Annotated in this window: 112 protein-coding genes, 9 tRNA genes and 1 other RNA gene (2 of these 122 cut by a window edge); 43 read left to right on the forward strand and 79 right to left on the reverse strand. The window is 64.0% G+C overall.

Annotated elements, in window-relative coordinates:
* From rlmD to J2W94_RS12595, 3 genes are all read right to left on the reverse strand, one after another.
* Positions 1-828, reverse strand: partial view of a 23S rRNA (uracil(1939)-C(5))-methyltransferase RlmD gene (rlmD, locus tag J2W94_RS12585; protein WP_310093926.1) — the 5' portion only. The gene continues 516 nt to the left of window position 1, outside the view; only the first 828 of its 1,344 coding nucleotides appear in the window; the start codon lies at positions 826-828; the stop codon falls past the left edge of the window.
* A 196-nt stretch (positions 829-1,024) separates the two neighbouring features.
* Entirely contained in the window at positions 1,025-1,651 is a 627-nt protein-coding gene (locus tag J2W94_RS12590) for a YdbL family protein (RefSeq protein WP_310093928.1), read from the reverse strand.
* Positions 1,652-1,666: 15 nt separating this feature from the next.
* Positions 1,667-3,691 (reverse strand): hypothetical protein, encoded by a 2,025-nt coding sequence (locus tag J2W94_RS12595; RefSeq protein ID WP_310093930.1) that lies wholly within the window; start codon positions 3,689-3,691, stop codon positions 1,667-1,669.
* An 85-nt stretch (positions 3,692-3,776) separates the two neighbouring features.
* Between J2W94_RS12595 and J2W94_RS12600 the strand changes: the two genes are divergently transcribed.
* Complete coding sequence (locus J2W94_RS12600) at positions 3,777-4,451, forward strand: response regulator (RefSeq protein WP_310094866.1); 675 nt, start codon at positions 3,777-3,779, stop codon at positions 4,449-4,451.
* Between the two features lie 69 nt (positions 4,452-4,520).
* Here J2W94_RS12600 and recO read toward each other — a convergent pair whose 3' ends face one another.
* The 9 genes from recO to rpoE form a co-directional block, all read right to left on the reverse strand.
* Complete coding sequence (gene recO / locus J2W94_RS12605; protein ID WP_310093932.1) at positions 4,521-5,252, reverse strand: DNA repair protein RecO; 732 nt, start codon at positions 5,250-5,252, stop codon at positions 4,521-4,523.
* Positions 5,253-5,301: 49 nt separating this feature from the next.
* Positions 5,302-6,225, reverse strand: coding sequence for a GTPase Era (era, locus tag J2W94_RS12610; protein WP_310093934.1), 924 nt, complete (start codon positions 6,223-6,225; stop codon positions 5,302-5,304).
* Positions 6,222-6,899: a ribonuclease III gene (gene rnc, locus J2W94_RS12615; RefSeq protein WP_310094868.1), complete on the reverse strand. Its 678-nt coding sequence runs from the start codon at positions 6,897-6,899 to the stop codon at positions 6,222-6,224. The genes era and rnc overlap by 4 nt, the downstream gene beginning before the upstream one ends.
* Entirely contained in the window at positions 6,895-7,308 is a 414-nt protein-coding gene (locus J2W94_RS12620) for a DUF4845 domain-containing protein (RefSeq protein ID WP_310093935.1), read from the reverse strand. The genes rnc and J2W94_RS12620 overlap by 5 nt, the downstream gene beginning before the upstream one ends.
* Before the next feature lie 29 nt (positions 7,309-7,337).
* Complete coding sequence (gene lepB / locus J2W94_RS12625; RefSeq protein ID WP_310093937.1) at positions 7,338-8,165, reverse strand: signal peptidase I; 828 nt, start codon at positions 8,163-8,165, stop codon at positions 7,338-7,340.
* A 146-nt stretch (positions 8,166-8,311) separates the two neighbouring features.
* A complete protein-coding gene (gene lepA, locus J2W94_RS12630; RefSeq protein WP_310093940.1) occupies positions 8,312-10,105 on the reverse strand; it encodes a translation elongation factor 4 in 1,794 nt (597 codons plus the stop codon).
* Positions 10,106-10,210: 105 nt separating this feature from the next.
* Entirely contained in the window at positions 10,211-11,749 is a 1,539-nt protein-coding gene (locus J2W94_RS12635; protein ID WP_310093945.1) for a Do family serine endopeptidase, read from the reverse strand.
* Positions 11,750-11,849: 100 nt separating this feature from the next.
* The gene (locus tag J2W94_RS12640) at positions 11,850-12,719 is read right to left on the reverse strand and encodes an RseA family anti-sigma factor (protein WP_310093947.1); all 870 of its coding nucleotides are present in this window, start codon (positions 12,717-12,719) and stop codon (positions 11,850-11,852) included.
* A complete protein-coding gene (gene rpoE / locus J2W94_RS12645; protein WP_310093950.1) occupies positions 12,716-13,360 on the reverse strand; it encodes an RNA polymerase sigma factor RpoE in 645 nt (214 codons plus the stop codon). The genes J2W94_RS12640 and rpoE overlap by 4 nt, the downstream gene beginning before the upstream one ends.
* A 231-nt stretch (positions 13,361-13,591) precedes the next feature.
* Here rpoE and J2W94_RS12650 point away from each other — a divergent pair, with 231 nt between their 5' ends.
* Both J2W94_RS12650 and J2W94_RS12655 read left to right on the forward strand, forming a co-directional pair.
* Entirely contained in the window at positions 13,592-15,655 is a 2,064-nt protein-coding gene (locus tag J2W94_RS12650; RefSeq protein ID WP_310093953.1) for a 3-hydroxyacyl-CoA dehydrogenase NAD-binding domain-containing protein, read from the forward strand.
* A 65-nt stretch (positions 15,656-15,720) separates the two neighbouring features.
* A complete protein-coding gene (locus J2W94_RS12655; protein ID WP_310093957.1) occupies positions 15,721-15,894 on the forward strand; it encodes a hypothetical protein in 174 nt (57 codons plus the stop codon).
* 148 nt (positions 15,895-16,042) lie between these two features.
* Here J2W94_RS12655 and J2W94_RS12660 read toward each other — a convergent pair whose 3' ends face one another.
* From J2W94_RS12660 to fabD, 9 genes are all read right to left on the reverse strand, one after another.
* Entirely contained in the window at positions 16,043-16,402 is a 360-nt protein-coding gene (locus J2W94_RS12660) for a PilZ domain-containing protein (protein ID WP_310093959.1), read from the reverse strand.
* The gene (locus J2W94_RS12665; protein WP_310093963.1) at positions 16,399-17,361 is read right to left on the reverse strand and encodes a DNA polymerase III subunit delta'; all 963 of its coding nucleotides are present in this window, start codon (positions 17,359-17,361) and stop codon (positions 16,399-16,401) included. Before J2W94_RS12665 ends, J2W94_RS12660 begins: the two co-directional genes overlap by 4 nt.
* A complete protein-coding gene (gene tmk / locus J2W94_RS12670; protein ID WP_310093965.1) occupies positions 17,358-18,005 on the reverse strand; it encodes a dTMP kinase in 648 nt (215 codons plus the stop codon). Before tmk ends, J2W94_RS12665 begins: the two co-directional genes overlap by 4 nt.
* On the reverse strand, positions 18,002-19,075 hold the full coding sequence (gene mltG / locus J2W94_RS12675) for an endolytic transglycosylase MltG (RefSeq protein WP_310093967.1): 1,074 nt from the start codon (positions 19,073-19,075) through the stop codon (positions 18,002-18,004). The genes tmk and mltG overlap by 4 nt, the downstream gene beginning before the upstream one ends.
* 118 nt (positions 19,076-19,193) lie before the next feature.
* Positions 19,194-20,558 carry an aminodeoxychorismate synthase component I gene (locus J2W94_RS12680; protein WP_310093971.1) on the reverse strand — a complete coding sequence of 455 codons (1,365 nt, stop codon included), beginning with the start codon at positions 20,556-20,558 and terminating at the stop codon, positions 19,194-19,196.
* Between the two features lie 112 nt (positions 20,559-20,670).
* Positions 20,671-21,909, reverse strand: a complete 1,239-nt coding sequence (fabF, locus tag J2W94_RS12685) for a beta-ketoacyl-ACP synthase II (protein WP_310093973.1) — start codon at positions 21,907-21,909, stop codon at positions 20,671-20,673.
* A 106-nt stretch (positions 21,910-22,015) separates the two neighbouring features.
* On the reverse strand, positions 22,016-22,255 hold the full coding sequence (gene acpP / locus J2W94_RS12690; protein WP_093279723.1) for an acyl carrier protein: 240 nt from the start codon (positions 22,253-22,255) through the stop codon (positions 22,016-22,018).
* A 113-nt stretch (positions 22,256-22,368) separates the two neighbouring features.
* The gene (gene fabG / locus J2W94_RS12695) at positions 22,369-23,118 is read right to left on the reverse strand and encodes a 3-oxoacyl-ACP reductase FabG (RefSeq protein WP_310093976.1); all 750 of its coding nucleotides are present in this window, start codon (positions 23,116-23,118) and stop codon (positions 22,369-22,371) included.
* Positions 23,115-24,077, reverse strand: coding sequence for an ACP S-malonyltransferase (fabD, locus tag J2W94_RS12700; RefSeq protein WP_310093978.1), 963 nt, complete (start codon positions 24,075-24,077; stop codon positions 23,115-23,117). The genes fabG and fabD overlap by 4 nt, the downstream gene beginning before the upstream one ends.
* Positions 24,078-24,251: 174 nt before the next feature.
* On the opposite strand from fabD, the gene J2W94_RS12705 reads away from it, so the two are divergent.
* Complete coding sequence (locus tag J2W94_RS12705) at positions 24,252-24,404, forward strand: hypothetical protein (RefSeq protein ID WP_310093981.1); 153 nt, start codon at positions 24,252-24,254, stop codon at positions 24,402-24,404.
* Between the two features lie 26 nt (positions 24,405-24,430).
* Here J2W94_RS12705 and J2W94_RS12710 read toward each other — a convergent pair whose 3' ends face one another.
* The 3 genes from J2W94_RS12710 to J2W94_RS12720 form a co-directional block, all read right to left on the reverse strand.
* On the reverse strand, positions 24,431-25,426 hold the full coding sequence (locus tag J2W94_RS12710; protein ID WP_310093983.1) for a beta-ketoacyl-ACP synthase III: 996 nt from the start codon (positions 25,424-25,426) through the stop codon (positions 24,431-24,433).
* 89 nt (positions 25,427-25,515) lie between these two features.
* Entirely contained in the window at positions 25,516-25,713 is a 198-nt protein-coding gene (gene rpmF / locus J2W94_RS12715) for a 50S ribosomal protein L32 (RefSeq protein WP_162312529.1), read from the reverse strand.
* Positions 25,714-25,779: 66 nt separating this feature from the next.
* Complete coding sequence (locus J2W94_RS12720) at positions 25,780-26,289, reverse strand: YceD family protein (protein ID WP_310093986.1); 510 nt, start codon at positions 26,287-26,289, stop codon at positions 25,780-25,782.
* 120 nt (positions 26,290-26,409) lie between these two features.
* On the opposite strand from J2W94_RS12720, the gene J2W94_RS12725 reads away from it, so the two are divergent.
* Positions 26,410-26,982, forward strand: coding sequence for a Maf family protein (locus tag J2W94_RS12725; protein ID WP_310093989.1), 573 nt, complete (start codon positions 26,410-26,412; stop codon positions 26,980-26,982).
* A gap of 24 nt (positions 26,983-27,006) precedes the next feature.
* Here the strand turns inward: J2W94_RS12725 and J2W94_RS12730 are convergent, their stop codons facing one another.
* Positions 27,007-28,848 carry an ArnT family glycosyltransferase gene (locus J2W94_RS12730; protein WP_310093993.1) on the reverse strand — a complete coding sequence of 614 codons (1,842 nt, stop codon included), beginning with the start codon at positions 28,846-28,848 and terminating at the stop codon, positions 27,007-27,009.
* Positions 28,849-28,915: 67 nt separating this feature from the next.
* Here J2W94_RS12730 and J2W94_RS12735 point away from each other — a divergent pair, with 67 nt between their 5' ends.
* The 4 genes from J2W94_RS12735 to J2W94_RS12750 are packed head-to-tail and all read left to right on the forward strand — an operon-like array spanning position 28,916 to position 33,332.
* Positions 28,916-29,881 (forward strand): AAA family ATPase, encoded by a 966-nt coding sequence (locus J2W94_RS12735; protein ID WP_430540606.1) that lies wholly within the window; start codon positions 28,916-28,918, stop codon positions 29,879-29,881.
* A 5-nt stretch (positions 29,882-29,886) separates the two neighbouring features.
* The gene (locus J2W94_RS12740) at positions 29,887-30,867 is read left to right on the forward strand and encodes a DUF58 domain-containing protein (RefSeq protein ID WP_310093995.1); all 981 of its coding nucleotides are present in this window, start codon (positions 29,887-29,889) and stop codon (positions 30,865-30,867) included.
* Positions 30,857-32,797, forward strand: a complete 1,941-nt coding sequence (locus J2W94_RS12745) for a transglutaminase TgpA family protein (protein WP_310093997.1) — start codon at positions 30,857-30,859, stop codon at positions 32,795-32,797. Before J2W94_RS12740 ends, J2W94_RS12745 begins: the two co-directional genes overlap by 11 nt.
* A 16-nt stretch (positions 32,798-32,813) precedes the next feature.
* Positions 32,814-33,332 carry a Slp family lipoprotein gene (locus tag J2W94_RS12750; RefSeq protein WP_310093999.1) on the forward strand — a complete coding sequence of 173 codons (519 nt, stop codon included), beginning with the start codon at positions 32,814-32,816 and terminating at the stop codon, positions 33,330-33,332.
* 73 nt (positions 33,333-33,405) lie between these two features.
* Here J2W94_RS12750 and J2W94_RS12755 read toward each other — a convergent pair whose 3' ends face one another.
* The 4 genes from J2W94_RS12755 to dnaX all read right to left on the reverse strand — a co-directional run bounded on the left by J2W94_RS12755 (position 33,406) and on the right by dnaX (position 36,554).
* On the reverse strand, positions 33,406-33,759 hold the full coding sequence (locus J2W94_RS12755; RefSeq protein WP_310094002.1) for a histidine triad nucleotide-binding protein: 354 nt from the start codon (positions 33,757-33,759) through the stop codon (positions 33,406-33,408).
* Positions 33,760-33,799: 40 nt separating this feature from the next.
* Positions 33,800-34,399, reverse strand: coding sequence for a recombination mediator RecR (gene recR / locus J2W94_RS12760; protein ID WP_310094004.1), 600 nt, complete (start codon positions 34,397-34,399; stop codon positions 33,800-33,802).
* Positions 34,400-34,497: 98 nt separating this feature from the next.
* Positions 34,498-34,818, reverse strand: coding sequence for a YbaB/EbfC family nucleoid-associated protein (locus tag J2W94_RS12765; protein WP_093279711.1), 321 nt, complete (start codon positions 34,816-34,818; stop codon positions 34,498-34,500).
* An 11-nt stretch (positions 34,819-34,829) separates the two neighbouring features.
* Positions 34,830-36,554, reverse strand: coding sequence for a DNA polymerase III subunit gamma/tau (gene dnaX, locus J2W94_RS12770; RefSeq protein ID WP_310094007.1), 1,725 nt, complete (start codon positions 36,552-36,554; stop codon positions 34,830-34,832).
* 204 nt (positions 36,555-36,758) lie between these two features.
* Between dnaX and J2W94_RS12775 the strand changes: the two genes are divergently transcribed.
* Together J2W94_RS12775 and ffs are read left to right on the forward strand one after the other, a co-directional pair.
* Positions 36,759-36,851 (forward strand) — tRNA-Ser (locus J2W94_RS12775).
* A 42-nt stretch (positions 36,852-36,893) separates the two neighbouring features.
* An RNA gene (gene ffs / locus J2W94_RS12780) (signal recognition particle sRNA small type) lies at positions 36,894-36,990 on the forward strand.
* A 28-nt stretch (positions 36,991-37,018) separates the two neighbouring features.
* Here ffs and J2W94_RS12785 read toward each other — a convergent pair.
* Together J2W94_RS12785 and J2W94_RS12790 are read right to left on the reverse strand one after the other, a co-directional pair.
* Complete coding sequence (locus J2W94_RS12785) at positions 37,019-38,053, reverse strand: beta-propeller fold lactonase family protein (protein WP_310094009.1); 1,035 nt, start codon at positions 38,051-38,053, stop codon at positions 37,019-37,021.
* 16 nt (positions 38,054-38,069) lie between these two features.
* The gene (locus tag J2W94_RS12790) at positions 38,070-38,504 is read right to left on the reverse strand and encodes a molybdenum cofactor biosynthesis protein MoaE (protein WP_310094011.1); all 435 of its coding nucleotides are present in this window, start codon (positions 38,502-38,504) and stop codon (positions 38,070-38,072) included.
* Between J2W94_RS12790 and J2W94_RS12795 the strand changes: the two genes are divergently transcribed.
* Positions 38,505-38,690, forward strand: a complete 186-nt coding sequence (locus tag J2W94_RS12795) for a hypothetical protein (protein WP_310094015.1) — start codon at positions 38,505-38,507, stop codon at positions 38,688-38,690.
* A gap of 10 nt (positions 38,691-38,700) precedes the next feature.
* Here J2W94_RS12795 and moaD read toward each other — a convergent pair whose 3' ends face one another.
* Genes moaD through J2W94_RS12820 form a run of 5 tightly spaced genes read right to left on the reverse strand, consistent with a single transcriptional unit; the run spans position 38,701 to position 41,985 of the window.
* Positions 38,701-38,943: a molybdopterin converting factor subunit 1 gene (gene moaD / locus J2W94_RS12800; RefSeq protein ID WP_310094017.1), complete on the reverse strand. Its 243-nt coding sequence runs from the start codon at positions 38,941-38,943 to the stop codon at positions 38,701-38,703.
* Entirely contained in the window at positions 38,940-39,431 is a 492-nt protein-coding gene (gene moaC, locus J2W94_RS12805) for a cyclic pyranopterin monophosphate synthase MoaC (protein ID WP_310094022.1), read from the reverse strand. The genes moaD and moaC overlap by 4 nt, the downstream gene beginning before the upstream one ends.
* Entirely contained in the window at positions 39,432-40,442 is a 1,011-nt protein-coding gene (moaA, locus tag J2W94_RS12810) for a GTP 3',8-cyclase MoaA (protein WP_430540617.1), read from the reverse strand. It abuts the gene before it with no gap.
* A gap of 41 nt (positions 40,443-40,483) precedes the next feature.
* Positions 40,484-41,236 carry an MBL fold metallo-hydrolase gene (locus J2W94_RS12815; RefSeq protein WP_310094030.1) on the reverse strand — a complete coding sequence of 251 codons (753 nt, stop codon included), beginning with the start codon at positions 41,234-41,236 and terminating at the stop codon, positions 40,484-40,486.
* The gene (locus J2W94_RS12820) at positions 41,236-41,985 is read right to left on the reverse strand and encodes a 3-deoxy-D-manno-octulosonic acid kinase (protein WP_310094033.1); all 750 of its coding nucleotides are present in this window, start codon (positions 41,983-41,985) and stop codon (positions 41,236-41,238) included. Before J2W94_RS12820 ends, J2W94_RS12815 begins: the two co-directional genes overlap by 1 nt.
* A 20-nt stretch (positions 41,986-42,005) precedes the next feature.
* Here J2W94_RS12820 and J2W94_RS12825 point away from each other — a divergent pair, with 20 nt between their 5' ends.
* Complete coding sequence (locus J2W94_RS12825; protein ID WP_310094037.1) at positions 42,006-43,055, forward strand: glycosyltransferase family 9 protein; 1,050 nt, start codon at positions 42,006-42,008, stop codon at positions 43,053-43,055.
* 30 nt (positions 43,056-43,085) lie between these two features.
* On the opposite strand, the gene J2W94_RS12830 is transcribed toward J2W94_RS12825, so the two are convergent.
* Together J2W94_RS12830 and J2W94_RS12835 are read right to left on the reverse strand one after the other, a co-directional pair.
* On the reverse strand, positions 43,086-43,493 hold the full coding sequence (locus J2W94_RS12830; RefSeq protein WP_310094040.1) for a DUF6165 family protein: 408 nt from the start codon (positions 43,491-43,493) through the stop codon (positions 43,086-43,088).
* Between the two features lie 104 nt (positions 43,494-43,597).
* Positions 43,598-43,687, reverse strand: a tRNA-Ser gene (locus tag J2W94_RS12835).
* Positions 43,688-43,911: 224 nt separating this feature from the next.
* Here J2W94_RS12835 and J2W94_RS12840 point away from each other — a divergent pair.
* Positions 43,912-44,616: a PP2C family protein-serine/threonine phosphatase gene (locus J2W94_RS12840; protein ID WP_093279700.1), complete on the forward strand. Its 705-nt coding sequence runs from the start codon at positions 43,912-43,914 to the stop codon at positions 44,614-44,616.
* A gap of 78 nt (positions 44,617-44,694) precedes the next feature.
* Here J2W94_RS12840 and dnaQ read toward each other — a convergent pair whose 3' ends face one another.
* Genes dnaQ through J2W94_RS12860 form a run of 4 tightly spaced genes read right to left on the reverse strand, consistent with a single transcriptional unit; the run spans position 44,695 to position 47,112 of the window.
* Positions 44,695-45,405, reverse strand: a complete 711-nt coding sequence (gene dnaQ, locus J2W94_RS12845) for a DNA polymerase III subunit epsilon (RefSeq protein WP_310094044.1) — start codon at positions 45,403-45,405, stop codon at positions 44,695-44,697.
* A gap of 9 nt (positions 45,406-45,414) precedes the next feature.
* A complete protein-coding gene (locus J2W94_RS12850; protein ID WP_310094047.1) occupies positions 45,415-45,945 on the reverse strand; it encodes a GNAT family N-acetyltransferase in 531 nt (176 codons plus the stop codon).
* A 1-nt stretch (position 45,946) separates the two neighbouring features.
* Positions 45,947-46,399 (reverse strand): ribonuclease HI, encoded by a 453-nt coding sequence (gene rnhA / locus J2W94_RS12855; RefSeq protein WP_310094049.1) that lies wholly within the window; start codon positions 46,397-46,399, stop codon positions 45,947-45,949.
* 50 nt (positions 46,400-46,449) lie between these two features.
* Positions 46,450-47,112 (reverse strand): hypothetical protein, encoded by a 663-nt coding sequence (locus J2W94_RS12860; protein WP_310094051.1) that lies wholly within the window; start codon positions 47,110-47,112, stop codon positions 46,450-46,452.
* Between the two features lie 73 nt (positions 47,113-47,185).
* Between J2W94_RS12860 and gloB the strand changes: the two genes are divergently transcribed.
* The 3 genes from gloB to J2W94_RS12875 all read left to right on the forward strand — a co-directional run bounded on the left by gloB (position 47,186) and on the right by J2W94_RS12875 (position 50,080).
* Positions 47,186-47,953, forward strand: coding sequence for a hydroxyacylglutathione hydrolase (gloB, locus tag J2W94_RS12865; RefSeq protein WP_310094053.1), 768 nt, complete (start codon positions 47,186-47,188; stop codon positions 47,951-47,953).
* Entirely contained in the window at positions 47,950-49,212 is a 1,263-nt protein-coding gene (locus J2W94_RS12870) for a lytic transglycosylase domain-containing protein (protein ID WP_310094057.1), read from the forward strand. The genes gloB and J2W94_RS12870 overlap by 4 nt, the downstream gene beginning before the upstream one ends.
* A gap of 76 nt (positions 49,213-49,288) precedes the next feature.
* Positions 49,289-50,080: an enoyl-ACP reductase FabI gene (locus J2W94_RS12875; RefSeq protein ID WP_310094060.1), complete on the forward strand. Its 792-nt coding sequence runs from the start codon at positions 49,289-49,291 to the stop codon at positions 50,078-50,080.
* A gap of 162 nt (positions 50,081-50,242) precedes the next feature.
* Here the strand turns inward: J2W94_RS12875 and J2W94_RS12880 are convergent, their stop codons facing one another.
* From J2W94_RS12880 to J2W94_RS12920, 9 genes are all read right to left on the reverse strand, one after another.
* Entirely contained in the window at positions 50,243-52,237 is a 1,995-nt protein-coding gene (locus J2W94_RS12880; protein WP_310094063.1) for a peptidyl-prolyl cis-trans isomerase, read from the reverse strand.
* Between the two features lie 165 nt (positions 52,238-52,402).
* Positions 52,403-52,479, reverse strand: a tRNA-Asp gene (locus J2W94_RS12885).
* A gap of 58 nt (positions 52,480-52,537) precedes the next feature.
* Positions 52,538-52,612: transfer RNA gene (locus tag J2W94_RS12890), tRNA-Val, on the reverse strand.
* A gap of 39 nt (positions 52,613-52,651) precedes the next feature.
* A complete protein-coding gene (locus J2W94_RS12895; RefSeq protein WP_093279692.1) occupies positions 52,652-52,924 on the reverse strand; it encodes an HU family DNA-binding protein in 273 nt (90 codons plus the stop codon).
* A 216-nt stretch (positions 52,925-53,140) separates the two neighbouring features.
* Positions 53,141-55,570 (reverse strand): endopeptidase La, encoded by a 2,430-nt coding sequence (lon, locus tag J2W94_RS12900; RefSeq protein ID WP_310094068.1) that lies wholly within the window; start codon positions 55,568-55,570, stop codon positions 53,141-53,143.
* 132 nt (positions 55,571-55,702) lie between these two features.
* The gene (gene clpX / locus J2W94_RS12905; RefSeq protein ID WP_310094071.1) at positions 55,703-56,989 is read right to left on the reverse strand and encodes an ATP-dependent Clp protease ATP-binding subunit ClpX; all 1,287 of its coding nucleotides are present in this window, start codon (positions 56,987-56,989) and stop codon (positions 55,703-55,705) included.
* Positions 56,990-57,129: 140 nt separating this feature from the next.
* On the reverse strand, positions 57,130-57,759 hold the full coding sequence (gene clpP / locus J2W94_RS12910; RefSeq protein WP_093279689.1) for an ATP-dependent Clp endopeptidase proteolytic subunit ClpP: 630 nt from the start codon (positions 57,757-57,759) through the stop codon (positions 57,130-57,132).
* Between the two features lie 80 nt (positions 57,760-57,839).
* Entirely contained in the window at positions 57,840-59,132 is a 1,293-nt protein-coding gene (gene tig / locus J2W94_RS12915; protein WP_310094077.1) for a trigger factor, read from the reverse strand.
* 324 nt (positions 59,133-59,456) lie between these two features.
* Positions 59,457-59,542 (reverse strand) — tRNA-Leu (locus tag J2W94_RS12920).
* Between the two features lie 152 nt (positions 59,543-59,694).
* Between J2W94_RS12920 and J2W94_RS12925 the strand changes: the two genes are divergently transcribed.
* Positions 59,695-59,958, forward strand: a complete 264-nt coding sequence (locus tag J2W94_RS12925) for a DUF2845 domain-containing protein (protein WP_310094080.1) — start codon at positions 59,695-59,697, stop codon at positions 59,956-59,958.
* 198 nt (positions 59,959-60,156) lie between these two features.
* Here the strand turns inward: J2W94_RS12925 and J2W94_RS12930 are convergent.
* The 4 genes from J2W94_RS12930 to J2W94_RS12945 all read right to left on the reverse strand — a co-directional run bounded on the left by J2W94_RS12930 (position 60,157) and on the right by J2W94_RS12945 (position 60,617).
* Positions 60,157-60,232, reverse strand: a tRNA-Lys gene (locus J2W94_RS12930).
* Positions 60,233-60,296: 64 nt separating this feature from the next.
* Positions 60,297-60,373 (reverse strand) — tRNA-His (locus J2W94_RS12935).
* Between the two features lie 30 nt (positions 60,374-60,403).
* Positions 60,404-60,480, reverse strand: a tRNA-Arg gene (locus J2W94_RS12940).
* 60 nt (positions 60,481-60,540) lie between these two features.
* Positions 60,541-60,617: transfer RNA gene (locus tag J2W94_RS12945), tRNA-Pro, on the reverse strand.
* Between the two features lie 177 nt (positions 60,618-60,794).
* Between J2W94_RS12945 and J2W94_RS12950 the strand changes: the two genes are divergently transcribed.
* On the forward strand, positions 60,795-61,568 hold the full coding sequence (locus J2W94_RS12950) for a Bax inhibitor-1/YccA family protein (protein ID WP_310094083.1): 774 nt from the start codon (positions 60,795-60,797) through the stop codon (positions 61,566-61,568).
* Between the two features lie 49 nt (positions 61,569-61,617).
* Here J2W94_RS12950 and J2W94_RS12955 read toward each other — a convergent pair whose 3' ends face one another.
* From J2W94_RS12955 to grxC, 4 genes are all read right to left on the reverse strand, one after another.
* Positions 61,618-62,937, reverse strand: coding sequence for a Na+/H+ antiporter NhaC family protein (locus J2W94_RS12955; protein WP_310094084.1), 1,320 nt, complete (start codon positions 62,935-62,937; stop codon positions 61,618-61,620).
* 141 nt (positions 62,938-63,078) lie between these two features.
* Positions 63,079-64,086, reverse strand: a complete 1,008-nt coding sequence (locus J2W94_RS12960) for an isocitrate dehydrogenase (RefSeq protein ID WP_310094087.1) — start codon at positions 64,084-64,086, stop codon at positions 63,079-63,081.
* Positions 64,087-64,390: 304 nt separating this feature from the next.
* Positions 64,391-64,789, reverse strand: a complete 399-nt coding sequence (locus tag J2W94_RS12965) for a carboxymuconolactone decarboxylase family protein (RefSeq protein ID WP_310094090.1) — start codon at positions 64,787-64,789, stop codon at positions 64,391-64,393.
* The gene (gene grxC / locus J2W94_RS12970; protein ID WP_430540618.1) at positions 64,786-65,088 is read right to left on the reverse strand and encodes a glutaredoxin 3; all 303 of its coding nucleotides are present in this window, start codon (positions 65,086-65,088) and stop codon (positions 64,786-64,788) included. Before grxC ends, J2W94_RS12965 begins: the two co-directional genes overlap by 4 nt.
* A 199-nt stretch (positions 65,089-65,287) precedes the next feature.
* Here grxC and J2W94_RS12975 point away from each other — a divergent pair, with 199 nt between their 5' ends.
* From J2W94_RS12975 to J2W94_RS13010, 8 genes are all read left to right on the forward strand, one after another.
* Entirely contained in the window at positions 65,288-66,928 is a 1,641-nt protein-coding gene (locus J2W94_RS12975; RefSeq protein ID WP_310094094.1) for a M48 family metalloprotease, read from the forward strand.
* Between the two features lie 145 nt (positions 66,929-67,073).
* Positions 67,074-67,763 (forward strand): phosphate regulon transcriptional regulator PhoB, encoded by a 690-nt coding sequence (phoB, locus tag J2W94_RS12980; RefSeq protein WP_310094097.1) that lies wholly within the window; start codon positions 67,074-67,076, stop codon positions 67,761-67,763.
* 78 nt (positions 67,764-67,841) lie between these two features.
* Positions 67,842-69,179: a phosphate regulon sensor histidine kinase PhoR gene (gene phoR, locus J2W94_RS12985; protein WP_310094099.1), complete on the forward strand. Its 1,338-nt coding sequence runs from the start codon at positions 67,842-67,844 to the stop codon at positions 69,177-69,179.
* Entirely contained in the window at positions 69,176-71,272 is a 2,097-nt protein-coding gene (gene ppk1, locus J2W94_RS12990) for a polyphosphate kinase 1 (protein ID WP_310094101.1), read from the forward strand. The genes phoR and ppk1 overlap by 4 nt, the downstream gene beginning before the upstream one ends.
* Before the next feature lie 37 nt (positions 71,273-71,309).
* Positions 71,310-72,839, forward strand: coding sequence for an exopolyphosphatase (gene ppx / locus J2W94_RS12995; protein ID WP_310094103.1), 1,530 nt, complete (start codon positions 71,310-71,312; stop codon positions 72,837-72,839).
* A 4-nt stretch (positions 72,840-72,843) separates the two neighbouring features.
* A complete protein-coding gene (locus J2W94_RS13000) occupies positions 72,844-73,788 on the forward strand; it encodes an aldo/keto reductase (RefSeq protein ID WP_310094105.1) in 945 nt (314 codons plus the stop codon).
* A 206-nt stretch (positions 73,789-73,994) separates the two neighbouring features.
* Complete coding sequence (locus tag J2W94_RS13005) at positions 73,995-75,137, forward strand: glycosyltransferase family 4 protein (RefSeq protein WP_310094107.1); 1,143 nt, start codon at positions 73,995-73,997, stop codon at positions 75,135-75,137.
* Entirely contained in the window at positions 75,115-75,675 is a 561-nt protein-coding gene (locus J2W94_RS13010) for a phosphatase PAP2 family protein (RefSeq protein ID WP_310094109.1), read from the forward strand. The genes J2W94_RS13005 and J2W94_RS13010 overlap by 23 nt, the downstream gene beginning before the upstream one ends.
* A gap of 3 nt (positions 75,676-75,678) precedes the next feature.
* Here J2W94_RS13010 and J2W94_RS13015 read toward each other — a convergent pair whose 3' ends face one another.
* From J2W94_RS13015 to creB, 7 genes are all read right to left on the reverse strand, one after another.
* The gene (locus J2W94_RS13015) at positions 75,679-76,563 is read right to left on the reverse strand and encodes a carbon-nitrogen hydrolase family protein (RefSeq protein ID WP_310094111.1); all 885 of its coding nucleotides are present in this window, start codon (positions 76,561-76,563) and stop codon (positions 75,679-75,681) included.
* On the reverse strand, positions 76,560-77,165 hold the full coding sequence (locus J2W94_RS13020; protein WP_310094113.1) for a GNAT family N-acetyltransferase: 606 nt from the start codon (positions 77,163-77,165) through the stop codon (positions 76,560-76,562). Before J2W94_RS13020 ends, J2W94_RS13015 begins: the two co-directional genes overlap by 4 nt.
* 175 nt (positions 77,166-77,340) lie before the next feature.
* The gene (locus J2W94_RS13025) at positions 77,341-77,760 is read right to left on the reverse strand and encodes a hypothetical protein (RefSeq protein WP_310094115.1); all 420 of its coding nucleotides are present in this window, start codon (positions 77,758-77,760) and stop codon (positions 77,341-77,343) included.
* Between the two features lie 99 nt (positions 77,761-77,859).
* Complete coding sequence (locus tag J2W94_RS13030) at positions 77,860-78,297, reverse strand: hypothetical protein (protein ID WP_310094117.1); 438 nt, start codon at positions 78,295-78,297, stop codon at positions 77,860-77,862.
* Between the two features lie 7 nt (positions 78,298-78,304).
* Entirely contained in the window at positions 78,305-79,678 is a 1,374-nt protein-coding gene (gene creD / locus J2W94_RS13035; protein ID WP_310094118.1) for a cell envelope integrity protein CreD, read from the reverse strand.
* Between the two features lie 252 nt (positions 79,679-79,930).
* Positions 79,931-81,361 (reverse strand): two-component system sensor histidine kinase CreC, encoded by a 1,431-nt coding sequence (gene creC / locus J2W94_RS13040; RefSeq protein WP_310094120.1) that lies wholly within the window; start codon positions 81,359-81,361, stop codon positions 79,931-79,933.
* Positions 81,361-82,080, reverse strand: a complete 720-nt coding sequence (creB, locus tag J2W94_RS13045) for a two-component system response regulator CreB (protein ID WP_310094873.1) — start codon at positions 82,078-82,080, stop codon at positions 81,361-81,363. The genes creC and creB overlap by 1 nt, the downstream gene beginning before the upstream one ends.
* 19 nt (positions 82,081-82,099) lie before the next feature.
* Between creB and J2W94_RS13050 the strand changes: the two genes are divergently transcribed.
* The 13 genes from J2W94_RS13050 to J2W94_RS13110 all read left to right on the forward strand — a co-directional run bounded on the left by J2W94_RS13050 (position 82,100) and on the right by J2W94_RS13110 (position 94,743).
* On the forward strand, positions 82,100-82,957 hold the full coding sequence (locus tag J2W94_RS13050) for a 23S rRNA (adenine(2030)-N(6))-methyltransferase RlmJ (RefSeq protein ID WP_310094122.1): 858 nt from the start codon (positions 82,100-82,102) through the stop codon (positions 82,955-82,957).
* Between the two features lie 55 nt (positions 82,958-83,012).
* Positions 83,013-83,972 carry a DUF808 domain-containing protein gene (locus J2W94_RS13055; protein ID WP_310094124.1) on the forward strand — a complete coding sequence of 320 codons (960 nt, stop codon included), beginning with the start codon at positions 83,013-83,015 and terminating at the stop codon, positions 83,970-83,972.
* Positions 83,973-84,049: 77 nt separating this feature from the next.
* Entirely contained in the window at positions 84,050-84,592 is a 543-nt protein-coding gene (locus tag J2W94_RS13060) for a GNAT family N-acetyltransferase (RefSeq protein WP_310094126.1), read from the forward strand.
* A 180-nt stretch (positions 84,593-84,772) separates the two neighbouring features.
* On the forward strand, positions 84,773-85,825 hold the full coding sequence (locus J2W94_RS13065) for a class I SAM-dependent methyltransferase (RefSeq protein ID WP_310094128.1): 1,053 nt from the start codon (positions 84,773-84,775) through the stop codon (positions 85,823-85,825).
* A 178-nt stretch (positions 85,826-86,003) separates the two neighbouring features.
* On the forward strand, positions 86,004-89,480 hold the full coding sequence (gene mfd / locus J2W94_RS13070) for a transcription-repair coupling factor (RefSeq protein WP_310094131.1): 3,477 nt from the start codon (positions 86,004-86,006) through the stop codon (positions 89,478-89,480).
* Positions 89,481-89,612: 132 nt separating this feature from the next.
* Positions 89,613-89,816: a hypothetical protein gene (locus tag J2W94_RS13075; RefSeq protein WP_310094133.1), complete on the forward strand. Its 204-nt coding sequence runs from the start codon at positions 89,613-89,615 to the stop codon at positions 89,814-89,816.
* Positions 89,817-89,921: 105 nt separating this feature from the next.
* A complete protein-coding gene (locus J2W94_RS13080; RefSeq protein WP_310094135.1) occupies positions 89,922-90,362 on the forward strand; it encodes a hypothetical protein in 441 nt (146 codons plus the stop codon).
* A gap of 92 nt (positions 90,363-90,454) precedes the next feature.
* On the forward strand, positions 90,455-90,787 hold the full coding sequence (locus J2W94_RS13085) for a hypothetical protein (RefSeq protein ID WP_310094137.1): 333 nt from the start codon (positions 90,455-90,457) through the stop codon (positions 90,785-90,787).
* A 44-nt stretch (positions 90,788-90,831) separates the two neighbouring features.
* Positions 90,832-91,302 carry a SixA phosphatase family protein gene (locus J2W94_RS13090; RefSeq protein WP_310094139.1) on the forward strand — a complete coding sequence of 157 codons (471 nt, stop codon included), beginning with the start codon at positions 90,832-90,834 and terminating at the stop codon, positions 91,300-91,302.
* A 60-nt stretch (positions 91,303-91,362) separates the two neighbouring features.
* A complete protein-coding gene (nfi, locus tag J2W94_RS13095; protein ID WP_430540619.1) occupies positions 91,363-92,082 on the forward strand; it encodes a deoxyribonuclease V in 720 nt (239 codons plus the stop codon).
* Between the two features lie 77 nt (positions 92,083-92,159).
* Positions 92,160-93,023, forward strand: coding sequence for a pirin family protein (locus J2W94_RS13100; RefSeq protein WP_310094143.1), 864 nt, complete (start codon positions 92,160-92,162; stop codon positions 93,021-93,023).
* 266 nt (positions 93,024-93,289) lie between these two features.
* Positions 93,290-94,030 carry an aquaporin Z gene (gene aqpZ / locus J2W94_RS13105; RefSeq protein WP_310094145.1) on the forward strand — a complete coding sequence of 247 codons (741 nt, stop codon included), beginning with the start codon at positions 93,290-93,292 and terminating at the stop codon, positions 94,028-94,030.
* 233 nt (positions 94,031-94,263) lie between these two features.
* Complete coding sequence (locus J2W94_RS13110; RefSeq protein ID WP_310094148.1) at positions 94,264-94,743, forward strand: hypothetical protein; 480 nt, start codon at positions 94,264-94,266, stop codon at positions 94,741-94,743.
* Between the two features lie 32 nt (positions 94,744-94,775).
* On the opposite strand, the gene J2W94_RS13115 is transcribed toward J2W94_RS13110, so the two are convergent.
* The 10 genes from J2W94_RS13115 to J2W94_RS13160 all read right to left on the reverse strand — a co-directional run bounded on the left by J2W94_RS13115 (position 94,776) and on the right by J2W94_RS13160 (position 105,864).
* Entirely contained in the window at positions 94,776-95,639 is an 864-nt protein-coding gene (locus J2W94_RS13115; RefSeq protein WP_310094150.1) for a pirin family protein, read from the reverse strand.
* A gap of 265 nt (positions 95,640-95,904) precedes the next feature.
* On the reverse strand, positions 95,905-97,266 hold the full coding sequence (locus J2W94_RS13120; protein WP_310094152.1) for an NAD-dependent succinate-semialdehyde dehydrogenase: 1,362 nt from the start codon (positions 97,264-97,266) through the stop codon (positions 95,905-95,907).
* Positions 97,267-97,373: 107 nt separating this feature from the next.
* Positions 97,374-98,216, reverse strand: coding sequence for an ABC transporter permease subunit (locus tag J2W94_RS13125; RefSeq protein WP_310094154.1), 843 nt, complete (start codon positions 98,214-98,216; stop codon positions 97,374-97,376).
* Entirely contained in the window at positions 98,213-99,121 is a 909-nt protein-coding gene (locus tag J2W94_RS13130) for an ABC transporter permease subunit (protein ID WP_310094156.1), read from the reverse strand. The genes J2W94_RS13125 and J2W94_RS13130 overlap by 4 nt, the downstream gene beginning before the upstream one ends.
* Entirely contained in the window at positions 99,118-100,260 is a 1,143-nt protein-coding gene (locus tag J2W94_RS13135; protein WP_310094159.1) for an ABC transporter ATP-binding protein, read from the reverse strand. The genes J2W94_RS13130 and J2W94_RS13135 overlap by 4 nt, the downstream gene beginning before the upstream one ends.
* Before the next feature lie 34 nt (positions 100,261-100,294).
* On the reverse strand, positions 100,295-100,927 hold the full coding sequence (locus J2W94_RS13140; protein ID WP_310094162.1) for a DJ-1/PfpI family protein: 633 nt from the start codon (positions 100,925-100,927) through the stop codon (positions 100,295-100,297).
* Between the two features lie 80 nt (positions 100,928-101,007).
* Positions 101,008-102,129: a polyamine ABC transporter substrate-binding protein gene (locus J2W94_RS13145; protein ID WP_310094165.1), complete on the reverse strand. Its 1,122-nt coding sequence runs from the start codon at positions 102,127-102,129 to the stop codon at positions 101,008-101,010.
* A 110-nt stretch (positions 102,130-102,239) separates the two neighbouring features.
* A complete protein-coding gene (locus J2W94_RS13150; protein ID WP_310094168.1) occupies positions 102,240-103,604 on the reverse strand; it encodes an aspartate aminotransferase family protein in 1,365 nt (454 codons plus the stop codon).
* Between the two features lie 112 nt (positions 103,605-103,716).
* Positions 103,717-105,099 (reverse strand): glutamine synthetase family protein, encoded by a 1,383-nt coding sequence (locus J2W94_RS13155; protein ID WP_310094171.1) that lies wholly within the window; start codon positions 105,097-105,099, stop codon positions 103,717-103,719.
* A gap of 9 nt (positions 105,100-105,108) precedes the next feature.
* Positions 105,109-105,864 carry a gamma-glutamyl-gamma-aminobutyrate hydrolase family protein gene (locus J2W94_RS13160; RefSeq protein WP_310094174.1) on the reverse strand — a complete coding sequence of 252 codons (756 nt, stop codon included), beginning with the start codon at positions 105,862-105,864 and terminating at the stop codon, positions 105,109-105,111.
* A gap of 210 nt (positions 105,865-106,074) precedes the next feature.
* Between J2W94_RS13160 and J2W94_RS13165 the strand changes: the two genes are divergently transcribed.
* Positions 106,075-107,469 carry a glutamine synthetase family protein gene (locus J2W94_RS13165; RefSeq protein WP_310094177.1) on the forward strand — a complete coding sequence of 465 codons (1,395 nt, stop codon included), beginning with the start codon at positions 106,075-106,077 and terminating at the stop codon, positions 107,467-107,469.
* Positions 107,470-107,630: 161 nt separating this feature from the next.
* Positions 107,631-108,920, forward strand: coding sequence for an NAD(P)/FAD-dependent oxidoreductase (locus J2W94_RS13170; protein WP_310094181.1), 1,290 nt, complete (start codon positions 107,631-107,633; stop codon positions 108,918-108,920).
* 34 nt (positions 108,921-108,954) lie between these two features.
* Here the strand turns inward: J2W94_RS13170 and J2W94_RS13175 are convergent, their stop codons facing one another.
* Positions 108,955-110,223 carry an MFS transporter gene (locus J2W94_RS13175; protein WP_310094184.1) on the reverse strand — a complete coding sequence of 423 codons (1,269 nt, stop codon included), beginning with the start codon at positions 110,221-110,223 and terminating at the stop codon, positions 108,955-108,957.
* Between J2W94_RS13175 and J2W94_RS13180 the strand changes: the two genes are divergently transcribed.
* Positions 110,210-110,584, forward strand: a complete 375-nt coding sequence (locus tag J2W94_RS13180) for a hypothetical protein (protein WP_310094186.1) — start codon at positions 110,210-110,212, stop codon at positions 110,582-110,584. The genes J2W94_RS13175 and J2W94_RS13180 overlap by 14 nt on opposite strands.
* 99 nt (positions 110,585-110,683) lie before the next feature.
* On the opposite strand, the gene J2W94_RS13185 is transcribed toward J2W94_RS13180, so the two are convergent.
* Both J2W94_RS13185 and J2W94_RS13190 read right to left on the reverse strand, forming a co-directional pair.
* Positions 110,684-111,301 carry a trimeric intracellular cation channel family protein gene (locus J2W94_RS13185; RefSeq protein ID WP_310094190.1) on the reverse strand — a complete coding sequence of 206 codons (618 nt, stop codon included), beginning with the start codon at positions 111,299-111,301 and terminating at the stop codon, positions 110,684-110,686.
* 34 nt (positions 111,302-111,335) lie between these two features.
* Positions 111,336-112,391 carry the 3' portion of an aldehyde dehydrogenase gene (locus J2W94_RS13190; RefSeq protein WP_310094193.1) on the reverse strand. 447 nt of this gene lie beyond the right edge of the window, so the window shows 1,056 of its 1,503 coding nt (coding positions 448-1,503); its start codon lies off the right edge, out of view — the gene reads right to left on this strand; its stop codon occupies positions 111,336-111,338.

A 112,391-nucleotide genomic window follows, 5' to 3' on the forward strand; every position in this document is an offset into this window, starting at 1 on the left:
GTCCAGTGGGCGGAACGCGAGTTCGACCTCCCATTGCGGCAGAGCGAAGGTCAGTTTGGGCGCGCCGGGCCACAACGGCACCACCGTGTCGATGCCACCGGATTGCAGGTAGAAGGCGAAATCGTGCTGTTGCGCGAAAGCGATCAGCTTTTCCCGATCCGCCTCGTTGAGGGGATTCAGGTGGCGGAATACCAACGCCACGCCGCTCCCATCGGGCGCGATATCGCCGGCGATGAACTCGATCTGCGGGATATCGTTGCGCGCGTCCAGGCTTTCCACCAGCAGCGCCAGCGCTTCGATGCGCTCGCCGATTTGCGGAATGACGGTGTGGCAGATTCGCAGGTCCGCCACGAAACGCGGGTCGGTCTCGCGGAAACCGACCAGGGTCTTGTCCTTCTTGTTGACCCGTCGCACCGAGAAACGACCCTTGCGGCGATAGCCCCAGCTGTCGCCGGTCAGCGCCGGCAACACAGTCTGCGGAGTGACGTGGCCGATGCGCTCCAGGTTCTCGAGCAATACGCGCTGCTTGAGCAGGATCTGCTTGTCTTCGGCCAGATGCTGCAGCACGCAGCCGCTGCAGGTGCCGAAATGTTCGCAGCGCGGCGCAACGCGGTCCGGCGAAGCCTGCAGCACTTCGACCATGCGGCCTTCATCGAAGTGCCGGTTCTTGGCGGTCTGCTCGACCATTACCCGTTCGCCGGGCAGCGCACCGGACACAAACATGGTCTTGCCGTCCCGACGGGCTACGCCGCGGCCGTCGTGGCTATGGTCGACGATCTGGACTTCGAACGGGGTTTTATCGATGCGGGGGCTGCGGGGTCTTGCCACGTGGCGGGGGCTGCGTGCGATTGCGGGGACGTATTGTCGCAGATACGACCTTGTCCCTTCTCCCTTCGGGAGAAGGTGCCCGAAGGGCGGATGAGGGAATGGACTATCAGATCACCGGGCAACTTTGGCGCGGATGACTCCCTCCCTCATCCGGCGCTTCGCGCCACCTTCTCCCGGTGGGAGAAGGAAAAGCATGTTACTTCTGCTTCCAGCTCCCGCCCGCGTCCTGATACCACCAGCCCTTGTGCGCACTGGCGATCCACTGCTGAGCGAAGGTGCCGCGGATCTGGCTTTCCCATTCCGGATGGCCGTTGGCCACCGCCACTTCGCGATAGACCGCTTTGCGGTCGCGATTGTCGTCCGCCACCGCCTGGGTGATGGCGACTCGGTCCTTCAGGGCCAGCTTGGAAGCGTCGCGCACCTCGACCATGCCATCGCGGGTCAGGCCTAGCGCGCCGGCCTCGAAGCCCGCTTCCAGCTGGGCCTGGAAGCGTGTCGTCATGCGGCTCTGGATGGCCTGAATGGCCGGAGTCCTGATGTTGATGTCCGCGCCGCTTTCCTGTGCGTACGCGGCGCCTATGCCGACCAGTGCCAGCCAGTTGAACGGGCGAGCGGGTTTCTGCAACGACGCGCTTGCACCCTGGCCGCCCGGCGTCTGCGGGGCGGGTTTGGCGTCGGTAGCCGGCACATCGTCGCCGATCACCTTATCGACGAACTCCTTGGCTGCTTCCTTGGCTTCGGCCGCCGGGAAATAGACATTGATGGTGACGCAAGCCGTGAGCAGCAGCGCTGCCGCGAATGAGGTTCCTAACCAACGTTGCATGTCACTCTCCCAGGATTATTCGATGACCGGTTTGCTTTCGCCCTGCGTGACCGCCACCAGTCGTTCGACCAGGGTGAGCCAATCCACGCGATGGTTGAAACCCACCACGGTCAGGCGCGGCAGGCCTGATCCTTCCACGATAATAAAGCCCTTACCGGCTGAACGAAGGCCGTCCATGTCGCAGACCTCCTCCGCCAGCCTGCAACGGATGCCGATCTGGCGATAGCCGAAGTCGTCGAACAGCTTCAAGGCCTGCGCCTGCAGACTGTCGCCCAGCCCACCGGCGCCGCCGACGCTGGAAAGGTCCTGCACCGCGCGCTGGCTGATGCGGCGCCTGCCTTTCCAGTTCGGGTCGGTGTGCAGATCGGCGGCGAAACCTTCCGCTTTCCAGTCCACCAGGCGCAGATTGCGGATACTGCCATCCAACGCGCCGGTGATCTCGCCGAAGCCGAAAACCTCGGTCAGCGACTGCAGGTTCATGTCGTCCATCTCGATGTCGGCCGACAGCGTCGGCGCCGTACCGAATGGGCGCTCCATCGCCAGCCCCGACACCTGCACCGTGCCGTCGAACATGTGGGTGACCAGAGTGCCGTCGAAATCCAGGCGGTCGTTGGCGTAGCGCGCCTTGGGAATACGCCCGTCGAGACGTCCCTGGAAGGCGGGCCAGTCCAGCGCTTTGGCCAGCTGCCCCACATCGATTCCTTCGACGGTCAGGCCGAAATCGAACTCCAGGCCGCGCTCGCCGGCAGGGGGACGCAGGTTAATGTCCTCGAACCGTAGGCCGCCGCCCAGCATCGGCACCGTGACCGCTTCGCGCAGGCCGATGCTGCCGCCCACGCTGTCCAGCGGCAAGTTCGCAGCGCCAAAGGTCAGGCCGTGGACTTCGCCGCCCCGCCATCGCAAGTCGCTGTCGACCGCCGCGCCAGCCGAAAAGACCGGCGTGCCGCTCAATCCATCGAATCGAAAGCGCTGCTGCGCATCGATCACCGACACTTCGCGCAGATCGGCGGCGGCGCGAACCAGTTCCCCGCCCCGCATCTGCACCTGCGCACTCATGGCACCGTGCAACTGCAGCTCGCTCAGGCCGAACAAGCCCAGCCAGCCGGATAGATAGCGCGGACGCAGCGGCGCCATATCTGCGCTTTCCACCTGGATATCCGCATCGCGCAGGCGAGTCTGCGCGTCGAAGCCGAGCGAACCTTGCGCACGCATCGCATTCCCGTCGTTCCACAGCAGCTGGGGAATTTCCCAGCCGGATTCGCCCTGCTGGCGTGCGGCGATACGGATCTCAACCGGCGTGGCCGGCAGAGCGATGTAGCCGTTGCCTACCAGCATTTCGCCGCCGCGCAGGCTGCCGTCCACAGTCACCAGAGACAGACCGGCGGACTTGCGGTAATCCAGATCCACCTGCGCGCCCAGCCCTTCGGCAGCGATGCTGCCATCGGGCGTGTCCAGCCCAAGCCCGGCGAACGCGAGCCGACCCTCGACGCGCAACGGCTGCGAGTCGGGGGTATGGATATTCAGCGATCCGGACATCTGCCCGGCTTTCAGGTTCGCATCGGACCAGGCCTGCGCCAACAGTGCCTGCGCCCACGCCAGCGGCACACGGGTCAGGTCGATGCGTGTGATGTCGGGGGCGGCGGCGTTGCGATGCAAGGCCAGCTTGGATCTGCCGCTCGTCAGCACCGCGTCGGTACTGGCCGTTGCCAGGTCGATTCCGAGTTTCAGCGGCTTGCGGCCAGCGCTACGGATTTCCCCCTCGCAGCGCCACCCCTGCGGCTGGGCGATTCGCTGAAGCGGGCAGCGCCAAGTCAGGTTATCGAAGCGATAGCCGAGGTCCGGCGCCACCATGCGTCTGGCCGTCAGCGTGAGCTGCCCGCTTTCCGCGGCGGCCGGCCATTCCAGCCGCACGGTCACCTCTTGCAGGTTGGCTACCGGGGTGACGACCTTGGCGATGCGCGCGCTCAAAGTCCTGGCCTGCCCACCGACGGGCATCGTCAGCAGCGGCAGCAGGAGCAGCGGTAAGATGCGGCGGGGCATGGAAGGCAGCATAACGATGTCAGATCAGGAAGGAATGAAGCCGCGCTTGCTGTTGGTGGAAGACGATTCCGTCAGCTGCAGTTTCATGGTCGCGGCGCTGCAGGCATTGCCGGCGGAAGTCGATGCGGCCGATTCGATGCGCACCGCGTTGGACCGGAAGGGCGTCTATGACCTGTGGCTGCTGGACGCCAATCTTCCGGATGGAAGCGGAATGGATCTTTTGGCGCGACTGCGCGCGCGGTTTCCCGCCACCCCCGCGCTGGCACACACGGCTGACGACTCGCTGGCCTTGCATGCGCGACTACGGGCCGCTGGATTCGACGAGGTCCTGGTCAAACCGCTGACCGCCATACAACTGCGGCGAACGGCTGGACGCTTGCTTGGGCTGGTTCCTGGCGATCCTCTCCGCACTGGCGAAGCCGGCGGCGGCTCCGCGGCATTTCCACTGTGGGATCAGGCCACAGCGCTGGCTGCACTGAACGGCAATGAGGAGCACGTTGCGACTCTGCGCCGAATGTTTCTCGAGGAGCTTGCCCGACAACACGATGAAATCCAGGAGTCGCTGCAGAGCGGCAACCAGGAAGCTGCGAAGAAGGTGTTGCATCAATTGAAGGCCAGCAGCGGATTCGTCGGTGCGATGCGCTTGCATGCGACAGCCACTTTGCTTGAAAAATCGCTGTCCGATACGGAAACGCTTGCTGATTTCTCGATAGCGGTGCGCGATACCCGGTTTTCAGGCGACAAATCCGGAACTTCGTAGGAGCGACGTAAGTCGCGATGAAGCCTTCCTGATACCTGCATCGCGACTTACGTCGCTCCTACATCGCTCCTACTCGCGTCGTTTCAGCCGTCCGAGTTCGCCCAGCATCTCCCAGGACTTCAGCCCTCGCCCACCCAGGTGGTGGCTCAATACACTGCGCAACGCCAGACGCAGACTGGCGAGATCGTCGGTGCCGGGTTGCTGATCCGCAGCCAGCGCCAGCAGTGCGCTGCCTGTCGCCGCGGTACTCCGTTCATCGCGTCCGCGATCGCTGAGCAAACGGCGTGGCCCCTGCTCGGGGTCTATCCGATAGCGCGCGGCCGCATCGATAGCGGCACCCTCCGCATCTTCGCTCAGATCGAAACCAGAGCCCAACGACTCCAACAGATCGCGCTCGAAGCGCCGCAAGGTCCAGGCGAGCGAATCGTCGCCACCTAGCCGCGATCGGGTTTCTCCGTAAATGCGGTACAGATCGCCATGCGGATCCTGGCGCGGCGCCAGGCGCATCACCAGTTCGTTGACGTAGAAGGCCGCCAGCATCGCCTCGCCGGCGAGCCGGGGAGCGGCATCCAGCGCTTCGGCCGACACCAGTTGTGCGAGCTCGCCGCGCTGTACGGCGTCCAGACGGATATGCTGAAGCGGCTGCAAGGCCGCACGCAGCACCTGCTTCTTCGGCCCCTGCACCCCGCGCGCCACCAGTCCCAAGCGTCCGTGATGTTCGGCCAGCACTTCGACCAGCAAGCTGGTCTCGCGCCAGGGGCGAGCGTGCAGGACGTAGGCGGCTTCGGCGTTGATGCGCATGCGCGCGGATTGTAGAAGCAATAACGCGGGAGCGCCGTTCAGCCGCGCGTTATTCGTTGTAGCCGAACGCCTTCAGCGCGGCGGCATCGCCCGACCAGCCTTCGCGCACGCGCACCCAGGTTTCGAGGAAAACCTTCGCGTCGAACATGCGTTCCATCTGCAGCCGCGCCTTGCTGCCGATTTCCTTCAGTCGTGCGCCGCCCTTGCCGATGACGATGGACTTCTGGCTTTCGCGCTCGACCCAGATCACCGCGCCGATGCGCAGCAATCCCTCTTCTTCCGCGAAACGTTCGATTTCAACGGTAGTGGCGTACGGCAGTTCGTTGCCCAGCTGCCGCATCAGCTGTTCTCGCAACAGTTCGCCGGCCATGAAACGCTGGCTGCGATCGGTGATTTCGTCCTCGCCGAACATCGGCGGCGCTTCCGGAAGCAAGGCCAACATGTCCTTCACCAACTGTTCCAGTCCGTTGCGCTTCAACGCGGAGACCAGATGAACGCTGGCGAAGGTGCGCTCCTCGGTGACCTTGGACAAGAAAGGCAGCAACTCCGCCTTGGCCTTGATCTGGTCGACCTTGTTGACCACCAGCATCACCGGGATGCCGGTGTCGCTGAGCACGTTGTAGGCCAGCGTGTCGGCTTCGTCCCAGCGTCCCGCCTCGATGACCAGCACGGCGGCGTCGACGTCTTCCAGCGCACCGCGTGCGGCGCGGTTCATGACCTTGCTCATTGCCGAGGCCGAGAACTTGCCCTCCTGCTTGTGCAGGCCGGGCGTATCCACCAGCGCGATCTGGCCTTCCGGGAAAGTGGCGATGCCCAACAGGCGATGGCGCGTGGTCTGCGGCCGATTGGAGACGATGCTGACCTTGGACCCGACCAGCGCATTGGTCAGCGTCGACTTGCCCACATTGGGCCGGCCGATGACAGCGATGCTGCCGCTGCGATGGCCGTCTTTGCCGGGCGTTTGAGTATTCACTTGGAGATGTCCAGTTTTTCCAGCAAGGCGGCCGCGGCTGCCTGCTCGGCATTGCGGCGCGAGCTGCCCTCCCCTTCGGCGGTCAGGGTGGGATCGGTGATGGTGCAGCTGACATTGAACATCTTGGCGTGATCGTCGCCGCTTTCGGAAACCAGCTCGTAAACCGGCAGAGGCCGTTGCCGACCCTGCAACCATTCCTGCAGACGCGTTTTCGCATCCTTGCCGGGTTTGCCCACCGGCAATGCCGCCAGCGATTCCTCGAACCAAGGCAACACCGCGGCGCGGCAGGTCTCGAAACCGGAATCGAGATAGATCGCCGCCACCACCGCTTCCAGCGCGTCTGCCAGGATCGAGTCGCGACGATGACCGCCGGATTTCATTTCGCCCGGACCCATGGTCAGGCGAGCGCCCAGCTCCAGGCGCCGCGCGATGGTCGCCAGCGAGGCTTCGCGCACCAACTCGGCGCGGGCACGGGTCAATGCGCCCTCGTCGGCCTTGGGCCAGCGCTGGAACAGCACTTCGGCGACCAGCAGGTTGACGATGCCATCGCCCAGGAATTCCAGGCGCTCGTTGTGCGGAGCGCCGGCGCTGCGATGGGTCAGGGCCTGCTCAAGCAGGCCCGGGTCCGCAAAACGGTGGCTGTCCAGCTCACCGTGACGGAATTTCAGATCAATCGGTGCCACCGCGACGAGTCAGGTCCTGGGAAACGTCGAACACGCCCACCACGTCCAGATTGCCGACCAGCGGACGGCGCACTTCGTAGTTCACTTTCAGGTTCCAGCCGCTGTCGATCCGCTCGATCTTCACGTTCTCGGCCTTCACGTTTTCGGAGTAGCTGATATACAGGCGGCGAAAGAACAGATCCTGGATCTTAGAAGGGTCCATATCGCCCACGCCCGGTTCTGCCGCCAGACTCTTGGCCGCGGTCCGCACCGAGTAGTACTCCTGATACATCGGGAACAGCTTCATGCCGATATACGCGGCGAAACCGACCACCGCCAGCACCACAACGAAACTCATCAGCGTGATGCCGCCCTGTTTGCGTTTCGGTTGCAGATTGCCAATTTTCAAATTGCGATTCATATGCCTATCCCCCGGGTCAGACAACTTGGTTATTGGATCTTGGTTCCGATCCTGGACGCATCGAAACTCCCCTTGCAGAACCAGCCTTCACAATTCAGCCAGATCAGGAACGCCTTGCCACGCAGGTCCTTCTCCGGCAGGAAGTTGTGGTTCGGTATCGGCGAACCGTCCTTCGGGCTGACCTCCGGCCAGAGACGGCCGTCCTCGCTATTATCACGATTGTCGCCCATCACGAAATAGTACCCAGCCGGCACTTCCCACTCTCCGGCGCCGACCAGGTTATCCAGTCCTTCGAGCACCTTGTGGGTGCGACCCGGCAGATCTTCTTCCAGCAACGCCGCGCTATCGGTACCCTGGGCCACACCGCGACCGGTGTAAGTGCCCAGCATCTTGTAAGTCATGGCCTGGCCGTTGACGGTCAGGGTGTTGCCCTGGAACGAAATGCGGTCGCCTGGTAGCCCGATCACGCGCTTGATCCAGTTGTTCTCCGGGTCGTGCGGCGGCTTGAACACCACCACATCGCCGCGCTTGGGTTCGCCGATGGAAATGAACTTCTTGTTGTTGATCGGCAGGCGCAGGCCGTAGGCGAACTTGTTGACCAGGATGAAATCGCCGATCAGCAGGTTGGGCATCATCGAGGCCGACGGGATCTTGTACGGCTCGGCGATGAAGCTGCGCAGGATCAGCACGATGGCCAGCACCGGGAAGAATGCGCGCGAATAGTCGACCAACACCGGCTCGTCGTCCAGCAGACCGCTGCGTGCGGCGCGGCGCTTGGCCAGGAACAGCTTGTCCAGCAGCCAGATGAAACCGGTCAGCAGGGTGAGCACTACCAGGATTGTTTCGAACCAGACCATACACACTCCGTTGATAAGCCCCTCTCCCACCGGGAGAGGGGTTGGGGTGAGGGTACGGCGAAGTCACGATGGTTTAGCCATCCGGACTTCGCCGTACCCTCATCCGCCCTTCGGGCACCTTCTCCCAAAAGGGAGAAGGGTGGAAATCACTTGTTGTCCATCTGCAATACGGCCAGGAACGCTTCCTGCGGGATCTCCACGCTGCCCACCTGCTTCATGCGCTTCTTGCCTTCCTTCTGCTTTTCCAGAAGCTTCTTCTTGCGGCTGATATCGCCACCATAGCATTTGGCCAGCACGTTCTTGCGCATCGCCTTGACCGTGCTGCGGGCAATGACCTGCGCGCCCACAGCGGCCTGGATGGCCACATCGAACATCTGCCTGGGGATCAGTTCGCGCATCTTCTCGGTCAGTTCTCGGCCGCGGCGGTCGGCGTACTGGCGGTGCACGATCAACGACAGCGCATCGACCTTGTCGCCGTTGATCAGCGTGTCCACACGCACGAACGGACCGGCCTCGAAACGCAGGAAGTGGTAATCCAGCGAGGCGTAGCCGCGCGACACCGATTTCAGCCGGTCGAAGAAATCCAGCACCACCTCGGCCATCGGCAGCTCGTAGCTGATCTGCACCTGCGAACCCATGTAACTGATGCTGATCTGGCGGCCGCGCTTTTCCTCGCACAAGGTGATGACGTTGCCTACGTAATCGGGCGGGGTCAGCACGTTGGCACGGATGATCGGCTCGCGGATTTCGTCGATCAGGTTGGTCTGCGGCAGCTTGGACGGATTGTCCAGGCTGAGAATGGTGCCATCGGTCTTCAGCACTTCGTAGACCACGGTAGGCGCGGTGCTGATCAGGTTGAGGTCGTATTCGCGCTCCAGGCGCTCCTGCACGATCTCCATGTGCAGCATGCCCAGGAAGCCGCAGCGGAAGCCGAAGCCCATGGCCTCGGAGCTTTCCGGCTCGAAGCGCAGCGCGGCATCGTTCAGGCGCAGCTTTTCCAGCGCCTCGCGCAGGTCCGGATAGTCGTCGGCATCCACCGGGAACAGGCCGGCGAACACGCGCGGCTGCATTTCCTGGAAGCCGGGCAACGGTTTGGACGCCGGATCGCTGGCCAGGGTCAGGGTGTCGCCGACCGGCGCGCCGTGCACGTCCTTGATCGAAGCGTTGATCCAGCCCACCTCGCCGGCGCCGAGCTTCTTCAGCTCCTTGCGTTTGGGGGTGAACACGCCGACCTTGTCGACCAGATGGGTACGGCCGGTGGACATGACCAGCATCTTGGTGCCGGGCACGATCTCGCCCTGCATCACCCGCACCAGAGAGACCACGCCCAAATAGTTGTCGAACCAGGAATCGATGATCAACGCCTGCAGCTTGTCGGTGTCGCGCGGCTGCGGCGGCGGAATGCGCTTGACGATGGCTTCCAACACGTCGACGACGTTGAGGCCGGTCTTGGCGCTGATGGCCACGGCGTCCTCGGCGTCGATGCCGATCACGGCCTCGATCTCGGCCTTCACCTTCTCGATATCGGCAGTAGGCAGGTCGATCTTGTTGATCACCGGCACCACTTCCAGGCCCTGCTCCACCGCCGTGTAGCAGTTGGCCACGGACTGGGCTTCCACGCCCTGAGCAGCGTCGACGACCAGCAACGCGCCTTCGCAGGCGGCCAACGAGCGCGAGACTTCGTAGCTGAAGTCCACGTGGCCGGGGGTATCGATGAAGTTCAGCTGATAGACGACCCCGTCCTTGGCCGTGTACGGCAGGGAGACGGACTGGGCCTTGATGGTGATGCCGCGCTCACGCTCGATCGGGTTGGAATCGAGCACCTGCGCTTCCATTTCACGGGCTTCGAGGCCGCCGCAAAGCTGGATGATGCGGTCGGCCAGGGTGGACTTGCCGTGGTCGACGTGCGCGATGATTGAAAAGTTACGTATGTGCTGCATGGGGGCGGCCGCAAGGGCCGTCAGGAAGAATAACGGCGCATTATCGCACGGCAGCCGCCCCGCCCGCCGGCTACGGACCGGAGGAGCGGGGCCTGCGGATCAGGTTCAGCCTGCTCCGCCCACGGTGATCGCGAGGAACTGACTGCCGCCGCCCGGCGATGGGTCGCGCGCCAGCAGCATGACCACATCGCCTTTCTTGGCTCCGGCCGTGGCGCGGGCGAACTCGGCCGCGCTTCCCACCGGGGTCCGGCCCACCTGCAGGATGATCAGACCGGGACGAAGACGCGGATCGTCCATCGCCAGCTGACGGCTGACCCCGGCAACGCGCACTCCCTCGCCCGGCTTGAGGCCCAGTCGCTGCCGGGTCGGAGCGTCGAGGTTGGCTACCTGCACTCCGAGCTGGTCCGAGGCCGGCGTAGCTGGCGCGTCCGCATTGTCGGCATCGTCGTCGCTGCGTGCCGCCAGAGCGCCGGTATCGAGCTCCGACAGAGTTACCGTGAAGTCGCGGGGCTTGCCGTTGCGGATGACGGTGATGGTGGCCTTGCTACCGGCCGGCAGCGGACCCACCAGCGGCGGGAGCTCTTCTCGGCTGTTGATCTTCTGCCCGTTGAAGGCGGTGATGACATCGCCCGGTTCGATGCCAGCCTTCGCCGCGCCGCTTCCTTCCTGCACACCGGCCACCAACGCACCTCGCGTATCGGGCAGATTCAGGCCTTTCGCTTCCGCATCGGTGATTTCAGCCTGCATGTTCACGCCCAGCATCGACCGGCTTACCTTGCCGGTTTTCTTCAGCTGTTCGGCGGCGCTGACCGCCAGATCGATCGGTATCGCGAAACTGATGCCCATGTAGCCGCCGGATGCGGAAAAGATTTGCGAGTTGATGCCCACCACCTCACCTCGCGTATTCAGAAGCGGACCGCCGGAATTTCCTTGGTTGATGGCGACGTCGGTCTGGATGAACTGCACGTACTGTTGATTGGCGAAAGGATTCATGCGGCTGGTCGCGCTAACTACGCCGGCGGTCACCGAATGGTCCAGCCCGAACGGGGAACCGATCGCGACTACCCACTGACCGGGCTTGAGCGTGTTGGAATCCCCCAGCCGCAAGGAAGGAAGGCCCGAGGCTTCGATCTTCAGCAAAGCGACGTCATAGGCTTCGTCGCTACCAACGACCTTGGCTTTGAACGAGCGGCGATCGGAAAGCTTCACCGTAACTTCGTCGGCACCATCCACTACATGGTGATTGGTGAGCACATAACCATCCGGCGAAATGATGAAGCCGCTGCCCATCGACGTACCGCGGCGCTGCGGCTGTTGCGGTCCCTGTGGTCCAGGCATGCCCGGACCGAAGAAACGGCGGAAGATTTCCGGAATGTCTTCCTCGTCCGGCGTCTGTTGCTCGTTCGCGACCTGACGCGTGCCGACCTTGGCTTCGATGTTCACCACGCCCGGACCCACCTGCTCCACCAGCTGGGTGAAATCCGGAAGTCCGGTAACGATCTGCGGCGCGCCGCTCTGGGCGATGGAGCTGACCGCGGCGGGCGCGACGCCCTTCGGCGCGGCGGACGGTTGTTGGGCGCAAGCCGCCAGCGGAGTGGTGAGGATCAACAGGCCGAACAGGCTATTACGGACACTGGAATTCATCGAACGCATGCCTCGATAGGTATTGGTGGTGGGTGGCAAATCGTAGGTCGGCAGTCACTTCGCTCGCGCTTGCCGTCGACTCGGTGGCCGACAACCCGCTTCAGCGATCGCGCGGCGCAGTGGGTTCGGGCGCGATGACTGGTGGATTGACTGGCAAGCGAGGCTCGAAGGGATAGAACGTCTGCGCGGCGCGGTCGGTCGAGTAGTCGGCATTGAACGCGCCACTGCCGGACGAATATTGCGGCAGCACCGCACGCGGCCACGGACGGGCAGTCGGAGTGTTGATCTGCACGTTCGAGAAAGAATCGCGGGGATCGTTGGCGCCAGTGCTGGCCGGCGCCTTGGCCAGCGCATTGATCACGGGAACCGAAGCCGCGGCCACCGCGCGCTCCGGCGCATTGCGCACCGCAGCGGCGTTGCGAGCGGCTTGCTGACTGCGGGTGGCGCTGCGTCGCGCCTCGTTCTGGCGGCGGGGAACGCTGGCCACCGCGACACTGGCTGCGGTGACGGTAGCCGCTGTCTGCAGCGCAGGGTCGGGCGAAGCAGCGGACGGCGGTGCAATGGTCGGGGACTGATTGGCTACCGTGGGCGCCGTCTGCGAAGGAGCTTCATCGGGAACCTGCTGGCGCACCATGAACAGCGCGATGGCCGCTACCGACGCCGCCAGCGCACCGCCGCCCCAGCGGGCGAGATTGCTACGGGTTCGTGGCGAGTTGGAGTTCGCTGCGGAACGCATGGGCTCGGCCGCTATGGCCAAGGCGATGCGCTCGGCGAAACCGGCGGGGGCCGGTGCCTGCGCTTGCCCGCGCAGCGCATCGCCGCACAACTGCCAGCGCTCCCAGCAGCCGGTCAATTCGGTGTCGTGTTCCATGCGGCGCAGCAGGAAGCGCGCCTGATCGGGCGGCAGGTCGCCGTCCATCAGCGCGGACAGCTGTTGGAAATAATGGTTGTCGATTTTGTCGGTAGTCATGTGCGGGCACGCTCCCGGGTGGCGCTTTCGGAATCGACCAGAGGCCGAAGTTCGACATCGATGGCTTCGCGGGCGCGGAAGATGCGCGAGCGCACCGTGCCGATGGGGCAATCCATTTTCTGCGCGATTTCCTCGTAACTCAGTCCTTCCACTTCGCGCAAGGTGATGGCGGTACGCAGTTCTTCCGGCAAGGCGTCCACCGCCTTCATTACCGTGCGCTCCAGCTCCTGGCGCATCAGTTCCCGCTCCGGCGTATCGGTGTCGCGCAAACGGCTGCCTGTGTCGTACTGCTCGGCATCGCTGGCGTCGACGTCATCGGTCGGCGGGCGGCGGTTGTGGGCGACGAGATGGTTCTTGGCTGTATTCACTGCGATCCGATGTAACCACGTATAGAACTGCGCATCGCCGCGGAAATTCCCGATTGCGCGGTAGGCGCGCATGAAGGTGTCCTGGGCGACGTCCTGGCACTCGCTCCAATCGTGGATGTAGCGTCCGATCAAGGCGACTATCCGATGTTGGTATTTGCGCACCAGCAGATCGAACGCCGCACTGTCGCCACGCTGGACACGCCTGACTAGCTCGAGGTCCAACTCCTGTGGTGGAGTGCTTTCCTTATCTGTTTGTGTATCCACATCGGCCATGCCGGGCCGCACTCCTGTCGGCTCGGCTGATGACCGAGCACTGTGACCGCTATTGCGGAAAAAAGTTCAGAAGCCGACTTAAACGGCTTCCTTATCAAGGATTTAACCTTAAACGCCAAGTTCATGCCCATGCCGCCGGTCATGTCCCTTTCTATCAGTGGGGATTTGACGTGGGTTAAACAACCTCGGGATGATAGTCGTCTTACCCATACGCGAACGGATGGTTTGATCATGGCAGCAAGCTTCGATGGGCTCCGATTCAGTCACTGGCAGACGGAGTCGCGCGAGGACGGCATCGTGGTGCTCAGCCTTGATCGTCAGGGTGCGCCGGTCAATGCGCTGTCGCAGGACGTGCTGATCGAACTGGGCGACCTGATCGAACGCATCGCCATCGATCCACCGAAGGGTGTGGTGATCCGTTCGGCCAAGCCGGCTGGCTTCATCGCGGGCGCGGACCTGAAGGAATTCCAGGAGTTCGACCGCAAGGGCATCGTCAACGACGCGATCCGTCGCGGCCAGGCCGTGTTCCAGAAGCTGGCGGAATTGCCCTGCCCCACCGTCTCGGCCATCCACGGCCATTGCATGGGCGGCGGCACCGAAATTTCGCTGGCTTGCCGTTACCGGGTGGCTTCCAGCGACCCTTCCACCCGCATCGGCTTGCCGGAAGTGATGCTGGGCATCTTCCCCGGCTGGGGCGGCAGCGCGCGTCTTCCGCGACTCATCGGCGCGCCAGCGGCGATGGATCTGATGCTCACGGGGCGTACGGTGTCGGCACCGGCGGCCCGCGCAATGGGTCTGGTCGACAAAGTGGTGGACCCCGCGCTGCTGCTGGACGCCGCGGTCGCGCTGGCGCAGAAGGGAACGCAGCGCCCGTTCAAGCAGCGTTTCCTCGGTTGGATCACCAATACCTGGCTGGCGCGGCAGGTTCTGGCGCCGCAGATGGCCAAGCAGGTGGCGCGCAAAGCGCGCAAGGAGCACTACCCCGCCCCCTATACGCTGATCGACACCTGGAAACGCAGTGGCGGCAGCGGCATCCAGGCGCGCCTGGATGCGGAACGTCGCGGCGTGGTCAAGCTGGCGAGTACGCCGACCGCCCGCAACCTGGTGCGGATCTTCTTCCTGCAGGAACGCCTCAAGGGCCAAGGCGGCAAGGATCATGGGATCAAGCGCGTGCATGTGGTCGGTGCAGGCGTGATGGGCGGCGACATCGCAGCCTGGTCTGCCTACAAGGGCTTCGAGGTCACCCTGCAGGACCGCGAACAACGCTTCATCGATGGCGCACTGACCCGTGCGACGGAACTGTTCAAGCGCGTGAAGGACGACGCCAAGCGACCGGAAGTGGCGGCGCGGCTGAAAAGCGATCTGACCGGCGCGGGGGTGGCGGATGCGGATCTGGTGATCGAGGCGATCATCGAAAATCCGGAAGCCAAACGCGAGCTGTACCAGACCATCGAACCGCAGCTGCAAGCCGACGCCTTGCTGACCACCAACACCTCGTCCATTCCGCTGACCGAGTTGCGCGAACATATCCAGCGCCCCGCGCAATTCGCAGGCCTGCACTACTTCAATCCAGTCGCGCAGATGCCGCTGGTGGAAATCATCCGCCACGACGGCATGGCTCTCGAAACCGAGAAACGCCTGGCCGCTTTCTGCAAAGCGATCGATAAGCTGGCCGTGCCGGTGGCCGGCACCCCAGGCTTCTTGGTCAACCGCGTGTTGTTCCCTTATATGCTGGAAGCGGTGACCGCTTATTCCGAGGGCATTCCGGGACCGGTGATCGACAAAGCCGCGGTGAAGTTCGGCATGCCGATGGGACCGATCGAACTGATCGATACGGTGGGGCTGGACGTGGCTTCCGGTGTCGGCAAGGAGCTGGCTCCTTTCCTGGGCCTGCCGATTCCCGCCGCACTGTCCGCACCGCCTGAGGCGGGCAAGCGCGGCAAGAAGGACGGTCAGGGTCTCTACAAGTGGGAAAACGGCAAGGCGGTGAAACCGGAAGTGGCGAAGGACTATCAAATGCCTTCCGACCTGGAGGACCGTCTGCTGCTGCCGTTGCTCAATGAAGCCGTCGCCTGCCTGCACGACGGCGTGGTCAGCGATTCCGACCTGCTGGACGCGGGTGTGATCTTCGGCACCGGCTTCGCGCCGTTCCGCGGCGGCCCCATCGAATACATCAAGGCCACCGGGGCGGATTCGCTGATCGAGAAACTCAAGGTGCTGCAGGGCCGCTATGGCGATCGCTTCGCGCCGCGACCGGGCTGGGATTCGCCAACGCTGCGCGGCCCCACCGTCTGATTGGGCGAGCGTCGGTTGCGGCGCTCTGCTTTTATAATTTCCATCCCACTAGACGGATCCATTGCATGTTCAATCTCAGCGCCCCGACCACGGGCATGTTCTTCCTTTCCCTTTTGCTTGGCGGCCTCGGCGTAGCGGCCCGGATGGGCTATATCCCGGCGCTGGCTGGATACGCGTTCTGGATTCTGTGCGCGGGACTGGTGACGCTGTTGCTGGGAAACCTGTTCAAGGGGCTCTAGCGCGCTGTCAAATGCGTCTAGGTAGGTCGGCCCTACGCGGCCGACATGCGATTGGCTTCAATTTCCTCGCGTCGGGGACGTAACCCCGACCTACCGGCTACGAAAAAGCCCGACAATGCCGGGCTTTTTTTATCGAAGCGAACAGACCCTACATCGTGTGGGTGGGTTTGTCCGCGTTGAGCGTGCCGGCCAACAACGTCTCGATCTTGCCCTTTATCGCTTCGCCTTCGTTGGTATCGGCGAACTGCACGCCGATGCCGGCGGTGCGGGCGCCCTGCGCGCCTACCGGGGTCACCCAGATCACCTTGCCCGCGACCGGCAGGCGTTCGCTGGAATCGGGTAGCGTCAGCAACAGGAAGACTTCGTCGCCCAGGAAGTAGCGCTTCGGTGTGGGCACGAAGATGCCGCCGTTCTTCACGTACGGGATATAAGCGTTGTAGAGCTGCGCCTTGTCTTTGACCGCGAGCGAAAGAATGCCCTGCCGTCCACCGCCTGCCACTGCATTCATTCCCGTTCTCCTTTGGCGACCCTGGCGCGGTCCGTACCGCGCCAAGCCAAGAGCAAATCCACCAACGCAAGGTCGCCACGAACGGTCGTACGCAACAGGTCGCGGGTGCGGTTGGCGGCATCGAACCACGTCGCCAGCTTGTGCAATCGGGCCGGATCGGTCAAGCCGGCCTCCCCGGCCTGCGCCAGCACCAGGTCGGCGGCATGGCTCAGACGCAGACTGGCATGCTCATCGGAGGACCAGCGCTGGGCGGTTTCGATCACCGCTATCTCGCCGCGCTCGAGCTTGTCCAGATCGCTCGCCACGGCCTTGCGCAGAGTCAGGCCGCCTTCGCGCAGCCAGCCGTCCGCCAGGCCGGGATGGCCCCGCGCAGCTTCGAGCGCCTCTTTCGCGTCCTTGCTGGAATGTCCTTGGGCGCCCAGCCAGGCCAGCGCCTCTTCATGCGGCGGCAACTTGAATTCCAGCCGTTGGCAACGGCTACGGATAGTCGCCGGCAGGCGCGCGGGCTGGGCGCTGATCAGCCACAGGTAGCGACCTTCGGCAGGTTCTTCCAGCGTCTTCAGCAACGCGTTGCAGGCGGCGCGGTTGATCGCATCAGCCGGATCCACGATCGCCACCTGCGCCACGCCGTACTGCGGCGTCAACGAAAGCTTCTGCGACAGTTCGCGCATCTGGTCGATCACGATTTCCGTGCGCAGCTTGCTGCCGTCCTTGGTCAGGCCGAAGGACACCAGGTGCAGATCGGGGTGGGTGCCCGCGGAGATCAGCTGCGCGCTGCGCGTCTGCGTCGCGGCGTCGCGACCGCCCAGCACATGTTGGGCCAGGCGATCCGCTACCGCGCGCTTGCCCAGGCCCTCAGGCCCGCAGATCAGCAATCCGTGGCCAAGGCGACCGGCTTCCAACGCGGTCACGGCATGGTCGTAGGCCCGCTGTTGCCAAGGAGAAAACGAAGCGCTCATGCCGCGTTTTCCAGCCATCGCACGACCGCAGCGGAAACCGCCGCGCCCACTTGAACCGGCGACTGGCTGGCATCGATCACGCGGAACCTTTCGGGCTCGGCCGAGGCGCGCTTGCGGAACCCTTCGCGCACGCGCTCGAAGAAATCGTCCTGTTCGCTTTCGATGCGATCGGGCCACAGATCGCGGCCGTTGGCGCGGGCGCGGCCTTCCCGCACATCCAGATCCAGCAGCAGGGTCAGGCCGGGCTTGAGCCTGACTACCTTGCGCTCCAGCTCTTCCACCAACGCACGATCCAGGCCGCGGCCGTCCGCCTGGTAGGCATAGCTGGAATCGGTGAAACGATCACTGACCACGAACGCGCCGCGCTGCAGCGCCGGGCGTATCACTTCGCGTACGTGCTGGGCGCGCGAGGCGAACATCAGCAGCAGTTCCGTTTCCGGTGCCAGCGTTTCTTCCTGCGGGCTCAACAGCAACTCGCGGATGCGCTCGGCCAGCGGCGTGCCGCCCGGCTCGCGGGTCAGCACCACTTCATGCCCGCGCGACTGCAACAAGTCGCGGATCGCGATGAGGGCGCTGGTCTTGCCGGCGCCTTCGCCGCCTTCCAGGCTGATCAGACGCGGATGTTTCAGCAGGGCTTCGGTCATTGCAGCGGCTCTTCTTCCGGCAGCGGCGGACGACGCAACTGTTGCAGATATCGGGCGACGGCGGCGTTGTGCTCGCCCAGCGTGGCCGTGAAGATGTGGCTGCCGCTGCCATTGCCCAGGGCGACGAAGAACAGCGCGTCGCCCGGCGCCGGATTGACCGCCGCGCGCAACGCATCCAGGCCCGGCATGGCGATCGGCGTGGGAGTCAGGCCAGTACGGGTATAGGTGTTGTAGGGCGTATCGGTGAGCAGATCGCGGCGGCGGATGTTGCCGTCGTAACCGCTGCCGATGCCGTAGATCACGGTGGGGTCGGTCTGCAACTTCATGCCGAGCTTGAGCCGGCGCGCGAACACGCCGGCGATCTGCGGACGCTCGGAGGCCAGTCCGGTTTCCTTCTCGATGATCGAGGCCAGGATCAGCGCCTCCTCAGGCGACTTGAGCGGCAATTCGCTGGCGCGCGTCTTCCACACTTCCGCCAGTGCCTTCTCCATGGCTTCATAAGCGCGCTTGAGCACGTCCACGTCGCTATCGCCGCGCGAATAAACGTAGGTCTCCGGCAGAAAACGGCCTTCGGGGTGCTGGCCAGGATGGCCCAGGAGTTTCATCAGCGCAGCGTCGTCTAGCTGATTGGTCTCATGCAGCAGCGGGGTGGCCGCGTTGATCGCCGCACGCAACTGGCGGATGTTCCAGCCCTCCACGATGGTGATGCGGTAGTTGATGACTTTGCCGTCGCGCATGTTGAGCAACAGGTCGCGCGGGGTGATGCCGGGGTCCAGCGCGTACTCGCCCACCTTCAGGCTGCTGGCCACCTGCAGGCGCCGCGCCAGGACGCGCCATTCCAGGTCGCTACCCTGTTCCACGCCGGCCGCGCGCAGCTTGCGCAGGACGCTTGGGAATGAATCGCCGGAAGCGACCACCACACTGTCGCCCGCCTGCAATCCGGCGATGGACTGGTCGCTGAAGCCGGTATATCGCTGCCATAGCCAGGCACCGCAGGCGGCGGCGATGGCCAACAGCAGGAAAAGGACGATAAGAACGAAGCGGCAGCCGCGCTTGGATCCTGGGGACACGGTTTCCCTCGATTCTGGTGTACGTGCTGCAGGATACCTTGCCTGCCGCCTGATGTAGGAGCGCCCCATGGCGCGAGCTCTCCGGATGGGCACCGAAAGCCGGCACCGATGGGCGTTGCTACATGCCCAAGGCCTTCAGCACACCGCGGGCCTTGGCGCGGGTCTCGTCCAGCTCGCGCTCGGGAACCGAATCGGCGACGATGCCCGCCCCCGTGCGGAATACGACATCGGCGCCGCCGGATGCGGAGGAGAATATCTCCGCGCTTCGGATCAGGATATTCAGATCCAGGTCGCCGTCGCGATTCAACCAGCCGAACGCACCGGTATAAGCGCCACGCGCCTCGCCTTCCAGTTCAGCGATGATCTGCATGCAGCGCACCTTGGGACAGCCTGTGATGGTGCCGCCCGGGAAGGTGGCGCGGATGACATCGCCCGGCGTCGTTTCGCGGCGCAGCCGTCCACGCACGTTGCTGACGATGTGGTGCACGTGGGCGTAGCTTTCCACCGTCATCAGTTCATCTACCTGCACGCTGCCGGGTTCGCAGACGCGGCCAAGGTCGTTGCGCTCCAGGTCGATCAGCATCACGTGCTCGGCACGCTCCTTCGGGTGCCCGACCAGTTCGCGGATGCGCTCGGCATCGTCATCGCCTTCGAAGCGTGGCCGCGTGCCGGCGATGGGCCTGGTTTCGACCACGTCGCCGCGGATCGAGACCAGACGTTCCGGCGATGAACTGGCCACCGCCCAGTCGCCTGCTGTGAACAATCCGGCGAAGGGGGCGGGATTAGCCGTGCGCAGGCGCGCATAGAGCGCCGCCGGATCGAGCGCTTGTTCGAAGCGTGCGCGCCAGGCCCGCGACAAGTTGACTTGGAAGATGTCGCCAGCGGCAAGATATTGCAGGATGCGCTGCACGCCCTCCAAGAAACGTTGCGGCTCGTCCTCTACGGTCTCCGATGGGCCGTGCCACGCGGGCAACGCAGGCTGGAGTCGGGAGGCGGAGACATCATCGGCAATGAGATCCAGCAGCGCCGTCGCACCGGTTTCTGCCAGGGCCGCGCATTCGCCGCTGGCGCGATCGCGGAGAACCGCGGCGGGGCAACGCAGCGCCAGCGCGACCGGAACTGCGGCGGCGCCTTTCGGAAGCGCCAGTACCGGCTCGACCTGCCCGGCCAGCTCGTAATTCAGCAACAAAGCCCAACCGCCGCGAAACGGCCAGCGCGGCTCTTCGCGCGGAATGCGGCTGGCTTGCCAGTCGTTGTCGAGCGCAGCGAGGAAGTCGCCTTCGACCTGCTGTCCGTCGAGCGTACTGGTCCGTCCCTGCGCGTCGAGCCGCAGACCACTGCCAGCAGTGGCCAGCAGCAGATCCCAGCGTCCCTGCGCGGTGCCCGAAGCGACCGACTCGAGCAGCATCGGATAGCGCGAAGGCGCTTGTCGATGCAGGGCGAGCAGATCGGTGTCGGGAGGCAGTGCGCGGGATTCGATCACATTTCGCTCGTCATTCCCGCGAAGGCGGGAAGCCAGTGACTTTCGCTCTCAAAGCATGACAGCAACAGCCAAGTCGCTGGGTTCCCGCCTTCGCGGGAATGACGAGCAATAATCAAATCCGCTTGAACACCAGCGTGCCGTTGGTACCGCCGAAGCCGAAGCCGTTCGACATCGCCACATCGATCTTCTTCTCGCGCGCCACATTGGGCACGTAATCCAGATCGCAGCCCTCGCCCGGGTTTTCCAGATTGATGGTCGGCGGAATCACGCCGCGGTCGATCGCCAGCACCGAGAAGATCGCTTCCACGCCGCCAGCGGCGCCGAGCAGATGGCCGGTCATCGATTTGGTGGAGCTGACCATGGTCTTGTAGGCGTGGTCGCCGAATGCGCGCTTCATCGCCAGCGTCTCGGCCAGATCGCCCAACGGCGTGGAGGTGCCGTGTGCGTTAAGGTACTCGACCTGGTCGGGATTGATCTTGGCGTCTTTCATCGCCATCGCCATGCAGCGCGCCGGGCCTTCACCGTTCTCGCTGGGAGCGGTCATGTGGAAGGCATCGGAGCTGGCGCCGAAGCCGGCCAGTTCGCAGTAAATGCGCGCGCCGCGCGCCTTGGCGTGTTCGTATTCCTCGATGACCAGGATGCCGGCGCCGTCGCCGAGAACGAAACCATCGCGGTCCCGGTCCCACGGACGCGAAGCCGCCGCGGGATCGTCGTTGCGTGTGGACATGGCCTTCATGGAGCAGAACCCGCCCACGGAAGTAGGCGAGGAACCGCGCTCCGCGCCGCCGGCGATCATGACGTCGGCATCGCCGTACTGGATCATGCGCATGGCCATGCCGATGGAATGGTTGGAAGTGGCGCAAGCGGACACCGCCGAGAAGCTCGGCCCTTTGATGCCCTTCATGATGCTGAGCTGGCCCGGCAGCATGTTGATGATGGTGCTGGGGATGTAGAACGGCGAAATCTTGCGCGGACCGCCTTCGATGTATTTGGCGGTCTGCTCCTCGATGCCGAGGATTCCGCCGATGCCGGCGCCGATGATCGCGCCGATACGCTCGGCGTTTTCCTCGGTGACCTCCAGGCCGGAATCTTCCATCGCCATCAGCGACGCGGCGATGCCGTAATGGATGAACGCATCCATCTTCTTCACGTCCTTGGGCGACATGTAGAGGGTCGGATCGAAATTGCGGATCTCACCGGCGATGCGCGTGGTGAACAGCGATGCATCGAAGGAAGTGATCGGGCCCAGGCCCGACCTGCTGTTGACGATGGCGTCCCAGCTGCTGGCCAGATCGTTGCCCAAGGGCGAAATCATGCCCATACCCGTGACTACTACGCGACGCTGGCTCATACGGTTCCTCTGACCTTTTTCCTGCACCCTACGCTGGCGCACTGTGGCGCCACAAATGCGCGGGGCCGCATGCGCGGCCCCGGCACGACTCATCGATACTTCGAACTCACGCCTTGACGTGGGCCTTGACGTAGTCGATGGCCTGCTGCACCGAGGTGATCTTCTCGGCGTCTTCATCCGGGATTTCGCACTCGAACTCTTCTTCCAGCGCCATCACCAGCTCGACGGTGTCGAGCGAATCGGCGCCGAGGTCATCGACGAACGATGCGCTGGTGGTGACTTCTTCTTCTTTAACGCCAAGCTGTTCTACGACGATCTTCTTGACGCGTTCTTCGATGCTGCTCATTGGTTTTGGCTCCAGACGGAGTTGAGTGAACGGGGAGTAGTTTAGTGGAAACCGGCGATCCGGTGCAGACCCCCGCAATCGCCATTTAATCAAACACTTACGCGGCAAATGTGCTACGGCATATACATGCCGCCGTTCACATGCAGGGTTTCGCCGGTGATGTAGCTGGCCGACGGCCCGGCCAGGAAGGCGACCGCGCGCGCGATATCGGCAGGTTCGCCCAGACGGCCGAGTGCGATCTGGTCGATCAGCCCGGTCTTGGCCTCCTCGGGCATGGCCCGGGTCATATCGGTGTCGATGAAACCCGGCGCGACCACGTTGACGGTAACGCCGCGGCTGCCGATTTCCTTGGCCAGCGATTTGGAGAACGCGATGATGCCGGCCTTGGCCGCCGCGTAGTTGGCCTGCCCGGCGTTGCCGGTCACGCCGATCACCGAGGCGATGTTGATGATGCGGCCCTTGCGCGCCTTCATCATGCCGCGCATGACCGCCTTGGACGTGCGGTAAACGCTGGAAAGATTGGTATCCAGGATCGCCTGCCAGTCCTCTTCCTTCATCCGCATCAGCAGGTTGTCGCGGGTGATGCCGGCGTTGTTGACCAGGATGGAAACAGCGCCGAATTCCTTGCCGATGGCGTCGATCAGCGCTTCCACCGCAGCCGCATCGGTGACATCCAATGCGCGGCCGTGTCCGCCCTGCGCGGCCAGGCGCTCGGCGATCGCCTGGGCTCCCGATTCGGAAGTCGCGGTACCGATCACCGTCGCGCCCTGCGCGGCGAGTTCGTCTGCGATAGCCGCGCCGATGCCGCGGCTGGCGCCGGTGACCAGGACGATTTCGCCCTTCAATGTTTGTGCGTCGCTCATGCCTGCTTCCATTCTTCCAATGCGGACTGAAAATCGCCGGGCGTGGCCAGCGATCTTGATTCGAGTGATTTGTCGATACGTTTGATCAGGCCGGTCAACACCTTGCCCGGCCCGCATTCGGCGAAGCGTGCGGCGCCCTTCGCCGCCAATGCCAGGGTGCAGTCGGTCCAGCGCACCGGCAGATAGAGCTGGCGCACCAGCGCATCGCGGATGTCGTCGATACCGTCATGCACCTGCGCATCCACATTCTGCACGACAGGCAACGCGGGCGCGTGCCAGGCCATGCCGCGCATGGCCTCGGCCAAACGATTGGCGGCCTCGCGCATCAGCGGCGTATGCGACGGCACGCTGACCGCCAGCTTGACCACTTTGCGCACGCCGCGTTCGTTCAACAGCGCGATCGCGCGATCGACCGCATCGGCATCGCCGCCGATCACGATCTGCCCGGGCGAGTTGTAGTTGGCGGGCACCACGACCTGGCTGCCCGAAGCCTGCGCACAGACTTCGGCGACAAGATCGTCGTTGGCGCCGAGCACGGCGGCCATGGCGCCGACGCCGGCGGGCGCGGCATCCTGCATCAGCTGTCCGCGCAGACGCACCAAATGCGCGCCGTCGTGCAGCGAAAGCGCGCCGGCCGCGACCAGCGCCGAATATTCGCCAAGGCTGTGGCCGGCAAGCAATGCCGGAACCGCCCCACCCTGCTGTTGCCAGGCGCGCCATACCGCCACGCCGGCCGCAAGCAGCGCGGGTTGGGTGTATTCGGTGCGGTTGAGCATTTCCTCCGGACCGCTCTGCGACAACGCCCACAGATCCACACCGGCGCCATCGGAGGCTTCGACGAAGGTTTCACGAACGATGGAATGCATTTCCGCGAGTTCGGCCAGCATCGCCAACGATTGCGATCCCTGCCCCGGGAATACGAAGGCCAGCGTGGGGTCTGCCTGAAGTCGTGGAGTCACTGGTCAATCCCGTTGAGTTCGGCGTGAATGATAAAGGCGAACGGTCCACATCGTCTGTACCGGTGCGTATCGTCGGCCTGCGAATATTCCACGGATTGGCGGGAATTCGTCACGGCGCGATTACTTCGCCTCTGCTGCCATCGCTCCACAGCAAGATCTGGGAGAGGACGCGAAATGATCAGAAAACTGGCTACCGGCGAGTTCCGCCTGTATTCGCGCAAGAAGGATCCGGACACCGGCAAGCGCCGCAATCTAGGCACATTCAAAACGCGCGCGGCGGCGGAAAAGCACGAGCGCGAGGTGCAGTTCTTCAAACGCCAAGGTTGAATCTGGGGCGCGAATAGCGCGAATAATCAGTAGCGCAGCAGCGCCGAGCCCCAGGTGAAGCCGCCGCCGAAGGCTTCCAGCAACAGCAGCTGGCCGCGCTGCACGCGACCCGAACGCACCGCTTCGTCCAGCGCCAGAGGCACCGATCCGGAAGAAGTGTTGCCGTGCCGGTCGACAGTGACGACAACGCGATCCATCGGCATTTCCAGACGCTTGGCCGTGGCTTCGATGATGCGCAGGTTGGCCTGGTGCGGGATCAGCCAGTCCAGGTCGTGCTTGTTCAGACCGTTGGCCTCGAGGGTTTCGTCGACCACGCTGTCCAGCGCCTTGACCGCGTACTTGAAGACGTCGTTGCCCTTCATGTTGATGCGGGCGCCGCAGTTCGGCTCGTCGGTCTTGAAGCCGACCGAAACGCCGACCGGATTCCACAGCAGTTCCTTTTTGGCTCCGTCGGCATGCAGATGGGTGCTGAGGATGCCGGTCTCGCTGTCGGCCTTGAGCACCACGGCGCCGGCGCCGTCGCCGAACAGCACGCAGGTGGTGCGCTCGGTCCAGTCGACGATACGGCTGAGGGTTTCGGTACCGATGACCAGCGCGGTCTTGACGTCGCCGGAGCGAATGAACTTGTCGGCCACGCTGAGCGCATAGACGAAACCGGAACAGGCCGCGTTGACGTCCATCGCCGCGCAGCCACTGGCGCCCAGGCGGGCCTGAATCAGGCAGGCGGTGGAGGGGAAGATCAGGTCGGGCGTGGTGGTGCCGACCACGATCATGTCGATCTCGGACGCGTCCACGCCCGCGGCTTCCAGCGCGCGAACCGCGGCGTGATAGCCCAGATCGCCCGAGGTTTCGCCTTCCGCGGCGATATGGCGCTCGCGGATGCCGGTACGGCTGCGTATCCATTCGTCGCTGGTATCGACCGTTTTGGCCAGGTCGTCGTTGGTCAGCAGTTTCTCGGGCAGATAACTGCCTGTACCGGCGATACGGGCATACACGCGCCCGTTCGAATCACGCTCGCTCATGCCCGCTCCTGCTGGTGGCCCATGCCGGGCCGGGACCTCTGATTCGCACCGATTTCAACCATCGCGCGCCGGGAGGGCGCGCGGCAGGATCAATCTTCGTCGGAAACGGCGTCGGCCTTGGTCGCGATGACCTTCTTGCCGCGGTAGTAGCCGTCAGCGGTGACATGGTGACGGATATGGGTCTCGCCGCTGGTCGGATCGGTGGCCAGCTGCTTGGCGGTCAGGCTGTCGTGCGAACGACGCTGGCCACGACGGGACGGGGTGACGCGGGATTTCTGCACTGCCATGGTATTGCTCCGAACTGATTCGCTGTATTGCGTATTTGTTGATGTTGCCGACCGCCCTGCGGGAGGTCAGTTTTTCTTCAGTGAACCCAGCGCCGCGAACGGGCTGGCCTTCGCCAATTCTTCTTCCGGAATGGGCCATTCGCGATCCACCGCGTCGGATTCCGGATTCATCGGCACCGCGGGAACGGCCAGCACCAATTCGTCCTCCACCAGATCCAGCAGCCGCAGCGTGCCGTCTTCCGGCACCAGCAGCGCTTCGTAATCCGGCGGCAATGCCGCTTCGTCGGCTTCGTCCCGGATCAACCCCAGACGCTGCACAATGTGTACCGGAAGCAGGAACCGCTGCAGGCTGCGCTGGCATTCCAGCGGCAACGCCGTATCGATCCGCAACTCCGCGTAAGCCACCTTGAGCAAGGGGTCGCTGTCGAACTGCAAGACGAAATCGACTTCGCCTTCGGTATCGAACAGCAGGTCCCGCACGCGCGCCAATGAAGACAGCGGCACCCGACCTTCGAAACTCCGCCTGGCCGCAACCATGCGCCAAACATCCAACATCTCGGGCACGTTCACGGACATAAGCCGCTGAATATTAAGGATGCCGGGCCGAGCTGTCAAACCCGGAAACGCAACCACGATCAGGTTTGCCGGTCCTGACGGGCGCCGGCAGAATGCCCGCCCCCCACTGTGAATGCACCCATGCCGCTGATCCTGGCCTCGACCTCCCGCTATCGCCGTGAACTGCTGGAACGGCTGCGGCTGCCCTTCCATATCGCCCGGCCCGACGTGGACGAAGCCCCCTTGCCCGGGGAAGCCCCGCCAGCGCTGGCCCGGCGGCTTGCCTGGGCCAAGGCGAAGGCCATTACCGATCAGCATCCCGATGCCTGGATCATCGGCTCCGACCAGGTGGCCGCGCTGGACACGCAACCACTGGGAAAGCCCGGAACCCGTGAAAACGCCCTCGCCCAGCTCGGCGCGATGTCCGGGCGGGAGATCGCCTTCCATACCGCGATTTGCCTGCTGCGGGGAGATGAGCCGGCGCTGGAGGCCGTGGATACCACTCGCGTACGCTTCCGCGACCTACGGGCCGACGAGATCGAGCGCTATGTCGATGCCGAGCAACCGTTCGACTGCGCCGGCAGCTTCAAGAGCGAAGGCCTAGGCATTGCGCTGTTCGAGCATATCGAGTCGAAAGACCCTACGGCTCTGGTCGGCCTGCCCCTGATCGCACTCTCCAGAATGCTGCGCGACGCCGGGTTTGAGTTGCCCTGACGGTTCTTGTCCTGACTCTGACCGTTATTCCGCCAGATCCAGGGGCTGCTCCGACCAGTCCTCCACACTGCCGTCCCGTCCGTGCAATCGCAACCCCAGCCAGTGCCGGCCGGGCTTGGCCGCAGTCAGGTCGACAGCGGCGCTGAAGCCGACCGCCGGATGATACGGATCGGTAGAGATTTTCCAGTACGCGGCGGTTCCGCCACTGGGAAGCCCGTAACGCGCCTTGGCCACCGGCTTGCCGTCCAGCAGGATCTCCACCCCCTTCAGGCCCACGCCATCCTTGAACGCCCAGCCTGCGACTTGGAATTTTCTCCCGGTCGAGGCCTTGCTCTCAGGCGTATCGATCCAGGCGAAGGCAGGAAGCGTGCAAGGCCCTTTGCTTTTTTCTGCGGGCAAGGCGAACAGCAGGAAGCGCTGGTGACCATGGTCCACGTTGACCACGCGCGGCGGCGGCAACGGACCTACTTTTTTGCATAGCTGGTGGTAGTACTCCAGCAACGATTTGTATTGCACATCGCCGCTTCCCACCACCAGCAGGGCGGGTGCGTTGCGGCTGCCGTCGCTTTCCAGCTTCCATAACCTCAGTTGCGGCGCGCGCCCATGCTTCTGGTTGAGCGGGTGATCGAGCACGGCGATGCGTGCGTTGTCGAGTGCGAATCCCAGCTCGGCGCCGGACTTGAAGTTGTCGGCGAGTAGGGTGGTCCCGGGCGCCAGCCTGGCCTGCTCTTCGCGTACGGCGGCCGTCAGCTCTTCCCAGCCTGCGAAGTTCGCCGGATAGAACTTTTCCGCTGCGAACTGCTCGCGCCACTGCGGCGTGGACAGTACCAGGTAATACCCCAGCACCATCAGCAGTCCGGCTCCACTCAAGACCCAGGTCGCGATACGCAAACCACGCGGCCATTCGCGCAGCAACGCGGGCACCGCTATCAGCAGCGGTAGATAGCCCGGCAAGGGCCAGTGGAAACTGACCCGTTCCACATCGGCGAAAAAGCCCAGCAGGAAGAAACCCAGGGTGGAAACACCGCCCAACAACCCGAAGTAGCGCCATTGCGCCGGCATTCCATCGCCTGTCCGGAACGAGCGTACGAATACCTGGATCAAGGCGAAGAACAGCAACGGCGTGACCAGCCCCGCCTGCACCACCAGGAACCACCATCCGGTGGACTGGAACGCCCAGGGATGGCGGTCGACCAGCTGGAAGCGCAGGCCGGCGTCGGCGTTTTCCAGGTTCCATGCCACCAACGGCGCCCACGCCGCGATGCCCAGCGCTAGCGCTACCCAGACACGCGGATCGCGCAGTACGCGCCTGCCCTGCGGCAACAACGCCAACGCGATCATGCCCACACCGATCACGCCGATGAAACGGTAATGGCTCAAGGCGCCGATGGTCAGGCCCAGCGCGAGTTCGGCGGCGGAGGCGGCGTCGATCTCGCGCAGCAGACGGGCGCCGGCATCCAGGCAGAGCACGGTGGCGAAAGCCATCGGCACGTCCGGCAATGCCAGGATGCCCAGGCTGCCCGCCAAAGGCATCAGTACGACCAGACTTCCCGCACGCCAACCGACCGCTTCGCCGAACCAGCGGCTCGCGATATGGGTGATCAGCCAAGGCAGCAGAGCCGCCAGCAACAGGAACGGTGCACGCAGGGCGAGCACGTGCTGGCCGCCGATCTCCGTTCCCAGCCGGGTCATCCACGCGGTCAGCCCAGGAAGATCGGAGTAGGCGGCCGCGAAATGCTGGCCTTCCTGCCAGTAGAACGCCTCATCCACGAACAGCGGCAAGCGCGCGGCGATCAAAAGCTTGATCGCGGTCACCACTGTCCACAGCAACAGGAAGGTACGTTGCGCGCGCTTCACGTCCTGCATGTCACATCCTGCATTCTTTCGTCCTGCATATGCCGTTAGACTTCCTTGAAAGGAACTCGGGAAAACGATGCTCGCTAAACCACCCGCGCGACCACCCGCACGCGAAATGCTACCCGATGCGCTGCATGCGGCCCTGAAGTCCGCCCAACAGCAAGTCAATTCGTTGGTGTTGGGCAAGTCCCAAGAAGTCCGCCTGGCGTTCGTGGCGTTGCTTTCCGGGGGCCATATCCTGATCGAGGATCTCCCCGGTCTGGGCAAGACTACCTTGGCCCATGCGCTGGCCGCGACGCTGGGACTCGGTTTCCAGCGCGTGCAGTTCACTTCGGATCTGTTGCCGGCCGATGTCTTGGGCGTGTCGGTCTACGACGCGCAGTCGCGGCAGTTCCAGTTCCATCCCGGTCCGGTGTTCACCCATGTGCTGCTGGCGGACGAAATCAATCGCGCGCCGCCACGAACGCAGAGCGCCTTGCTGGAAGCCATGGCCGAGCACCAAGTCACCCTGGATGGCATGACCCGGCCTCTACCGGATCCCTTCTTCGTCATCGCCACCCAGAACCCGGTGGACTTGTCGGGCACTTATCCGCTGCCGGATTCGCAGCTGGACCGCTTTCTGCTGAGGCTGACCCTGGGTTATCCGAATGCGGAATCGGAGCGCGCGCTGCTGGCGGGAAGCGATCGCCGCGAATTGATCGCGCAAACCGAACCGCTGTTGTCCAGCAGCGATGTGTTGGCATTGCGTACCGCGGTCAACGAGGTGCATGCGAGCGGCGCGCTGGTGGATTACGTACAGGCATTGATGGCCCGCAGCCGCCAGCATCCGGGCGTGCGCGTGGGCCTGTCGCCACGCGCCGGTATCGCGTTATTGCGGGCTGCGCGCGCGTACGCGCTGCTGCTGGGGCGGCACCACGTGTTGCCGGAAGATGTGCAGGCGCTGTTTTCGGCGGTGGCCGCGCACCGCCTGGTTGCGGAAGCGGAGGCTTCGTCCACCCAGGCGTTGGCCAAATCCATCCTGCATGCGGTGGCCGTGGACTGAGCGCCATGACCACGCCACGCGAACGCCTGGCTACGCGCTTCGCGCTGCTGGCGCGGCCGCGCGCCGCCGAAGCGTTGCCGGTGAAACTCGACCGACGCCGGGTTTACGTGCTGCCTTCGCGTTTCGGGCTCTTCTTCGGAGCGTTGTTGTTCGCCATGCTGCTCGGCGCGCTCAACTACAACAACAATCCCGCTTTGATGCTGGCGCTGCTGCTGGGCGCCACCGCATTGGCAAGCCTCATCGCCGCGCATCTGCAGTTGTCGGGCCTGCGCATCGATGCGATCTCTGCGGAACCGGTCGCCGCGGGCAATCCGCTTCAGCTGCATATCGCGCTTTCGGCGAGCGACGCGCGCAACCGCCGCGGCCTGCAACTGCGATGCGGCGAAAAGCGGACGAGCGCGACCCTGCCGGTCGGTGAACCCACAGCGGTCACCCTGTCGGTGGATACGCAACGACGCGGTTGGTTGGAATTAGGCCGCATCCGTATTTCCACCACTCAGCCCCTGGGCTTGGCCCTGGCATGGGCATGGGTCTGGCCGGATCAGCCGATGTTGATTTATCCGGCACCGGAAACGCAGGGCCCGCCCCTGCCATTGGGCGACGGCAGCGCCAGTCATTCCCGACTGAATCCTGCCGGCGACGACGTGCATCATTTGCGCAGCTACCGCGCAGGCGACCCACGTCGCGCCATCGCATGGAAACCCTCCGCCCGCCGCGACTCGCTGATGGTGCGCGAATACGAGCAGCCGCTTGCGGTCGAAGTCAGCCTGGACTGGCGAACGCTCGCCCCCCTCGCCGTCGAGCAACGCATCAGCCGGCTTGCCCATTGGGTGGATCTGGCCGAACGCGAAGGGCGCCGTTATCGATTGCATCTGCCTGGGCAGCCGGTGCTGGGCCCCGGACAGGGAGCCGCGCATCGGCATCTTTGTCTGCGCGCGTTGTCCTTGCTGCCGCAAGCCGAACTTCCGCACGGCAATGGCCGCTGATCCTTCCCGCGACCGGATAGACAACGGCAGCCGCCTGTGGACGCTGGCCACCGCGGCGCTGGCGCTTTTGCCGTTGCTTCTGCAGATCCCCGCAGCGCTGGCATCGGCGATCGGTCTGGCCGCGGTATTGGTTACCGCCCTTTCCTGGCGCAAGCCGATGCCGGCGATCCTGCGCTTGCTGCTGGCGCTGTTGGTGCTGGCCGCGGTGTTCTCGCAGATGGGTTTCCGCTTCGGCCGCGACACCGGCTGCGCGCTGTTGGCGGCCATGATCGCCATCAAGCCCTCGGAAACTTCCACATTGCGCGATGCGCGAAGCCTCATCGGTTTCGCTTTGTTCGCGCCTTTCTCGGCTTTCCTGCTCGATCAGGGCCCGCTCACGATGCTGCTGGGACTGCTATCGGTCCTTTGTGCACTGGTGACCCTGCAACGGCTGGCCGATGTGGAGTCGGGCTCCTTGGACAGCGGCACGAAACCGTTACCCGCGCTGGCGGCGGTGGGCAAGCTGGTAGGCATCGGCCTGCCCTTGGCCTTGAGCATGTTCTGGTTGTTTCCGCGTCTGGGTTCCCCGCTGTGGGGCGTCCCGGAAAGAGCGCTTGGCCGCCCGGGTCTTTCCGACAACATGACGCCCGGCGAGTGGCTGGATTTGATGGCGGACGACACGCCGGCCCTGCGCGCGGAATTCTTCGGCGCGCCTCCTGCACCGCAGGAAATGTACTGGCGCGGCCCGGTGCTTTGGGATTTCGACGGACGCAGTTGGTCCCAGCCGCGCTGGATGCGGCAGCTTCCGGCGCAACCGGTCGGCAGCAGGAACAGCACCTGGGACTATCAGATCGAATTCGAGCCCACCGACCGCCGCCAGTTGGTGGCATTGGACCTGCCGCGCGCCGCGCCGTCGGGCGCCTTTCTTTCGCAGGACTACGGCCTGTACTCCGCCACTCCCCTCAACGCGTTGACCCGCTGGCGGCTGCAGTCTTCGCCACCGGCAACCTTTCAGGTTCGACTGGACGCCGCAACACGCCGGCGCGCGTTGGCCTTGCCGGCCGGCTACAACCCGCGCACCGTGGCGCTTGCGCAGCAATGGCGACGCGAAGCGGGGACCAATGACGCGGCGATCGTACGACGTGCGTTGGACTGGGTGAAACGCGAGTTCGGATACACCCTGGATACGCCGCTACCGGGACGTAACGGGGTGGACGAATTCCTCTTCGACGAGAAAAAAGGTTACTGCCAGCATTTCAGCTCGTCCTTCGTGGTCCTAATGCGCGCGGCGGGCGTTCCCGCGCGCGTGGTCACCGGCTTTGCCGGCGGCATACGCAACCCGTTCGGCAACTACTGGGTAGTGCGGAACATGGACGCCCATGCCTGGGCCGAAGTGTGGCTTGCCGGACGCGGCTGGGTACGCGTGGACCCGACCGCAGCGGTGGCGCCCGAACGCATCTACGACACTATAGAAGACAGACTGGGAGCGGGAACCGGTGGGCTGGGCAGCCAGTTGGCCACGCTGGATGGTTTCAGCGATTGGATGCGACGCGGATGGAACGACCTGGTGCTGGGCTTCAACGCCGAGCGACAGCAGCGCTTGTTGCAGCCCTTCGGCATGGATCGGCTGGACGGGGGACGCCTGGGCATGCTGTTCGGCGTTTTCGCGCTCTCCGCACTGGCGTGGATGGGCTGGCTGCTGGCGCGCGGAGAACGGGAACGCGACCCGTTGCTGCGCGCGTGGCATCGGCTGGGCTTGCGCTATGCGCGGCTGGGACTGGGACGGCAGCCGCACGAGCCGGCTCTGGATTGGGCCGAACGCGTCGCCAGGGCCAGGCCGCAGTCGGCCGATACCCTGATTCCGCTCAGCCGCCGTTTCGCTCAAGCGCGCTACGCTGGCGCCGTTGGGGACGCTGCACTACTCAACGACCTGCGTCGGCACCGTCCCTGAATCCTGGAGATTCACCATGAACGCCAAAATCCGCTTCATCGCATTGGCCGCAAGCAGTCTATTGCTGGGCGCCTGCGCCACCGCTCCCAAACCGTTGCAGGGCGCTTTCACTCCGGTCACGCCTCGCGACGCCGTTGCCAGCAGCCAGGTCGGCACCTCGGTGCGCTGGGGCGGCCGCATCGTGGAAACCAAGCCGGGCCAGGACAACACCTGCTTCCAGTTGATCTCGCGTCCGCTGGGCGGCACCGGCCGTCCCCTTAGCAGCGCGCCGGACGCCACCGACGGCCGCTTCATCGCCTGCCGTGCCGGTTTCTATGATCCGGCGGTATTCACCGAAGGCCGCGAAGTGACGTTCATCGGTCGCGTCGATGGCGTGGAGTCCACGCGCATCGGCGACTACGACTACCGCCTGCCGCGCATGACCGCCGACGTGGTCTATCTGTGGCCGGAAGTGCGCGAAGTCGAGATCCGCCCGTCTCCCTTCTATTACGACCCCTTCTGGGGTCCGCGCTGGGGTCGCTGGGGCTGGTGGTGAGCCTGCTCTGATCCGACAATCTCCGATCGAAAAAAGCCGCTCATCGAGCGGCTTTTTTTATCCGAGCGCATCGCTATCGAGGCGCACCGAAATGCCCCAACCGGGCGCCCGCCAGCAGATGCAGATGCAGATGGAACACGGTCTGCCCGGCATCCTCGCGGCAGTTCATGACCACGCGATAGCCTTTCTGCGCAAGGCCTTCGCGACGCGCGTATTCGGCGGCGGCCAGCACCAGCTTTCCCACCAGCTCGGCATCGCCGGGCCGCAGATCGTCCAGGGTGGGAATCGCCTGGTTCTTCGGAATAAAGAGCACATGCACCGGCGCCTGCGGAGCGATATCCCGGAAGCCGAGCACATCGTCGTCTTCGTAGACGATATCGGCGGGAATTTCGCGACGGATGATCTTGCCGAAGAGAGTGTCGGTCATGGATGTTTCCCTGATAGAGCTTTGCGTTGTCGCATCGAAGTCAAAGCGGCATCTCGCTTCTTGTGCCGAAAGCGTGCGACAGCGTGCCGCGATCGACGTACTCCAGTTCTCCGCCCAGCGGCACGCCATGGGTCAGGCGGCTGGGATGCACGTTCTGCTGGCGCGCCAGCTGCGCGAGGTAATGCGCGGTGGCTTCGCCTTCCACGGTGGGGTTGGTGGCGATGATCAGCTCGGTGATTTCGCCCTGCGCCAGCCGCTCGGACAATGCATCCAGCCCGAGCTCGCGCGGGCCGATCCCGTCCAGCGGCGACAGCCGTCCCTGCAAGATGAAATACAGGCCGCGATAGCCGGTAGCCTGCTCGATGGCCAGGCGATCGGCAGGCGATTCCACTGCGCACAGCAAATGCTGGTCGCGACTGGAACTGGCGCAGATAGCGCAGACCTCGGTTTCGGTGAAGTCGCGGCAATGCTTGCAATGCCCGATATGCTCCAACGCCAGCGCCAGCACCTCGGCCAGGCGCTTGCCGCCCTCCCGCTCGCGTTCCAGCAATTGGTAGGCCATGCGCTGCGCGGTCTTCTGGCCAACGCCGGGCAGGATGCGCAGGGATTCAATCAATTGTTCGAGCAGGGAAGGAGACATGAAATTGGGGATTGGAGATTCGGGATTTGGGATTTTGGATTCGTAAAAGCACAGGGCTGTAACCAATCCCTAATCTCGAATCCCCAATCCCGGCCTCATCAGAACGGCATCTTCATGCCCGGCGGCAACTGCATGCCGGCGGTGGCGGCGCCCATCTTGCTCTTGGATTCGGCGTCGATCTTGTTGGACGCGTCGTTGAAGGCGGCGGCGATCAGATCTTCGGCCATTTCCGGGTCGGCCAGCACGCTGGGATCGATACGCACCTTGCGGCACTCCTTGGCGCCGGTCAGGGTCACGCTGACCATGCCGCCGCCGGCGCTGCCGGTGACTTCCAGTTTGGCCAGCTCTTCCTGCGCACGCTGCATGTTCTCCTGCATCTTCTGCGCTTGCTGCATCAGTTGGGCGATATTTCCACGCATGTTCTTACCTGTTATTCGTCGAAGGGGCGGATGGAATCCGGAACCAGCTTGGCGCCGTGCTGCTGGATCAGGCGCTGCACGTCCGGGTTGTTCATGAAATTTTCTTCGTCGGCGCTCTGGCGGATGCTGCGTTCGCGATGACTGCGCTGCTGCAGCGTTTCCGATTCGCCGAGCGCATGGTCGAAGACGATGCGCGGGGCGGCGCCGAACTTCCCGGCCAGCGTATTGGACAGTTCGGCCAGCGATTTTTCCGAGCGCAGGTAGTCGAAGCCCGCGTCCAGCGACAGGCGTAGGACGCCTTCGCCGTAGCCGACGAAGGCGGCGTTCTCCGCCAACTGACGCGCAGCGCCTTTCATGCCGCTGTTGCCGGCGAAGTGCAGCCAATCCTCGGCGGTAGCGATCGCGGCGACGCTTTCGCTTTCGGCAGCGGACACGACAACGGACGCGGCAGCGGCCGGCCCAGGCTGCGGCTGCGCTTTCACGACTGGCGCAACCAGCGCTTCCACTACGGGTTTGCCGGCGGGCGCGGGAGTTTCCTGCTTGGCCGTTGCCGGCGCTGGCGGTGGCGGTGCGGCGATCGCCGAAATCGCCGGCGAGGACTTCGTCGCTTCGCTGCCAGCCTGACCCGCATTGACCTGCCCTGCTCCAGCCGGCCGGAAGGCCAGCATCCGCAACACGCTCATCTCGAAACCGGCACGCGTGCTCGGCGCCAGGTGAAGATCGCGGCGTCCGTTCACCGCCATCTGGTACCAGAGCTGCACCACTTCCGGTCGCAGACGTTGGGCGAAATCGTCGGCGTCGATGCCATCGGCTTCCACCGACACGCCCGGCACCAGCTGGCGCACCTGGATGCGGTGCAACGCCTCAGCCAACGCATCCAGCACGCCATTCCAGTCGGGCGAGAATTCGGCCAGCGCGGCGACGATCTGCAGCAGACGCGCACCGTCGCCGTGGGCCAGCGCGTCGAGCATGGCGCCGACCTGAGTGCGGTCCACCGTGCCCAGCATGGTGCGTATACCTTCCTCGCGCAGCGCACCGCCGTTGCCGCTGCCGGTGTAGGCGATAGCCTGATCCAACAGCGACAAGCCGTCGCGCAGGCTGCCATCGGCGGCCTTCGCGATCTGGCGGATGGCGCTTGGATCGGCCTGTATTTGCTCAGCGGCCAGGATGCGGTCGATCTGGCCTGAAATCTGGTCTTCATCCAACCGCTTGAGGTTGAACTGCAGGCAGCGCGACAGCACGGTGACCGGCAGCTTCTGCGGGTCGGTGGTGGCCAGCAGGAATTTCACATGCTCCGGCGGTTCTTCCAGCGTCTTCAACAGCGCGTTGAACGCGGCCTTCGAAAGCATGTGCACTTCGTCGATCAGGTAGACCTTGAACTTGCCGCGCGAGGGCATGTACTGCGCGTTTTCGATCACCTCGCGCACGTCGTCCACGCCGGTATTGGAGGCGGCGTCGATTTCCAGCAAATCCAGGTAGCGGCCCGAATCGATGTCCAGACAGGTCGAGCACTTCCCGCAGGGCTCGGCGCTGGTGCCTTCCTCGCAGTTCAGCGATTTGGCGAAGATGCGGGCGATGGTGGTCTTGCCCACGCCGCGGGTGCCGGTGAACAGGAAGGCGTGGTGCACGCGGCCGCTTTCCAGCGCATTGGTGAGCGCGCGCACCACGTGCTCCTGCCCGACGAGCTCGGAAAAACGCTTGGGACGCCACTTTCTGGCGAGAACGAGATAGGACATCAGGCAGCCGGTTTCATCTGAAAGGTCATTGTGCCGCGCCGAGTGGTTCTGTCCAAGGAAAGAATTCCCAACCCGTCGCCCCCACGGGCCCCGATAATGAATGGACCGCGAAATCCCGCTCCTGGAAAGCCGGGACTCGCATTAAGTCGCCGCGCCAGCTAGAATTCGCGGCCCTGAAAGCGGCTTTGCCCGCCTTCAGGTCCCGGAGAGGTGTCCGAGCGGTTGAAGGAGCACGCCTGGAAAGTGTGTAAGCGTCTAAACCGCGCTTCGGGGGTTCGAATCCCCCTCTCTCCGCCAGTTTCATGATGTGGCGCAACGCGCATCAGTCCTATGGTGGCCCTGTCGGCCCCTCGCGACGCTAGGTTGAAAACTCCGCCAGGGCCGGAAGGCAGCAACGGTATTGACTGATGCGGGTGCCGAGGCCAGCCGGCTGGGCCGCCACCTTACTGGCGGCCCTTCCTCCCTTATCTTTCCGAACGGCCCGTGACCAGCCCCAGCGCGTCCGGTTCCCGGCCGGCTGGCCAGTGGCCGACGACTTTCCACTCGCGCGTATCGATCACCGCGATCCGGTCGCCCCCGCTGATCGCCACGTAGGCACGCTGCCGTGTGGGATCGATCACGGCGCCGATCGGCATCGCCGTATCTCCCAGCATGCTCTGATTGTAGGAAACGCCGGGCTCGGCCAGTTCGATGGTCGCGACACGCAGTTTGGTGCGGGCGTCGAAAACCGCCACATTGGCCGCCGTCGCATTGGTCACCAGGGCGTAGCGGCCGTCGGCAGTGAAAACCACCCGGATAGGGAAGCCTTTGCTGCTCATCCTGCGCCTGAGCGCCAAACTGGCCGGATCGTGCACGGTGACGGCGCCTTCCTGCCGATTGGTGACCCAAACCTCTTTGCCGTCCGGGCTCACCGCCACGCCTTCGGCGCCCTTGCCTGCGGCGCGTTCATGGGTCTTGAGTCCGGAGACCAGATCGATGCGGCTCAGCGTTCCCGCGTTGATCTTGGTGACATAGGCGGTTTTGGCATCGGGCGACAGCGCGACCATGTGTCCGGTGCCCTCGCCCACCTCGATCACCCGCTCCACCACGCCACGCTCGACATCCACGATGAGCAGGCTGGCGGAGCCTTCGGTAGTCACCAGTGCCCGTTTGTCGCCCGGCAGCAGGCGCAGGCCGTGCGGAGCGCCGTGTTCGCCGAGGTCGATGCTGCGTGTGGGCTTGCCGCCGACCAGGTCCAGCACCGAGAGCGTATTGCCGGAGGTCTCGCGGCCGTAGTTGCTGACCAGCGCGAAGCGGCCGTTGCCGGCCACCGCGATCTCATGCGGCGCCTTGCCCGTGCGGAATTCGCCGGTCTTGCGACCGTCGCGCAAGGAAAGCCGCCAGACGCTGTCGGCGGACTTGTTGCCGACCAGCAGTTCGTCGGCACAGGCTCCGCCGGCCGCAAGCGCCAGGCTGCACAACACGAAAAACGAAACGATGGAACGAACAGTGCCGGTCATGCGCTTGGCTTCCGTCTCACTCTTTTGCGGTATCGGGCTCGGGATGCAGCCAGCCGGTGTCGCCTTCCCGGTAGCGCTCATGTTTCCAGATCGGGACGCGCGATTTCACCTCGTCGATGATGTAGCGGCACGCATCGAAGGCGGCGCCGCGATGCGCCGCGCTGACCCCGACCCATACCGCCAGATCGCCGATGGCCAGATCGCCGACGCGATGCACGCAACGCGCATCGACGATGGCGAACTTGTCCAGCGCTTCATCCAGCACCTTGTCGCCTTCTTTTTCGGCCAGCGCGGCGTAAGCCTCATAGCGCAGTCCGTTCACGGCGCGGCCGTCGTTGTGGTCGCGTACCCAGCCTTCGAAACTGGCGAAGGCGCCAGCGGTCCGGTGGGAAAGCTGGTCGCGCAGGGGCGCGATTAGGATCGGAACCTCGGAAAGACGGAAACGTTTCATGTGCGTGCGCAAATCGAAATCGTCACTAGAGCCGTCATTCCAGCAAAAGCTGGAGGCGCTTCATTAACAGCCGAATGGCTGGTCATCCAACTTGATCTGGGATTTTCACTTCGGCCTGAGAAAGAAGCAAAGTCAAAATGGATTCCAGCTTTCGCTGGAATGACGACGGAGGGGGTATCGGCATGACTGGGCATTTCTACCCCCCCGACACCGGAGGAATAAAGGCAATCTCGCTGCCCTCCCGCAGCGCATCGCGCCATTGCGCGAACTCGCCGTCCGCGGCCACCCGCAGGCGGTTCGCGGGCAACGCGAAGCCGTGACGCGACTGCAGTTCCGCATACAAGGCCTGCAAGTCGGCAGCCTCCGACTCGACCCGCTCCGAAGCGACGCCGCTCGCATCGCGCAGGCTGGCGAAATAAAGCACGTTCACCGTCGTCATCGCGCTTCCCCGAAATCGCTTTTGCCGCCGCGCTTGCCCAGTAGCCTGGCCGGGCCGATGACGATGCGGTGCGAAAGCGCCTTGCACATGTCGTAGACGGTCAGCGCAGCGACGGTGGCGCCGGTCAGCGCTTCCATTTCCACACCGGTGCGGTGCGTGGTCCTGACCGTGCATTCGATCTTCAACGCACTGTCGCCGTCCCAGGCGATAACGATGCGGCATCCGTCGATCGGCAAGGGGTGGCAGAAAGGGATCAGTTCGTGGGTGCGCTTGACCGCCAGGGTGCCGGCGATGATCGCGGTGTCCACGATGCCGCCCTTGGCGCTGCGCAACCCGCTGGCATGCAGCTGGGCCGCCACTTCCTTCGGAAAACGCACGCGGCATTCCGCCGTGGCCGCGCGTGCGGTCACCGCTTTGCCGGAAACATCCACCATGGACGGCAGGCCCGCCGCATCGAGGTGGGTAAGGATTTTCTTGCGCGTCGCCATTCAACCGCCGATCAGGAACATTTCGACATGCCTGCCCTTGGCCGCCTCGCGTTCGCCGCGCAATTCGCTGTAGCGATCCACGCGCCGCGACCAGAGACCGGCGAGATGGCCGGCGAATGCCGTTTCGCCGCGCGCGAGCGCGCCGCGAAGATCGGTTCCCTCGGACGCGAACAGACAGGTATACAGATGTCCGTCCGCCGAAACGCGCGCGCGATGGCAATCGCCGCAGAAGGTTTCGCTGACCGAACTGACGAATCCGATCTCGCCCGCGCCATCTTCGAAACGGTAGCGCGTCGCCACTTCGCCGCGATAGTTGGGATCGAGCGGCAGAATCGGCCAACGCGAGGCGATGCGATCGCGGAGCTCGGCGGAAGTCACCACCTGCGCGCGTTGCCAGCCGTTGCAGGTGCCTACGTCCATGTACTCGATGAAGCGCAGCACGTGGCCGCTGCCGCGGAAGTGTTCGACCAACGGCAGCACCTGGTTTTCGTTGATGCCGCGCTGGACCACGCAATTGATCTTCAGCGAATGGAAGCCCGCCCGCGTTGCGGCATCGATCCCCGCCATCACCGTCGACACTTCGCCGCGACCGCCGGACATTTGGCGGAACAAATCCGCGTCCAAAGCATCCAGACTGACCGTCAGCCGGCGCAAGCCCGCGCGGTGCAGCGCCTCCGCCTGCCCGGCCAGCAACGAACCGTTGGTGGTCAGGGCCAGATCCTCGATCCCCGGAACAGCGGAAAGGCGCGCGATCAACTCCGGCAGGCGCTTGCGCAGCAGCGGCTCGCCGCCGGTCAGGCGCAGCTTGTTGACGCCGATGCGCGCGAATCCACGCACCAGGGTTTCGATTTCATCGAACGACAGGCGCGATGCCGAGTCCAGGCCGTAGTCGTCCGGCACCTGATCGGCGGGCATGCAATAACCGCAGCGGAAATTGCAGGCCTCGATCACCGACAGGCGCAGGTCGCGCAACGGTCGGCCGCGCCGATCCAAGGGCAGGCTCGGCGGCATGCCCAGCGGCCAGGTCGGCGTTTGCGGGACTGCATTCATGATCAGGGGATAGGGGCGGCAGTGGTCTCGTGCAAGGCTACCACTTCGCCCTGCCTGGCCACCCGGTAGCCGCGCGCCTCCAGGGCGCGCCCTTCTTCGGCGCTAGCGTAGTGGTAAAGCAGGCAGCGCTGCAGCAGCTCGGGCGGGTATTCGCGTTCCAGATCGTCAATGCCGCTATGCGAAGGATTTCCGTACAGGCTGCAGTCATGCGCGACGCGTTCGCCGGCATCGGCGAATTTCGCCAGCACTTCCGGAATCGGCCTGGTGTCGCCCGTCCACACCAGGCTGCCGCGCAGGCGCAGGCCGTAGGCGGTTTCGGGCCAGTGATGGCGCGCGGGAAACACTTCCAGCTGCACGCCGTCGTGCCAGAACGAAGCCCCGACCGGTATCACCTGAAACGCGTCCCAGAAATTGACTCCGCCCTCGGCGAGCGCGTTGGGGTAGCTCCCGACCCGCTGGTGCAATAACGGCACGATGGTGGCGGGGACATAGAGCTTCACCTTGCCGCGGCGCGCCGGATCGAACCAGGTCGCCACGAACAGCCGTTCGAATCCGCCGACGTGATCCATATGCGTATGGGTGACGAACAAGGCCTGCGGCATGGCGCCGTAGTGGGCCCGGTAAGCCGACAGCCCCTCGCCGCCGCAATCGATAGTCAGCCACGGCAGGCCATCGCGCTCGATGGTCGCGCTGGCCGAACCCAGCTCGACCGCCGCAGCATTGCCCACGCCCAGAAATCGCAACGCCCAGCCCATCAGAACCCCCGCTGCCAGGCGATATCGTAGGCACGGCGCAGACGCGCGAAATCCTGCATTACTTCCTCCCGACTGCGCGCATCGCGCAGTTTCAACAGCGAACGTTGCAGCCGCATCAGGTTGTTCTCGCGCCAGCGGGTAGCTGGAATGCGTAGCGCGCCACGGTCGAAATCGATCATCCAGCCCTTTCCCTGCGGGTTGAACAACAAGTTGTGGGCATTGAGGTCCGCGTGGTCTACTCCGGCGCGGTGGAAGCGCGCGACCAGGCGGCCGGCTTCTTCCCAAGGGGCATCCTTGCCGGCGACCTGGGCCCGGTCGGCGAGCGTGCGCACATCGGGCAGGCGTTCGATCAGGATCGCGGCGCGATAGCTCATGCCATTGCGCACATAGCTGGCGGCGATGGGTCGCGGCACCGGCAACCCTTTATTCAACAGCGCGCGGGTCAGACGGAACTCTTCGAAACTGCGGGTACGGTTGGCGCCGTGCCACAGGTACTGGTCGCGGCTGACGCGCGCCGCCCAGCCTCCACGCAGGTACAGGCGCAACAGGCTGGGGCCGAACGGCGCGTCGATGAACCAGGCCCCGCCGCGGCCGCCGCTATCGACCGGCCTGGCCCGTTCGGACCACTTCGCGGGCAGGAACCATTCCGGGTCCGCTTGCCGTAGCTGTTTGCTGTCGAACAGAATCGCTCCCAATCCGCTACCTTCGCGGAACGGGGTCATGGATTCCGTTGCGTCAAAATCGACCATTCCTCTGAGTCTAACAATACTTGTCTACCAATCCCTTATCGCTGTGCCTGCTGCGCCTCTCCGCGCTGGGCGATGTGACCCATGTCGTACCTTTGGTCCGCACGCTGCAGCGCGCGTGGCCGCTGGCGCAACTGCATTGGATCATCGACAAAGGCGGCCAGAAACTGCTGGAAGGCCTGGACGGCGTGGTCTTCCATGCCTACGACAAGCGCTCCGGATTGGCGGGCATGCGCGCCTTGCGCAAACAACTGCCGGCGGACGGCTTCGATGCGCTGCTGCAGATGCAAGTGGCCTTGCGCGCCAACGTGCTGTCGGCCTTCGTTCCCGCAAGGCGCCGCATCGGCTACGACCGTGCCCGCGCCAAGGACCTGCATGGCCTCTTCATCAACGAACGCATCCCCGACCGCCCCGGCATCCATGTGCTGGACGCCATCGGCAGCTTCTGCGAACCCTTGGGCCTGACGCAGACCGAGGTCGTGTGGCACCTGCCGGTGCCCGATTCTGCGCGCGAGTGGGCCAAGGCGCAGTGGGCCGATGACGGAACGCCGACCCTGATGATCTCGCCTTGTTCCAGCCATGTGCGCCGCAACTGGTATCCGGACCGCTATGCCGCCGTCGCCGACCATGCCGCCGCCAAAGGCTGGCGGATCGTTCTGTGCGGCGGCCGCAGCGAACTGGAACGCGACACCACCGACGCGATCCTCGCGGCGATGAAGGCGACTGCGCTGGACCTGGTCGGCAAGGACACGTTGAAGCAGCTGCCGGCTCTGCTCGAGCGCGCCGATCTGGTGATGACGCCCGATTCCGGCCCGATGCATATCGCCAATGCCATGGGCAGCAAAGTGTTGGGTCTGCATGCCGCCAGCAATCCCATGCGCAGCGGCCCGTATTCCGACGTGCGCTATTGCGTGGACAAATACGATGCGGCGGCGCGCAGGTTTCTGGGCAAGCCGGCGTCGGAACTCAAGTGGGGAACCAAGATCGAGTTCGACGAGGTGATGGGGTTGATTGGCGTCGAGGATGCGGTCGCCGCGTTCGAGCGCTATTTGGCCGACCGCCCCGCCGCCTAGGCGCGGACGGGGACCGGACCGGCCCGAAGATCAGCGCGTGGAGCCGGTCTTGTAGTCCTGGTAGGACTTTTCTTCCACGTAGCTCGAACCCAGCGCCAAGTTGATGTCCTTCTTGATCCGCGCGCGATCGTCGTTCTCGAAGTAAACCGCACGCGCCAGGCGGATGAATTCGGCGTCGAATTCCTGCGCCTTCTCCTTGATGCGGATGTCGTCCTCGATCACCCACAGGCGTTCGTTGACCTCTTTCAGTTGCGCGCGGAGTTCCACGATGTTGTTGCCGGCGGCAGGATGCGCCATCCAGGTGCTTTCCAGGGCGGACAATTCATTGCGCACGTTGGCCAGTTTGGCTTCGTCGCTCATGCGCTCGGACTTGATCTGCAGGATGGCGATCTTGTCCAGCAGTTCGCCGAAGGAAACGGGGACTTGGATCTCTGACATGGCATCGGCTCTGTTTTGCGGAAGTCGGGAGTGTAAGGGAACGGGTGTTCGCGATCCGTTCCCACTACATGCAAAAGCCCCCTTACGGGGGCCCTTGGCATATCTGGCGGAGAGGGAGGGATTCGAACCCTCGGTACGCTTACACGTACGCCTGATTTCGAGTCAGGTACATTCGACCACTCTGCCACCTCTCCGGTCGCCCCGCCCATACCGGCCGGGGTCGTGCATGATACGGGGCGGGCCACGCTGGGACAAGCGCGCCGGGACGAGCGCGACAGCGGCTCCAGCCCCGTTTGCCATACCGCCACTGAACCCGCACAGGCCCGCAATCCGGCAAAACCTTGCTGCCTGTCCGTTTCCTCGCGATCATGCCGTTCAAGCCGATAGGGATAATCGGAATTCAGACCAACAGGGCGCCATGATCGAATTCGGACACCTCACCCACGTTGGGCTCCGCCGCGACTTGAACGAAGACACCTACTACGGTGACAGCGAGCTGGGGCTGTGGCTGGTGGCCGACGGTATGGGCGGACACGCTTGCGGCGAAGTCGCCAGCGCCCTGGCCCGCGAAACCATCGTGCGCGAGATCCGCGACGGCACCCCGTTGGCGCAGGCCATCCGCATCGCCGACGAAGAGATCATCCGCACCTCCAAGCGCCGCAACGACACCCTGCCGATGGGCACCACGGTAGTGGCGGTACGCGTGCACGGCAACCGGTTCGAAGTCGCCTGGGTAGGCGACAGCCGGGCCTACCTGTGGCGCGACGGCAATCTGGCCCAGCTCAGCCAGGACCATAGTTACGTGCAGGAGCTGATCGTGCAGGGCTCTCTGACCAGCGAGCAGGCGCGTTCCCACCCGCATCGCAACGTGGTCACCCAGGCCTTGGGCGTGACCGACCCCAATCACCTCAATGTCGAAACCATGACCGGAGAACTCAAGCCGGGCATGCAACTACTGTTGTGCAGCGACGGCCTGACCGAGGAAGTGGACGACAAGGGCATCGCCAACACTTTGCGCCACAACGATTGCAGCGCGCAGGAATGCGTGGATACGCTGATCGCCGCAGCGCTGGATGGCGGCGGCTCCGACAACGTCACCGCGATTCTGGTCCGCTGCCACTAACCCGATCTTCGGTAGGAGCGCCCCATGGGCGCGAACTCCTGATTCGCCGTAGAAAGAGCTCGCGCCCATGGGGCGCTCCTACAAAGGCGCGTAGTCCCACAGGCAGTTATCGCCGGATTTCTTACGCAACACGGCCAGGCGCGATTCGTGTGCGGCCAGTTCCACCTCACTGATCACGACGCGCGGACGCGTTCCTACCGCCGGGATGGCGAACACCGGCACGGCCGTAGTCTGCTGCGAAGGTTCGTCGCCGCCAAAACCGATCTCGCTCTGCCCCGCGGTCAGGTGCAAGTACACCTCGCACAACAGCTGTGCGTCGAGCAGCGCGCCATGCAACTGGCGGTGGGTGTTGTCGACGCCCAGGCGCTTGCATAGCGCGTCCAGCGAATTGCGCTGGCCGGGGAAGCGCTGCCGCGCCATCAGCAGCGAATCCTCCACCTGCACACGGTCGCGCATGCGTCCGTAACGCTCGCCCAGCAGCGACAGTTCGTTGTCCAGGAAGCCGATGTCGAACGCGGCGTTGTGGATGATCAGTTCGGCGCCGTCGATGAACTCCAGGAAGCCATCGGCGATATCGGCGAACAACGGCTTGTCGGCCAGGAATTCCAGACTGAGTCCGGTCACCTCCGCCGCACCCTGCTCGAACTCGCGCTGCGGATTGATGTACTGGTGGTAGGTATTGCCGGTCGGCCGGCGCTCCATCAGCTCGACGCAACCGATTTCCACCACCCGGTTGCCCTTCTTCCATTCGAGGCCGGTGGTTTCGGTATCCAGGATGATTTGGCGCATGCGGTCAGCTTACCTTGAGGGCTCGGATGCGAACAGCTTGAGTACATCGTCGTCGGGTGATAGCTGCACCATTTTCTCGAAGCGGAAATCGAGCTTTTCCAGCACTCGTATCGAACCTGCGTTGCGCGGGTCGACGATGGCGACGATACGCCGCAGCTCCAGCCGCGCGCGCGCGTCCGCCAGCACGGCGGCGCCGGCTTCCGCCGCGTAGCCACGTCCGCAGAATTCCGGGAGCAAGGCATAGCCCAGGTCCACGTCGGCCAGGGTAGGACGATTGACCAGGCCGCACAGGCCTGCCGTCTCGCCGCTCTCCTTGATTTGCACGCGATACAGCCCGAAGCCGTTGGCCCGGTAGCTGGCGATCGGCCCTTTCACGATGTAGGCGCGGGCATCCTCCAGGCTGCGCACGCCGCGGTCGCCGATGTTGTCGAGGAAGCTGGGCTCGTTGAGCAGTCTGCGGACGAAGGCGATGTCTTCCGGCGATTCGGAAGAGAGCTCATGCAGTTGCAGACGTTCGGTTTCGATCACTGCCTTGGCCATGTCAGCCCACCGATGCGAGATCGCGGAACTTGATCGCCTCGTTGCGCGCCAGTACGTCCACGCGTTCGTTGTCCGGATCCCCAGAGTGGCCTTTCACCCAGCGCCATTCGATGGTGTGGCGTTGGGTCGCGGCATGCAGACGCTCCCAGAGGTCGCGGTTCTTGACCGGATCGCCGCCGGCGGTCTTCCAGTTGCGGCGCACCCAGTTGGCCATCCATTCGGTGATGCCCTGACGGACGTATTGGGAATCGGTCTGCAGGGTGATCCGGCAGGGCTCGCTGAGCGCTTCCAGAGCCATGATCGCGGCCATGAGTTCCATGCGGTTATTGGTGGTCAGCGCTTCGCCGCCAGCCAGCTCGCGCTCGCGGCCCTGATAGCGCAGCACGACGCCCCAACCGCCAGGGCCAGGATTGCCCAGGCAGGAGCCGTCGGTATGTACTTCCACTTCTTTCATCGATGACCTTCTTTAATTTAGGAATACGCGGCATGGCGCCACTCCCGCTTTCATGCGGGTGCGGCGCCGGCCTGCCATTGGCGGGCCACCGGGGCGGGGGGAATCAGGGAGGCGGTACGTTTCTCCACTTCCAGCAAACAGACGGCGCGCAGCCGGCCGGGGGCGCGCACCTGCGATCCGGCCGTCATGCGCCAGAGCGGACCGAGATAGCTCACTTCGCCGCCACAAGGTTGCAGGCCGAGCTGGCGCAGGCGGCGGCGCCAGTCCTGCACGTCGCGCGCCTGCAGCCCGCTGCTGCGCCAGCGCGCGCGGTAAGGGCTCCACGGGTTGAGAACGAACAGGTACAGCCGGCCGCCCGGTGCCAGGACCCGCACGCCTTCCTCCAATAATCCTTCCCTGTCGTCGTCCAGCGCATGCTGCAGGATCAGGTTGTCGATCGATTCGTTGGGCAGGGGCAACGGCAACCCGCACTGCAGGCTCCCGGCATAGCGCTCGCCCCACGGATATAGGAACAGACTGCGGGGCGGCAATCCCACCTCGTCAAGCGGGCCGGCGGGGGCTACGGGAACTAGCCAAAGCCACGGCTGCTGCGCGGGTCGCGAGATCAAGGCGGCCCTGATCACCGCCTGTTCCGCCGCCAGCAAGGGCTGACCCCGTACCGTGTCGAACCAGGCCAGGGCATCGGGTTGACGGCTGATCTGCAGGACAGGCATGTTCGGAATTGTAGAGGACCGCTCAGCCGACCGCCCTTTCGAAGTTGAATCCGCCCTCTTCCGCTGGTGACCGATGCGCCTGACCGCCCTGCCCGCCTTCGAAGACAATTACATCTGGGCCTTGGTGGACGACGACGGCAACGCCGTGATCGTCGACCCCGGCGATGCCGCCCCCGTACTGGCCGCCAGCGAACTGGGCATGTGGCCCGCAGGCGTGCTGGTCACCCACCACCATCCCGATCACAGCGGCGGCCTGGCCGCCCTGCGCAAGCGCTGGCCGACCCTGCCGGTGTTTGCACCCGAGGACGCGCGCATTCCGCATGCCACCGAACGGGTCGGCGACGGCGCCGCGTTCAGCCTGAACGGATGGGAATTCAACGTATTGGCCGTGCCGGGCCACACGCTGAGCCATATCGCCTTCCACGGCGCGGAGGGTCATCTGTTCTGCGGGGATACCCTGTTCAGCATGGGCTGCGGGCGGCTATTTGAAGGCACACCGTCACAGATGCTGGCTTCACTGGAGCGCCTGGCAAGCTTGCCCGGCGACACATCCGTCTGTTGCGGCCACGAGTACACTTTGGCCAACGCAGCCTTCGCCCGGGCCGTGGACCCCGCCAACGACGCCTTGCGTCGCCGTACCGAGGAAGCCCAAGCCATGCGCCACGACGGACGCCCCACTCTGCCTTCCACCCTCGCCACTGAACTGGCCACCAATCCGTTCCTACGCGTGGATGCGCCGGCCATCCGCGACGCGGTCGCGCGTCGCCTGGGCCGCCCCTCCACCGACCGGGTGGAAACCTTCGCCGAACTAAGGCGCTGGAAGGACGGCTTCCGCGCATGAGGCCGCGCGGGTACCGCTCGTGGGCGTTGCTGTGCGCGCTGGGAATTGCCTATGCAGCGCATGCCGGTGCGCTTCGAGCCGCTGAAAATGCAGGCTCGGAGCTTGGCAATCCTGAGCGTGGCGACACCAGCCTCGCCACGACCGCGAACGCATCGGCTCCGGGCAGCCCTCCACTCGAGCTGGAATCGCTACCCCCCTCCCGCCAACGCAACGGGCGCGAGATCTACGAAAGCTTCCGCGCCGGCCTGGCCGATCCCACTTGCGATGCCTCCGCCACCAGCATGCGCTGGAAGAAACACTTCGGCCATGCGCCAGGGCAACTGGCGCGTGGCGACGACGACCTACTGCCGCTGTTCGGCTATGTGGTCGATGCGCTGCGCGACGCCGATCTGCCCACCGAATTCGCCCTGATTCCCTTCGTGGAAAGCGGCTACAAACCCGGCGCGCGCAGTGCCAGCGGCCCGGCTGGGCTGTGGCAGTTCATCGGCGTGACCGCGCGCAACCACGGCGTCGCTATGCGCGGCGGTTATGACGGACGCCTATCGCCGGTGGACTCCACCCAGGCCGCCGTGCGTTACCTGAAGACGCTGCACGGGATGTTCGGCGGCGACTGGCGGTTGGCGGTGATGGGCTACAACGCTGGCGAGTACCGCATCCTGCAGTCGATGCGCCGCGCGGGCATGAACGCGCAGAACGCCAAGCCCGCGCAGTTGCCCGGATTGTCGGGCATTACCTATGCGTATGTGGAAAAACTCCACGCCCTGGCTTGCATCTTCCAACAAGCCGACGACCGCGAGGAATGGCTGCGAACCCTGGACCGCGATGTCCCGCGACTCGCTCCGCAGGCGTTGCCCAGCGATGTCGCCAGCCTGGACGAATGGGCCAAGCGGCAAGGCCACGACGGCGCCCAGTTGCGGCGGCTAAACCCCGCGCTCGCGGCAGGTTTTTCGCGCGGCGGCAAACCCTTGCGGGTGCTCGCGCCTGCCGGCGCCGGCGTAGCGGTCGCCGCCGGCAATCAGGTTGCGGAAATCCCTGCGCTGCCAGCTTCGATGAAATCGAAATCCTCTCAGGCCACGGCTTCCACTGCCTCCCCCGCTACCGGTTCGCACACCGTGCGCCGTGGCGAGTCCGCCTGGACCATCGCGCGCCGCTACGGCCTGCCACCGCAGCAATTGCTGGCCCGCAACGGCCTGGCCAGCACCGCGGTGCTGCAGCCGGGCATGGTCCTGAAACTGGACGGCGATACCGGCGGCAAATGAGTCGACCGCCAGCGCGGGAAAGTCCACCGGCAAAAAGTGGCAAAATAGAGCCATTGCTCAATCGACGAGAAAATCCATGGGTTTCCTGCAAGGCAAGCGCGCACTCATCACCGGCATCGCCAGCGAACGCTCCATCGCTTCGGGTATCGCCGAAGCCATGCATCGGGAAGGCGCGGAACTGGCCTTCACCTACCAGAACGACCGCTTGAAATCGCGCGTCGAGAAGGCCGCCGCCGAGTACGGCAGCAACATCGTGCTGCCGCTGGATGTGACCGACGATGCGCAGATCGCCGCTTGCTTCGAGCAGCTTGGCCAGCACTGGGACGGCTTCGACATTCTGGTGCACGCCATCGCCTTCGCTCCGCGTGAGGCCATCACCGGTGGTTTCCTGGACGGCCTGACCCGCGAGAATTTCGCCCTGGCCCATGACATCTCGGCCTATTCGCTGGCGGCGTTGGCCAAGGCCGCGCGCCCGGCCATGCAGGGACGCAACGGCGCGGTGCTGACCCTCAGCTACCTCGGCGCCGAGCGCGCGCTGCAGAACTACAACGTGATGGGCGTGGCCAAGGCCAGCCTGGAAGCGACGGTGCGCTACCTGGCGCTGAATTTGGGACCGGAAGGCATTCGCGTCAACGCGATCTCCGCAGGCCCCATCAAGACCCTGGCGGCCGCAGGCATCGGCGGATTCCGCAACATCCTCGGACACGTGGAAGCCTATTCGCCGCTGCGCCGCACGGTCACCATCGAGGACGTCGGCAATGTGGGCGCATTCCTATGTTCCGACCTGGCCGCAGGCGTCACCGGCGAAGTCACCTATGTCGACGCCGGTTACAACATCCTGGGCATGACCGGTATCGGCGACGATTGATCAAGCAACTCGCGTAGGTCGGGGCTACGCCCCCGACACACGCGATGTACGACCATGCGGAGATTGCTTGCGTCGGCCACGTAGGGCCGACCTACCCAGTTCATTAACGCGCATAAAAAAGCCCGGCGATGCCGGGCTTTTTCGTGGGGCCGACCGCTTGCCTTAAAGCCGGTCTTCCTTGCGGGTGATTTTGTACTGCTTGCGCAGCGCGGCCACGTAGGCGGCGACATCGCTGGCGCCGTCCATCTGCACCACCTGTTGCTGCAACTGGGTGCGTTGTTCCGGAGTGATCTTGGCCAGGTCGCCCTCGGTGACCTTGTTGACCACGAAGACCGCATAGTTGCCGTCCCCCATCTTCGCCTTTCCAGTCGACACCTTGCCGGCGGCCGGCTTCTGCGTTGCGAAGATGGCCGCGTTGATTTCCGGCGACGGCATCGGCGCGCCGCGCGGAATGCCCGGCAGTTCCGCGGTCTGCAATTTGTCGGCCGCGGCGATGGCCTGCAGGGTTTCGCCCTTGGCGATGCGGGCCAGGATCGCATCCGCGGCTTTTTCCGCCGCCTTGGCGGCGCGGTCGGCGCGGATCGCGGCGATGACTGCGTCGCGCACCTGCGCCAGGGGCTGCGCCTGTTCCGGGGTGTGCTGCAGCACGCGGATGAAAACGGAGTGCTTCGGACCTATCTCGATCGGATCGCTGACCGTACCGTCCTGCACCAGGGAATCGGAGAAAGCCGCACGCAAGACCGCCGGATTGGCGGCGATGCCGGAAGCGGTAGCGCGCGAGAACGGACCGATGCGCTGCACCGGCAAGCCCACGCTCCTGGCTGCCGGTCCCAGTGCGGTCGGGTTCTTGAGCACCTCATTGACCATGCGACCGGCCAGATCGTTGTAGACCTTCTCGCCATCGGCCTCGGCCTGTTCGCGGACCAGCACATCGCGCACTTCCTCGAACGACTTGCCCTGACCCGGCTTGATCTCGCGCAGCTGCAACACGTGGTAACCGAAATCGGTCTTGACCGGGCCGCTGATCTCGCCGGCCTTCATCGCGAACAGCGCGTCCTCGAAGGGCTTGACCATCACCCCGCGATCCACCCAGCCCAGGTCGCCGCCGCTGTCCTTGGATCCGGGATCCTGCGAATTGGCCTTGGCCAGCGCCGCGAAGTCCGCACCCGGCTGCTTGGCCTGCGCGGCCAATGCGGCGACCTTCTGTTCGGCCGCTTTCTGCGTGGCCGCATCGGCCCCGGCCGGCACGCTGATCAGGATGTGCGAGGCGAGGCGTTGCTCGGCGCTCATGAAGCGCGACTTCTCCTGTTCGTAGCGTGCCCGCAACGCCGCTTCGTCGACCGGCGCCGCTGGCGCGTTCGGCGCGGCGCTGCCATCCACGTCCACGTATTCCAGAGTCACCGATTCGCCCTGCTTGTAATCGGCCGGATGCGCGTCGTACCAGGCCTTGATCTGCGCATCGCTCACCGCCGCCGCATTGGCATCGGCGCCGGCCTCGGGCGCTTTCAGCGCAACGATGGTGACGTCGCGGGTCTCGCCCAGCAACTTGATCAGGCGGTCCATTTCCTTGCCGGTAACGAATTCGGATTCGCCGATGCCCCGCGGAATCAGGGCCATCTGCAAGCGGTCGCGCTCCTGCTGCTCGAACAGCACCGGCGTGAGTGCCGGCACCTGCGAAGAAAGCAAAGTCGTGTAGCGAGCCGCATCGAACTTGCCGTCGACCTGGAAAGCCGGTTCGTTGGCGATCGACTCCCGCACGGCCGCGTTGCTCACCGCGATGCCCGAACGTTTGGCGTTGAGCTGCATGACCTTCTGATCGATCAACTGGTCCAGCACCAGCAATTTGTTTTCGGCGGTCTCGAACTCGCGCGGGTCGAAATTCTCGCCCATCGTCTGCCGCTGCTGCTGCCGCGCCTGCTCGAAACGGGTGCGGAATTCCTCGAGGGTCACTTCCTCGTGCTGCCACAGCAGGGACACCGGCCACCAGTTCGGCGCGGATTTCCACCAGGTGGGCGGCGCTTCGACCTTGGCCACGGCGTCGTCGGTGCCGCCGGTCATGTATTCGTTGACGCCGACGAAGGCGAACGGAATGATCAACAGGCCGAGCACGGCGGTGGCTATCCAACCGGAAGTCTTGTCGCGGAGTTTCTGCAGCATCGTGGCGTTCGGCCTGATTTCTCGTAAGCCGCGCAGTTTAGCGCGCTTGGGAGGGCCTGTTAACGCCAAACCCCCATAATCGGCCTGTCCGATGGCATCGATACAGGCCGAGACATTCAGGTCGAAACAGAAAAGGCGCCTTTCGGCGCCTTCCTGTTTCAAATATGGCGGAGTGGACGGGACTCGAACCCGCGACCTCCGGCGTGACAGGCCAGCATTCTAACCAACTGAACTACCACTCCGCTTTGAAGAACTCTTGCAGCAACCGGGCAGACCCGGCGACCGCGGTACACCCGAAGGTGGTGGGTGCTGAGGGTTTCGAACCCCCGACCCTCTCCGTGTAAGGGAGACGCTCTACCGCTGAGCTAAGCACCCTAGTGCTAAACCGACACCGAAGCGTCGGCGGCGAGCAGATTAGTTTACGGCATCCTTCAGGGCCTTACCAGCCTTGAACGCAGGATTTTTCGACGCAGCGATGTTGATGGTGTCGCCAGTCTTCGGGTTGCGGCCGGTACGGGCAGCGCGCTCACGTACCTGGAAGGTGCCGAAACCGACGACAGTGACGCTGTCGCCCTTCTTCAGCGCCTTGGTCACGGAGGAGATGACCGCATCCACCGCGCGTGCGGCATCGGCCTTGCTCAGGTCAGCGGACTCAGCGACGTGGTCGATCAATTCTGTTTTGTTCATGTAGTAACTCCCAGTGCGGATGACCGCGGAATGAGTAATCGGACTTGCCCGGAACGATAGTCTGGGGATCATCCGATCAAGGGTGCCGTGAAGCGCGTCATGAAATCAGGCGCCCGCGGGTACTCCATTTATACCAGCGGGCGGATACCCACGCAAGGCGAAAAGCCAATAATGGCGCGGGTTTCGCGGGTTTTCCCGCTTGTAATTGTCACCCGATCAATGCTTGACGTCGGGGTGCACGGGCGCCTTTCCGGACTCCCGCACGGGCAGCTTCTCGCCGCCGCCGGAGGCCGCCGGGGTCAGCGGACGCTCGAGCGCCAGATCCAGCACCTCGTCGATCCAGCGCACCGGCACGATCTTCATGCCTTGGGTGACGTTGGCCGGGATGTCGGCGAGATCCTTGCGGTTCTCCTCCGGGATGATCACGGTGGTGATGCCGCCGCGGATCGCCGCCAGCAACTTCTCCTTCAGTCCGCCGATCGCCGACACGCGTCCGCGCAAGGTGATTTCGCCGGTCATCGCCACGTTGGCGCGCACCGGATTCTTGGTCAGCGTGGAGACCAGTGCGGTGGCCATGGCGATGCCCGCGCTAGGGCCGTCCTTGGGCGTGGCGCCATCGGGAACGTGCAGATGCACGTCCTGCTTCTGCAGGAAATCGGTATCGATGCCGAGGCTTTCCGCACGCGAACGCACTACGGACAGCGCGGCCGAAGCGGACTCCTTCATGACGTCGCCCAACTGGCCGGTCAGGGTCAGGCCGCCCTTGCCGGGAACCAGGCTGACTTCGATCTGCAGCAGATCGCCGCCGACTTCCGTCCAGGCCAGGCCGGTGACCAGGCCGATCTCGTTCTGTTCCTCGGCGCGGCCGTAATCGAAGCGGCGCACGCCCTGGTATTTCTCCAGGTTCTTGGAAGTGACGCTGATCGCGGCGCTCTTCTTTTTCGCGGGCTTGGGGCCGGCCAAGGCGATCTCCTTGACCACCTTGCGGCAGATCTTGGCGATCTCGCGCTCCAGATTGCGCACGCCGGATTCGCGCGTGTAGTAGCGCACGATATCGCGGATCGCGCCCTCGGCGATCTTCAATTCCTCGGGCTTCAGGCCATTGGCCTTCAGTTGCTTCGGGATCAGATAGCGCTCGGCGATGTTGAGTTTTTCTTCCTCGGTATAGCCGGGGATGCGGATCACTTCCATGCGGTCCAACAGCGGGCCAGGAATGTTGAGCGAATTGGCGGTCGCCACGAACATGACTTCGGACAGATCGAGATCCACTTCCAGGTAATGGTCGTTGAAGGCGCTGTTCTGCTCCGGATCCAGCACCTCGAGCAGGGCCGAAGACGGGTCGCCGCGGAAATCCATCGACATCTTGTCGATCTCGTCCAGCACGAACAACGGATTCTTGGTTCCGGTCTTGTTGAGGTTCTGCACGATGCGGCCCGGCATGGAACCGACATAAGTGCGGCGATGGCCACGGATCTCGGCTTCATCGCGCACGCCGCCCAGCGACATGCGCACGAACTTGCGGTTGGTGGCCTTGGCGATGCTCTGCCCCAACGAAGTCTTGCCCACGCCCGGCGGGCCGACCAGGCACAGGATCGGGCCGCGCATCTGCTTCACGCGCGTCTGCACCGCGAGATATTCCAGGATGCGTTCCTTCACCTTCTCCAGGCCGTAGTGGTCGGTGTCCAGCGTGTCCTGCGCGACCTTGAGATCCTTGCGTACCTTGCTGCGCTTCTTCCACGGCACACCCAGCAGCCAGTCCAGGTAATTGCGCACTACCGCAGCTTCGGCCGACATCGGCGACATCTGCTTCAGCTTGTTGAGTTCGTTCTTGGCCTTGGTTTCCACGGCCTTGGGCATGCCGGCTTCGGCCACCTTGCGGGCCAGGTCTTCCAGTTCGTTGGGCGCGTCGTCCAGCTCGCCCAGCTCTTTCTGGATGGCCTTCATCTGTTCGTTGAGGTAGTACTCGCGCTGGCTCTTCTCCATCTGCGACTTGACCCGGCCGCGAATGCGCTTTTCCAGCTGCTGCACGTCGATCTCGCCGTCCACGAAACCGACCAGCAACTCCAACCGATCGCCGACCTCGATGGTTTCCAGCAGGCGTTGCTTGTCGCTCAGGCGCACGCCCAGGTGCGCGGCGATGGTGTCGGCCAGACGGCTGGGCTCGTCGATGCCGGCCAGGGTCTGCAGCAGTTCGGGCGGCAACTTGCGGTTGGTCTTCACGTATTGCTCGAACAGGCTCATCAGCGAGCGCGCCACCGCTTCCACTTCGCGCCCTTCGCGCAGGTCGCTCGAATCGATTTCCTCGCCACGGCCGTACAACGAACCGTCGCGCTCGCCGACGTCGCTGACGTTCACGCGCGCCGTGCCTTCCACCAGCACCTTGATGGTGCCGTCGGGAAGCTTCAGAAGTTGAAGCACCTGGGCCAGGGTGCCGATCGAATACATGTCGGCCGCCGTCGGGTCATCGGTCTCGGCGGATTTCTGCGCCAGCAGCAGGATGCGCTTGTCGGCTTCCATCGCCTGCTCCAGCGCGCGCATGGATTTGTCGCGACCGACGAACAACGGAATGACCATGTGCGGAAAAACCACGACGTCGCGCAGCGGCAACACCGGCAGGTCGAGAAGATGGGAGTCGGAACGGGCCATGGGGGCTCCAGCAAAGGACGGACAAGGCGGTGCAAAGCACCATGGCCCCGTTATGGGGCCATCTGCGAAGGGATGCAAGTGGAATGGGACGAAAGCCCCGGAAAGCCGTTGGGTTTCAACGGCTTGGACGGCTTATTCGGCCGAGGCGACCTTGGGCTGCGCGGGCGCGTTCTGGTAGATCAGGTACGGCTCGGATTTATGCTCGATGACCGATTCGTCCACCACCACCTTGCCCACGTTTTCCAGCGATGGCAGGTCGTACATGGTGTCCAGCAGCACCGATTCGACGATGGTGCGCAGACCGCGCGCGCCGGTCTTGCGCTTGAGCGCCTTGCGGGCGATCGCCGACAACGCGTCGGGACGGAACTCCAGCTCCACGCCTTCCATGTCGAACAGCTTCTTGAACTGCTTGGTGATGGCGTTCTTGGGCTCGGTCAGGATCTTGATCAGGGCCGGCTCGTCCAGCTCTTCCAGGGTCGCGACCACCGGCAGGCGGCCGACGAATTCCGGAATCAGACCGAACTTGATCAGGTCTTCCGGCTCCACTTCCGACAGCACCTTGCCCATCTCGGCCTTGCGCTCGGAACTCTTGATCTTGGAACCGAAACCGATGCCGCTGGCTTCGGTCGAGCGTTGCTGGATGATCTTGTCCAGGCCGGCGAACGCGCCGCCGCAAATGAACAGGATGTTCTTGGTGTCGACCTGCAGGAATTCCTGCTGCGGATGCTTGCGCCCGCCCTGCGGCGGCACGCTGGCCACGGTGCCTTCGATCAACTTCAATAGCGCCTGCTGCACGCCTTCGCCGGACACGTCGCGGGTGATGGACGGGTTCTCGCTCTTGCGCGAAATCTTGTCGATCTCGTCGATGTAGACGATGCCCTGTTGCGCCTTTTCGACGTCGTAATCGCACTTCTGCAGCAGTTTCTGGATGATGTTCTCCACGTCCTCGCCCACATAACCGGCTTCGGTCAGGGTGGTGGCGTCGGCAATGGTGAACGGCACATTGAGCAACCGGGCCAGGGTTTCGGCCAGCAGGGTCTTGCCCGAACCGGTGGGACCGGCCAGCAGGATGTTGGACTTGGCCAGTTCGACCTCGTCGTTCTTGCTGCGGCTCTCGATGCGCTTGTAGTGGTTGTACACGGCCACGGCGAGGGTGCGCTTGGCGCGCTGCTGGCCGATCACGTACTGGTCCAGGACCTCCAGGATCTCGCGCGGCTTGGGCAGGCTGCTGCGCGCGGACTGGGCCTTTTCCTCGAGTTCCTCGCGGATGATGTCGTTGCACAGCTCCACGCATTCATCGCAGATGAACACGCTCGGGCCCGCAATCAGCTTGCGGACTTCGTGCTGGCTTTTGCCGCAGAACGAACAGTAAAGGATCTTGTTGCTGTCGCCGGAACGGCTTTGCCGGTCTTCGCTCATGCTTCGGTTGTCCAGTCACCCGACCCGTCGAGCGGGTGTTCGGTTTGAGAATAGCAGTTCCGGCCGCGCGATGGGTGCGCGGGCCGGAAACAGGTTGTAAACGTTATTTCCCGAGGCTCGTCGCTGATCAGCCAACCTGATCAGCCCGCCTGGATCGAGTCTTCCGGGCGGCGTTCCAGGACTTGGTCGACCAGGCCGTACGCCACCGCATCGGCCGCGCTCTTGAAATTGTCGCGCTCGGTATCGCGGGCGATGGTTTCCAGCGACTGCCCGGTGTGCTTGGCCATGATCTCGTTCAGGCGGGCGCGCATCGCGAGGATTTCGCGGGCCTGGATGTCGATATCGGTGGCCTGGCCCTGGGAGCCGCCGGAGGGCTGATGGATCATTACGCGCGAGTTGGGCAGCGCGTATCGCTTGCCCGCGGCGCCCGCCGACAGCAGCAAAGCGCCCATGCTGCAGGCCTGACCGACGCAGATGGTGCTCACATCGGGCTTGATGTACTGCATGGTGTCGTAGATCGCCATGCCGGCGGTGACCACGCCACCGGGCGAGTTGATGTAGAAGCTGATGTCCTTTTCCGGGTTCTCGGCTTCCAGGAACAGCATCTGGGCGACGATGACGTTGGAAACATGGTCGTCTACGCCACCGACCAGGAAGATCACCCGTTCCTTCAGCAGGCGCGAGTAGATGTCGTAGGCCCGCTCGCCACGGCTGGTCTGTTCGACCACCATCGGGACCAGGTTCAGGGCTTGGGGCTGGATGAGGCTCATGTTTGGTTTCAACCTGGTTGAGGGTGGGAACGCCCGGATGAGGACACCCGGGCACTGGCCGCCAGCACTGGGCGTGCTACTTACTGGCGGATGGCTTCCTGGAAAGACAGCGCCTGCTCGGTGTGCTGGGCGCGCTCGGCGATCCAGTCGATCACCTGCTCTTCCATCACACGGTTCTGCAGTCCACTCATCAACTGGGGGTCGTTGCGGTACAACTCAATGACCTGTTCCGGTTCTTCGTAGGTCGAGGCGATCAGGCGCAGCGTCTCGTTCAGGCGCTTGGGATCCAGGCGCAGCTGGTTGCTGCGCGCGACCTCGCCGACCAGCAGGCCGACCAGAACCCGCTTACGCGCGGCATCCTTGAAGCCTTCATGCGCATCGGCCGGGACCTGCACGTTCTGGCCGTTGCGCTGGGCCTGCTCGACCGTCTGCTGGAGCATGGCGCGGGCTTCGCTCTCGACCAGGCGGGGCGGCATTTCCACGTGCGAATAGGCGGCGATCAGCTGCTCACCCACTTCGCGGCGCAGACGCGTCATCAGCGCGCCCTTGAGTTCGCGTTCCAGGTTGGTGCGGATATCGGAGCGGAAACGCTCCAGGTCGCCGCCCTTCACGCCGAAGCTCTTGACGAACTCCTTGTCCACTTCCGGCATCACCGATTCGGAAACCTCGGTGACCTTCAGGTAGACCTGCACCTGGCGGCCGGCCAGCTGCGGCACCCGCCAGTCGGCCGGAAAATTGACCGTGATGTCCTTTTCCTCGCCCTTGGACATGCCCACCAGCGCGTTCTCGATCTCGCTGTACATCACGCCCGAGCCGATCAAGGTGGCTCCCTTCTCGATCCCTTCCGCCGGCAGGCGCTCTTCGCCGGCCTGCGACCAGGTCTCCAGGGCCACACGATCGCCCTGCTGGGCCGCGCGCGGCACCGGCTGGAAGGTGCGGCGCTGCAGGCGAAGGTTCTCGATCATCTGGTCGATGTCGGCTTCGGTGACTTCGGCGGTGTGCCGGGTCACGTTGAGCTTGGACATGTCGACGTCGCCGAAATCGGGTACCACTTCGAAGGTGGCGATCCATTCCAACTCACCGGCGCCGGCCGGCTCCAGGCGCGGATTGCCGGCCAGCTGCAGGGCCTGCTCGCGCACGGCCGAATCGAAGGTTTCGCGCAACAGGCCATTCAGCGCCTCGCTGCGGACCTGCTGGCCGTAGCGCTGTTCGATCACCTTCTGCGGCACCTTGCCGGGGCGGAAGCCCTTGATGCGCGCGGTACGGGCCAGCTCGCGCAGGCGGCCGCCGATATGGGTATCCAGGCGCTCGGCCGGAAGGGTGAAACTCATGCGACGCTCGAGGTTGCCGAGCGATTCGACCGAAACTTGCATATCCACTGACTCCTGGGCCACGGAAACGTCCGCGACGCGATGTTGATGATCTGGTTGGCGGGGAGCGCAGTCGCGGGACTGGCGCGGCACCGGCGCAACGCAATAGTTTCGCCGATTACGGGGCTGGCTGCCACTGGAAACGCCGGATGTGGTTGGTTTGGCGGGACTTTAAGGGGTCAAAACGGCTGTGGCTGCACATTCAGGCTTCGGAACGACATAGGCTCCGATGCGTGCGTGAGCTGGTTGTGGGGTGAAGCAGATGGTTCGCCATGGCTACGCGCTACGGCGCGGTCAATGCCGCTTGCCTCTAGGTTGGTCGAGGCGTGGTGCGAAAGGCGGGACTCGAACCCGCACGGGGGTTACCCGTCAGAACCTAAATCTGGTGCGTCTACCAATTCCGCCACTTTCGCTGATCCACGGGCCATTGTATCCGTGCACCGGGCTGGCCACAAAAAAAGGCGCCCGGCGGGACCCAGCACTTCATGCGAGCCCGCCCCAGCATGGCTTGAAGGCGCGTACTGGCGGGGCTAGAGTGCCGACAAATCCAACGGACGGTGATCTCATGCGCGCAGCAATCTTTTGCTTTTTCCTACTCCTTTCAGCTCCTGCCCTGGCGGACACTTATGCCTTCGGCAGCCGCCTTGTCGTGTCCGGTGACGGCGCCGGCAAAGTGATGGAAGTCGCCGGGAAGCCCGATCGCACCACGAATCTGGAAAATGAGCGGGGCGCCACCTATGGCGAACGGTGGGACTACTACCTCGGCGGCAAGACGGTCTCCATCTACCTGGTCGACGGCATCGTCAAGAAAATCACTGAAACCCGTTGACGCTCGAGCACGGCAGCCAGAGCGTTGCGCCTGGCTGTCGTCCCGATTCTCGATGATAGGCTCGCCGGTGGCGTCCCTTCGCCCGCCGCGAGCATGAACTCCAGCGCTTGGAACCCGCAAGATCTGCTGATTTTCGGGGGAGTTTTCGGGACGCAACAAAAAAGGCACCCTTTCGGATGCCTAAATTGTTGTTTTTATTGGTGGGCTGTGAAGGATTCGAACCTTCGACCTATTGATTAAGAGTCAACTGCTCTACCAACTGAGCTAACAGCCCTGGAACTGTGGATATTGTAACAAGTCGCAGCGGCGTCAGGAACCCGCCGCGACCTTATTCGATATGGGGTGGAAGACGGGATTTGAACCCGCGACCCCCGGAATCACAATCCGGTGCTCTAACCAACTGAGCTACATCCACCATACGAACTACCAGTAAAACCTACCGCAGTGGCGCGCCCGACAGGACTCGAACCTGTAACCGCCGGCTTAGAAGGCCGGTGCTCTATCCGGTTGAGCTACGGGCGCTCGGTCCGGGATTGTCGCATCCAGCCGGTGGACATCCTATCCAAAGATCGGCACCTGAAGTGGTCGGGGTAGAGGGATTCGAACCCCCGACCCTCTGGTCCCAAACCAGATGCGCTACCAGACTGCGCTATACCCCGACTCGGGCCCCGCATCGCCGTGCAGGCCAACAAGGCCGCGTATTGTCGGAAGCTGCGCCCCCGCTGTCAAACCGGAGGGTGGGCAAACTCCCTGATTCCGTAACGATCATGCGCTGCGGTCATGAGATATCCTCCTGCGCTTGGGGACGCAGGTCCGAAACGATGGAGCAGGCAAAGATGATACGCAGCGGCAATCCGGCACTGAAAGAATCCACCTTCCTCGACCTGGGCAGCGGCGCGGTGGTTTCGCGCGACGCCGGCGCGATGACCCTGAACGGCACCGTCAACAAGACCGGCATCCTGCTGTTGCTGGCGGTATTGACCGCGGCCTTCGCCTGGAGCCAATCCGTCGCGGTGGGATCCGATGGCATACCCACGATCGCTCCCGGCGTGGTGGGCTACATGCTGGGCGGCGCGATCGGCGGTTTCGTTCTCGCTCTGATCACGATCTTCAAGAAAACCTGGGCGCCGGTGACCGCGCCGCTGTATGCGCTGGTGGAAGGTTTTTTCCTGGGCTCGATTTCGGCGATGTATGAACTTCGCTTCGACGGCATCGTGTTCCAGGCGGTGCTGCTCACCTTCGGCACGCTGTTCGCGCTGCTGATGGCTTATCGCAGCGGTCTGATCAAGGCGACCGAGAATTTCAAACTGGGTGTGGTCGCCGCAACCGGTGGCATCTTTCTGGTTTACCTGGCCACGATGGTGTTGGGCTTCTTCAACATCAACATCCCGCTGATCCACGAATCGGGCATCGTCGGCATCGGCTTCAGCCTGTTCGTGATCGTGATCGCGGCGCTGAACCTGGTGCTGGATTTCGACTTCATCGAGAACGGCGTGGAACAGGGCGCGCCGAAATACATGGAGTGGTACGGCGCGTTCGGCCTGATGGTCACGCTGGTCTGGCTGTACCTCGAATTCCTGCGCCTGCTGTCCAAGCTCAACTCTCGCTGAGGTTCACTGCTTCGATAAGTAGGAAAGGGGCGCATTGCGCCCCTTTTTTTTATGCATCCGCGGCCAAGGCCGCCTTGCGCCGGTGCGGCCACAACATAAAGGCGATGGTCACTCCGACCAGGAACCAGCAGTAATGCGCTTTGCCCACCAGCGCCAGCGGCGACAGGCCGGCCAGCGATGCGGCGAGCAGGATCTGCGCGCCGTAGGGCAACAGGCTCTGCACGCTGCAGACGAAGATGTCCAGCAGGCTCGCTGCGCGCGCCGGCGGCACCTCGTGGCGTTCTGCGATATCGCGGGCGACACTGCCGCTGATCAGAATGGCCACGGTGTTGTTGGCGGTGAACACGTCGGTGACCGAAGCCAGCGCGGCGATGCTCCATTCGCCCGTCCTGCGGCCGTCGCTGCCGCGCGCGATGCGTGAAATAGCCCTGGCCAGCCACGCCAAGCCGCCGCTGGCCTTGATCAGGGCGCCCAGACCGCCGATGAACAACGCCAGCAAGGTGATCTCCACCACGCTCTCGAAACCGGCGTAGATGTCGGTGGAGAAGGCGGCGATCCCGTAGTCCTCTCCGCTGGCATAGCCGAACAACCCGGCGACGATCAGGCCTACGCTCAGCACCAGCAGCACGTCCAGGCCGATCACCGCCAACACCAGGACCAGCACATACGGCAGCACCAGCCAGGGCGATGCCGATTGTTCGGCCTGGGCCGGCGAAGCGTCTCCGGCGAAGGCCAGTACCAACACGGTCAACACGGCGGCCGGCAACGCTATCTTGAGGTTTTCGCGGAATTTCTCGCGCACGCTGCATCCTTGCGTGCGCGCGGCGGCGATGGCCGTGTCCGAGATCACCGAGAGATTGTCGCCGAAGGTGGCGCCGCCGATGACCGCGCCTATCACCAACGCGCGATCCAGCCCCGCTGCATCGGAGACGCCCAGCGCAATCGGCGCGACCGCGGCGATCGTGCCCATCGAGGTGCCGATCGCCAGGGAGAGGAACCCGGCGATCAGGAACAAACCCGGCAGGATCAGCGCCGGAGGCAGCGCCCCTACCCCCAGCGACACCACCGCATCGACCGCTCCGATCTGCTTGGTGACCATGGCGAAGGCGCCCGCCAGCAGGAAGATCAGGCACATCAGGATGATGTTGGAATCGCCTATCCCGGCCAGCAACGTATCAAGGGCCTTAACGCCACGGCGTCTTGCGATCCACATTCCCAGTGCGAGCGCCGGCAGGATCGCCACCGGCGCATGCAGTTGATAGAACCCCATCGCATCGCCCTGTGCGGTGAAGTAAAGACCAGCGCCGAAGAAGATCAGCAGGAAAACCAGCAGCGGGGTCAGCGCCACGGCGCTGGGACGGACTTCCATGGAATCGCGGGACCTGTATGGGGGAACGCGATTGTGCGTTGCATCGACCGCGCCACAAAGCCCATGTCTGGGACAAGCGCAAACAAAAACGGGACGCTGAGCGTCCCGTTCTGGCCTTGTTCCGTCGAACGCTCCGTCGAATCAGAGGCGGCTGGCGATCGCCTTGGCGAAAGACATCGTGGTGCCCTCGCCGCCCAGATCCGGGGTCAGCGAATCCTTGGCTTCCAGGGTCGTCACGATCGCATTGCGCAAGCGTTCGGCGTTCTGCGGCTGGCCGATGTGGTCGAGCATCTGCGCGGCGCCCAGCAGCAGGGCGCAGGGGTTGGCGATGCCTTTGCCGGCAATGTCGGGCGCGGAGCCATGCACCGCTTCGAAGATCGCCGCCTCGGTGCCGATATTGGCGCCCGGGGCCAGGCCCAGGCCGCCGACCAAGCCCGCGCACAGGTCCGAAATGATGTCGCCGAACAGGTTGGTGGTGACGATGATGTCGAACTGTTCGGGACGCATCACCAGCTGCATGCAGGTGTTGTCCACGATCATCTCGTTGCACTGGATCTCGGGATACAGCGCAGCGACTTCGCGCGCCACTTTCAGGAACAGGCCGGACGTGGATTTCAGGATGTTGGCCTTGTGCACCACCGTGACCTTCTTGCGGCCGGTCTTGCGGGCCAGATCGAAGGCGTAGCGCACGATCCGCTCGGAGCCGGCGCGCGTGACCTTCTGGGTCAAGGTGGCGGTCATGCCGTCCTCGGACGTCATCTGGCCTTCGCCGATGTAGGCGCCTTCGGTGTTTTCGCGCACGGTGATCAGATCCACGCCGGTCGGGAAGCGCGACTTCGTGTTCGGGAACGACTTGGCCGGACGCACGTTGGCGTAAAGGTCGAAACGTTTGCGCAACTCCACGTTGATGGAGCTGAATCCTTCGCCCACCGGCGTGGTAAGCGGACTTTTCAGGGCGATGCGGTTCTTGCGGATCGAGTCCATGGTGGCCTGCGGCAGCAACTCGCCATGCTTTTCCAAGGCGACCAGGCCGGCATCGGCGTTCTCGTAGGCCAAGCCGACCTTCATGCTGTCGAGCACGTACAGGGCAGCGTCCATGATTTCCGGGCCGATGCCATCGCCGCGGATGACGGTGATCGTCTGGGTCATTGCGTTGGGGTTCCGAACAGGGGCGATAGCGCTACAGGTTGCCCAGCGCAGTCGCGGGAAGATAGGGATGCGCTAATTATGCCTGATCGGGCCTGTCGACCCCAAATGGACGATGGTCTTAAGTGGCGTTAGTGGTTTCCTTCTCCCACCGGGAGAAGAGCCTGCCCCGTACTTGATACGGGGTGGCGCGCAGCGACGGATGAGGGAATGGCAATTCCGACCTACGGAAACCACAGCGCGATCTGACCGCCCATTCCCTCATCCGCCCTTCGGGCACCTTCTCCCGGTGGGAGAAGGAAAACCTTTACCCGTGATCGTGGGCCGCAGGCGCCGAAGCGCCCGCTTCCAACTGATCCAGGAAATCCACCGCGCGGCGCAGATGCGGGATGACGATGGAGCCGCCCACCACCAATCCGACCGAGAACGTCTCGAAGAACTCCTCGCGGCTGACCCCGGCCTCCTTGCATTGGGCCACGTGGTAGCTGATGCAGTCGTCGCAACGCAGCACCATCGACGCCACCAGACCTAACAATTCCTTGGTCTTCACGTCCAGCGCGCCAGCCTGATAGGTCTGGGTATCCAGCGCGAAGAAACGGCGCACCACTTGATTGGGTTCGCCCAGGATGCGTTCGTTCATGCGCTGGCGGAACTGGGTGAACTCGGCCAGACGGTCGCCACCCTGATTGTCCTTGTCGCCGCTCATGCCGGCTCTCCCGAATGGCCGGCGAACAGGGGTTCGAGCTTGCCGGCGCGGTGCAGCGCGATCATGTCGTCGTAGCCGCCCACATGGGTTTCGCCCACGAATATCTGCGGCACGCTGGTGCGGTTGGCCTTGGCCACCATCTTCTGGCGCTGCTCGAAATCCAGGTCGATGCGGACCTCGGTCCAGACCTGCCCCTTGCTCTTCAGGAAGTTCTTCGCGGCCACGCAGTACGGGCAAATGGCGGTGGTGTAGAGGGTGATTTCCGGGGTGCCGGCAACAACAGAATCAGTCACGGGAATTCTCGACAACAATCATGGTCGGAAGAATATGGTGGCATGCCGGGGCGTTACCATCCTGCAAACTGGAACGCTGCGGGCTGACACGCTACCGGCTGGCACGCTGCAAGTTAACCGCCTATTCACCCGGCTGCGGACCCCGCAGGTCATCCTGCGTCACGATTTCATTGGCATTCCCAACGGCTTTCCCCTGGAGCAACGCTTGCGCCCTTCCCTGCTCGCCCTCGCTCTTACTCTGGCAATTGCGGCCCCTCTGGTCCGGGCGCAGGATTCCAAACTCCCGGATATCGGTTCCTCGGCCGGCGAACTGCTTACTCCGGCGCGCCAGGCCGAATACGGCGGCATGATGCTGCGCGAACTGCGCAACTACAATTATCTGCTGGAAGACCCGTTATTGAACGAGTGGCTGCAAGACATGGGCGGTCGGCTGGGCGCCGACAGCGACCAACCACGCCAGTCCTTCACTTTCTTCATGCTCAAGGATCGGCAGATCAACGCATTCGCCACCCTTGGCGGATACATCGGCGTCAATGCCGGCCTGATTTTAACCGCCGAGCGCGAAGACGAAGTGGCGGCGGTGATTTCCCACGAGATCGCCCACGTGACCCAACAACATGTCTTGCGTGGGGTGGAACGCGCGCAACGCGACCAGATTCCCATCCTGCTGGGCATGCTGGGGGCCATCGTGGCAGCCCAGGCGGCGGGCGGCAATTCCAGCGGCGACGCCTCGCAGGCGGCCATCGCCAGCGCCATGGGACTGATGGCGCAGCGGCAAATCGACTACACCCGCTCCAATGAAGCCGAAGCCGATCGTGTAGGCATTCGCACCCTGTCGCGTGCGGGCTACGACGTCGGCGCGATGGCGGGTTTCTTCGAACGCATGTCCCAGGCCATGCGCGGCAACCGCGGCGGCGACCGCGAGCGCACCCCCGATTATCTGCAGACCCACCCGGTCACCACCACCCGCATCAGCGAAGCCCGCGAGCGGGCCGAGCAGATCACCCGGGAAACCACCATCCCGGTCACTACCTCTACCCCGGGCGGCACGCAATCGGAACGGATTCCGCGCAACCCGTCCTATGCCGCAACGGGTACTTCGAACCCCCTGTTGCCCAGTTCGTTGCTGATGTCGATGGGGACTCTTTCCAAGGGCGGCAGCGGACAGTTCGACTGGGCCAAGGAACGGCTGCGGGTGCTCAGTGCGGACACCCCGACCCAGGCGATCGGAGAATACGAGCGCATACGCCAGAGCAGCGGCAAAGGCCTCAGCGACGCCCAGAAGTACGGCCTGGCCCTGGCCCGGCTGCGCGCCAACAGTCCGGCCGTCGCCGTCACCGAACTGGAACCGCTGGTGGACAAGTACCCCGGCAACCTGTGGCTGGAGCTGGCGATGGGTCAGGCCGAATCGCGCAGCGGCAAGATCGAAGCGGCCAACCGACGTTTTTCGGCGCTGCTGCGGCAATCCCCGGATAACCGTGCAGTCGCGCTGAGCTACGCCCAGGTTTTGAATGAGCAAGGCAGCCGCGAGTCGGGGCTGCGCGCCCAGGCCGTGCTGCGGCCATTGCAGGGCGGCTCGGCCGACGATCCGGTATTCCAGCAGGACCTGGCCCGTGCCAACGAACTGGCCGGCGACCTTTCCCGCGCCGGCGAAGCCTACGCCGAGGCCGCCTTCCTGAATGGCCGCCCAGAACAAGCTCTGGTCCAGCTACAGAACCTGAAAAAGCGTGAAGACCTGGATTATTACGCCCGTGCGCGCATCGACGCCCGCATCGCCACCATTACCCCGCAGGTCCTGGAACTGAGACGCCAGGGCATCCGCGACCCGGACGTCGACCGGCGCTGAATCCGCTGGCTGACACCGTTTTGTCACACGAGATCGCCCCATTCGTGGCCGGGTCGCCCCGGGCTGTCACCTGTCGGTCATAAAAACGTCGTCTACTTGCACGCCATGGCCCACAGTGCCACGGTAGCCGCAGGCAGGACACGACATGCAAAAGCACATCCTCATCGTCGACGACGAACCCGCCATCCGCGACATGGTCGCTTTCGCCTTGCGCAAAGGCGATTTCGAACCCGTGCATGCCGGCGATGCGCGCGAAGCGCAGACCGCGATCGCCGACCGGGTTCCCGACCTGATCCTGCTGGATTGGATGCTGCCCGGCACCAGCGGCCTGGAACTGGCCCGGCGCTGGCGCAAGGATGCCCTGACCCGCGACGTGCCGATCATCATGCTGACCGCGCGCGGCGAGGAAAACGACCGCGTCGGCGGCCTTGAGGCCGGCGTGGACGATTACGTGGTCAAGCCCTTCTCGGCCCGCGAACTGCTGGCCCGCATCCGTGCGGTGATGCGCCGGTCGCGCGAGGACGATGAGGACGGCAGCATCGCCGTGGGCGGCCTGCGCATCGACGGCGCCGCGCACCGGGTGTTCGCCGGCGAATCGCCGGTGCCGATCGGCCCGACCGAATACCGCCTGCTGCACTTCTTCATGACCCACCCCGAACGCGTCTACAGCCGTACCCAGTTGCTGGACCATGTATGGGGCGGCAGCGTGTACGTGGAGGAACGCACTGTGGACGTGCACATCCGCCGCCTGCGCAAAACGCTGGAGCCGCACGGGGTGGAGAACATGGTGCAGACAGTGCGCGGCTCGGGGTACCGGTTCTCGGCGTCGATTTGATGCGGTCGCTTCGCCGGAGGCCTCGCCGGACTCCCGATTTCCGCCTGTCTGTCACAAGCCTCTGACACAATCCCCTCAATGCCTCAACACATCCGCTCCGCCTGGTTCAAGACGCTCGGCCAACTGGTCGCAGTGCTGGCGGCGGCCGCGCTGGTGGGCTGGTTGCTGGGCTATGTCTGGCCGGTGGTCACGTTCGCGGCATTGGGTGTGGTCGCCTGGCACTACTGGCGGCTGCGCAAGGTGTTGTTGCGGCTGACCGCGCGGCAACGGATGGAACCGGCACACGGCGATGGCGTATGGAACGAACTGGATCGCCTGCTCTACCGCGGCCAGTCGGAAATGCGCACCCGCAAACGCCGATTGCTGGACATGCTGCGCGCCTATCGCGCCGCCGCCGCAGCCCTACCCGACGCGGTGGTGGTGGTGGAACGCAACACCCAGCGCGTGCAGTGGTTCAACAAGGCGGCCACCACCTTGCTGGGCTTGCAACATACCGATATGGGCACGCCCATCGGCGAACGCCTGCAGCCGATGTCGCTTTCGCACTGGCTGGCGGCGGGACGCAATGCGGAGCCGATGCTGGACGCCGCCTCGCCGGTCGATCCCGACCTTCGCCTCAACCTGCGCCTGATCCCCTATTCGGACCAGTACTGGTTGTTGGTGGCGCGCGACGTCAGCAAGATGCTGCGGCTGGAACAGGTGCGTCAGGATTTCGTCGCCAACGTCTCGCACGAACTGCGCACGCCGTTGACCGTTATCCACGGCTATCTGGACATGCTGGACCCGACCGATTTCCCGGAATGGACCCCGATCCTGGCGGAGATGCAGCGGCAGTCGCAACGCATGACCCAGCTGGTGGAAGACCTGCTCACCCTGTCGCGGCTGGAAGCGCAGGACAGTCTGCCTGACGAAAGCGTGGCGATGGCGTCGATGTTGGCCACTCTGAAGCGCGAAGCCGAGGCACTGAGCCATCACCGCCACACCCTGGTCGTGGTGGACGAGGCCGGTTGCGACCTTTGGGGGTCCAATAAGGAACTGCACAGCGCCTTCTCCAACCTGGTCAGCAACGCGGTGCGCTATACCCCGGTCGGAGGCACCATCACCCTGCGCTTCGCGCGCGAAGGCGACGGCGCGGTGCTGAGCGTGCGCGATACCGGCTACGGCATCCCGCAATCGCACCTGCCGCGCATCACCGAACGCTTTTACCGCGTCTCGACCAGCCGTTCGCGCGAAAGCGGCGGCACCGGCCTGGGCCTGTCCATCGTCAAGCACGTGCTGAACCTGCATCAGGCCAGGCTCGAGATAGCGAGCGAAGTCGGCCAAGGCAGCACCTTCTCCATCCATTTCAACGCCGAGCGCGTGCACCCGCGCGATCCCGCCTCGGCCTATCCCTCTTCCCAGAGCCAGACCGCATGACTGCCGCCTTCCCCAGCCTGCCCGCCATCGACGCTCCCACCGAAGGCGATCCGCTGCGCGATCCGGCGCTGTACCTCAATCGCGAGCTGTCGCAGTTGGATTTCAACTTCCGCGTGCTGGCGCAAGCGCTCGATCCGCAAGTGCCGTTGCTGGAACGGCTGCGCTTTCTGTGCATCTCCTGCACCAATCTGGACGAATTCTTCGAGATCCGTGCGGCGACCGTGCGCCATGCGCTGGATTTCGGCCTGCCTGCCGCGGCCGACGGCATGAGCCCGGCGACCATCCTCAACAAGATCCACGACCGCGCCGCCAAGCTGGTCGATGCGCAGTACAAATGCTGGAACGAGGTGATCCGTCCTTCGCTCAACGAAGCCGGCGTCCGCGTATTGGGACGCGATTCTTGGAACGCCCGGCAGACGCGCTGGCTGCGCGCCTATTTCCGCGACGAAATCATGCCGGTACTGTCGCCGCTGGGCCTGGATCCGTCGCATCCGTTCCCGAAGATCCTCAACAAGTCGCTGAACATCGTGGTGGTGCTGAAAGGCAAGGATGCGTTCGGACGCGCCGGCCACCTGGCCATCGTGCGCGCGCCTCGTTCGCTGCCGCGCATCATCCATCTGCCGCAACGCGTGTCGGGCGGCGAGCACGATTTCGTGCTGCTTTCCTCGGTGCTGTCGGCGTTCGCCGACGAGATGTTCCCGGGCATGGAAGTCAAAGGCGCCTATCAGTTCCGAGTGACCCGCAATTCCGAATTGGTGGTGGACGAAGCCGAAGTCGAGAATCTGGCGCTGGCCTTGCGCGATGAACTGGTCGGACGCGGCTACAACCCGGCTGTGCGCCTGGAAATCGCCAAGGATTGCCCCAAGCCGATCATGCGCACGCTGCTGCAGAATTTCGATCTGCCGGAAAACGCGGTCTATCTGATCGACGGACCGGTCAATCTCAATCGCGTCACCCAGGTCTACGACCTGGTGGCCAGGCCGGAGCTGAAATACCCCAGCTTCAACCCGCGCACGCTGCGCGGCCAGGATTCGATGTTCGAGATCGTCGACGACGGCGATGTGCTGATGCACCACCCCTTCGACGCGTTCACGCCGGTGCTGGAACTGATACGCCAGGCGGCCACCGATCCGCAGGTGCTGGCGATCAAGCAGACCCTGTACCGCACCGGCAAGGATTCGGCGATCGTCGACGCGCTGGTCCTGGCCGCGCGCAACGGCAAAGACGTCACCGTGGTGGTGGAGTTGCGCGCGCGCTTCGACGAGGACGCCAACCTGGGCGTGGCCGACCGCCTGCAGGAAGCCGGCGTGCAAGTGGTCTACGGCGTGGTCGGCTTCAAGACTCACGGCAAGATGCTGCTGATCGTGCGCCGCGAGGGCCGCAAGCTGCGCCGCTACGTGCACCTGGGCACCGGCAACTACCACAGCGGAACCGCGCGCGCGTACACCGATCTGGGACTGATCACCGCCGATCCCGACATCGGCAACGACGTGCACCTGCTGTTCCAGCAACTGTCCGGACTCGCGCCCTCCACCAAGCTCAAGCGTCTGCTGCAGTCGCCCTTCACCCTGCACCCGGGCCTGATCAAGAAGATCGAGCGCGAAGCCAAGCTTGCGCGGGCCGGAAAAACCGGACGCATCATCGTCAAGATCAACGCCATCAACGAGCCGCGCATCATCCGCGCGCTGTACGCCGCTTCGCAGGCCGGGGTCAGCATCGACCTGATCGTGCGTGGCGCCTGCGCGCTGCGACCGGGAGTGCCGGGAATTTCGGAAAACATCCGCGTGCGTTCCATCGTCGGCCGTTTCCTGGAGCACAGCCGCATCTACTGGTTCGGCAACGACGGCGAGCCCGAGCTGTATTGCGCCAGCGCCGACTGGCTGGAACGCAACCTGCTGCATCGCGTGGAAACCTGCTTTCCGATCCTGGATGAAGACCTGGCCGAACGCGTGTTCAAGGAAGCGCTGCAGAACTACCTGGACGACAACACCAATGCCTGGGTGCTGGATGCCGACGGCGAATACCGCAAACTGTCGCCTGCCGAAGGCGAGGCGCCGTATTCGGCGCAGGCGACCTTGCTATCGAAAGTCTGATGGCGGGGGATCGCGGGCGATAAGTTAATATTCACGCATGCCTTTCCCCGCCTCCGCCGTCTCCCCACCTCTCCACGACGGCGACCAGCTCGCCGCGGTCGACATCGGCTCCAACAGCTTCCACATGGTGGTGGCGCGCTATACGCTGGGCCAGCTTCGCGTCGTGGACCGCCTGCGCGAGACCGTGCGCATGGCCGATGGACTGGATGGCAAGGGCGGCATTTCCTCCGCTGCGCGCCAGCGCGGCCTGGAATGCCTGGCGCGCTTCGGCCAGCGGATCCGCGATATCCCCTCGTTGCGCGTGCGCGCGCTGGCCACCAACACGGTGCGTCAGCTGTCTTCGCCCCAGAGTTTCCTGGTGCCTGCAGAAACCGCGCTGGGCCATGCGATAGAAGTGGTTTCCGGTCGCGAGGAAGCGCGCCTGATCTATCTGGGCGTCGCCCATGCGCAACCGCCGAAATCGGGCCAATTGCGGTTGGTCATCGATATCGGCGGCGGCTCCACCGAATTCATCATAGGCCGCGGTTTCGACCAGATCGAACGCGAAAGCCTGCAAGTAGGCTGCATCGCCAGCACCCGGCGGTTCTTTCCGGGCGGAAAGATCTCCAAAAAGCGCTGGAAGGACGCACTGACCGAGATCGGCGCCGAGTTCCAGCAGTTCGCAGGCCTGTATCGCGCATTGGGGTGGCAGGAGGCATTGGGCTCCTCAGGTACGCACAAAGCCATCGGCGAGATCTGCGCGGCGATGAAGCTGACCAAGGGCGCGATCACCGCCGAAGCGCTGCCGCAGCTGCGTGATCGCCTGCTGCAGGCCGACCACATAGACAATATCCAACTTCCGGGTCTGTCCAACGACCGCAGGCCGATCATCGCCGGCGGGGTGCTGGTGCTGGAAGCCGCCTTCGAAGCGCTGGGCATACAGCGTTTGATGGTCAGCAAGGCAGCTATGCGCGAAGGAATCCTCTACGACATGCTCGGCCGCGGCAGCGACAACGATCCACGCGACGCCTCGGTGGCTTCGCTGACCCAGCGCTACGGCATCGACGAAGTCCAGGCGGCGCGGGTGGAAAGCACGGCGATGCGCCTGTTCGAGCAAGTCGCGGAAAGCTGGGCGCTCGACGACGACGACGCGAGACAGCTGGGCTGGGCCGCGCGCCTGCACGAGATCGGCCTGGCGGTGGCGCACAGCCAATACCACGTGCATGGCGCCTACCTGATCGAGAACTCGGATATCGCCGGTTTTTCGCGGCAGGAACAGCAGGTGCTGGCCGCGCTGGTGCGCACTCATCGACGCGGCGTCCCGAAAGCGGCATTCGACGCGCTCCCCGACCGTCTGTTGCTCAGCGCGCGGCGCAAGGCCGCCTTGCTGCGCCTGTCGGTGTTGCTGCACCGGGCGCACGACGCGCAACCCATACCGAAACTCGAGGCCATCGGCAATGGAGATTCGCTGCAACTGGTGATTTCGAAGAAGTGGATAGAAGCCCGCCCCCTGCTGCGCGCCGATCTGGTCAGCGAGCCGGAGGACATGGCGGGGCTGGGCGTGGCGTTCCGTCCTTTCGTGGACTGACGCCGTGCAGACCTGCCGCATTCCGCACTCGGATCTCAAGGTTTCCCGCATCGCCTACGGCTGCATGCACCTGAGCCGCGCCTGGGACGACGAACCGGTCACCGCCAGCGAAATATCGGCGACGTTCAAGATAGTGGAAGCCGCTTTGGAACAAGGCATCACTCTCTTCGACCATGCCGATATCTATGCGCGCGGCAAATCGGAACTGTTGTTCGGCGAAGTCTTGCGCCAGCGGCCGGATCTCCGCGGACGCATCGTCCTGCAGTCCAAGTGCGGCATCCGCGTCGCGGACGATCCGCATCCCGGCGTTCCGGCGCGCTACGACTTCAGTCGAGAACACCTCCTGCGTTCGGTCGAAGGCATATTGCGACGCCTGGGCACGGAATATCTGGATATCCTGTTGCTGCATCGCCCCGATCCGCTCGCCGAACCGGCGGAAGTGGCCAGCGCATTCGAGGAGCTGCAGCGCAGCGGCAAGGTGCGCCATTTCGGCGTCAGCAACCACAGCGCCTCGCAGATATCGCTGCTGCGGAAGTACGTGGACCGGCCGCTGGTGATCAACCAGATCGAGTTGAGCCTGGCGCACCACTATCCGATTTCGGAAACCATCCTGAGCAACCAGTCCGGCGTGCCCTATGCCGGCGCCACCGGCACGCTGGATTACTGCCGCGAACACGACATCCTGGTGCAGGCATGGTCGCCGCTGGCGGGCGGGCGGCTTGCCGGGCCTGCCGCAGCGCTGGCGGCGCAGCTGGCGCAGGCCAAAGGCGTCACCACCGAAGCCGTTCTGCTCGCCTGGCTGTTGAAGCACCCCGCGCCGGTCCAGCCGATCGTCGGCACCACCCGTCCGGATCGTCTGGCCGATAGTTGCCGAGCCGACACGATCGGCCTTACTCGCGAAGAATGGTATTCGCTGCTGGCCGCAGTGCGCGGCCACTCTGTTCCTTGAGAGCGACTACACCCCGTTCGTGGTGAGCCTGCCGAACCGCACTTTTTGAGCCATAGCAAGAACCGCACGGCCCTGTAGCGCCCTGCCAAGAGCAGGGTTCGACAGGCTCACCATGAATGGATTTTTCGCAAGTCATCGCTCCGTAATCCGTTTGCAACATCCACTTCATGCGAGACCCCCAGCATGCGCAAAACGTGGAGTCACGCATGCGCTATGCCATCGTCACCGAAACGTACCCGCCCGAGATCAACGGTGTCGCCCTCACCGTGCAGGGTCTGGAGCTGGGCTTGCGCGCGCGCGGCCATGAAGTACTGCTGGTGCGGCCGCGACAGCAAGACGAGATTCGCGCCGGTTCCGATACCTTGCTGGTGCGCGGCGCCGGTTTGCCGCGCTACCCCGGACTGAAGTTCGGCTTTCCCGCTACGAAAAGCCTGTTGGAGCTCTGGACCGCTTGTCCGCCGGATGCGATCTATGTGGCCACGGAGGGCCCCCTGGGCTGGTCGGCGTTGCGGGCCGCACGGAAACTCGGCATTCCCGCCGCGACGGGTTTCCACACGCGATTCGATCAATACATGCGCGACTACGGCATGCCATTCCTGGAAAGCACCGCCTTGCGCTGGATGCGACGCTTCCACAACGGAGGCGATGCCACCCTGGTGCCGACCCGCGAACTGGCGGAGTTTCTGCAATCGCAGAATTTCAGGCAGGTGGTCCGGTTGGCACGTGCGGTGGACGCGGACCAGTTCAGCCCGGACCGGCGCGACGCCGCGCTGCGCCGCGCCTGGGGCCTAGATGAATCCGGCTTGGCGGTGATCTATCTCGGAAGGATCGCACCGGAAAAGAACCTGGATCTTGCGGTTCGTGCATTCCGCGAACTGCAGCGCGACCGGCCCGACGCCCGCTTCGTGTGGGTGGGCGATGGACCGGCGCGCGCGAAACTCGCGCAGGACCATCCGGACTTCATCTTCTGCGGCCTTCAGCGCGGCGCCGAGGTGGCGCGCCATTTCGCCAGCGCCGATCTGTTCCTGTTCCCAAGCCACAGCGAGACTTTCGGCAACACCACGCTCGAAGCGATGGCCAGCGGCATTCCCACGGTGACATTCGATTACGGCGCGGCCCGCGAACATCTGCGCCACGAAATCGATGGAATGGCCGTGGACAACGATGCGGACTTCATCGCCGCGGCGACCAAACTGGCCACCGACGACGCCTTGCGCCGTGCCATGGGCGAACGTGCGCGGCTCTCGATGCAGCGCCTGCATCCGGAACAGGTGGCGTCCGACTTCGACACCCTGCTCGCCGGTCTGGCGGACACGAGGAGGCGACATGCGTCCGCAGCCGTTGCGTAAACCCATCCAGTTGCATGATATGGGCTGGTGCCTGCGCGCCAATCGCTGGGGTCAAGGAAACGGCATCCGCCGCTTCTTCGCCCTGATCAGCCGTCTGGGAGACGGCGTGTTCTGGTATCTGTTGATGGCCGCGCTGATCGCCTTCGACGGAATGGCGGGACTGGCCGCTTCCGCGCACTTGGCCGTGACCGGCGTGATCGCGCTGGCCCTATACAAATTGCTGAAGCGGTGGACCCGGCGTCCGCGGCCTTTCGCTTCGGATGTGCGCATCCGCGCCTGGGTGGCGCCGCTGGACGAATTCAGTTTTCCGTCCGGCCACACCTTGCATGCAGTAGCCTTCAGCATCGTGGCGATCGCGCACTACCCGGCGCTGGCTTTCCTGCTGATTCCTTTCACCGTGTGCGTGGCGGTTTCGCGCGTGGTTCTGGGCCTGCACTATCCCAGCGACGTGCTGGCGGCGTTCGGAATAGGGTCCGCGCTGGCTGCGATTTCATTGTGGGCGGTTCCGGGCGTGGGCAGCTTAGTAGGAGCCGAGTAAGCCCTACGCGGGCCTGGACAGGGTCGCGCGCACGATGACAGGCGCCAGTTGCCCGTTCCAGTCACGGTCATTGGCGACCTGCGCGCGAGCACGGCTGGCTTGCAGCGCTTCGAAATCCAATTCCGCCATCCCCCACACCTGATCCGCCTGCGTCTGCACCACGATGCCGTCGGCGGGCAGGCCGACATCCATCGGCGCATAGATCGCGGCCTCGCCGGTATTGGTGTCCAAGGCGGGACTCCAAGCAGCCTCGCCCGTGGTCACCGACTGGGCGACGAACATGCGATTCTCCAACGCCCGCGCCAAGCAGCCTATGCGCACGCGGGTAGCGCCGGCTTCGGTATCGGTGCAACTGGGCACCAGCAACAGGCGCGCGCCGCTTTCGTATTGCGCGCGTACCGGCAGCGGAAATTCGGCGTCGTAGCAGACCGAGATGCCCGCACGCACGCCTTGCGTCTCGAAGACCTTCAAGGCATCGCCGGCTTCGATCACTCCCGTGGATTTCTCGAAACCGGTCAGTTGCAGTTTGTCCTGCCATCCATGCGCGCCATCCGGCGCGAACCAGTCGCTGCGGTTGCGGTAGCGGTCTTGTCCGTGCACCAGCAGGAAACTGCCGGCGACCAAATGCAGGCGATGCTCGCGCGCTAGTCGCGAGTACAACTCGAGCCACTGCGGCCGGTATTGCTGGATCGCCGAGAGCGAGGCGATCAGGTCAGCGCTGATCGCGGCGTCGAAGGTGGCGGCCAGTTCCAGCGACAGATACTCGGGTAACACCGCGATCGTCGCCCCGGCCTGCGCCGCCTCCGCGACCAGCTGTGCCTGCTTGTCCGCAAATTCGATGAAATCGCGCGGTGCGCCGATCGGGTATTTGGCGACAGCGACTTTCATGCGTTTTGCTCCAGGTCACGCAACCAGAAAGTGAGCGGATGGATCACCTCGCCGCGGCCCGCTTCTTGCCATGGCAGGTGCATGGTCATGCCAGCACGACGCTGATAGCCGCGCTTGTGCCAGAACGCATCGTTGGGTCGGTACTCCTGCGGACGACGCGGATCGTCGTTCTCCCGATCCACCGAACAGAACGCGGCCCACCGGAACCGCCCCAGCGCGCGCGCATGCGCCTCTCGTCGATCGAAGAAGGCGTGGCCTATGCCGCGTCCGCGGTACTCGGGAAGCAGCACGGACTCGCCGAAATAGAAAACTGATTCGACCGGCATTCCGCGCTCAACGAAAGGCTTGTGGAACTCAGGCGTATCGTCGGACAGCGGCAGTCCGGTCGAGGCTCCTATCACCTTGCCATCGTCGGAGGCGAGCACGAACAGGCTGTCCTTCGATCGCGCGTAGGCCGCCAGGTATTCGCGTTCGTACTCGAAACTTCCTTCGTACAGATACGGCCACGCACGGAACACGCCGATGCGCAGGCGCGCGACGTCGTCCAGTCTGGCCGAGATCTCTGGGCCACGGAAAAGGCCGATGGTGTGCGGAGAGTCCATTCCCGGACTCTACCGCACACCACCGGCCGGGGCGAGAATCGAATGGCGAATCGAGACTCTGCGCTCCAAGGTCTCCAAAGCTTTCGCCGATGAGATCCGTTCGTGGTGAGCCTGTCGAACCACGCTCTAGGCGGAAAAGTGATGGCGTGTGCACGCAGACAAGGACTGATTAATGCTAGGACTCGCCAGCACGTTTCCAGACCAGCCCCCATGAGCCAGGTTTTCGGGTCAACTTAGCCTCGCGACGTGTGGAACAAGTTGAAGCGACGGAAGAAAAATCGCCTTGTCGTCGCGGGTGCTCAGAGTAAGCAACGACACTTGCCCCGCGGGAAAACACAAGCACATTGATCCCTTCGTTCCCAGCAATCGTCGTGTTTGCCTCGGCGTCCCATGGAAAGCCTAGCACTTGCTCGATTTCCTTATTGCCGCTGTATGGTCCAAGGATGCAAACACGATCCCAGTCCTCCGGTCCGACGTGAGCAAGGTCGATCGTACCAGCCTGATTGAATTGGTCCGAAATCTGCGAACTGATGCTGTCGCTTTCCGAGCATCCGATGAGTAGCAGAAGCAGCAATGGGACGAGGAGGGTTCTCATAGGAATAATCCTGTGTTTCGCATTATCGCCAAAAGCGTGGTTCGACAGGCTCACCACGAACGGGTTGATGGGTGATGTCGAGGCTTATTCTTCGTTCCGCTAATCACACCAGACATAGGCAGCCACGCACTCAAAGGGAATCACCACTACCAACGCCTTTCCATCCGTCTTGGTCGTGAAATAGGCCCAGACCGACGCAGCACGTGGTTCGGTGCAGGATTGGCACACCATTGCCAGCCAGCTCCCAGGAATATGCGCTACGCGCCACTCTCGATACACAAAGGGATCGCATCGGCGACCGAGACCTTCCCTGGCCTGTGTCGCCTCCCTGAGATAAGCCAGCGGATCGCTCGCCATCTCATTGATCATTTCAACGGAGAGCCGAAACAACACGGCGCCGGTCGATTTCCGCCGCAGCGGAAACAGCATCGCCGTCAGTTCGTTCTGCCCTGCATCTTCCAGGAGCACACCGGAGGTCTTGATGACCTCCGGCAGTACCCGGGCGGCCCGACGATGCAAAGTCTGCACGTTGACCATGGCCGGCTCAGCGCAACGAGGAGCCGAGTTCGTACCAGTCGACCTTGCGGGTGATCCACATGATCGCGGCCAGAATGCCGAACAGCAGCAACGAGCCCATCAGCAGCGCGTTGTCTTCGGAGATCAGCAGGCTGTAGAGAACGCCATAGAGCGCGGTGAGCATCACTGCGAATCCTCCCGCCCGCACCCAACTCTTCAACACTCCGGACAAGTAGACGAACTGCAGTCCGATACACGCCACTGCGGAGATCAGATAAGCCTTCACGAAATCGATATGCTCGGACAGGCTGAGCAGCAGCAGGAAGAAGATCGCCAGCGCCAGGCCCACCAGCAGGTACTGCAAGGGATGGATCGGCAGACGCTTGATCAGTTCGAACAGCGCGAAGCCCACGAAGGTCAGCACCACGAACAGGATGCCGTATTTGCTGGCGCGATCTGCTTGCGTATAAACGTCGACCGGGTCCACCAGGCTCACTTCCACGCTGTCGATCGCGCTGTCGCCGGTGCCGGGAAACTGTGCCGGGGCGCCATCGATGGCGCCGCTGCGCTGGGTCAGCAAACCGTCGCCCTTGGCCAGTTGCGACTGGGCCGCACTGGCGAGCGACGAGATTTCCCACTCCGCGCTGAAGCCATCCGCCTGGATGCGGCGTTGATTGGGCAGGAAGCGGCCCGCGAACGAGGGATGCGGCCAGGTGGAGCCCAGCGTGATCTGATTGCTGTCCGCTATCGGCGCGACACCCAGCGACTGCGTTCCGTTCAAACGGAAATTCGCAGCCACTTGGCTGGCGGGTAACAGATCGCCGACGATCTCCGGCAGATTCGCATGCATGCCGTGCAGGCGTTCGGACATGGCCTGCGTGCCGGATTCCAACGCCACCGACGCGCCATCGACCTTGAAGTCGGGCGTGCCGACCAGGCCACGCACATCGCCCAGACCGAGCACGAGATAGGGTCGGCCATAGCTGCGCCCCGGCACTACGGTCAGCGTCAGCGGATCGAAGGCGGCCTTCAATCCCGCCTGCCATTCGAACACGCGTACGTTGTAGAGCCCAATGCGGCGCACGTCCGGTTTGAGTCCGCCCTGCACCTGCATGGTTTTAGGCGTCTGGAAGACATAACCTTCGACGACTTCGGTGCGGGTAACCGGCTTGCCGTCGGCGCCCATTTCATTCACCACGCGAGGCTCCCTCCACGGAATCACCCGTAGTGGGCCGACCAGCTGTTGCGGTCCAGCCATGCTTTGCGACACGCGCTGGACCGCCTGTGCGCGATAGGCCTGGCGATCGTGGATGGCGCCGCGGATCATCATCAGCGGAATCAGCAACAGCAGCACCAGGCCGCCGACGGTAATAAAACGCAATAACAACTTCAGTGACTTCATGGTTTTTGCCCCGGGTTGAACACGGGGCTAGCCTGAAGTGCCTTGGTGTGAAAGGTTTGAGGCGAATTTGAAGTCTGTGTGAAGTCCCACAAACGCGGACGTTGTTCTTCTTCGCCGTCATCCCAGCGGAAGCTGGGATCCATCTTGATCTTGCTCGGGGTCTTTCAACGTAAAGGCTTAAAGTCAAAATGGATCCCAGCTTCCGCTGGGATGACGTTCAAAGAGGTCGGAAAGCCCATGGGATTTAGACCGTCAGGACACCGGCAGCCGTAGCGTCGCTAACCCGCCACCTGTAGCCAGATTGGAAAGGTCCGCCTCGCCGCCATGCAGCCGGGCAACCTCGCGCACGAACGGCAGCCCCAGACCGGAGCTGCGCAAGCCTGTCGATGGCCGCGCCAGCGAATAGAAACGTTCGAAAACACGCTCCTGTGCGTAATCTGGAACACCCGAGCCCTGATCCTCCACCCGGATCTCGATCATCCTCCCATCGGCCCTGCCGGACAGGGAAATCTTCCCGCCTGGTGGCGAGAACGCGATGGCGTTGTCAAGCAGATTGGAAATCGCCTGCCGCAACAGATAGGCATCGCCCTGCACGCTGGCCTGCGGGTCGTGGGCGTCAACCGAAAGCGTGAGTCCGGCGGCGGCCAATTTCGCCGCTACCCCTTCGGCAGCCTGCGCCAGCATCTCTGCAATTTCGACCGGCTCCAGTTTCTGCAGCCAACCATGCTGTTCCACTTCCGCCAACGCCAGCAGCTTGTCGATGGTTTCGGTGAGCCGTTGTTCCTGGGTCTGGATATGGTGCGCGAATCGCTGGCGCTCGGCTTCGGGCAAGGGTTCCTGCAGCAGTTCCGCCGCACCGCGGATCGCAGCCAGCGGACTCTTCATCTCGTGGGTCAGCGACTGCACGTACTGCTCGACATACGCCTTGCCTTCCAGCTTCCTGCGCATGGTTTCCACCGCACGTCCCAGATCGCCTATCTCGTCGCGACGTGCGGGCAAGGGCGGCGCGCGCTCGCCCGCGCTGACCGCCTGCGCATAACGGTTGAGACGATTGATGCCGCGCATCAGCCACCAGGTGATCAGGATACCGATCAGGGCCGATAACCCGATCAGCCAAGCGCCCTGGCGCATGATGCTGCGCTGGCTGGCGGCGATGAAGGGGTCGATGCTGGCATTGGGCTGCGCCAGGCTCAGCACTCCGATCAGCCGATCGCCATCGCGGATGGGCGCGGCGACGTGCATCACCGTATTGGTTTCGTCGCCTGGCGTCACCGGGCTGGAGCGTGCGCCGTATTCGCCGCGCAGAGTGCGGTAGACGTCGTTCCAGCGCGAATTATCGCGGCCCAGATCCTTGCCTTCGGAATCGAACACCACGATGCCGCGCGGATCGGTGATGGTGATCCGGTAGTCGACGCGGCGCTTGGGGAACTGCCAGATGGTCGCGCGCAGGTCGCGCTGCCGGGCCTCGGCGAGATCGCGCACGAACTTGCCGTCGGCTATCCGCCCCGCCTTCATGTCCTCCGCCGCCATCACCGCCAGCACGTTGGCCGAATCCACAAGAGTGGATTCCATGGCCTGGCGCACCCCGGGCTTCACTTCGTTGACGAACACGCGCATGACGAAGAACGCGGCCAGCCCCACGATCAGGAAGAATCCCAGGAACAATCGCAGGCCGAGGCGCATCAGTCCTCCAGCGCGTAGCCGAGGCCGCGATGGGTGCGGATCGGATCGTTCTCGGCGCCGGCCGCACGCAGCTTCGCGCGCAGGGTCTTGATATGGGTGTCGACCGTGCGATCGGCGCTATCCGCATCGCTATCCCAGCCGCGATCCATCAACTGCGCACGGCTGAGGATGGCACCGGGGCGTTGCAACAAGGCCGCGAGCAGCATGTATTCGTAACGGGTCAGTTCCAGCGCATTGCCCCGGAAACGGATGCGGTGGCCTTCGCGATCCACCTCGAAGTCCCGGTGCGCCTGCTCTTTATGTGCGATCTCCTTGGTCGAACCCGCGTCCGCCTGGCTGCGGCGCAGACGCGCGCGTACCCGCGCCACCAACTCCCGCGGCGAAAACGGCTTTGCCATATAGTCGTCGGCGCCCAGCTCCAGCCCCAGCACGCGATCGATCTCGTCGTTGCGCGCGGTCAGGAAGATCACCGGCACCTCGCTGACCCATGCTTCCTTTGCGCTGCGCAACTCGCGGCACACGTCGAAACCGCTGCGATCCGGCAAGCCCACGTCCAGCACCACCACATCGACGCCGCCGGCGCGCACACGCGGCGCTATTTCGCGGCCCAGCAGGCAGTGCTCGGCTTCCAGACCCTCGCTGCGCAACGCGTACAGCACCGCGTCGGCGATGGCGGGTTCGTCTTCGGCGATCAGGATCAGGGGCATGGCGCGCAGCATAACGGCTATGCTTCGCGCCATGAACTATAGACATGCCTTTCATGCCGGGAATCATGCGGACGTCCTCAAGCACATCGTGCTGCTGGCCTTGCTCGATGCGCTGAAGCGCAAGGACGCGCCGTTTTTCGTGCTGGATACCCATGCCGGGCGCGGTCGCTACCTACTGGCCGCGCCGGAAAGCCGCAAGACCGGCGAAGCCGACGCCGGCATCCTCAGACTGATGGGCGAAGCGAAGATGCCCGAAGTGGTGGAGCGCTACCTGCGCGCGGTGGAAGCCAACAACCCCGTCGGCGCATTGATCGCCTATCCCGGCTCGCCGCTGCTGGTGGCCCAGGCCCTGCGCGAACAGGACCGCCTGGCCGCCTGCGAACTGCAGCCGGAGGAAGCGGCCGCGCTGAAGGACTTGTTCGCTCACGACCCGCGCGTGGCCGTGCACGCGCGCGATGGCTATGCCGCGATCAAGGCGATGCTGCCGCCCAAACACGGCGCGACGAAATTCGCGCGCGGCCTGGTGTTGATAGACCCGCCCTACGAAGTGCAGGAAAACGAGTACCCGCAGATCATTTCCACGGTACGCGACGCGCTCGAACGCTGGCCCCAGGCGACTTACGCCATCTGGTATCCGATCAAGCAGCGCCGCACTTTGCAGCCGTTCTTCCGCAAGGCCGCAGCGCTACCGGCCAAATCGGTATTGCTGGCGGAGCTGCAGATACGCGCCGACGACTCGCCGTTGCGCTTGAACGGCAGCGGACTGGTGATCCTCAATCCGCCGTGGCAGTTCGACCAGCAGATCGCACCGGCGCTGCCGCTTTTGAAGAAAGCGCTGGGCGAAGCCGGGGCGATGACGCGGCTGGAATGGCTGCGCACCGAAGGCTGAAACACCCCACGTATGCGAGAATCGCGGCTCCCCAACGCAACTCCTTGACTGCCACATGGCCGGATCCAGCCTTTTCGCCCTGATCGACGACATCGCCTCGCTGCTCGACGACGTGTCGGTCATGACCAAGATCGCCACCAAGAAGACCGCAGGCGTACTGGGCGACGACCTGGCCCTCAATGCGCAGCAGGTCTCCGGCATCAACGCCGACCGCGAGCTGCCGGTAGTGTGGGCCGTGGCCAAGGGCTCGTTGGTCAACAAGGCGATCCTGGTGCCGGCCGCGCTGGCGATCAGCGCGTTGGAGACCTGGCTGCACGGCAGGGGCTACAACATTCCGCTGGTCACGCCGCTGATGATGTTGGGCGGCGCGTTCCTGTGCTTCGAAGGCGTGGAAAAGCTGGCCCACAAGTTCCTGCACGACAAGAACGAAGACAAACAGCACCACGCCGAGCTGGTAAAGGCCGTGCAGGACGAAAACGTCGACATGGTCGCGTTCGAGAGGGACAAGGTGCGCGGCGCGATCCGCACCGATTTCATCCTCTCGGCCGAGATCATCGTCATCTCGCTGGGTACGCTGGCCGGCAGGACTTTTTTGGAGCAACTGCTGACGCTGGTGGCCATCGCACTGATCATGACCATCGGCGTATACGGCCTGGTGGGCGGCATCGTGAAGCTGGACGATCTGGGACTGGCGCTCAACCGCGATCGAAGCGACGGCAGCTGGGCGAAGGTCAAGCGTAATGTCGGCACAGGCATCCTGCGCGGGGCTCCGTACCTGATGAAGTTCCTCTCCATCGCCGGCACCGCCGCGATGTTCCTGGTCGGCGGCGGCATCCTGGTGCATGGCTTGCCGCCTCTCCACCATTTCATCGAGCCCTATGCGCAAGGCACGGCCGGCACCCTGGTTTCCATGCTGTTCGATGCCGTTGTCGGCATTCTGATCGGTATCGGCGTGCTGCTGGCGGTCAAGCTGGTCTCCCGGCTACGCAAGCCGAAGACCTTGCCGACGGGCTGAATCAGAGCATTACGCGGACCTGCCTCCGGCCTGCTCCCTCACTCCCCGCAGCGTTCCTTTCATGCGAGCATGACAACATGACCGCGCCGAAAAGACTCCCACCGTGGCACGAGCAGTTCCGATTGCCCAATGGCCGCGAGCTGCTGATCCGTCCTATCCGCCCTGAAGATGCGGACCCCATCCAGGGCGCCTTCGCACTGCTGGGGCCGGAGGAAGTCCGCCAGCGCTTCCTGTATGCGCTGAAGGAAATGACTCCGGAAATGGCGCACCGCCTGTGCCATCCCGACCCTCGTACCGAATTCGCACTGGTCGCGGCCGAGAACCTACCGCCGGGCGAAGCGCTGGTGGGCGCGGTCGCACGCACCTCCATCACGCCGCGTACACGCGATGCGGAGTTCGCCATCCTGGTCAGCCATTTCATCGCCGGACAGGGCCTGGGCCGCCAACTCATGCGCAAACTGGTGAAATGGGCCAAGACCAAGAAGCTGGACCGCCTGTACGGCGACGTGCTGGACCATAACCATCCCATGCTGCAGCTTGCCCAGTCGCTGGGTTTCAAGCGGATGCGCGAGGACGATACCCCCGGCTTGGTGCGGGTGGTGCTGGATCTCAACGAGTAAGCGGATTGGCGGTCGGCGGGACGGAAACAGAAACGATTCCGTTAGCAATCGCCACGTCTTGGAGCGGCGCGCGACGAATCCGGTCGCTGATCTGGCCGCCCGCTTCCAGCATATGCGTTGCGCCTAATGGGGGCCTGCGGCAGGCACCGCCGCGCCACGCCACTATATGAAGGGCCGCGCATGAACATCGACGAAGCAAAACTCAACGACTTTCTGGGCAAGGCGGTCGGCGACCTGGGCGCGGCCATCAGCGCCAGCCTGATGCTGGTAGGCGACCGGCTAGGCTTGTACCGGGCCCTGGCCGAAGAGCCCGCCACCCCCACCGAACTCGCCGCACGCACCGGCACTCATGAGCGCTACATCCGCGAATGGCTGGGAAACCAGGCCGCTGGCGGCTATGTGAGTTACGACGCCAACAGCGGCCGCTACACGCTGAGCGACGAGCAGGCGCTGTGCCTCGCCGACCCCAACGGCCCGGTCGACCTTCCCGGCGCGTACAACATCGTTGAAGACACCTTCCATACGCTGGACCGCACCCTGGAGAATTTCCGCAGCGGCGCCGGCATGGAATGGGGCGAACACCACCCCTGCCTGTTCCACGGCACCGAGCGATTCTTCCGGGCCGGTTACCACGCGCACCTGCTCGGCGAATGGCTGCCCGCGCTGGAGGGAGTGGTGGACAAGCTCGCCCACAACGCCAAGGTCGCCGATGTCGGCTGCGGCCACGGCGCCAGCACCGTGCTGATGGCACAGGCTTATCCGAATTCACAATTCATCGGCTACGACTACCACCCCGAATCGATCCGCATCGCCAGCGAGCGCGCGGCAACCGCCGGCGTGGCCAACGCGCGCTTCGAGGTCGCAGATGCCGTCGGCTACGCCGACCGCGACTTCGATCTGATCGCCTTCTTCGATTGCCTGCACGACATGGGCGATCCCGCAGGTGCCGCGCGGCATGCACTGCAGGCGCTGAAACCCGACGGTCATTGCCTGCTGGTGGAACCGTTCGCTGGCGACAAGGTCGAGGAGAACCTCAATCCGGTCGGACGGGTCTATTACGGCGCTTCTTCGCAGATCTGCGTACCGGTGTCGCTGGCGCGCCATGGGCCCGCGCTAGGCGCACAGGCCGGAGAAGCGAAGCTGCGCGCCATCATGGTCGATGAAGGCGGGTTTAGCCGCTTCCGGCGCGCTACCGAGACTCCGTTCAACCTGGTGCTCGAAGCGCGGCCCTGAGCCCTGCGCATCGCGCTGATACCGAATCGGCGAGCGGGACCGACGCTTCAGGGTGAGGCAGGATCGACCCACTCTGAAGCGTCTACTGACATGGTCTGACGCGCCGAGACGCTAAACTGCATGCCCCTCCCCTGCGCTGGGTGCGATCGCACCCGGCGCTGCTGCTGTTTGCGTGCCGATGCCTCCCGACCACAAATCCACCCGCTTCCCTCCTCCGCCGTTGCCCCGCGGCAACCAGCTGCGTGCCTGGTGGCGCGCTCCCGCCTCGCCCACGGCCCTGGCCTGGTCGCTGGCGCGTGCGGCCGAAGCCCACGAGGGGCCGTTGCTGGCCGTGGCCCGCGACAACCAGGGCGCGCACCAGTTGGAATCGGACCTGCATACCTTGCTCGGCACGCAGGCCGAGCTATCGGTGCTGCCGTTCCCGGATTGGGAAACCCTGGCCTACGACCGTTTCAGCCCGCATCCGGACATCATTTCCCAGCGCCTGGCCGCCCTGCACGGCCTGCCGACGCTCAAGCGCGGGATAGTCGTGGTGCCGGTACAGACGCTCATGCAGCGGCTGCCGCCGTTGCGTTATGTGGTCGGTGGCAGCTTCGACCTGCGCGTCGGCCAGAAACTGGACTTCGACCAGGAAAAGCGCCGCCTGGAGGCCGCCAGCTACCGCAACGTGCCGCAGGTACTGGATCCGGGCGATTTCGCCATCCGTGGCGGCCTGCTGGATGTCTTCCCGATGGGCGCCCATGCGCCGCTGCGCATCGAGCTGCTGGACGACACCATCGACTCCATTCGCGCCTTCGACCCGGAAAGCCAGCGTTCGCTGGAAAAGACCGACGCGGTCAAGATGCTGCCCGGACGCGAAGTACCCCTGGACGATCTTTCCGTGCAGCGGGCTCTGGATGCCCTGCGCGAACGCTTCGACGTGGATACCCGGCGCAGCTCGCTGTATCAGGATCTCAAGTCGGGTATCGCGCCGGCAGGGGTGGAGTACTACCTGCCCCTGTTCTTCGAGCAAACCGCGACGCTGTTCGATTACCTGGACAACACCAATACGCTGCCGCTGATCGCCGAAGGCGCCTACGAAGCCGCCGAAGCGTTCTGGGCGCAGACCCGCAACCGCTACGAACAGCGCAGGCACGACATCGAACGGCCGCTGGTGCCGCCGGATGAGCTTTATCTCGCACCCGATGCGTTGCGCGAGCGCCTGAACCGCAATGCGCGCATCGAGGTGTGCGGGCCGAACCATCCGCGCCGCGAGGAATCGCAGCCGCTGGGCGACCAGCCGGTGCCGGTGCTTCCGCTCGCCGCCAAGGATGTCGAGCCCGCAGCGGCGGTGAAATCGTTCCTGTCCAGTTATCCGGGACGGGTGATGGTGGCGGCGGATTCGCCGGGTCGTCGCGAAGCGTTGATGGAAGTGATGCAGGCGGCGGCGCTGACGCCGGACGTCATCCCCGACTTCAACACCTTCCTCGCCGGATCTTCCCGATTCGCGCTCGCCGTCGCGCCGCTGGAAGACGGCTTCGCGCTCGACGCGCCGCAGATCGCGGTGCTGACCGAACGCCAGTTGTTCCCGGAACGCGCCACCCAGCCACATCGCCGCCGCCGCACCGGTCGCGAACCCGAAGCCATCATCCGCGACCTGGGCGAGTTGAGCGAAGGCGCGCCCATCGTCCACGAAGATCACGGCGTGGGCCGCTACCGCGGGCTGGTGGTGCTGGAAGCCGGCGGCACGCCCGGCGAATACCTCGAAATCGAATACGCCAAGGGCGATCGCCTGTACGTGCCGGTCGCGCAGCTGCATCTGATCAGCCGCTATTCCGGCGCGTCGGTGGAAACCGCCCCGCTGCATTCGCTGGGTGGCGAGGCTTGGACCAAGGCCAAGCGCAGGGCCGCGGAGAAAGTCCGCGACGTGGCCGCCGAACTGCTGGAAATACAGGCACGCAGACAGGCGCGCGCCGGCCTGGCGCTGCACTTGGATCGTGCGATGTACGAACCGTTCGCGGCCGGCTTCCCGTTCGAGGAAACCCCCGACCAGCACCATGCCATCGAAGCGGTGATCCGCGACCTGGCCAGTTCGCAGCCGATGGACCGCGTGGTCTGCGGAGACGTGGGTTTCGGCAAGACCGAGGTCGCCGTACGCGCCGCCTTCGCCGCGGCCAGCGCCGGCAAACAGGTCGCGGTGCTGGTGCCGACCACGCTGCTGGCCGAACAGCACTACCGCAACTTCCGGGACCGCTTCGCCGACTGGCCGTTGAAGGTCGAAGTGCTGTCACGCTTCAAGAGCGCCAAGGAAATCAAGGAAGAACTGCGCAAGGTCACCGAGGGAACGTTGGACGTGATCGTAGGCACGCATCGCCTGTTGCAGCCCGACGTGAAGTTCAAGGATCTGGGGCTGGTGATCGTCGACGAAGAGCAGCGCTTCGGCGTGCGCCAGAAGGAAGCGCTGAAGGCGTTGCGCGCCAACGTGCACCTGCTGACTCTCACCGCCACGCCGATTCCGCGCACCTTGAACATGGCCATGGCCGGCCTGCGCGATCTTTCCATCATCGCCACTCCTCCGCCCAACCGTCTGGCGGTGCAGACCTTCATCACTCCGTGGGACGCGCCGCTGCTGCGCGAAGCCTTCCAGCGCGAACTGGCGCGCGGCGGCCAGCTGTATTTCCTGCATAACGACGTGGAAAGCATCGGCCGCATGCAGCGCGACCTGTCCGAGCTGGTGCCGGAGGCGCGCATCGGCGTGGCCCACGGACAGATGCCGGAGCGCGAGCTGGAACAGGTGATGCTGGATTTCCAGAAACAGCGCTTCAACGTGCTGCTGTGCACGACGATCATCGAATCGGGCATCGACATCCCCAACGCCAATACCATCGTCATCAACCGCGCCGACCGTTTCGGACTGGCCCAGTTGCATCAGCTGCGCGGGCGCGTCGGCCGTTCGCACCACCGTGCCTACGCTTACCTGGTCATCCCCGACAAACGCAGCATGACCGGCGATGCGCAGCGCCGTCTGGAAGCGATCGCGGCGATGGACGAACTGGGCGCAGGCTTCACCCTGGCCACGCACGACCTGGAAATCCGCGGCGCCGGCGAGCTGTTGGGCGAAGACCAGAGCGGCCAAATGGCGGAGATCGGCTTCAGCCTGTACACCGAACTGCTGGAACGCGCGGTACGTTCGATCCGCCTGGGCAAATTGCCCGACTTGGACGCCGGCACCGCGCATGGGGCCGAGGTCGAACTACATATCCCGTCGCTGATCCCACACGACTACCTGCCGGACGTGCACACGCGACTGACGCTGTACAAGCGCGTGAGCAGCGCCGTCGATGCCGACGAACTGCGCGACCTGCAGGTGGAAATGATCGACCGCTTCGGCCTGCTGCCGGATGCTGCCAAGCACCTGTTCGCCATCGCCGAACTCAAACTCACGGCTACGGCGATGGGCATCCGCAAGCTGGATCTGGGCGAGAACGGCGGACGTATCGTGTTCGAGTCGCAGCCCAATATCGATCCGATGTCGGTGATCCAGATGATCCAGAAACAGCCCAAGCTGTACTCCATGGATGGGCCGGACAAGCTGCGGATCAAACTGCCGCTGCCCGAGGCGGCGGACCGCTTCAATGCAGCGCGCGGCTTGCTGGCGGCACTGGCCAAATCGTAGGGTTCGTCGTTGAGGGTGTGTCGGTCGGGGCTACGCTCGCGCACCTTTGGCGGGTTTACTGATTCTTACGGCCTCCACAGTGCCTGTTTCTCTGCTCTAATTAACCTTGTCGAAGCCGGAAAGGAAACAGTCGTGGACACCGCATCGTTGCTGTGGGGTTTGCTGTTCGGTTCCGTGGGATTGGGCTATTTCATTTACGGAAAGAACCAGAAGGCGCTGCTGCCGGCGCTGTGCGGGGTGGCGCTGATGGTCTTCCCGTATTTCGTTTCCAGCATATGGCTGATGGTGGTTGTCGGGGCCGGATTGATGGCGCTGCCGTTCTTCGTCCGCTTCTGAGCAGCACGACCCGTTGAGCCTGTCCGTTGCCAGCCTGTAGGCGCGTTGGTAGTGAATGGCTGTCGCCAACCGGCGACCGGAAGACCACCACCGACGGAGGCAACCATGCGCAAATTCCTTGCAGCGTTCCCGGTTCTCATGCTCCTTGCTTCACCGCAGGCCCACGCGATCACCCAGGCGGAGGCGGAAAAGATCGCCGCCAATTACCTGGCCTCGTTACCGCCGGCCGACGTCAGCTACGATGCCATCAAGACGGTCATCGGCGATTTGGATGGCGACGGCAAGCCTGAAATCGCGGTCCAGACCGCATTGCTGGGCCCCACTTACTGGTCCTATCGACTCGACGTCTTCGTGGATCGCGGCAAGGGCTATGCGCACGCCGGAACCAGCGAACTATGGGGCGACGTACAGAGTATCGCGATCGACAAGGGCATGGTGGTGGTGAAATCGAAGATGCTCGCACCCAACGATCCGCGCTGCTGCCCCACGCTGGAAAAGACGTATCGCTACGTATGGAAAGGCGGCAAGGTGATCGAAGCCAAGTGATCGCGCTTGGATCGGGTGCAGCGCAATGACCGGTTGGCGACGCTTTCTACGCTCTTTCTGCTGCAGGGGATTTCCATTGAAGGAGATTGCACGTGGCACTGACCAGGATAGAGAGTTACGAAGTGATGTATGCCGCCAACCAGTTCGCTCCGCGGATATGGCTGAAGAAAGGAACCAGCTACATCGGACAACTGGTGTTCCATCCCAACGGTCAGTCGCTCCCCGCCGACGGACCGGATGCGAACAATCCGTCCTTGCACTACCATCTGGACGACTTCCACAACGCGCTCGACCTGCTGCGCAACGAGAAACCGGTATGGTTGTTGTATTCGGGAACGGGCGGCGGCTTCGAGAACGGGATCAAGACCGATGCCGAAACCACCGGCGAGGGCGAGACCGGCTTGAAACGTTTCGCCAAGCACTGAGGCACACGTTCGCCGGCGCCGTGCTCGCGGGCGCGGCGCTGGCGTTGGCCTCCTGTTCCATCGCCCCGGCGCGCGATGCCGACACGGTCACTTTCGTCGTGGTTCGGCATGCGGAAAAAGGCGCCGACGACCCGCGCGACCCCTCGCTCAGTCAGGTCGGCCAAGCGCGCGCGCAGCGCTTGGCGACGCTATTGAACGATACGACGGTCAACGCCGTTTACGCCACCGCCTACCGCCGCACCTATCAGACCGCACGGCCTGTCGCCGAGAATCACTTCCTGCGTATCACCACTTACGATGCGCAAATGCCCGCATCGCAGTTCGTCGAGCAGTTGCGCAGGCTGCACAAGGTCGGCACCGTCCTGGTGGTCGGCCATAGCAATACTGTGCCGGACATCGTCGGCGCGCTGTCCGGGCGGCCGGTCGAAGCGATCGGCGACGACGAGTTCGATCGTCTTTACCGGATACGCATCGGCGCCGACGGAAAAGCCGCCCTGTCGCAGGAAACATACTGACGGGCACAAGGCGGCCTGCACGCGATCCAAACACGCGTGCATTAACCTTGGAGCATGACTTTGCATCCGCAAACCGGCGTCTTCGGCGATTGGGACGGCAGCATCATCGCGGCGCGCAGCTTGCAGTCGGAACTGGCCCAGCGCGTTTCGCTGCGCGACGATTTCCCAGAACCGCAGGTGCTGGCGGGCTTCGACGTGGGGTTCGAGGAAGACGGCGCGGTCACCCGCGCGGCGGTCGTGCTGCTCGATGCCACGACGCTTCAACCCATCGAATCTCACATCGCCCGGGTCGCGACTTCGATGCCGTATGTACCCGGCCTGCTCAGCTTCCGCGAATTGCCGGCATTGATGGCCGCATTGGCCATGCTGACGCGAACACCGGAGCTGGTCTTCGTCGATGGCCAGGGCATCGCCCATCCCCGACGACTAGGAATCGCGGCGCACTTCGGTGTGGCGACAGGATTGCCTGCAATCGGAGTAGCCAAGAAAGTATTGGCGGGTCGCCATGACGAGCCGGGGCCGACGCCAGGCGATCGCGCTGCGCTGATGCACCGTGGCGAACAGATTGGTTGGGCGTTGCGCAGCAAACTACGCTGCAATCCGCTGATCGTCTCGCCCGGGCACCGGATTTCCTTGGACACAGCGGTCGGATGGGTCATGCGCACGCTGAAGGGCTACCGCTTGCCGGAACCGACCCGCCTGGCCGACCGGATCGCGTCCCGGCGCGGCGAGCTTGCAACCAGCGTCGCCGCCGCCATCGATAAGGACAGTCTCTTCTAAGCGCAACGATCCGTTCCCGTCGCCGAGTCGAGCGCTCGGCTTTCCTGTGCGATCCTGCGCCCTTCCCGGAGGCCTCCATGACCACGATCATCACTCCCCGTACCCACGACCTAGGCGGCGGTTTCGAAGTACGCCGTGCCGTGCCGAGCTTGCAGGCGCGCAGCGTAGGACCATTCGTATTCGTCGACCACATGGGACCGGCGATCTTCGAACCCGGCCGCGGCATCGACGTCCGTCCGCATCCGCATATCGGCCTGGCCACGGTGACGTTCCTGTGGGCCGGCGCGATCAAGCACAAGGACACGCTGGGCTCGGAGCAGGTGATCCTGCCCGGCGATGTCAACTGGATGACCGCGGGTCGCGGCATCGCCCATTCCGAACGTACGCCGGCCGACGAGCGTGGACGCGGGCATGCCGTGCACGGCATGCAGACCTGGGTGGCGCTGCCGAAACCCGACGAGGAAACCGCACCGGAATTCCACCACCACGCCGCCTCCGCACTGCCGCAGATCCGACGCAACGGCGCATTCCTGCGGGTGATCGCCGGACGCGCCTTCGGCGAGGAATCGCCAGTGCGCGTCTTCACCCACACTTTCAATGTGGCCGTGGACCTGGAGGCCGATGCCGAACTGGCCATCGAAGACGGTCATGTCGAGCGCGCGCTCTACATCCTGGAAGGCGATGCGCAGCTGGATGGCGCCGATGTCCCGGACAAGCATCTGGTGGTGCTCGACCCGGGCACGCGACCGGTGCTCCGCGCCAAGACTCCGCTCAAGGCCATGCTGCTTGGCGGCGAGCCGCTGGATGCGCCGCGTCATATGTGGTGGAACTTCGTGTCCAGCTCGAAAGAACGCATTGAGGTCGCGAAACAAGATTGGGTAGAAGGCAAGTTCGGCCAGATCCCGGGCGAAGTGGAATTCATCCCTCTGCCGGAACGGTAAAAGACAACTGACCTGTGGGAGCGGCGTCCCGCCGCGAGCTTTTTCGCTTCTATAGCCAAAGAGCTCGCGGCGGGACGCCGCTCCCACAAATCGTTTGTGGATGCTTCATCAGGAACCGGAGATCGCCTGGCATTGCGGCAGTGATAGGAGTCGTAGAGCTTTTGCGGCGCAACAAAGTGCGTCTAACGGAAAAGAAACAAACCCGATCATCGCTTCCGCTACTTTGCCCAAGCCGCCAGCCGGCGGAAAGACATCTTGGGGGCAACATGAATCTGGGCAAGAAACTCACGGCCGAGTTCCTCGGCACGTTCTGGCTGGTCCTCGGCGGCTGCGGCAGCGCAGTGCTCGCGGCCAACTTCGGCGGTGACGGCAACCCGTTGGGAATCGGATTCGTAGGCGTTTCTCTGGCTTTCGGCCTGACCGTACTGACCGGCGCGTATGCGTTCGGCCATATCTCTGGCGGCCACTTCAATCCGGCAGTGAGCCTGGGATTGTGGGCGGGCGGGCGCTTCCCGGCCAGGGAACTGCTGCCCTACATCGTCGCGCAAGTACTGGGCGGCATCGCGGCCGGTTTCATCCTGCTACAGATCGCCAAGGGTGGCGGCGGCTTCTCGATCGACCCCACCGCTGCCGGCGCCTTCGCCACCAACGGCTACGACGCACTGTCGCCGGGCGGCTACACGGTCGCGTCGGCCTTCCTGTGCGAAGTGGTGCTGACGGCATTCTTCCTGATCGTGATCATGGGTTCCACCCACAAGAACGCGCCCACCGGCTTCGCGCCCATCGCAATCGGCCTGGCGCTGACTCTGATTCACCTGATCAGCATCCCGGTCACCAACACTTCGGTGAACCCCGCACGCTCGACCGCCGTCGCCGTATTCGTCGGCAACGGCGCGCTCAGCCAACTGTGGTTGTTCTGGTTGGCGCCGATCCTGGGCGCGCTGATCGGCGGCATGTTGTACGGCTGGCTGGGACGCAACGAGGCGGATATCGTCGGCAATCGCTGAGCGGCGAGTGCTCCGCAAAACGAAAGCCGGGCTTTGCCCGGCTTTTTTTGACTCAGATGTTGCCATGGGTCCGAAAGCTGAGCTAAGGTCGTTTGGTCTGACGGCTGGGGAGGCCGGCGGACGGGAACCCTGGGAGTTTTACGGGCTTCGGAAGGTCGCGGTCGAATAGACACTCATGGGTTCCGCAACCCGCCATCAGCATGTCGCAATGGCCCTTCCAGGGGGAATCACCCATGAAAACCATCTACCCACTTTCAGTACTTGTTCTTTCAGCACTTCTTACCGTGCCCGGCATGGTCAAGGCCCAGCAAGCCCCCGTCCGGTGCCCCGTACTTCCCGCCAGCTCCGGACTGCAGTGGGAGGAACGAGCGAACACCGGTTTCCTCGCCTGCAAGGCCCGGACCGAAGACGACAGCAAGTCCGTGAACCTGTTGCTGACTTCACGCGACCCGGATCTGCGCCTGAGCCGGTCCAGACGCGCGGAGCAAGGCGTCTTCTCCGGGCAACCCCTGCACTGGTACGTCCCGGAACTCGCCGGACAGGACGAATCGGCAGTGGCTTCCAAGCGGATCGCGGTGGTGGAGCTGGGCAAGGGTCAGTACGCGCAGATCTGGATCGATGCCAAATCGCCGGAAGCCCTGGCCGAACTGCAAACCTTGGCGGGGAAGTTGGACGTCAGCACGGGCACCGCCTACCTCGTTTCCGGGAACTGAACACAAAGGCGCGGCAATACCGCGCCTGCAATTCAGAAACGACCTTCCTGAAAATCGACGAAGGCCTGCATCAGTTCCTGCTTGGTGTTCATCACGAACGGGCCATGGCGCATCACCGGTTCGCGCAGGGGACGGCCCGCGACCAGGATCAGACGCGCGCCCTTGCCGCCGGCGCGCAGCCGCAACAGATCGCCGCCGCCGAGCACCGCCATTTCGTGGGTCTCGAGCGCACGCGCGTCTTCGCCCTCGCCCACTGTCGCTGCGCCTTCGAACACGTAGGCGAATGCGTTATGGCCTTCGGGCAGGGTGTATTCCCAAACCGTGCCTGCGTCGAGCGCGATATCCAGATACACCGGATCGGTGGCCGGCTGCACGATCGGGCCGACCACCTCGCCCACCTGGCCAGCGATGACCTTAACGCTGACGCCCACTGCCGGCGTGGCCACCGGAATGCGGTCCGGTGCGTATTCCTGGTACTTCGGATCGGTCATCTTGTCGCGCGCAGGAAGATTCACCCACAACTGGAAGCCGCGCATGCGTCCGGATTCCTGTTCCGGCATTTCCGAATGCACCAGACCCCGGCCGGCGGTCATCCATTGCACGCTGCCCGGGGTCAGCAGGCCCTCGTTGCCGTGGTTGTCCTTGTGGCGCATGCGCCCATCCAGCATGTAGGTGACGGTCTCGAAACCGCGATGCGGATGGCTGGGGAAGCCAGCCAGGTAGTCCTCGGCGCGGTCGGTGCCGAACTCATCGAGAAGCAGGAAAGGATCCAGCTCCGGCAGATCCGGACCGCCGATGACGCGGGTCAGCTTGACGCCGGCGCCGTCGGACGTGGCGCGGCCGCGTACTTTGCGGGTCACGCGAGCGGGAGTCTGGGAAGTAGCGACGGTATTCATGGAGCCTCCTTATTCGATGTCCACAAGATGGCACCGCCCGCCCCACTTCGGAACCGCACAACACGGAACCGATTGTTCCAGCAGCGTCACCCAACCGGCCCAAGGAACGACCATCGACCGTTGCGGGAGCGACGCCAGTCGCGAAGCGCACGGCAAATACCAACCTTTCCCTCTCCACCGTCGCATTCAGCACCGTGATTAGTTTTTACGGTGGATCGGAGTAGTCCAGCTTCGCGACTGGCGTCGCTCCTATAAGAGCCGAAGCTCAAGCCACGTAGACCGACTTGATGTTCATGAACTCGTGAATGCCGTGCTCGGCCAGTTCGCGGCCGAAACCGGAGCGCTTGGTCCCGCCGAACGGCAGGCGCACATCGCTTTTCACCACTGCGTTGACGAATGCCGCGCCGCACTGCAGCTGGCGGGCGACCTGGTTGCCGCGCTCGCGGTCGCCGGTCCAAACGCTGCCGCCGAGGCCGAAAGTGGTGTCGTTGGCGACTTTTATCGCTTCGGCTTCATCCTTCACGCGGAGGATGCTGGCCACCGGACCGAACAGCTCCTCTTCGTAAGCGGCCATGCCCGGCACCACCGCATCCAGGATCGACGCCGGATACCCCGCGTGCGAGCCATCCGGCTCGCAGCCCAGCAGCGGCTTGGCGCCCTTGGCGATGCTGGCCTGGACCTGCTTGTGCAACTCGTCGCGTAAATCCTGCCGGGCCATCGGGCCCAAGGTCGTGGCTTCGTCGTTGGGATCGCCGAGCTGCAATTTGGAGGCCGCGTCGACGAAGCGCTGCACGAAGGCGTCGGCGATGGCGTCCACCACAATGAAGCGCTTGGCGGCGATGCAGGTCTGGCCCACATTGCCGAAACGCGAAGCCACCGCGCTGGCCACCGTCTTGTCCAGGTCGGCGTCTTCCAGCACCACGAAGGCGTCGCTGCCGCCGAGTTCCATCACGCACTTCTTCAGCTGGTCGCCGGCATTGGCGGCGATAGAGCGCCCCGCCCGTTCGCTGCCGGTCAGGGTCACCGCGGCGACGCGCCGGTCGCGCAGCACGTCGGCGGCCTGGTCGTTATCGATGTGCAGGGCCGCGAACACGCCCGTTGGAATGCCGGCGTCACGCAGCGCTGCGGCGATGAGGTCCGCGCAGCGCGGAACGTTGCTGGCGTGTTTGAGCACGGCCACATTGCCCGCCATCAGCGCGGGCGCTAGAAAACGGAAGACCTGCCAGATCGGAAAATTCCACGGCATCACCGCCAGCACGCAACCGATGGGTTCGAAACGCACGTAGCTGTTGCTGGCTTCGGTGGCGATGGGTTGGTCGCGCAGATAATCCGCCGCATGTTCGGCGTAGTAGTCGCAGGCGTCGGCGCACTTGTCGACTTCGGTCAGGGCTTCCTTGCGCAGCTTGCCCATCTCGGCGGTCATGACCCTCTGGATATCGTCGCGACGGCTGCGCAGCTGCGCGCCGACCTTGCGCAGCAACTCTCCGCGTTCGGCTAACGGACGCGCGGACCATTGCGGGAATGCGGATTCGGCGGCCGCCAGGATGGACTCCACAGCGGCGCTGTCCATCAGTTCGAGCGTGTATTCGACCTTGCCGGTCGCGGGATTGACGGTTTCGACAGTCATGGGCAACTCCACGGATCAATGGGCGAAGTCTGCACCTGCGCGCGTTATGCAGACGTCTCCGAAAACGGTTGGGATCGGGAATGGACAGTGCCATTCCCGCAACGAAGTCAGCCGTTGTCCTGCAGCGCCAGCTGCATGTCGCGCTGCCGCCGCTTCTCTTCGCGATTCATCAACCACCAGGCGACGAATGCGGCGACCGATACCACCACGATCATGATCGTGGCCAAGGCGTTGACCTGCGGGTTGAGCCCGCGACGCGCCGAAGAGAACACCACCATCGGTAAGGTGGTGGAACTGGGTCCGGACACAAAGCTCGCGACCACCACATCGTCCAGCGACAGAGTGAAAGCCAACAGCCAGCCCGAGACGATGGCCGGCGCGATGATCGGCAGCGTGATCAGGAAGAACACCTTGACCCGGTTCGCCCCCAGATCCATCGCCGCTTCCTCCAGCGACTTGTCCAGCTCGGCCATGCGCGAAGACAGCACCACGGTGACGAAGGCCAGGGTGAAAGTCACGTGCGCGATCCAGATCGACAGGATGCCGCGCGGGGCGAGGCCGACCAGATTGCCCAGCGACATGAACATCATCAGGATGGACAGGCCCAGGATCACTTCCGGCATCACCAACGGCGCGGTGATCAGCGCGCCGAACAGGGTCTTGCCGGGAAAGCGCCGCATGCGCGTCATCACCAGTGCGGCCAGGGTGCCCAGGATCACCGCGGCGGTGGCGGTGAAGAACGCGATCTTGATGCTGATCCAGGCCGCGCCCAGCATCTGGTCGTTCTGCAGCAGCTTGCCGTACCACTTGAGCGAGAAGCCCGACCACACCGTCGCCAGCTTGTTCTCGTTGAACGAATAGAACATCAGCACCAGGATGGGCACGTACAGGAACCCGAATCCCAGCGTCAGGATCAACCAGGTCGGCCAGCGTTTGGCGAGATTGCTCATGTCAGCCTCCCTTCGATCTCGCTCTGCTGCACGCGGTTGAAGATCAGGATCGGTATCAGCAACAACCCCAGCATCACGATCGCCACGGCCGAGGCGGTGGGCCAGTCGCGGTTGTTGAAGAACTCGTTCCAGAGCACGCGCCCGATCATCAGGGTGTCCGGACCGCCGAGCAATTCCGGAATCACGAACTCGCCTACCGCCGGGATCATCACCAGCATGCAGCCGGCGATGATGCCGGCCTTGGACAGCGGCAGCGTGATCTTGAAGAAGGCCTTCCACGGCTTGGCGCCCAGATCGTAGGCGGCCTCGAGCAGCCGTTGGTCGTGCTTGACCAGGTTGGTGTACAGCGGCAGCACCATGAACGGCAGATAGCAGTACACGATGCCGATGTAGGCGGCCGTGGGCGTATTGGAGATCTGCAACGGTTCGCCGATCAGGTGCAGTTTCATCAACAGGTTGTTGAGCAGGCCGTTCGGCTTGAGGATGCCGATCCAGGCATAGACGCGGATCAGGAACGAGGTCCACGACGGCAGGATCACCAGCATCATGGCGATATTGCGCGTCGACGGCGGAAGCCGCGCGATGACGTAGGCCATCGGATAGCCGATCAGCAGCGCCAGGAAGGTGGAGATGGCGGCGATCTTGATCGAGCTCAGATAGGCCTGCACGTACTGCGAATCGGTGAACAGGCCGATGTAGTTGCTGAGGTTCAATTTCAGCGACAGCGCGTTGTCCACGTACTCCAGCACCGGCGTATACGGCGGCATCGCGATGGCGAGCCGCGAGAACGAGATCTTCAGCACGATCAGGAACGGGATGGCGAAGAACACCAGCAGCCACAGGTATGGCACTGAAATCACCGCCCAGCGTGGGTGCGGGAAGATCTTTTTCAGGAGGGCGTTCATGAGGTCAGCACCACGCCTTCGTTGTCGCCCCACGACACCCAAACCTCGTCGCCCCAGGTCATCCCCTCGCTGGCCCAGCGCTGCTGGTTGGCGAAGTTGGCCATGAACTTGTAGCCGCTGGGCAGGCGCACGTGAAAGACGGAGTGGCTGCCGAAGTAGGCGATGTCTTCGATCTTGCCGCGCGCCTTGTTGTAGCGCTGATCGGGCTCTTCCTTGCTGATGTGGACCTTTTCCGGACGCACGCCGAACGAAACTTCCTGGCCCTCGAAACCGGAGATACCGTGACCCACGTAGATGGGCGTATCCAGCGAAGGCGACAGGATGGTCACGTAATCGGCCATGTCTTCGTCGACCTTGCCCTGGAACATGTTCACCGAACCGATGAACTCGGCGGCGAAACGGCTGGTCGGGGATTCGTATATTTCGTCGGGCGTGCCGACCTGGCGGATGCGACCCGAATCCATCAACGCGATGCGGGTGGCCATGGTCATGGCCTCTTCCTGGTCGTGGGTCACCATCACGCAGGTGACGCCCGAGGTCTCGATGATATTGACCAGCTCCAGCTGCATCTGCGAGCGCAGCTTCTTATCCAGCGCGCCCATCGGCTCGTCCAGCAACAGCAGTTTCGGGCCCTTGGCTAGCGAACGCGCCAGCGCCACGCGTTGCTGCTGTCCGCCGGACAACTGGTGCGGCTTGCGTTTGGCCAGCTTGCCCAGTTGCACCAGCGCCAGCATTTCGTCGACGCGTTTCTTGATCGCATCCTTCGACAATCCGTCCTGCTTCAGGCCGAAGGCGATGTTCTGTTCCACGGTCATATGCGGGAACAGCGCGTAGGACTGGAACATCATGTTGATGGGACGTTCGTACGGCGGCAGATCGTTCATGATCTGGCCGTCCAGATAGATCTTGCCCGAAGTGGGCTTCTCGAAGCCGCCCAGGCAGCGCAGCAAGGTGGATTTTCCGCAACCCGATCCGCCCAGCAGCGCGAAGATCTCGCCCTTGCGTATGCTCAGATCGGTGTCCTCGACCGCGACGAAACCATCGAACTCCTTGCGCACGTCGACGATCCGCAGGTAGTCCTCCACGGGCCTGGCATTGCCGGCGGTGTTTTTGGTTCCGTTCAACTGTTCGATTGCCATCGTTGTCCCCAGAATGTCATGGCGCCAAAAAAAATCAGGCCGATCTTCGAATCTGCTCGGACCTAGACGAACTGCCGGCCGAAGCGATGTTTCTCATGGCGCGCGCGACATACTCTTCCTTCTCGCCCACCGGGGCGACGTAATGAAGCTCATCGCGAGCCGCGCCCTCTCCCTCGAAGCGGGCGATGATCCAGGCGGCAAGATATTGCGACGCCAGGCAGCCGCCCGCGGTCGCCACATTTCCCTGGGCGTAGAACGGTTGGTTGATAACCTCGATGCCCGCCTCCTGCACCCAAGGCTTGGTAGTGAGATCCGTGCAGGCGGGAACGCCGCCGAGCAGACCGAGCTTGGCCAGGATCAGCGTGCCCGAACATTGGGCGCCGATCAGCTGGCGTGCGGGATCCAGCTCGAGCCTGGCCATAAGGTCCGGACGGTCGACGATTTCCCGGGTCCGCATGCCGCTTCCGACAATGACGGCATCCGCCGCGCAGGCTTCTTCCAAACTTGATTGCGCATGCACGGTGACGCCGTTCATCGAAGTGACCGACGCTGCCGGACATGAGAGCGTCACTCGCCAACCGGGTTTCTTGATGCGATTGAGTATGCCCAATGCGATCAAAGAATCGAGTTCGTTGAATCCTTCGAATGTGAGGATCGCTATGTGCATGGCGGCGTTCTTTCGGATGCTCGCTATTCTTGTCCGGGAACGAATCGGGGCAGGCGTAACCGCCTGCCCCGTTCGTATGTTTACTTGCCGGTCTTCAGTTCCGTCCAGATCCGCGTATAGAGCTTGTCGACTTCCGGCGGAATGATCGCGAAGGTGAACAGTTTCGCCTCGACCTCCGGCGGCGGATACACCGTCGGATCCGAGGTGATGCTCTTCTCCATCAATTCCTTCGCCTTGGGAACCGCATTGGGATAGCTGATGAAGTTGGAGTTGTTGGCCATCACTTGCGGGTCCAGCAGGTTGTTGATGTAGGCATAGGCCTCATCCACATGCTTGGCGTCCTTGGGGATGGCCAGCATATCGAACCATTGCGGCGCCCCTTCCTTCGGAATGGCATAGGCGATATTGACGCCGTTGCCGGCTTCGGCCGCGCGGTCGCGCGCCTGGATGATGTCGCCCGACCAGCCCACCACCAGGCAGATGTCGCCGTTGGCCAAGGCGTCGATGTACTGCGAGGAATGGAAGTTGCTGATGTAGGGCCGAATGCTCTTCAGCAACACCGCCGCCTTGTTGATCACCGCCGGATCGGTGCTGTTGGGGTCTTCGCCAAGGTAGTTGAGCGTGATCGGGATCAGCTCCGAAGGCGTGTCCAGGACGGTCACGCCGCAGTCCTTGAGCTTGGAGATGTTTTCGGGCTTGAACACGATGTCCAGGCTGTTGGTCAGGTCGGTATTGCCGAAGGCGGCCTTGACCTTGTCCACGTTGTAGCCGATGCCGGTGGTGCCCCACATGTACGGGATCGCATATTTGTTGCCGGGATCCTGCGACTCCAGCTTCTTCATCATCACCGGATCGAGATTGGCGTAGTTGGGGATCTTGGATTTATCCAGCGGCAGGAATACGCCAGCCTGGATCTGGCGTCCGAGGAAATTCATCGTCGGTACCACCACGTCGTATCCGCTGGAGCCGGCCAGCAGCTTGGTCTCCAACACTTCATTGCTGTCGAACACGTCGTAAGTGACCTTGATGCCGGTCTTCTTCTCGAAGTTGGCGTTGGTGTCCTCGGCGATGTAATCGGACCAGTTGTAGACGTTGACGCTTTTCTCGCCGCCCGCGGCCGCGGCCGCTTTGTCCCCGCCCTTGCCGCCGCACGCGGCAAGCACGCAAGCGGCGATCATTGCACCCAGTATTCGCAGTTTCATCGCACTCTCCAGATGGCCCGAAAGGGCTTGTTGTTGGCACCCGCACCCCGCAGCACGCGAGGCGTCCGTTGTTCCCTTCCTGTTCTAAACCCGTTTACAAATCCAGCCAGTTACAAACCCAGCTCTGCGGCGGTCTCGTTCAATGCCTTCCAGGCCTTCTCGAACAGCTCGTCGACCTGGCCCCGACTGATGATCAGCGGGGGCGACAGCAGCATGGCATCGTAGGTGGCGCGCAAGATCAGGCCATTGGCCAATGCCTTGTCGCGACAAAGCTGTCCCACTGTACCGCGATCGTCGAAGAATGCACGCCGGCCCTTGTCCGGCACCAGTTCGAGGGCACCGACCATGCCCGCGATTCGCGCTTCGCCGACCAGGCGATGTTCGCCGAGCTCGGCCCAGCGTCTGGCGAGGTAAGGGGCGGTATCGGCCTTGCAGGTTTCGACGATTTTTTCTTCTTGCAGGATGCGGATGTTCTCCAGCGCCACCGCGGTGCACACCGGATGCCCCGAATAGGTGCAGCCGTGCGCCAGCTCCCCGCCCTGATCGGCCAGCACCCCGGCGACGCGATCGTTGAACATGGCCGCGCCCAGCGGGATGTAGCCGGAGGTGATGCCCTTGGCCAGGGTCATCACGTCGGGCATGAAGCCGAAGTATTCCGAGCCGAACCATTCGCCGGTGCGGCCGAATCCGCAGATCACTTCGTCGGCGACCAGCAGCACGTCGTACTTGCGGCAGATGCGTTCGATCTCCGGCCAGTAGGTCATCGGCGGGATGTACACGCCGATCGCGCCCATGATGGGCTCGCCGATGAAGGCGGCCACACGGTCGGGTCCGAGTTCGAGGATCTTGGCTTCCAGCCTGCGCGCCGCGACCAGCCCGTATTCGTCGGGGTCCAGGTCGCCGCCATCGGCGAACCAGAACGGCGGATCGATATGGTGGATGTCGGGAATCGGCAGGCCGCCCTGCTTGTGCATGCCGGCCATGCCGCCGAGGCTGGCGCCGGCCATGGTGGTGCCGTGATAGCCGTTATGGCGGCCGATGAAGATGTTCTTCTGCGGCTTGTCCTGCACCGCCCAGAAATGCCGGACCAGGCGCAGGATGGTGTCGTTGGCCTCGGAGCCGGAATTGGTGAAGAACGCATGGTTGAGATCGCCCGGAGTCAGCTCGGCGAGCTTGGCGGCGAGCAGGATGGTGGGCTCGGTGGTGCACTGGAAGAAGCTGTTGTAGTAGGCCAGCTGCGTCATCTGTCTGGACGCGGCATCGCCCAGTTCCTTGCGGCCATAGCCGATGTTGACGCACCACAACCCGGCGAACGCATCCAGCAGCTTGTGGCCTTCGGCATCCCACACGTAGGCGCCCTCGCCTTTGGTGAGAATGCGCGTTCCCTTCTTCGCCAGCGCGGCGTTGTCGTTGAACGGATGCAAGTGGTGCGCTGCGTCCAACTGTTGCAGGGTGCGGGTATCCAGGTGGTCCATCGAAACTCCTCTCTTGTCATCCCGAGCGCAGCGAGGGATCTGCTGTTGCTTGGCCGAGCGGTGAAGCAGATCCCTCGCTACGCTCGGGATGACAGGGTTGTTGGTAATGACTTCAAACGTTCAACAACAAAAACTCCCGCTCCCACGAACTGATCACGCGGAAGAAGGTTTCGTATTCCTTGCGTTTCACCGACACGTAGGCGCGCACGAAACGCGACCCCAGCAATTCCTGCAACGGCTTGCACTGTTCGAGTTCGTCCAGTGATTCCCCCAGCGAACGCGGCAACTCGAAGCCCACATCCTGGGCGCTTCCGGCCAGCGGCGCGGTCGCCTTCAATCCTTCGCGCATGCCCAGCAGTCCGCATGCCAGCGTGGCCGCCATGGCCAGGTAGGGGTTGGCGTCGGAACCGGCGAAACGGCTTTCCACCCGCGTGTTTTCCGACGTATCCATGGGCACGCGCAAACCGCAGGTGCGGTTGTCGTAGCCCCACTGCACGTTGATCGGCGCCACCTGCCCCAGCGCGAGGCGGCGGTACGAATTCACGTTCGGCGCGAAGAACGCCATCGCCATGGGCACGTACTTCTGCAGCCCGCCCAGGTACTGATCGAAGGTTCTACTCAGCTTGCCTTCGCTCTTTCCGGCGAAGACGTTGTTGCCCTTCTTGTCGAGCATGCTCTGGTGGATGTGCATGGCGCTGCCGGGTTCGTTCTCCATCGGCTTGGCCAGGAAGGTGGCGTAGATGCCATGGCGCATCGCCGCTTCGCGCATGGTGCGCTTGAAGAAGAACACCTGGTCGGCGCGCGACAGCGCATCGGAGTGGGTGAAGTTGACTTCCAGCTGCGCCGCGCCGGATTCGTGGATCAGCGTGTCCACGTCCAGTTCCATCGCGTCGCAATAGTCGTACATCAGGTCGAGGATCGGGTCGAATTCGTTGACCGCATCGATCGAATACGACTGGCGTGCGGTTTCCGGGCGACCGGAACGGCCGGCCGGCGGCAACAGCGGGAAATCCGGATCGGTATTCTTCTGCACCAAGAAGAATTCCAGCTCGGGCGCGACTACCGGGCGCAGGCCGGCCTCTTCGTAAGCCGCCAGCACGCGCCGCAGCACGTTGCGCGGGGCCAGGTCGTGCGGTTGGCCGTCCTTGGTGTAGCAGTCGTGGATCACCTGCGCGGTCGGATCGGTGGCCCAGGGCACCATGCGGATCGTGTCCGGATCGGGACGCAGGTACATGTCCGAATCCGAGGGCGAGGTCAGGTCGTAATAGTCGTCCGGATAATCGCCGGTAACGGTGGTGGCGAAAATGCCTTCCGGCAAGCGCGTGCCGTAGTCGTGAGAGAACTTGTCGGCGGGAATGATCTTGCCGCGTGCGATGCCGGTGATGTCGGGTACCAGGCATTCGACTTCGGTGATGCTGCGCTCCTTCAGCCATCGCCGCAGCGAACTTTCGGGTTTCTCGGGTGAGGGTTTCTTCTGGGCCTGGCGCTGGGTCATGGGTTCACTTCAATGTTTTCGTTGTGCGGCGCGCGTGCGACAGGCGTCGCCGAAGGCTTTGAATATGCCGAGATAAAACCGATTTTCGATGACGCGCCACTCGGGATGCCACTGCACGCCGAGTAGAAAGCCGGCTCCTTCGTGACGGAACGCTTCGATCAAACCATCCGGCGCCACCGCTTCCACCTTGAGGCCCTTGCCTAGGCGGGCGACGCCTTGCCCGTGCAGCGAATTGACCCGGGCCGACGGCGCGCCGGCGATACCGGCCAGCATCCCGCCCGGATTGAAGGTGACGACATGTGCGGGGGCGTATTGCTGGTCGAGCGGATCGTTGGGATTTTCGCGATGGTCCAGGAATCCGGGTTGCTCCTGCACTTTCTGGTAGAGACTGCCGCCGAGGGCGACGTTCACCTCCTGAAAGCCGCGGCACACCGCCAGCAAGGGGATCCCCATCTCCATCGCCAGCGTCACTATGGGCAGGCTGTTGGCGTCGCGGGCGGGATCATGGAGATTGCCTTCGTAACTGGGTTCGTCGCCGTAGTGGTGCGGCTCGATGTTGCTGACCGAGCCTGTCAGCAGGACACCGTCGACCTGTTCCAGCAATCGTTCCAGCGGCAGCGCAGGCTGCAAAGCAGGGAGCAGGATCGGTAGCGCCCCGGCCCCGTCCACCACAGCGCGCACATACTTCTCGCCGACCGCGAGGAAAGGATGTGGACCGATTTCTTTACGGTCGGTGGGAAGGCCGACCAGCGGCAGGCTGGCCATCGGGGGAGGCTCGGAGAAAGCTTGCCTCAACTTAACCCGCCTGTTTTATTTTTACAACACGAGGTGCCGGAATCGCGGTTTTATCCCGCTAATGGTGCGCTGCGGCACCACTTCAGGTCTTTTCAGGCGAGCTACACGGTTGTTGGCGTTGAGTATTCTTGACAGCGTGGGCTCTCTGGTAAGCTGCCGCGAACCGCCCGTGACGCCATCATGACCCGCATTCCAGACCCTTCCGTTTTCGAAGATTCCCCGCTCCCGCTGGCCGATGCCGACACTCTGGCGCGGCTGCCCGACTGCGAGCTGGTGGACCTGCTGCTGCCCGACATGAACGGCCTGCTGCGCGGCAAGCGCATCACCCGCGATGCGCTGGAGAAGGTCTACCAGGATGGCGTGTGCCTGCCGATGTCGCTGATCGCCACCGACATCACCGGCAACACGGTGGAGGAAACCGGCCTGGGCTACGACATCGGCGACGAGGACCGCATCTGCCGCCCGGTGCCGGGGTCGCTGCGGCCGGTGCCGTGGTCGCCACGACCGATGGCGCAATTGTTGCTGTCGATGGAGGACGCCAAGGGCGGCACCTTCGAAGCCAATCCACGCGAAGTGCTCAAGCGCGTACTGGAACGCTACGCCGCGCGCGGCTTGAAGCCGGTGGTGGCGGTGGAACTGGAGTTCTATCTGTTCGACGCGCACCTGGATGCCGATGGCAAGCCGCGCACGCCGATCAATCCGGTGACCGGACGGCGCAGCAGCAGCACCCAGGTCTATTACATGGAAGACCTCAACGACTATCGTGGTTTCACCGACGCGGTATCGGCGGCATGCAAGGCGCAAGGCATTCCCGCCGACACCGCTGTCGCCGAGTACGCGCCGGGCCAGTTCGAGATCAACCTCAAGCATCGCGACGACGCGCTGCTGGCCTGCGACGATGCGGTCATGCTCAAGCGCGCCATCAAGGCCGTGGCGCAGCAGCAAGGCGTGCAGGCGAGCTTCATGGCCAAGCCCTTCGCGGAACAGGCCGGCAACGGACTGCACATCCACGTCAGCGTGCTGGACGAGAACGGCGCCAACATTTTCGCTTCGACCCCGGATGCGCCGGCCGACACGCTGAAGCACGCGATCGGCGGCCTGCAGCGCAGCGCCAAGGACAGCCTGCTGCTGTTCGCGCCGCACGCCAACAGCTATCGGCGCTTCGTGCTCAACGCCTTCGTGCCGCTCAACGACGCCTGGGGTTACAACAACCGCACCGTCGCCATGCGCATCCCGCACAGCAACGAGGCCAACACCCGTATCGAGCATCGCATCGCCGGCGCGGACGCCAACGTGTACCTGGTCACCGCCGCAGTGCTGGCCGGCATGCTGCATGGGCTGGAGAATGGTTTCGACCCCGGTCCGCCCGTGGTCGGCAACGCCTACGAACAGACCGAGATCCGCACGCCGTACTGGCGCCAGGCCATCGACGATTTCAGGGGCAGCGATTTCATCCGCGAGCAGTTCGGCGAAGCGTTCCGGCATATCTACGGCCAGCAGAAGCTCAAGGAAATGCAGACGTTCTATACGCAGGTGACTACGCTGGAATACGACTGGTATTTGCGGGCTGTATGAGCACTTCCCTTCTCCCCTTGTGGCGCCCGAAGGGTGTGCAAGGCTGAGAAGGTGCCCGAAAGGCGGATGAGGGGAGCGAGCGCAGCGAGTGCTCCTGCCAACCCGCGAAGATCAAAATGGATCCCAGCATTCGCTGGGATGACGATGCGGGGTTGTCATTGATGTCTACTTCCGACAAGCCTGCCTACCCACCAAGCTGGTACGCCGCCAGCGCCACTCCGCTGCCGGGACAACCGACCCTGCAAGACCACATCGAAGCCGACATCTGCATCCTCGGCGCCGGTTACACAGGGCTCTCGGCGGCGCTCGAACTCGCCGAGGCCGGCTACAAAGTCGTCGTCCTGGAAGCCGAACGCATCGGCTGGGGCGCCTCCGGACGCAACGGCGGGCAGGCCATCGCAGGTTTCAGCTGTGGCGAGGCGAAACTGGAATCGCTGGTCGGCTTCGACGACGCGCGGAAGATGTTCGACCTTTCCCGCGAAGGCCTGCAATGGCTGCGCGATCGCATCCGCAAGCACGACATCGCCTGCGACTGGCGCGACGGACATGCCACCGTGCCGATCAAACCGAGGCAGGAGCGGGAAGTGCTGGCCGCGGTCGAAGACTTCAACACCCGCTATGCCTACCCGGTCGAATGGTGGGACCGCGAAAAGCTGCGCGTGGAGCTCGCCAGCGACCGCTACCTGGGCGCCTTGTACGATCCCAACAGCGGTCACCTGCATCCGCTGGAATACGCATTGGGCCTGGCGCGCGCGGCGATGGCCGCCGGTGTACGCATCTTCGAACATTCGCGAGTGACGCAACTGGTGCGCGGCGCCAAGCCCGTGTTCAAGACCGCGCAAGGCGAAGTGCGATGCGATTTCGCCATCCTCGCCGGCAATGCGCTGCTTAATGGCATCGCGCCCGAACTCGAATCGAAGATCATGCCCGTCGGCACCTACATTGGAGCGACCGTACCGCTCGGCGAAGAGCGCGCCCGTGCCTTGATCCGCAACGACATGGCGGTGGCCGACACCAACTGGGCGCTGGATTATTTCCGCCGCAGCCGGGACCACCGTCTGCTGTTCGGCGGACGCGCCAGTTACTCCACCCTACCGCCGCCCGACCTACGCGGCACCATGACCCGGCGCATGCGCCGCGTGTTCCCGCAGCTTGCGGACGCGCAGATCGAGTACGTATGGGGCGGCTACATCGACATCTCGCTCAACCGCGCACCGCATTTCGGGCGGCTGACGCCCAATGTCTACTTCGCCCAAGGATTTTCCGGGCACGGCGTGGTCGCGACCGGGCTGGCCGGCAAGCTCATGTCGGAAGCGATACGCGGGCAATCGGAGCGGCTGGACCTGTTCGCCAAGATCCAGCATTTACCCTTCCCCGGCGGCCGCACCTTGCGCACGCCGATGCTGGTCGCGGCGATGGCCTGGTACAAACTGCGCGACGCGCTGTGGTGATCGGTCGGTCGGCCGAAAGCGGCCGATTCATCGCTCAATGTTTCGCGCGCGGCGACAGCAGCAATGCGATCAGGGTCAGCGTGGCCGCTGCGGCAAGGTAATAACCCACATGCGAGACGCCATGCTTCGTGGCCAGATAGGTGGCGATGGAAGGAGTCAGCGACGCGCCCAGGATGCCGGCCAGATTGAAGGCCAATGAGGCTCCGGTGTAGCGCACGGCGGTGGGAAACATGTCGGCGAGCAAGGTACCGCATGGCCCGTAGGTCAGGCCGGTGACCGTCATGCCGATGATCAGGAACAGCAGCACGCCCGCGCCGCTGCCGACGCTGAAAAGCGGCCCGTAGAACAGTCCGAAGACGATGATCGAGATCGTCGCCAGCACCATCGCCAAGCGCCGGCCGTACCGGTCCGCCAGCAGCGCCGACACCGGAATGCCCGCCCCGAAGAACAGTACGGCGATCATCAGCATCAACAGGAATTGTTCGCGCGTATAGCCGAGCTGCGCAGTTCCCCAGGACAGGTTGAACACGGTCATCAGATAGAACAGGACGAAAGTGGAGACCAGCGCGAACGTTCCCGCCAGCAAGGCGCCCGGATGTTCGCGCAGCACGCTCAGCATCGGCAGGCGCACGCGTTCGCCCTTGTCCAGCGTCTTCTGGAAATCGGGCGTCTCGGCGATGCGCAAACGGACCCACAGGCCGACGAAAACCAGCGCGGCGCTGGACAGGAACGGAATGCGCCATCCCCAGGCCAGGAACTGCGTGTCGTCCATCGCTTCGGTAAGCAACAAGAAGATGCCGGTCGAACACAGGAAGCCGAGCGGCGCCCCGAGTTGCGGGAACATTCCGTACCACGCGCGCTTTCCTGGCGGCGCGTTCTCGGTCGCCAGCAGCACCGCACCGCCCCATTCGCCACCCAGACCCAGGCCCTGGCCGAAGCGGCAGATCGCCAGCAGGATCGGCGCCGCCACGCCGATGCTGGCGTAGGTCGGCAACAGACCGATGGCGATGGTGGAAAGACCCATGGTCAGCAGCGCTGCGACCAGCGTGGCCTTGCGTCCCACCCGGTCGCCGAAATGGCCGAACAAGGCCGACCCCACCGGCCGCGCGAAGAACGCCAGGGCGAAGGTAATCAGGGACTTGAGGGTGGCGGTGGCCGGATCGCTTTCGGGGAAGAACAGCTGCGGGAACACGATCACCGCGGCGGTGGCGTAGATATAGAAGTCGAAGAATTCGATGGTGGTGCCGATCAGGCTGGCGAACAGCACTCGCCGCGGGGAATTGACAACAATGGGTGCGGTCATCGTCTACGATCTGGTTAGGCTGGCCGGATTCTGGCAGATTCTCCGGCTATCGGCGCAACCGGACTTCGGGAGGCATGCCGTGGACGAAGACCTCGATCGACTGACCCAGGCGGAACTGGTCGCGGAAGCACGCAAATTGCGCGCCGCTATCCGCAAGCATCGCGACTCCACTCTGCACGAGCTTTGCTGGCACCACCCAGACCTATGGAGCCTGCTTCCGGAGAAGACCGATCCCCTGCCCGCGGTCCCGGAGTGGCCGCAATTCATGCGCGGCTGCATCCATTACCGCCAGTCGCTGGATCGCCAGTTGCCCGAAGCCGAGCGTGCCAGCGTCGAGTTCAAGAAATCCGACAGGTCGTAGGGCGGCCGTAGGAGCGACGTGAGTCGCGATTGATATATCGCGAATTTTCCGTCGCGACTCACGTCGCTCGTACGCCTCCGTCAAGCCGCCGAAACCACTTCAATCCCAATCGTCCTTGTAGACGAACTTCGGCATTTCCCAGTGATAGCGGATGGCCAGCATGCGTACGGTGAAGCCTGTCGCCATCGCGGCCACCAAGCCAACGTCGTGATCGATGCCCACATGCGGGGCGGTCATATAGATCGCGCCGGCCAGTAGCGAGACGCTGGCGTACAGCTCCTTGCGGAACAGCAGCGGCACCTGCGTGCAAAGCACATCCCGCAACACGCCGCCGAAGGTTCCGGTGATCATTCCGCTGACCAGGATGATCAACCAGTGCAGATGCAGCCCCTTGGCGATATCGCAGCCGACGACGGTGAATACGACCAGCCCAAGCCCGTCCAGCACCAGGAAACTGGTGCGCAGGCGCTTCATCATCGGCGCCACCAGGATCGTTACCAGCGCGGAAACCAGCACTATCACCAGATAGCTGGGATGCTCGATCCAGCTCAGCGGGTGGCGCCCCAGCAGCACATCGCGCAGCGTGCCGCCACCCAGTGCGGTGACCACGGCGATCACGCACACGCCCAGCCAATCCATCTGCCTCCGGCCCGCCACCAACGCCGCGCTCATCGCCTCCACCGCGATGCCGATCAGGAAAAGGATATGTAGAAGCATCTTTCCTCTTTCGCCTCCGACGGCGCCGCGTGGATCAGCCGCCCAGATTGATCCAGGTCGCCTTCATCTCGGTGTACTTGTCGAAGGCATGCAGCGACTTGTCGCGGCCGTTGCCGGACTGCTTGTAGCCGCCGAACGGCGCGGTCATGTCGCCACCGTCCCAATAGTTCACCCACACGCTGCCGGCGCGCAGCTTGCGCGCAACGCGGTGGGCGCGGCTGATGTCCTTGGTCCACACGCCTGCCGCCAGGCCGTACTCGGTGTCGTTGGCCATGCGCAACGCCTGCTCCTCGGTATCGAAGGCGATCACCGACAGCACCGGCCCGAAGATTTCCTCGCGCGAAATGGTGTGTTCGTGCGCCACCTCGTCGAACACGGTCGGTTCGATATAGCTGCCCCCAGGCACCGTGTCGGCACGCTTGCCGCCGAGCACCAGCTTGGCGCCTTCGGCCACGCCTTTCTCGATATAGCTCAGCACCCGGGAGGTCTGCGTCTCGTCGACCATCGCCCCCATCGGCGCTCCAGGCTCGAAAGGATGGCGGGGTTGCATCTTGCGCCCGGCTTCGACCACGCGCGCCACGAATTCGTCCTTGATCGATCGCTCCACCAGCAGGCGCGACGCCGCGGTGCAGACCTCGCCCTGGTTGTAGAAGATGCCGCTGGCCGCCGCTTCGGCCGCCTTGTCCAGGTCGTGCGCGTCGGCGAACACCAGGTTGGGGCTCTTGCCGCCGCATTCCATGTAGGCGCGCTTTAGGTTGGAACGCCCCGCGCATTGCAGCAGCTGTTTGCCGACCGCGGTCGATCCTGTGAACACCAGTCCGTCCACGTCCATGTGCAGGGCCAGCGGTTCGCCCGCTTCCTTGCCGAAGCCGGGAACCACATTGAAGACGCCCGCGGGAATGCCGGCTTCCATCGCGATTACGGCCAGACGGATCGCGCTGAGCGGCGATTTCTCCGAAGGCTTCAGCACCACCGAATTGCCCATCGCCAGCGCCGGCGCCAGTTTCCAGGCCGCCATCAGCAGCGGAAAATTCCACGGCACGATGGCGCCGACCACGCCCAACGGTTCGCGCGTTACCAGTCCGAGTTC

This window comes from Pseudoxanthomonas sacheonensis, from assembly GCF_031455975.1.
In the GTDB taxonomy this organism is placed as follows: Bacteria; Pseudomonadota; Gammaproteobacteria; order Xanthomonadales; family Xanthomonadaceae; genus Pseudoxanthomonas_A; species Pseudoxanthomonas_A sacheonensis_A.

Coding starts and splice junctions, on each gene's coding strand:
- J2W94_RS13030 (WP_310094117.1), bottom strand. CDS start 78,297: ATGGTCAACGTGCAGACTTTGCATCGTCGGGCCGCCCGGGTACTGCCG.
- J2W94_RS12705 (WP_310093981.1), top strand. CDS start 24,252: ATGATCAGAAAACTGGCTACCGGCGAGTTCCGCCTGTATTCGCGCAAG.
- J2W94_RS13065 (WP_310094128.1), top strand. CDS start 84,773: ATGAACATCGACGAAGCAAAACTCAACGACTTTCTGGGCAAGGCGGTC.
- J2W94_RS12600 (WP_310094866.1), top strand. CDS start 3,777: ATGGTCGCGGCGCTGCAGGCATTGCCGGCGGAAGTCGATGCGGCCGAT.
- clpP (WP_093279689.1), bottom strand. CDS start 57,759: ATGAGCCTCATCCAGCCCCAAGCCCTGAACCTGGTCCCGATGGTGGTC.
- J2W94_RS12960 (WP_310094087.1), bottom strand. CDS start 64,086: ATGACCCAGACGATCACCGTCATCCGCGGCGATGGCATCGGCCCGGAA.
- J2W94_RS12765 (WP_093279711.1), bottom strand. CDS start 34,818: ATGCGTGGAAATATCGCCCAACTGATGCAGCAAGCGCAGAAGATGCAG.
- J2W94_RS13135 (WP_310094159.1), bottom strand. CDS start 100,260: ATGGCAATCGAACAGTTGAACGGAACCAAAAACACCGCCGGCAATGCC.
- clpX (WP_310094071.1), bottom strand. CDS start 56,989: ATGAGCGAAGACCGGCAAAGCCGTTCCGGCGACAGCAACAAGATCCTT.
- J2W94_RS13150 (WP_310094168.1), bottom strand. CDS start 103,604: ATGGACCACCTGGATACCCGCACCCTGCAACAGTTGGACGCAGCGCAC.
- J2W94_RS12875 (WP_310094060.1), top strand. CDS start 49,289: ATGGGTTTCCTGCAAGGCAAGCGCGCACTCATCACCGGCATCGCCAGC.
- ppx (WP_310094103.1), top strand. CDS start 71,310: ATGCCTTTCCCCGCCTCCGCCGTCTCCCCACCTCTCCACGACGGCGAC.
- J2W94_RS12870 (WP_310094057.1), top strand. CDS start 47,950: ATGAGGCCGCGCGGGTACCGCTCGTGGGCGTTGCTGTGCGCGCTGGGA.
- J2W94_RS12745 (WP_310093997.1), top strand. CDS start 30,857: ATGGCCGCTGATCCTTCCCGCGACCGGATAGACAACGGCAGCCGCCTG.
- gloB (WP_310094053.1), top strand. CDS start 47,186: ATGCGCCTGACCGCCCTGCCCGCCTTCGAAGACAATTACATCTGGGCC.
- J2W94_RS12650 (WP_310093953.1), top strand. CDS start 13,592: ATGGCAGCAAGCTTCGATGGGCTCCGATTCAGTCACTGGCAGACGGAG.
- J2W94_RS13020 (WP_310094113.1), bottom strand. CDS start 77,165: ATGGACTCTCCGCACACCATCGGCCTTTTCCGTGGCCCAGAGATCTCG.
- J2W94_RS12815 (WP_310094030.1), bottom strand. CDS start 41,236: ATGGGCTGGGCGTTGCGATTTCTGGGCGTGGGCAATGCTGCGGCGGTC.
- creC (WP_310094120.1), bottom strand. CDS start 81,361: ATGCGCCTCGGCCTGCGATTGTTCCTGGGATTCTTCCTGATCGTGGGG.
- fabG (WP_310093976.1), bottom strand. CDS start 23,118: ATGAGCGACGCACAAACATTGAAGGGCGAAATCGTCCTGGTCACCGGC.
- J2W94_RS12710 (WP_310093983.1), bottom strand. CDS start 25,426: ATGAGCGAGCGTGATTCGAACGGGCGCGTGTATGCCCGTATCGCCGGT.
- rpoE (WP_310093950.1), bottom strand. CDS start 13,360: ATGGCCGATGTGGATACACAAACAGATAAGGAAAGCACTCCACCACAG.
- J2W94_RS13115 (WP_310094150.1), bottom strand. CDS start 95,639: ATGAATACCGTCGCTACTTCCCAGACTCCCGCTCGCGTGACCCGCAAA.
- aqpZ (WP_310094145.1), top strand. CDS start 93,290: ATGAATCTGGGCAAGAAACTCACGGCCGAGTTCCTCGGCACGTTCTGG.
- J2W94_RS13125 (WP_310094154.1), bottom strand. CDS start 98,216: ATGAGCAATCTCGCCAAACGCTGGCCGACCTGGTTGATCCTGACGCTG.
- J2W94_RS12950 (WP_310094083.1), top strand. CDS start 60,795: ATGATACGCAGCGGCAATCCGGCACTGAAAGAATCCACCTTCCTCGAC.
- moaC (WP_310094022.1), bottom strand. CDS start 39,431: ATGGCGACGCGCAAGAAAATCCTTACCCACCTCGATGCGGCGGGCCTG.
- J2W94_RS12725 (WP_310093989.1), top strand. CDS start 26,410: ATGCCGCTGATCCTGGCCTCGACCTCCCGCTATCGCCGTGAACTGCTG.
- J2W94_RS12785 (WP_310094009.1), bottom strand. CDS start 38,053: ATGACCGGCACTGTTCGTTCCATCGTTTCGTTTTTCGTGTTGTGCAGC.
- J2W94_RS13120 (WP_310094152.1), bottom strand. CDS start 97,266: ATGACTGTCGAAACCGTCAATCCCGCGACCGGCAAGGTCGAATACACG.
- J2W94_RS12850 (WP_310094047.1), bottom strand. CDS start 45,945: ATGGCCAAGGCAGTGATCGAAACCGAACGTCTGCAACTGCATGAGCTC.
- J2W94_RS13140 (WP_310094162.1), bottom strand. CDS start 100,927: ATGCACATAGCGATCCTCACATTCGAAGGATTCAACGAACTCGATTCT.
- J2W94_RS12880 (WP_310094063.1), bottom strand. CDS start 52,237: ATGCTGCAGAAACTCCGCGACAAGACTTCCGGTTGGATAGCCACCGCC.
- recO (WP_310093932.1), bottom strand. CDS start 5,252: ATGCGCATCAACGCCGAAGCCGCCTACGTCCTGCACGCTCGCCCCTGG.
- moaA (WP_430540617.1), bottom strand. CDS start 40,442: ATGCCGCCGAGCCTGCCCTTGGATCGGCGCGGCCGACCGTTGCGCGAC.
- dnaX (WP_310094007.1), bottom strand. CDS start 36,554: ATGTCCTATCTCGTTCTCGCCAGAAAGTGGCGTCCCAAGCGTTTTTCC.
- J2W94_RS13100 (WP_310094143.1), top strand. CDS start 92,160: ATGACCACGATCATCACTCCCCGTACCCACGACCTAGGCGGCGGTTTC.
- J2W94_RS12665 (WP_310093963.1), bottom strand. CDS start 17,361: ATGAGCGCTTCGTTTTCTCCTTGGCAACAGCGGGCCTACGACCATGCC.
- J2W94_RS12635 (WP_310093945.1), bottom strand. CDS start 11,749: ATGAATTCCAGTGTCCGTAATAGCCTGTTCGGCCTGTTGATCCTCACC.
- J2W94_RS12660 (WP_310093959.1), bottom strand. CDS start 16,402: ATGAATGCAGTGGCAGGCGGTGGACGGCAGGGCATTCTTTCGCTCGCG.
- moaD (WP_310094017.1), bottom strand. CDS start 38,943: ATGACGACGGTGAACGTGCTTTATTTCGCCAGCCTGCGCGATGCGAGC.
- tig (WP_310094077.1), bottom strand. CDS start 59,132: ATGCAAGTTTCGGTCGAATCGCTCGGCAACCTCGAGCGTCGCATGAGT.
- J2W94_RS13145 (WP_310094165.1), bottom strand. CDS start 102,129: ATGAAACTGCGAATACTGGGTGCAATGATCGCCGCTTGCGTGCTTGCC.
- J2W94_RS13185 (WP_310094190.1), bottom strand. CDS start 111,301: ATGCTTCTACATATCCTTTTCCTGATCGGCATCGCGGTGGAGGCGATG.
- rpmF (WP_162312529.1), bottom strand. CDS start 25,713: ATGGCAGTGCAGAAATCCCGCGTCACCCCGTCCCGTCGTGGCCAGCGT.
- phoB (WP_310094097.1), top strand. CDS start 67,074: ATGCAAAAGCACATCCTCATCGTCGACGACGAACCCGCCATCCGCGAC.
- phoR (WP_310094099.1), top strand. CDS start 67,842: ATGCCTCAACACATCCGCTCCGCCTGGTTCAAGACGCTCGGCCAACTG.
- lepA (WP_310093940.1), bottom strand. CDS start 10,105: ATGCAGCACATACGTAACTTTTCAATCATCGCGCACGTCGACCACGGC.
- J2W94_RS12895 (WP_093279692.1), bottom strand. CDS start 52,924: ATGAACAAAACAGAATTGATCGACCACGTCGCTGAGTCCGCTGACCTG.
- J2W94_RS12790 (WP_310094011.1), bottom strand. CDS start 38,504: ATGAAACGTTTCCGTCTTTCCGAGGTTCCGATCCTAATCGCGCCCCTG.
- J2W94_RS13160 (WP_310094174.1), bottom strand. CDS start 105,864: ATGGCCAGCCTGCCGCTGGTCGGCCTTCCCACCGACCGTAAAGAAATC.
- J2W94_RS12730 (WP_310093993.1), bottom strand. CDS start 28,848: ATGCAGGACGTGAAGCGCGCGCAACGTACCTTCCTGTTGCTGTGGACA.
- J2W94_RS12965 (WP_310094090.1), bottom strand. CDS start 64,789: ATGAGCGGCGACAAGGACAATCAGGGTGGCGACCGTCTGGCCGAGTTC.
- J2W94_RS13010 (WP_310094109.1), top strand. CDS start 75,115: ATGCGTCCGCAGCCGTTGCGTAAACCCATCCAGTTGCATGATATGGGC.
- rnhA (WP_310094049.1), bottom strand. CDS start 46,399: ATGAAAGAAGTGGAAGTACATACCGACGGCTCCTGCCTGGGCAATCCT.
- creB (WP_310094873.1), bottom strand. CDS start 82,080: ATGCTGCGCGCCATGCCCCTGATCCTGATCGCCGAAGACGAACCCGCC.
- J2W94_RS13025 (WP_310094115.1), bottom strand. CDS start 77,760: ATGAGAACCCTCCTCGTCCCATTGCTGCTTCTGCTACTCATCGGATGC.
- J2W94_RS12720 (WP_310093986.1), bottom strand. CDS start 26,289: ATGTCCGTGAACGTGCCCGAGATGTTGGATGTTTGGCGCATGGTTGCG.
- recR (WP_310094004.1), bottom strand. CDS start 34,399: ATGTCTCCTTCCCTGCTCGAACAATTGATTGAATCCCTGCGCATCCTG.
- mfd (WP_310094131.1), top strand. CDS start 86,004: ATGCCTCCCGACCACAAATCCACCCGCTTCCCTCCTCCGCCGTTGCCC.
- tmk (WP_310093965.1), bottom strand. CDS start 18,005: ATGACCGAAGCCCTGCTGAAACATCCGCGTCTGATCAGCCTGGAAGGC.
- J2W94_RS13175 (WP_310094184.1), bottom strand. CDS start 110,223: ATGACCGCACCCATTGTTGTCAATTCCCCGCGGCGAGTGCTGTTCGCC.
- ppk1 (WP_310094101.1), top strand. CDS start 69,176: ATGACTGCCGCCTTCCCCAGCCTGCCCGCCATCGACGCTCCCACCGAA.
- fabF (WP_310093973.1), bottom strand. CDS start 21,909: ATGAGCCAGCGTCGCGTAGTAGTCACGGGTATGGGCATGATTTCGCCC.
- J2W94_RS12755 (WP_310094002.1), bottom strand. CDS start 33,759: ATGACCGACACTCTCTTCGGCAAGATCATCCGTCGCGAAATTCCCGCC.
- J2W94_RS12620 (WP_310093935.1), bottom strand. CDS start 7,308: ATGAATCGCAATTTGAAAATTGGCAATCTGCAACCGAAACGCAAACAG.
- J2W94_RS12840 (WP_093279700.1), top strand. CDS start 43,912: ATGATCGAATTCGGACACCTCACCCACGTTGGGCTCCGCCGCGACTTG.
- creD (WP_310094118.1), bottom strand. CDS start 79,678: ATGAAGTCACTGAAGTTGTTATTGCGTTTTATTACCGTCGGCGGCCTG.
- J2W94_RS12860 (WP_310094051.1), bottom strand. CDS start 47,112: ATGCCTGTCCTGCAGATCAGCCGTCAACCCGATGCCCTGGCCTGGTTC.
- J2W94_RS12740 (WP_310093995.1), top strand. CDS start 29,887: ATGACCACGCCACGCGAACGCCTGGCTACGCGCTTCGCGCTGCTGGCG.
- acpP (WP_093279723.1), bottom strand. CDS start 22,255: ATGAGCAGCATCGAAGAACGCGTCAAGAAGATCGTCGTAGAACAGCTT.
- J2W94_RS12590 (WP_310093928.1), bottom strand. CDS start 1,651: ATGCAACGTTGGTTAGGAACCTCATTCGCGGCAGCGCTGCTGCTCACG.
- J2W94_RS13155 (WP_310094171.1), bottom strand. CDS start 105,099: ATGACCCAGCGCCAGGCCCAGAAGAAACCCTCACCCGAGAAACCCGAA.
- J2W94_RS13170 (WP_310094181.1), top strand. CDS start 107,631: ATGTCTACTTCCGACAAGCCTGCCTACCCACCAAGCTGGTACGCCGCC.
- J2W94_RS12830 (WP_310094040.1), bottom strand. CDS start 43,493: ATGTCAGAGATCCAAGTCCCCGTTTCCTTCGGCGAACTGCTGGACAAG.
- J2W94_RS13005 (WP_310094107.1), top strand. CDS start 73,995: ATGCGCTATGCCATCGTCACCGAAACGTACCCGCCCGAGATCAACGGT.
- lon (WP_310094068.1), bottom strand. CDS start 55,570: ATGGCCCGTTCCGACTCCCATCTTCTCGACCTGCCGGTGTTGCCGCTG.
- J2W94_RS12640 (WP_310093947.1), bottom strand. CDS start 12,719: ATGACTACCGACAAAATCGACAACCATTATTTCCAACAGCTGTCCGCG.
- J2W94_RS13015 (WP_310094111.1), bottom strand. CDS start 76,563: ATGAAAGTCGCTGTCGCCAAATACCCGATCGGCGCACCGCGCGATTTC.
- J2W94_RS13050 (WP_310094122.1), top strand. CDS start 82,100: ATGAACTATAGACATGCCTTTCATGCCGGGAATCATGCGGACGTCCTC.
- J2W94_RS12655 (WP_310093957.1), top strand. CDS start 15,721: ATGTTCAATCTCAGCGCCCCGACCACGGGCATGTTCTTCCTTTCCCTT.
- J2W94_RS12595 (WP_310093930.1), bottom strand. CDS start 3,691: ATGCCCCGCCGCATCTTACCGCTGCTCCTGCTGCCGCTGCTGACGATG.
- J2W94_RS12735 (WP_430540606.1), top strand. CDS start 28,916: ATGCTCGCTAAACCACCCGCGCGACCACCCGCACGCGAAATGCTACCC.
- J2W94_RS13055 (WP_310094124.1), top strand. CDS start 83,013: ATGGCCGGATCCAGCCTTTTCGCCCTGATCGACGACATCGCCTCGCTG.
- lepB (WP_310093937.1), bottom strand. CDS start 8,165: ATGGTCTGGTTCGAAACAATCCTGGTAGTGCTCACCCTGCTGACCGGT.
- J2W94_RS12925 (WP_310094080.1), top strand. CDS start 59,695: ATGCGCGCAGCAATCTTTTGCTTTTTCCTACTCCTTTCAGCTCCTGCC.
- J2W94_RS13180 (WP_310094186.1), top strand. CDS start 110,210: ATGGGTGCGGTCATCGTCTACGATCTGGTTAGGCTGGCCGGATTCTGG.
- dnaQ (WP_310094044.1), bottom strand. CDS start 45,405: ATGCGCCAAATCATCCTGGATACCGAAACCACCGGCCTCGAATGGAAG.
- J2W94_RS13080 (WP_310094135.1), top strand. CDS start 89,922: ATGCGCAAATTCCTTGCAGCGTTCCCGGTTCTCATGCTCCTTGCTTCA.
- J2W94_RS12820 (WP_310094033.1), bottom strand. CDS start 41,985: ATGGTCGATTTTGACGCAACGGAATCCATGACCCCGTTCCGCGAAGGT.
- J2W94_RS12750 (WP_310093999.1), top strand. CDS start 32,814: ATGAACGCCAAAATCCGCTTCATCGCATTGGCCGCAAGCAGTCTATTG.
- J2W94_RS13060 (WP_310094126.1), top strand. CDS start 84,050: ATGACCGCGCCGAAAAGACTCCCACCGTGGCACGAGCAGTTCCGATTG.
- J2W94_RS13130 (WP_310094156.1), bottom strand. CDS start 99,121: ATGAACGCCCTCCTGAAAAAGATCTTCCCGCACCCACGCTGGGCGGTG.
- J2W94_RS13165 (WP_310094177.1), top strand. CDS start 106,075: ATGACCCGCATTCCAGACCCTTCCGTTTTCGAAGATTCCCCGCTCCCG.
- J2W94_RS13110 (WP_310094148.1), top strand. CDS start 94,264: ATGAAAACCATCTACCCACTTTCAGTACTTGTTCTTTCAGCACTTCTT.
- J2W94_RS12955 (WP_310094084.1), bottom strand. CDS start 62,937: ATGGAAGTCCGTCCCAGCGCCGTGGCGCTGACCCCGCTGCTGGTTTTC.